This window comes from Labrys sp. 22185 (genome assembly GCF_052045555.1).
Lineage (GTDB): Bacteria > Pseudomonadota > Alphaproteobacteria > Rhizobiales > Labraceae > Labrys > Labrys neptuniae.
Genome location: NZ_JBQEPH010000016.1, coordinates 1 through 115,343, shown reverse-complemented (window position 1 = coordinate 115,343; position 115,343 = coordinate 1). Strand labels below are relative to the sequence as shown.

Annotated in this window: 96 protein-coding genes (1 of these 96 running past the window's edge); 39 read left to right on the top strand and 57 right to left on the bottom strand. The window is 63.9% G+C overall.

Translation table 11 applies throughout. From position 1 onward, the window contains the following. From ACTJKX_RS25550 to ACTJKX_RS25540, 3 genes are all read right to left on the bottom strand, one after another. Positions 1-85, bottom strand: the start of a protein-coding gene (locus ACTJKX_RS25550; protein ID WP_440726958.1) for an ABC transporter permease. It extends 1,136 nt beyond the left edge of the window; 85 of the gene's 1,221 nt are visible here — the first part of the coding sequence; its start codon is at positions 83-85; its stop codon lies off the left edge, out of view. 1 nt (position 86) lies between these two features. Beyond that, positions 87-1,085 (bottom strand): HlyD family secretion protein, encoded by a 999-nt coding sequence (locus tag ACTJKX_RS25545; protein WP_367624450.1) that lies wholly within the window; start codon positions 1,083-1,085, stop codon positions 87-89. Positions 1,086-1,386: 301 nt separating this feature from the next. After that, positions 1,387-2,130 carry an SDR family oxidoreductase gene (locus tag ACTJKX_RS25540; RefSeq protein WP_440726957.1) on the bottom strand — a complete coding sequence of 248 codons (744 nt, stop codon included), beginning with the start codon at positions 2,128-2,130 and terminating at the stop codon, positions 1,387-1,389. A 99-nt stretch (positions 2,131-2,229) separates the two neighbouring features. On the opposite strand from ACTJKX_RS25540, the gene ACTJKX_RS25535 reads away from it, so the two are divergent. The 3 genes from ACTJKX_RS25535 (at position 2,230) to ACTJKX_RS25525 (ending at position 5,091) form a co-directional block, all read left to right on the top strand. Continuing rightward, the gene (locus ACTJKX_RS25535) at positions 2,230-3,174 is read left to right on the top strand and encodes an AraC family transcriptional regulator (protein WP_440726956.1); all 945 of its coding nucleotides are present in this window, start codon (positions 2,230-2,232) and stop codon (positions 3,172-3,174) included. Positions 3,175-3,561: 387 nt separating this feature from the next. Continuing rightward, a complete protein-coding gene (locus ACTJKX_RS25530; RefSeq protein ID WP_367624448.1) occupies positions 3,562-3,771 on the top strand; it encodes a cold-shock protein in 210 nt (69 codons plus the stop codon). 231 nt (positions 3,772-4,002) lie between these two features. Beyond that, positions 4,003-5,091 carry a hypothetical protein gene (locus ACTJKX_RS25525; protein WP_440726955.1) on the top strand — a complete coding sequence of 363 codons (1,089 nt, stop codon included), beginning with the start codon at positions 4,003-4,005 and terminating at the stop codon, positions 5,089-5,091. A gap of 24 nt (positions 5,092-5,115) precedes the next feature. Here ACTJKX_RS25525 and ACTJKX_RS25520 read toward each other — a convergent pair whose 3' ends face one another. Beyond that, complete coding sequence (locus ACTJKX_RS25520; protein ID WP_440726954.1) at positions 5,116-5,616, bottom strand: hypothetical protein; 501 nt, start codon at positions 5,614-5,616, stop codon at positions 5,116-5,118. A 490-nt stretch (positions 5,617-6,106) separates the two neighbouring features. On the opposite strand from ACTJKX_RS25520, the gene ACTJKX_RS25515 reads away from it, so the two are divergent. Together ACTJKX_RS25515 and ACTJKX_RS25510 are read left to right on the top strand one after the other, a co-directional pair. After that, positions 6,107-6,568, top strand: a complete 462-nt coding sequence (locus ACTJKX_RS25515) for a MucR family transcriptional regulator (protein ID WP_311944570.1) — start codon at positions 6,107-6,109, stop codon at positions 6,566-6,568. A 441-nt stretch (positions 6,569-7,009) separates the two neighbouring features. Continuing rightward, positions 7,010-7,264, top strand: coding sequence for a hypothetical protein (locus ACTJKX_RS25510; protein ID WP_311941039.1), 255 nt, complete (start codon positions 7,010-7,012; stop codon positions 7,262-7,264). 20 nt (positions 7,265-7,284) lie between these two features. On the opposite strand, the gene pcaQ is transcribed toward ACTJKX_RS25510, so the two are convergent. Then, positions 7,285-8,202, bottom strand: coding sequence for a pca operon transcription factor PcaQ (gene pcaQ / locus ACTJKX_RS25505; protein WP_367624446.1), 918 nt, complete (start codon positions 8,200-8,202; stop codon positions 7,285-7,287). A gap of 92 nt (positions 8,203-8,294) precedes the next feature. On the opposite strand from pcaQ, the gene pcaD reads away from it, so the two are divergent. From pcaD to ACTJKX_RS25450, 11 genes are all read left to right on the top strand, one after another. Continuing rightward, positions 8,295-9,092: a 3-oxoadipate enol-lactonase gene (pcaD, locus tag ACTJKX_RS25500; protein ID WP_440726953.1), complete on the top strand. Its 798-nt coding sequence runs from the start codon at positions 8,295-8,297 to the stop codon at positions 9,090-9,092. Positions 9,093-9,099: 7 nt separating this feature from the next. After that, positions 9,100-9,516 (top strand): 4-carboxymuconolactone decarboxylase, encoded by a 417-nt coding sequence (pcaC, locus tag ACTJKX_RS25495; protein ID WP_367624445.1) that lies wholly within the window; start codon positions 9,100-9,102, stop codon positions 9,514-9,516. Next, positions 9,506-10,258 carry a protocatechuate 3,4-dioxygenase subunit beta gene (gene pcaH / locus ACTJKX_RS25490; protein WP_440726952.1) on the top strand — a complete coding sequence of 251 codons (753 nt, stop codon included), beginning with the start codon at positions 9,506-9,508 and terminating at the stop codon, positions 10,256-10,258. Before pcaC ends, pcaH begins: the two co-directional genes overlap by 11 nt. Then, a complete protein-coding gene (gene pcaG / locus ACTJKX_RS25485; protein ID WP_311941054.1) occupies positions 10,258-10,872 on the top strand; it encodes a protocatechuate 3,4-dioxygenase subunit alpha in 615 nt (204 codons plus the stop codon). Before pcaH ends, pcaG begins: the two co-directional genes overlap by 1 nt. Next, complete coding sequence (locus ACTJKX_RS25480) at positions 10,869-11,933, top strand: 3-carboxy-cis,cis-muconate cycloisomerase (protein WP_440726951.1); 1,065 nt, start codon at positions 10,869-10,871, stop codon at positions 11,931-11,933. The genes pcaG and ACTJKX_RS25480 overlap by 4 nt, the downstream gene beginning before the upstream one ends. Positions 11,934-12,014: 81 nt before the next feature. After that, entirely contained in the window at positions 12,015-13,187 is a 1,173-nt protein-coding gene (gene pobA / locus ACTJKX_RS25475; RefSeq protein ID WP_440726950.1) for a 4-hydroxybenzoate 3-monooxygenase, read from the top strand. Between the two features lie 156 nt (positions 13,188-13,343). Beyond that, the gene (locus ACTJKX_RS25470) at positions 13,344-14,534 is read left to right on the top strand and encodes an ABC transporter substrate-binding protein (protein ID WP_394312172.1); all 1,191 of its coding nucleotides are present in this window, start codon (positions 13,344-13,346) and stop codon (positions 14,532-14,534) included. A gap of 152 nt (positions 14,535-14,686) precedes the next feature. Next, positions 14,687-15,550, top strand: coding sequence for a branched-chain amino acid ABC transporter permease (locus tag ACTJKX_RS25465; protein ID WP_367624441.1), 864 nt, complete (start codon positions 14,687-14,689; stop codon positions 15,548-15,550). Positions 15,551-15,556: 6 nt separating this feature from the next. After that, a complete protein-coding gene (locus tag ACTJKX_RS25460) occupies positions 15,557-16,561 on the top strand; it encodes a branched-chain amino acid ABC transporter permease (RefSeq protein ID WP_394312274.1) in 1,005 nt (334 codons plus the stop codon). Next, entirely contained in the window at positions 16,558-17,322 is a 765-nt protein-coding gene (locus ACTJKX_RS25455) for an ABC transporter ATP-binding protein (protein WP_394312170.1), read from the top strand. Before ACTJKX_RS25460 ends, ACTJKX_RS25455 begins: the two co-directional genes overlap by 4 nt. After that, entirely contained in the window at positions 17,319-18,035 is a 717-nt protein-coding gene (locus ACTJKX_RS25450; RefSeq protein ID WP_394312168.1) for an ABC transporter ATP-binding protein, read from the top strand. Before ACTJKX_RS25455 ends, ACTJKX_RS25450 begins: the two co-directional genes overlap by 4 nt. Positions 18,036-18,124: 89 nt before the next feature. Here ACTJKX_RS25450 and ACTJKX_RS25445 read toward each other — a convergent pair whose 3' ends face one another. The 11 genes from ACTJKX_RS25445 to ACTJKX_RS25395 all read right to left on the bottom strand — a co-directional run bounded on the left by ACTJKX_RS25445 (position 18,125) and on the right by ACTJKX_RS25395 (position 30,231). Beyond that, a complete protein-coding gene (locus ACTJKX_RS25445) occupies positions 18,125-18,856 on the bottom strand; it encodes a GntR family transcriptional regulator (RefSeq protein ID WP_394312166.1) in 732 nt (243 codons plus the stop codon). A 188-nt stretch (positions 18,857-19,044) separates the two neighbouring features. Beyond that, the gene (gene chrA / locus ACTJKX_RS25440) at positions 19,045-20,259 is read right to left on the bottom strand and encodes a chromate efflux transporter (protein ID WP_440726949.1); all 1,215 of its coding nucleotides are present in this window, start codon (positions 20,257-20,259) and stop codon (positions 19,045-19,047) included. A gap of 192 nt (positions 20,260-20,451) precedes the next feature. Next, positions 20,452-21,480, bottom strand: a complete 1,029-nt coding sequence (locus tag ACTJKX_RS25435; RefSeq protein ID WP_440726948.1) for a trans-3-hydroxy-L-proline dehydratase — start codon at positions 21,478-21,480, stop codon at positions 20,452-20,454. A 10-nt stretch (positions 21,481-21,490) separates the two neighbouring features. Next, entirely contained in the window at positions 21,491-23,182 is a 1,692-nt protein-coding gene (lhpI, locus tag ACTJKX_RS25430; RefSeq protein ID WP_440726947.1) for a cis-3-hydroxy-L-proline dehydratase, read from the bottom strand. A gap of 17 nt (positions 23,183-23,199) precedes the next feature. Continuing rightward, complete coding sequence (locus tag ACTJKX_RS25425) at positions 23,200-24,201, bottom strand: 4-hydroxyproline epimerase (protein WP_394312159.1); 1,002 nt, start codon at positions 24,199-24,201, stop codon at positions 23,200-23,202. Between the two features lie 15 nt (positions 24,202-24,216). Beyond that, entirely contained in the window at positions 24,217-25,461 is a 1,245-nt protein-coding gene (locus tag ACTJKX_RS25420) for an NAD(P)/FAD-dependent oxidoreductase (protein ID WP_440726946.1), read from the bottom strand. Then, on the bottom strand, positions 25,458-26,180 hold the full coding sequence (locus ACTJKX_RS25415; RefSeq protein ID WP_440726945.1) for an amino acid ABC transporter ATP-binding protein: 723 nt from the start codon (positions 26,178-26,180) through the stop codon (positions 25,458-25,460). Before ACTJKX_RS25415 ends, ACTJKX_RS25420 begins: the two co-directional genes overlap by 4 nt. Beyond that, complete coding sequence (locus tag ACTJKX_RS25410; RefSeq protein ID WP_440726944.1) at positions 26,173-26,826, bottom strand: amino acid ABC transporter permease; 654 nt, start codon at positions 26,824-26,826, stop codon at positions 26,173-26,175. The genes ACTJKX_RS25415 and ACTJKX_RS25410 overlap by 8 nt, the downstream gene beginning before the upstream one ends. Positions 26,827-26,837: 11 nt before the next feature. After that, positions 26,838-27,503, bottom strand: coding sequence for an amino acid ABC transporter permease (locus ACTJKX_RS25405; RefSeq protein WP_394312152.1), 666 nt, complete (start codon positions 27,501-27,503; stop codon positions 26,838-26,840). Between the two features lie 69 nt (positions 27,504-27,572). Beyond that, complete coding sequence (locus tag ACTJKX_RS25400; protein WP_311941111.1) at positions 27,573-28,379, bottom strand: ABC transporter substrate-binding protein; 807 nt, start codon at positions 28,377-28,379, stop codon at positions 27,573-27,575. Between the two features lie 334 nt (positions 28,380-28,713). Beyond that, positions 28,714-30,231: an aldehyde dehydrogenase (NADP(+)) gene (locus tag ACTJKX_RS25395; RefSeq protein WP_440726943.1), complete on the bottom strand. Its 1,518-nt coding sequence runs from the start codon at positions 30,229-30,231 to the stop codon at positions 28,714-28,716. 134 nt (positions 30,232-30,365) lie between these two features. On the opposite strand from ACTJKX_RS25395, the gene ACTJKX_RS25390 reads away from it, so the two are divergent. After that, a complete protein-coding gene (locus tag ACTJKX_RS25390; protein ID WP_440726942.1) occupies positions 30,366-31,403 on the top strand; it encodes an Ldh family oxidoreductase in 1,038 nt (345 codons plus the stop codon). Between the two features lie 240 nt (positions 31,404-31,643). Here ACTJKX_RS25390 and ACTJKX_RS25385 read toward each other — a convergent pair whose 3' ends face one another. The 3 genes from ACTJKX_RS25385 to ACTJKX_RS25375 form a co-directional block, all read right to left on the bottom strand. Beyond that, a complete protein-coding gene (locus tag ACTJKX_RS25385; protein ID WP_311941119.1) occupies positions 31,644-32,606 on the bottom strand; it encodes a dihydrodipicolinate synthase family protein in 963 nt (320 codons plus the stop codon). 217 nt (positions 32,607-32,823) lie between these two features. Further along, positions 32,824-33,552 (bottom strand): GntR family transcriptional regulator, encoded by a 729-nt coding sequence (locus ACTJKX_RS25380; protein ID WP_311941122.1) that lies wholly within the window; start codon positions 33,550-33,552, stop codon positions 32,824-32,826. A 190-nt stretch (positions 33,553-33,742) separates the two neighbouring features. After that, the gene (locus ACTJKX_RS25375) at positions 33,743-34,600 is read right to left on the bottom strand and encodes a LysR family transcriptional regulator (protein WP_440726941.1); all 858 of its coding nucleotides are present in this window, start codon (positions 34,598-34,600) and stop codon (positions 33,743-33,745) included. A gap of 92 nt (positions 34,601-34,692) precedes the next feature. Here ACTJKX_RS25375 and ACTJKX_RS25370 point away from each other — a divergent pair, with 92 nt between their 5' ends. Continuing rightward, positions 34,693-35,073, top strand: a complete 381-nt coding sequence (locus ACTJKX_RS25370) for a tautomerase family protein (protein WP_440726940.1) — start codon at positions 34,693-34,695, stop codon at positions 35,071-35,073. 26 nt (positions 35,074-35,099) lie between these two features. On the opposite strand, the gene ACTJKX_RS25365 is transcribed toward ACTJKX_RS25370, so the two are convergent. Continuing rightward, entirely contained in the window at positions 35,100-36,416 is a 1,317-nt protein-coding gene (locus ACTJKX_RS25365; protein WP_440726939.1) for an NtaA/DmoA family FMN-dependent monooxygenase, read from the bottom strand. 134 nt (positions 36,417-36,550) lie between these two features. Here ACTJKX_RS25365 and ACTJKX_RS25360 point away from each other — a divergent pair, with 134 nt between their 5' ends. The 4 genes from ACTJKX_RS25360 to ACTJKX_RS25345 all read left to right on the top strand — a co-directional run bounded on the left by ACTJKX_RS25360 (position 36,551) and on the right by ACTJKX_RS25345 (position 40,381). Then, on the top strand, positions 36,551-37,339 hold the full coding sequence (locus ACTJKX_RS25360) for an ABC transporter ATP-binding protein (RefSeq protein ID WP_440726938.1): 789 nt from the start codon (positions 36,551-36,553) through the stop codon (positions 37,337-37,339). Continuing rightward, a complete protein-coding gene (locus ACTJKX_RS25355; protein WP_440726937.1) occupies positions 37,336-38,349 on the top strand; it encodes a FecCD family ABC transporter permease in 1,014 nt (337 codons plus the stop codon). The genes ACTJKX_RS25360 and ACTJKX_RS25355 overlap by 4 nt, the downstream gene beginning before the upstream one ends. Then, complete coding sequence (locus tag ACTJKX_RS25350) at positions 38,346-39,410, top strand: FecCD family ABC transporter permease (protein ID WP_440726936.1); 1,065 nt, start codon at positions 38,346-38,348, stop codon at positions 39,408-39,410. Before ACTJKX_RS25355 ends, ACTJKX_RS25350 begins: the two co-directional genes overlap by 4 nt. 65 nt (positions 39,411-39,475) lie before the next feature. Continuing rightward, entirely contained in the window at positions 39,476-40,381 is a 906-nt protein-coding gene (locus ACTJKX_RS25345) for an ABC transporter substrate-binding protein (RefSeq protein ID WP_440726935.1), read from the top strand. 78 nt (positions 40,382-40,459) lie between these two features. Here the strand turns inward: ACTJKX_RS25345 and ACTJKX_RS25340 are convergent, their stop codons facing one another. From ACTJKX_RS25340 to gcvT, 4 genes are all read right to left on the bottom strand, one after another. Then, positions 40,460-41,866 (bottom strand): L-serine ammonia-lyase, encoded by a 1,407-nt coding sequence (locus tag ACTJKX_RS25340; RefSeq protein ID WP_415083555.1) that lies wholly within the window; start codon positions 41,864-41,866, stop codon positions 40,460-40,462. A gap of 167 nt (positions 41,867-42,033) precedes the next feature. After that, on the bottom strand, positions 42,034-44,880 hold the full coding sequence (gcvP, locus tag ACTJKX_RS25335) for an aminomethyl-transferring glycine dehydrogenase (RefSeq protein ID WP_440726934.1): 2,847 nt from the start codon (positions 44,878-44,880) through the stop codon (positions 42,034-42,036). Between the two features lie 133 nt (positions 44,881-45,013). Continuing rightward, positions 45,014-45,376 carry a glycine cleavage system protein GcvH gene (gcvH, locus tag ACTJKX_RS25330; protein ID WP_394312132.1) on the bottom strand — a complete coding sequence of 121 codons (363 nt, stop codon included), beginning with the start codon at positions 45,374-45,376 and terminating at the stop codon, positions 45,014-45,016. Between the two features lie 10 nt (positions 45,377-45,386). Then, a complete protein-coding gene (gene gcvT / locus ACTJKX_RS25325; protein ID WP_440726933.1) occupies positions 45,387-46,544 on the bottom strand; it encodes a glycine cleavage system aminomethyltransferase GcvT in 1,158 nt (385 codons plus the stop codon). 183 nt (positions 46,545-46,727) lie between these two features. Here gcvT and ACTJKX_RS25320 point away from each other — a divergent pair, with 183 nt between their 5' ends. Beyond that, positions 46,728-47,636 (top strand): LysR substrate-binding domain-containing protein, encoded by a 909-nt coding sequence (locus ACTJKX_RS25320; RefSeq protein ID WP_440726932.1) that lies wholly within the window; start codon positions 46,728-46,730, stop codon positions 47,634-47,636. A gap of 57 nt (positions 47,637-47,693) precedes the next feature. Here ACTJKX_RS25320 and ACTJKX_RS25315 read toward each other — a convergent pair whose 3' ends face one another. The 8 genes from ACTJKX_RS25315 to ACTJKX_RS25280 form a co-directional block, all read right to left on the bottom strand. Beyond that, positions 47,694-49,757 (bottom strand): TonB-dependent receptor, encoded by a 2,064-nt coding sequence (locus ACTJKX_RS25315; RefSeq protein ID WP_440726931.1) that lies wholly within the window; start codon positions 49,755-49,757, stop codon positions 47,694-47,696. Positions 49,758-50,175: 418 nt separating this feature from the next. Continuing rightward, positions 50,176-53,199, bottom strand: a complete 3,024-nt coding sequence (locus ACTJKX_RS25310) for a condensation domain-containing protein (protein WP_440726930.1) — start codon at positions 53,197-53,199, stop codon at positions 50,176-50,178. 48 nt (positions 53,200-53,247) lie between these two features. Next, positions 53,248-53,541 (bottom strand): phosphopantetheine-binding protein, encoded by a 294-nt coding sequence (locus ACTJKX_RS25305; protein ID WP_440726929.1) that lies wholly within the window; start codon positions 53,539-53,541, stop codon positions 53,248-53,250. Continuing rightward, positions 53,531-54,367: a siderophore-interacting protein gene (locus tag ACTJKX_RS25300; RefSeq protein ID WP_440726928.1), complete on the bottom strand. Its 837-nt coding sequence runs from the start codon at positions 54,365-54,367 to the stop codon at positions 53,531-53,533. The genes ACTJKX_RS25305 and ACTJKX_RS25300 overlap by 11 nt, the downstream gene beginning before the upstream one ends. Positions 54,368-54,388: 21 nt before the next feature. Then, positions 54,389-55,156, bottom strand: a complete 768-nt coding sequence (dhbA, locus tag ACTJKX_RS25295) for a 2,3-dihydro-2,3-dihydroxybenzoate dehydrogenase (RefSeq protein WP_440726927.1) — start codon at positions 55,154-55,156, stop codon at positions 54,389-54,391. A 13-nt stretch (positions 55,157-55,169) separates the two neighbouring features. Beyond that, positions 55,170-56,048: an isochorismatase family protein gene (locus ACTJKX_RS25290; RefSeq protein WP_440726926.1), complete on the bottom strand. Its 879-nt coding sequence runs from the start codon at positions 56,046-56,048 to the stop codon at positions 55,170-55,172. Positions 56,049-56,060: 12 nt separating this feature from the next. Beyond that, complete coding sequence (locus ACTJKX_RS25285; protein ID WP_440726925.1) at positions 56,061-57,689, bottom strand: (2,3-dihydroxybenzoyl)adenylate synthase; 1,629 nt, start codon at positions 57,687-57,689, stop codon at positions 56,061-56,063. A 32-nt stretch (positions 57,690-57,721) separates the two neighbouring features. After that, on the bottom strand, positions 57,722-58,900 hold the full coding sequence (locus ACTJKX_RS25280) for an isochorismate synthase (RefSeq protein ID WP_440726924.1): 1,179 nt from the start codon (positions 58,898-58,900) through the stop codon (positions 57,722-57,724). A 148-nt stretch (positions 58,901-59,048) separates the two neighbouring features. On the opposite strand from ACTJKX_RS25280, the gene ACTJKX_RS25275 reads away from it, so the two are divergent. Further along, positions 59,049-63,536, top strand: coding sequence for an amino acid adenylation domain-containing protein (locus ACTJKX_RS25275; RefSeq protein ID WP_440726923.1), 4,488 nt, complete (start codon positions 59,049-59,051; stop codon positions 63,534-63,536). 223 nt (positions 63,537-63,759) lie between these two features. Beyond that, a complete protein-coding gene (locus ACTJKX_RS25270; RefSeq protein WP_440726922.1) occupies positions 63,760-65,124 on the top strand; it encodes a condensation domain-containing protein in 1,365 nt (454 codons plus the stop codon). A gap of 116 nt (positions 65,125-65,240) precedes the next feature. Here ACTJKX_RS25270 and ACTJKX_RS25265 read toward each other — a convergent pair whose 3' ends face one another. Next, entirely contained in the window at positions 65,241-67,565 is a 2,325-nt protein-coding gene (locus ACTJKX_RS25265) for a Tex family protein (protein ID WP_440726921.1), read from the bottom strand. A gap of 287 nt (positions 67,566-67,852) precedes the next feature. Here ACTJKX_RS25265 and ACTJKX_RS25260 point away from each other — a divergent pair, with 287 nt between their 5' ends. From ACTJKX_RS25260 to ACTJKX_RS25240, 5 genes are all read left to right on the top strand, one after another. Next, positions 67,853-69,154 carry an extracellular solute-binding protein gene (locus ACTJKX_RS25260; RefSeq protein WP_440726920.1) on the top strand — a complete coding sequence of 434 codons (1,302 nt, stop codon included), beginning with the start codon at positions 67,853-67,855 and terminating at the stop codon, positions 69,152-69,154. A gap of 175 nt (positions 69,155-69,329) precedes the next feature. Then, on the top strand, positions 69,330-70,271 hold the full coding sequence (locus ACTJKX_RS25255; RefSeq protein ID WP_440726919.1) for a carbohydrate ABC transporter permease: 942 nt from the start codon (positions 69,330-69,332) through the stop codon (positions 70,269-70,271). Next, on the top strand, positions 70,268-71,110 hold the full coding sequence (locus tag ACTJKX_RS25250; RefSeq protein WP_311941199.1) for a carbohydrate ABC transporter permease: 843 nt from the start codon (positions 70,268-70,270) through the stop codon (positions 71,108-71,110). The genes ACTJKX_RS25255 and ACTJKX_RS25250 overlap by 4 nt, the downstream gene beginning before the upstream one ends. A 33-nt stretch (positions 71,111-71,143) precedes the next feature. Then, positions 71,144-74,164, top strand: a complete 3,021-nt coding sequence (locus tag ACTJKX_RS25245; protein ID WP_440726918.1) for an alpha-mannosidase — start codon at positions 71,144-71,146, stop codon at positions 74,162-74,164. A gap of 178 nt (positions 74,165-74,342) precedes the next feature. Further along, complete coding sequence (locus tag ACTJKX_RS25240; RefSeq protein WP_440726917.1) at positions 74,343-75,566, top strand: ROK family transcriptional regulator; 1,224 nt, start codon at positions 74,343-74,345, stop codon at positions 75,564-75,566. Positions 75,567-75,633: 67 nt separating this feature from the next. Here ACTJKX_RS25240 and ACTJKX_RS25235 read toward each other — a convergent pair whose 3' ends face one another. After that, complete coding sequence (locus ACTJKX_RS25235; protein WP_440726916.1) at positions 75,634-76,710, bottom strand: ROK family transcriptional regulator; 1,077 nt, start codon at positions 76,708-76,710, stop codon at positions 75,634-75,636. Between the two features lie 211 nt (positions 76,711-76,921). On the opposite strand from ACTJKX_RS25235, the gene ACTJKX_RS25230 reads away from it, so the two are divergent. Then, complete coding sequence (locus tag ACTJKX_RS25230; protein ID WP_440726915.1) at positions 76,922-77,479, top strand: sugar O-acetyltransferase; 558 nt, start codon at positions 76,922-76,924, stop codon at positions 77,477-77,479. 71 nt (positions 77,480-77,550) lie between these two features. Here ACTJKX_RS25230 and ACTJKX_RS25225 read toward each other — a convergent pair whose 3' ends face one another. The 4 genes from ACTJKX_RS25225 to hglS form a co-directional block, all read right to left on the bottom strand. Then, the gene (locus ACTJKX_RS25225) at positions 77,551-78,024 is read right to left on the bottom strand and encodes an N-acetyltransferase family protein (protein WP_440726914.1); all 474 of its coding nucleotides are present in this window, start codon (positions 78,022-78,024) and stop codon (positions 77,551-77,553) included. 244 nt (positions 78,025-78,268) lie between these two features. Continuing rightward, positions 78,269-79,825 (bottom strand): L-piperidine-6-carboxylate dehydrogenase, encoded by a 1,557-nt coding sequence (gene amaB, locus ACTJKX_RS25220; protein ID WP_440726913.1) that lies wholly within the window; start codon positions 79,823-79,825, stop codon positions 78,269-78,271. Between the two features lie 35 nt (positions 79,826-79,860). Continuing rightward, positions 79,861-82,836 (bottom strand): FAD-binding and (Fe-S)-binding domain-containing protein, encoded by a 2,976-nt coding sequence (locus tag ACTJKX_RS25215; protein ID WP_440726912.1) that lies wholly within the window; start codon positions 82,834-82,836, stop codon positions 79,861-79,863. A 14-nt stretch (positions 82,837-82,850) separates the two neighbouring features. After that, on the bottom strand, positions 82,851-84,269 hold the full coding sequence (gene hglS, locus ACTJKX_RS25210; RefSeq protein WP_440726911.1) for a 2-oxoadipate dioxygenase/decarboxylase HglS: 1,419 nt from the start codon (positions 84,267-84,269) through the stop codon (positions 82,851-82,853). Positions 84,270-84,508: 239 nt separating this feature from the next. Between hglS and ACTJKX_RS25205 the strand changes: the two genes are divergently transcribed. Further along, a complete protein-coding gene (locus ACTJKX_RS25205; RefSeq protein ID WP_440726910.1) occupies positions 84,509-85,408 on the top strand; it encodes a LysR family transcriptional regulator in 900 nt (299 codons plus the stop codon). A gap of 82 nt (positions 85,409-85,490) precedes the next feature. Here the strand turns inward: ACTJKX_RS25205 and ACTJKX_RS25200 are convergent, their stop codons facing one another. The 5 genes from ACTJKX_RS25200 to ACTJKX_RS25180 form a co-directional block, all read right to left on the bottom strand. After that, positions 85,491-86,774: an NAD(P)/FAD-dependent oxidoreductase gene (locus tag ACTJKX_RS25200; RefSeq protein ID WP_440726909.1), complete on the bottom strand. Its 1,284-nt coding sequence runs from the start codon at positions 86,772-86,774 to the stop codon at positions 85,491-85,493. Positions 86,775-87,103: 329 nt separating this feature from the next. Next, on the bottom strand, positions 87,104-88,522 hold the full coding sequence (gene otsA / locus ACTJKX_RS25195; protein WP_394312092.1) for an alpha,alpha-trehalose-phosphate synthase (UDP-forming): 1,419 nt from the start codon (positions 88,520-88,522) through the stop codon (positions 87,104-87,106). Positions 88,523-88,554: 32 nt separating this feature from the next. Next, positions 88,555-89,346, bottom strand: coding sequence for a trehalose-phosphatase (gene otsB / locus ACTJKX_RS25190; protein WP_440726908.1), 792 nt, complete (start codon positions 89,344-89,346; stop codon positions 88,555-88,557). Between the two features lie 102 nt (positions 89,347-89,448). After that, positions 89,449-89,724: a hypothetical protein gene (locus ACTJKX_RS25185; RefSeq protein ID WP_440726907.1), complete on the bottom strand. Its 276-nt coding sequence runs from the start codon at positions 89,722-89,724 to the stop codon at positions 89,449-89,451. Between the two features lie 462 nt (positions 89,725-90,186). Then, positions 90,187-91,167, bottom strand: coding sequence for a response regulator transcription factor (locus ACTJKX_RS25180; protein WP_440726906.1), 981 nt, complete (start codon positions 91,165-91,167; stop codon positions 90,187-90,189). 163 nt (positions 91,168-91,330) lie between these two features. Here ACTJKX_RS25180 and ACTJKX_RS25175 point away from each other — a divergent pair, with 163 nt between their 5' ends. From ACTJKX_RS25175 to ACTJKX_RS25165, 3 genes are all read left to right on the top strand, one after another. Beyond that, positions 91,331-92,428, top strand: coding sequence for a class II histone deacetylase (locus tag ACTJKX_RS25175; protein ID WP_440726905.1), 1,098 nt, complete (start codon positions 91,331-91,333; stop codon positions 92,426-92,428). Positions 92,429-92,550: 122 nt separating this feature from the next. Next, positions 92,551-92,757 carry a hypothetical protein gene (locus ACTJKX_RS25170; RefSeq protein ID WP_440726904.1) on the top strand — a complete coding sequence of 69 codons (207 nt, stop codon included), beginning with the start codon at positions 92,551-92,553 and terminating at the stop codon, positions 92,755-92,757. A gap of 4 nt (positions 92,758-92,761) precedes the next feature. Further along, positions 92,762-94,273 carry a sodium:solute symporter family protein gene (locus ACTJKX_RS25165; RefSeq protein ID WP_440726903.1) on the top strand — a complete coding sequence of 504 codons (1,512 nt, stop codon included), beginning with the start codon at positions 92,762-92,764 and terminating at the stop codon, positions 94,271-94,273. Between the two features lie 95 nt (positions 94,274-94,368). Here ACTJKX_RS25165 and ACTJKX_RS25160 read toward each other — a convergent pair whose 3' ends face one another. Together ACTJKX_RS25160 and ACTJKX_RS25155 are read right to left on the bottom strand one after the other, a co-directional pair. Next, positions 94,369-95,004: a DUF1062 domain-containing protein gene (locus tag ACTJKX_RS25160; RefSeq protein WP_415083612.1), complete on the bottom strand. Its 636-nt coding sequence runs from the start codon at positions 95,002-95,004 to the stop codon at positions 94,369-94,371. Positions 95,005-95,400: 396 nt separating this feature from the next. Further along, positions 95,401-96,750: an MFS transporter gene (locus ACTJKX_RS25155; protein WP_311941255.1), complete on the bottom strand. Its 1,350-nt coding sequence runs from the start codon at positions 96,748-96,750 to the stop codon at positions 95,401-95,403. Positions 96,751-97,124: 374 nt separating this feature from the next. Here ACTJKX_RS25155 and ACTJKX_RS25150 point away from each other — a divergent pair, with 374 nt between their 5' ends. Then, a complete protein-coding gene (locus ACTJKX_RS25150) occupies positions 97,125-98,177 on the top strand; it encodes a LacI family DNA-binding transcriptional regulator (RefSeq protein WP_311941258.1) in 1,053 nt (350 codons plus the stop codon). Between the two features lie 72 nt (positions 98,178-98,249). Here the strand turns inward: ACTJKX_RS25150 and ACTJKX_RS25145 are convergent, their stop codons facing one another. Both ACTJKX_RS25145 and ACTJKX_RS25140 read right to left on the bottom strand, forming a co-directional pair. Next, entirely contained in the window at positions 98,250-99,527 is a 1,278-nt protein-coding gene (locus tag ACTJKX_RS25145; RefSeq protein WP_440726902.1) for an L-fuconate dehydratase, read from the bottom strand. Positions 99,528-99,587: 60 nt separating this feature from the next. Then, positions 99,588-100,337, bottom strand: a complete 750-nt coding sequence (locus ACTJKX_RS25140; RefSeq protein ID WP_440726901.1) for an SDR family oxidoreductase — start codon at positions 100,335-100,337, stop codon at positions 99,588-99,590. 102 nt (positions 100,338-100,439) lie between these two features. Between ACTJKX_RS25140 and ACTJKX_RS25135 the strand changes: the two genes are divergently transcribed. Next, complete coding sequence (locus tag ACTJKX_RS25135) at positions 100,440-101,219, top strand: IclR family transcriptional regulator (protein WP_311941266.1); 780 nt, start codon at positions 100,440-100,442, stop codon at positions 101,217-101,219. A 1,231-nt stretch (positions 101,220-102,450) separates the two neighbouring features. Here ACTJKX_RS25135 and ACTJKX_RS25130 read toward each other — a convergent pair. Continuing rightward, a complete protein-coding gene (locus ACTJKX_RS25130; RefSeq protein WP_440726900.1) occupies positions 102,451-103,506 on the bottom strand; it encodes an extracellular solute-binding protein in 1,056 nt (351 codons plus the stop codon). Between the two features lie 304 nt (positions 103,507-103,810). Further along, on the bottom strand, positions 103,811-105,037 hold the full coding sequence (locus ACTJKX_RS25125; RefSeq protein ID WP_440726899.1) for a flavin-dependent oxidoreductase: 1,227 nt from the start codon (positions 105,035-105,037) through the stop codon (positions 103,811-103,813). Positions 105,038-105,345: 308 nt separating this feature from the next. On the opposite strand from ACTJKX_RS25125, the gene ACTJKX_RS25120 reads away from it, so the two are divergent. Then, positions 105,346-105,795 carry a hypothetical protein gene (locus ACTJKX_RS25120; RefSeq protein WP_440726898.1) on the top strand — a complete coding sequence of 150 codons (450 nt, stop codon included), beginning with the start codon at positions 105,346-105,348 and terminating at the stop codon, positions 105,793-105,795. Positions 105,796-105,931: 136 nt separating this feature from the next. Here ACTJKX_RS25120 and ACTJKX_RS25115 read toward each other — a convergent pair whose 3' ends face one another. Further along, the gene (locus tag ACTJKX_RS25115; protein WP_440726897.1) at positions 105,932-106,720 is read right to left on the bottom strand and encodes a LuxR C-terminal-related transcriptional regulator; all 789 of its coding nucleotides are present in this window, start codon (positions 106,718-106,720) and stop codon (positions 105,932-105,934) included. A 195-nt stretch (positions 106,721-106,915) separates the two neighbouring features. Between ACTJKX_RS25115 and ACTJKX_RS25110 the strand changes: the two genes are divergently transcribed. Beyond that, positions 106,916-107,599 (top strand): TetR/AcrR family transcriptional regulator, encoded by a 684-nt coding sequence (locus ACTJKX_RS25110; RefSeq protein ID WP_367624381.1) that lies wholly within the window; start codon positions 106,916-106,918, stop codon positions 107,597-107,599. A gap of 49 nt (positions 107,600-107,648) precedes the next feature. Here ACTJKX_RS25110 and ACTJKX_RS25105 read toward each other — a convergent pair whose 3' ends face one another. The 7 genes from ACTJKX_RS25105 to ACTJKX_RS25075 all read right to left on the bottom strand — a co-directional run. Next, positions 107,649-108,677: a diguanylate cyclase domain-containing protein gene (locus tag ACTJKX_RS25105; RefSeq protein WP_311941281.1), complete on the bottom strand. Its 1,029-nt coding sequence runs from the start codon at positions 108,675-108,677 to the stop codon at positions 107,649-107,651. Beyond that, on the bottom strand, positions 108,674-109,702 hold the full coding sequence (locus tag ACTJKX_RS25100) for a chemotaxis response regulator protein-glutamate methylesterase (protein ID WP_394312077.1): 1,029 nt from the start codon (positions 109,700-109,702) through the stop codon (positions 108,674-108,676). The genes ACTJKX_RS25105 and ACTJKX_RS25100 overlap by 4 nt, the downstream gene beginning before the upstream one ends. Continuing rightward, on the bottom strand, positions 109,699-111,936 hold the full coding sequence (locus ACTJKX_RS25095) for a hybrid sensor histidine kinase/response regulator (protein WP_415083627.1): 2,238 nt from the start codon (positions 111,934-111,936) through the stop codon (positions 109,699-109,701). The genes ACTJKX_RS25100 and ACTJKX_RS25095 overlap by 4 nt, the downstream gene beginning before the upstream one ends. Next, the gene (locus tag ACTJKX_RS25090; protein WP_394312075.1) at positions 111,933-112,598 is read right to left on the bottom strand and encodes a chemotaxis protein CheW; all 666 of its coding nucleotides are present in this window, start codon (positions 112,596-112,598) and stop codon (positions 111,933-111,935) included. The genes ACTJKX_RS25095 and ACTJKX_RS25090 overlap by 4 nt, the downstream gene beginning before the upstream one ends. Beyond that, positions 112,595-113,836 (bottom strand): CheR family methyltransferase, encoded by a 1,242-nt coding sequence (locus tag ACTJKX_RS25085; protein WP_394312074.1) that lies wholly within the window; start codon positions 113,834-113,836, stop codon positions 112,595-112,597. Before ACTJKX_RS25085 ends, ACTJKX_RS25090 begins: the two co-directional genes overlap by 4 nt. After that, positions 113,833-114,252, bottom strand: a complete 420-nt coding sequence (locus ACTJKX_RS25080; protein WP_394312073.1) for a chemotaxis protein CheW — start codon at positions 114,250-114,252, stop codon at positions 113,833-113,835. Before ACTJKX_RS25080 ends, ACTJKX_RS25085 begins: the two co-directional genes overlap by 4 nt. A 125-nt stretch (positions 114,253-114,377) precedes the next feature. After that, positions 114,378-115,343: methyl-accepting chemotaxis protein (locus ACTJKX_RS25075; RefSeq protein WP_440726896.1), on the bottom strand; the 966-nt coding region annotated here is incomplete at its 5' end.

The following is a 115,343-nucleotide window of genomic DNA, read 5'->3' as shown; positions in this document are numbered from 1 at the left end:
GCAGGAAGGGGCGGCGGCGCAGCCAGGCGAACTCCCGGCAGAACACCAGCCAGAAGCCGGCTCTGATGCGGCCAATACCGGTCATCTCAATGGCCTTGCCGGTTCCAGGCCGCGATGACGCTCATGCCCGGGCGCAATCCCTCCACGCGATCGACCGGCTTGGCCCGGACTTCGAAGGTGCGCAGGTCGAAGTCTCCGGTAGCCCGGGTGGCCCGCCATGTCGCGAACTGGCCCTGTACGTTGATGGTGGTGACATGGACGGTCAGCGTCTTGGCACCCAATGCAGGAATGGTGACCTCGAACTTGTCGCCGACCTTGAGCCCGGCCAGCAGGTCCTCGCGCAAATTGAAGGTGAACCAGGGCTCGTCGAGGTCGATGAGTGAATAGATGGGTGCGCCGGCACTGAAATTCTCGCCGAGTTCGGCGACCCGCGTGGTCACCTGTCCGGAGATCGGCGCCTTGATGGTCATCTCCGCCACATCGGCCTCGCGCTGGCCGAGGCTGGCTTCGGCCTGCTTGACCTGGGCGGCCGACAGGGCCTTTTCCTCGTCGCTCGCGCCCTTTTCCGCCAGCCGCAACTGGGCCTCGGCCGCTTCCTGCTTGCGGGTCGCGGCCTCGAGATTGCGCGTGGCCTCATCGACCCGCTGCTGGGGTGTGTTGCCGCTCCTGACCAGCGCGGCCTGGCGATTGGAGACTTCCTGGTAGAGCACGACGTCGGCCTTCGCCGCAGCGAGGTCCGCCCGGCGCGCGTCTATCGTCTCGGCCCGCGTGCTGTTGACGCGTTCGAAATCGGCCTTGGCGACGTTGAATGCCGCCCTCGCCGCCAGCAGGCCGGTATCGAGCTGGGGGCTCTCAAGCTGGGCGATCACATCGCCTTGCTTGACATTATCCCCAACATCGACGGCCAGCTTGGCGATGCGGCCGGCCACCCGGGAACTGATATCGACCCGGTTGGCCGTGACTTCACCCTGCACGACCAGCGGGGGAGGGCGTGTGGCGAACCAAAGTACCGCTCCCAGCGCGACGAGCGCGCCAGCGCCGATGATCGACCGAAAAACTGCACGTCCCTTGGAGTCAGTCGCCACGAAACATCCCCCGCAACCAGGTGAATCGCTTGGAAATCACGTTCATCCCCAAGACCGATCTACGGCCCAGTCGCAGAATTGATCAAGCCCGATCGGTGCCTGGACGTAAAAAATGCCTTCTGTCTTGTCTATTCCAGGCAGATGGCGTTTCGTTAGCAGTCACACTATCAGTATTCTATCAATTTGAAGCAGAATATTACCTTCCTGTTCTGCCTCGCCGAGAGCGGTAGACTGAGACCTGATACCAAGGAGAACTCACCGTCGCTGCCGGAAAAAAGCGATGGGCGAGCGTTGCCGCGCTTCAGCTCGTTCCCGCCAGCGCCAAGGCATCGGCGCCGGCGGCGATACGTGGAGGGCATGACGGGTCGTTCGAGGCGTGCCATACCGCTTCCGCGACGTCCCGTGCCTTCGTCGTTGCGGTTGCCTTTCCCCATTCGGCAAAGACGTTCTGCGCCAGGTCGGCATAGGCATCGGGGATGCCGTCCTGCATGCGAGTTCGCGCATTCTCGCCAAAGCGGGTTTCCGGTGCACGTCCGGGCAGCACCAGGCGAACGCGTACGTCGAAGGGAGCAAGCTCGAGCGCCAGCGATTCCGAGAAGGCATTCACTGCCGCCTTGCTGGCGCTATAGACGGCTAGCAGCGGAAAGGGCCTGTAGGTGACGCTTGAGGTGACATTCACGATGGCACCGGCCCGGCGCTGTCGAAACTGGGGCAGCAGGGCCTGTGTCATCGCGATGGTGCCGAGTGTGTTGGTCTCGAAGACCTCGCGAATGTCATCCATCGAAGTGCCTTCAAGGGCGTTCAGCACGCCGATACCGGCATTGTTGACCAGGACATCGATCGGCCCCGCGGTTTCCACGGCCTGGCCGATGCTGTGGGGATCGGTGACGTCGAGGGCCAGCAGACGCATATGCTCGGAGCGTGGCAGGATCTCCTCGCGCGGCATGCGCATCGTGGCGATGACCTTCCAGCCACGGTCGAGGAAATAGCGGGCCGTTTCGAGGCCGAATCCGGATGAGCATCCGGTAATCAGGACGGTTTTCATAAGGCTTCCACAAAAGGGGTGGCGGAGCCGGAAAGCTAGATCGCGGGGCTCGGACTTGCTACAATGAGAAGTCCATATTTCATTTGCAGAAGTCCGAATTTGACCGATCCGCTTGCTGAAATCGTCACGCTGCTCCAGCCGAAGGCCCGGTTTTCGAAAATCGTCGGTGCGGCGGGGCCGTGGCGCGTGCGCCGTACCGAGGCCGGCCGGCCGTTCTACTGTGCGGTCCTCGAGGGAGCATGTCGCCTCGCAGCCGATGGACAGGAGCCGATCGCGTTGCAGGTCGGCGATTTTGCGCTGATCCCCGCGGCCTATGGTTTCGCCATGTCGAGCCTGGCTCCGATGGCCTCGAATGTCGCCGACAGCACACCGATTTCCCTCGGTGACAATGAATTCCGGCTCGGCCTTCCCGACGGGCCGCCTGACGTCGTGCTGCTGGTCGGCTACTGCCACTTCGCTTCGCCGGATGCGGCCTTGCTGGTTTCACTGCTGCCGCAACTCGTCCATGTGCGCGGCGAAAGCCGGCTCGCAACCCTGGTGAAACTCGTCGGCGAGGAATCACGCGGGCTGCGACCGGCGCGTGAGGTCGTCTTGGCACGCCTGCTGGAAGTCCTTCTCATCGAGGCTCTACGGTCGACAGCCCGCACCACAGCCTCTCCCGGACTCCTGTGCGGCCTTGCCGACGGGCGCCTCGGGCCTGTGATCCGGCATATGCACGCAGATCCGGCCCGTCCGTGGACAGTGGCGCTTCTTGCACAGGCGGCAGCCCTGTCCCGTTCGGCTTTCTTCGAAAGGTTCAGGCATGTGGTCGGTGTCTCGCCGATGGAGTATCTGCTGTCCTGGCGCATGGCACTGGCCAAGCGCCAGTTGCGGAATGGAGAGGGCGGTATCGCCGAGATTGCCGAGCGGGTGGGCTATGGCTCGGCGAGTACGTTCAGCGTTGCCTTCAGCCGGCATGTCGGCCTGCCACCTGCTCATTACGCCCGAAAGTATCAAGGGAAGCGTGAAAGCACGAGCTCCGAGGAAGCCTTCCCGGCGGCCTGACGACGATGCACATGCAATGCCGTATTGCCCTGTTGCGCCATCGTGCTTGAGCCCCGTTGTCCCGAAGGCATTTTGTCACGGCGAAATCACGAGATCGTGCGAAAATCGAGATACTGCCAGTACCTGCCTTAGGAGGAGCTGGCGGGTGACAGGTCCTAAGACACGACCTTGCCCGACGTTCAAAACGTCGGGCTCTTTCTGAATGGAGCGGAGGCAGCGAGCCATTTGCCTGTGCCACCGGGAATAGCCTGCCGGTGGCTCGCCGATGACATTCTACGCGATCCGAACGAATGGCGTCTGCGGGGTGGCCTGGTGTCTTTGGCAAAACTCCGAATCCGCATTGGGTGCCGAAAGCCGGGATTGAAGCCTCTTGGGGGGAGGCTCAGCATGAGCACTGGTACTGTCAAATGGTTCGATCCTGCCAAGGGATACGGCTTCATCGCGCCCGATAATGGCAGCCGGGATATCTTCGTCCACATCACCGCCGTGACGCTCTCGGGCCTTGGCGAGTTGCGCGAGGGACAAAAGGTGAGTTTCGAACTCGTCATCGACCGCAAGACGGGCAGCTCGAAAGCGGGCGCTCTGAAGCTCTGCTGAGGTCGCCGCCACGGTGCCGCCTTTAGCCGCCAGAGCGGCTCTCCATCGCAACGCAAGCTCTCCATCAATTTGCCGTCCTCCACCGACATGCATGGCGAGTAAAGGAAACGTAACGCTTCCAGGCTAGCCTGACCCCATGCCGATTGCGGCCGTGCTCGCCTGGTCTTCGCATCGCCTGGTGCTGCGCCTTCTTCGCGGGCCGGTTCGGCGAAAAGAGGGAAAGAACTCACGATGGCTCGGTTGGCGCACATGCTCAAGGCGACCCCTCGCACCCGCAGAATGGAGATCCTGGAAGCAGCCTTTGGGTCGCGCTTTGGAAGGCCGACAAGCTCGGTGCGGCCGAAATCCAGGCTGGCGAAGGGCGTGGGCGTCGCCTGCCTGTTCTTCGGTGCCGCCATCGCCGGCGGATCGAGTGGGGCCCTGGCAGCCGGCATTCCCTCCTGGCTGATGACCTATGTCGGCGAGGGGCAAGGACAGATCGCCTTGCCGGTCCTGCAAAGAGCCCGGGCTCTCTATATCCAGAAGGCAAGCCAGGGAGCCATCAGCAACCCCTGCTACTTCGCCATGGATGCGACGCGGCCCAACGATCCTGGCGGTGGACGCTTCTACATAATCTGTGAATCCCAGCATTCCTTCCGGGCCATTTCGGCCGGGCATGGCGGCGGCCGCAATCTGAGAGGCGTGGCGGACTTTTCCAACGGGCGACGCTGCGCCAGGCATTTCGGCAATGCGCAGGATTCAGAACTGACGACCGGCGGTTCCTATGTGACGGCCGAAACCAAGACCTCTTTCAAGGGCTATTATCGCGTGGCGGCGAACCAGGACGCAGCATTCCTGCGATCCTTCATCCAGTTCGATGGCGTGGGTGAGACCGCCAATGCCCGCCAGCGCGCGATCGGGGGCCATGCCGCCGTCGCCCTGAAGGGCGTGTGCCTGCGCAAGGCTCCGAGTAGCCCCTATGCGAACCAGGACGGTTATGTTCCCTTTGGAAAGCTGGTGGACTATGCCGGCGGGCGCAGCAATGGCTGCACCAGCTGGTCGCTCGGGGATGTGAAGCAGATCTTGTCCATGGTGAAGGACTATCCGACCACGCTGTATATCTATCCCGAAGCCGCCGACGTCAGCAATGTCGCGCGCGCGGTGGCAGCCGGTCAATCGCCTGCCCGGGCCGGCCTCTATTGGAATGCTGCCTGCCTGAGAGAGATCGGCGCCCCCAAATATTGGTCGCGACAAGTCCTCGAACCGGTCCTGGCACAATACAAGCTCGATCATCCCGCTCCGCCGCCGCGGCCGACCCCGATCTGCGAAGGCAGCGAATGAGCGCGGCTGCGAAGCCCGCTGTGCTCAGCGCTGGCAGCGCCAATAGCGATGGCCGTCCCTCGTATAATAGACGCGGTGGCAGCCGACGGCACTCGCTGGCTTCCGGGTGATCTGCCGACGGGCTTCGCTGGGCGGGGCCGGAGGTGGCGTCGGTGGAGTTTCCGCGCTCTCCGCCGTTTCGGCAGGGGTTTCCGGAGCCTGTGCTGGCTCGGCAGGGGCGGAATCGATCGGCAGCATGGCCTGCAGGCCACGCAGGCGAACCCCGACGACCTTCGCGATCTGGCGAGCATCCTCCTCGTCGCAGGCAAGCTGGGTGAGCTGGGTGAGGGCAGACATCTGGCCGATCACCAAGGCGGCCTGCACCGGCGCGACAGGCAGCGGTCCTCGCTCGATGCGCATCAAGTCCATATTCGCGGAGACCAATGCGCGCTTGATGTCGCTGCAGCTGGCGCCATCGGCCCAGGCCGAGGCGGTGCCCAAGCAGGCGATCAGGCCAGCGCAAGACAAGGCGAAGGCAATCCTCATTGGTGAACTCTCCAGATCGGAGGATGATATTGACGACTTTCTTGAAGTCGTTCAATCGTCAGCCCGTCATGACGGTGGCTATTCCTGGCAACTATGAGGCCGGCCTGGGTCTTCGTTGCGGCAGACGAGGATTGCGTGATGTTTCCGAAGGAACTCCTCGAGGCCAATCGATGGCTCGGCGGAGCGGTGCCACCAGTGCCCTGCCTGGCTGCCTATGGCCTCGGCCTGCATCCGGGAAGAAGAGGGACTGCCTTTTTCTTAAGCATATCGACAGTCTTATACGTGATGGCCGAAGGCTGGGCCGGTCGAATCGCCAGCACTATCGGTGTTGCCTGAGGATAGGCCCAAAGACTTGCCCAGCATGGCTTTACATGGGTGGAAATTTGCTTGAGTGTCACAGACTCACCGCGGCAATAGGGTCCACAACGCTGCGGTCACTAAGAAAACTTCACTCACTTTGAAATCAACACAACAACGAAAGTGGCTCAACGTGCTTGAAGCTGACACGAAACTGGTCGACCTGACGGTCGATATCGTCTCTGCCTATGTGGCGAACAATCAGGTCTCCTCTTCGTCCCTTTCCGAACTCATCAGATCGGTACATGGACGGTTGAGCGATCTGAATACTGGAAGGCCAATCGAACCCGTCGTTGCGGCAGCGCCGGCGGTGCCGATCAAGAAGTCCGTCACGCCCGACTATGTCATCTGCCTGGAGGATGGACGCAAGTTCAAGTCGCTGAGCCGGCACCTGCGCAGCGCCTATGACATGACGCCGGAGCAATACCGCGAGAAATGGGGGCTGCCCGCCGACTATCCCATGGTGGCACCGAATTACTCGGCCCATCGCTCACGGTTGGCAAAGGAACTCGGTCTGGGTCAGCAAGGCCGACAGACCAAGGAGAAGGCTCCGGTTCGCACGGCGCGGGGCAGGGCCAAGAAGGGCAACGCCTAGGGCATTTTCCAGAAAGGTCGACAGGCTTTTCGGTTAAGAAAAAGTGTTGAAACAAGGGGATGGAGAAAGGCGTGGTTTGTAAGGAATGCGCTTTGACACTGGCCCTTTGTTTCGGCGCCCCCTTCCGGGTTCCAGTGACGTCTTCCAAATGCAGTCGCTTCGAAGCGAGGTCGATCGTCCATCCCTCGGCAATTCTGCAGCAGCGCTTTCGCCTGCAATGACTTCCTTGCTCGCGGAGATCGACGCGAGACGGCAGTCTTAAAAGGTTGGTACACCTTTCCGATCCCCCTATGGTAGGCGCATGGAGAGACCATGCAGGATTCCCGGCAAGGCCCGTCCACGGGCCTTGCCGGGAATCCTGCAAATGTCTGGCATGCTGCAAACTCCTCTCGATCGTCCTGGTGGCTCGGTCAGGAGAAGTAGCTTAGGGGAGAGTGATGCGTGACCGGTGAAGTCATCTTGTTGGACGGCCTCGGCATTGTGGCCAGCGATCTGGTCGAGCCGGGAACAGTGGCGATCATGCTGCGTGGCGGCGATGTGCAGGTCGTGCCGGTGAGAGAATTGCGGGCGACCGTCAACCAACTCGGGAGCGACAAGATCGAGGGGCTGTCGATGGCCCCTTCCGACTTCACGCAGGTGCAGGCCGTGATCGAACGCCGTAAGGCCGATGAGGATGGCGGGGACAAAGACGAGTAGTCGCCGAACCACGCCGGCTTTCAGCCGAGCTTCCCGGCCGCCTCGCGGATGGTCCTGAGCAGAATTGTGAAGGCGGGGTGGGCCACCATGTCGGTGCGCATGGTCAGGCCGACCGGTCCCTTGGTATCACTGGTCTCGATCGGCAGGGTCCTCAAGGTGGCTTCCTCGATGTCGTTGCTGACCACACCGTGCGAGATGACCCAGATCGCATCGCTCCGGCGCACGAAGGCCCGGCCGAAGGAATCCGACACCGTCTCGATTTCCGTCGGCACGGTCGCGACGCCATTGGCGATGAAGATGCGCTCCACGAAGGGGCGGATGACGGAGCCGCGCGTCGGCATCAGCACGGGGTAGGCGCCCATCTGCTCGAACAGGTTGCCGCCGCTGTTCAGCAGCGGATGTCCAGGACGCACCACGAACACGACCTGCTCCGAATAGAGGTGCTCGAAGAAAAAGCCCGTCATCTTGTCCGGCGCCGCCAGGCGCCCGACCACGAGGTCGAGTTCACCGATGCGCAACTGCTCCAGGAGGACGCTGTTTTCCCCGGTCACGATCTTGACGGTGACGCCGGTGTCCTCCTTGAGGAAGAACTGCATGGCGAGCGGCATGATATGGGCCGAGACCGTCGGCAGCGCGCCGATGCGAAGGGGCGGCCCCACCTTGGCGCCGGCCAGGGCGACGGAATCGATCCCCTGCCTGAGGGCGCTGACGGCGAGGCCGGCATGCTGCATGAACACTTCGCCGGTCCGGGTCATCCTGATGCCGCGACCGTCCCGTTCGAACACGCTGACGCCCAAGGCTTCCTCGAGCTCACGGATCGTCTTGGTCACTGCCGGCTGGCTGACATGCAGCACCCCGGCCGCCTTCACCACGCTTTTCTGGCGCGCGACTTCCAGGAAAGTCTGAAGATGGCGGAACTTGACACGGCTGTCGATCATGGCGATCCATAACCCAGCAGTTAAGATAACACTAGAAAATATGATTTTACCAAACCAATAGCGTCATCCATCTTCGTGGAGAGGAGACGGCCGTGCAGTTCATCACCATCGGCGGCATCACGCTGCATTTCGATCACAGACCGGCCGGGCGGGGCGGGCGGCACCTCGTCTTCATCAATTCGCTCGGCACGGATTTGCGCATCTGGAGCGAGATGGCCGGCGCGTTTGGCGGCTCGATCGCCACGCTCGCCTATGACAAGCGTGGCCACGGCCTGTCCGATCTTGGCGCTACGCCCTACACGATCGAGGACCACGTCGACGATCTTCTCGGCCTGATCGATCATCTCGGCATCGAGGACGTGGTTCTGTGCGGCCTTTCCGTCGGCGGCCTGATCGCGCTCGGCCTCGCCGGCCGTCGGCCCGGCATCGTCAAGGGCCTGGTGCTGTGCGACACGGCGCACAAGATCGGTACCCCCGATGGCTGGAATGCCCGCATCGCCACCGTTCAGAAGGACGGGATCGCCGCGATCGCCGATACCGTGATGAAATTGTGGTTCACGCCGCATTTCCATGCCGAGCGCAAGCCGGCGCTGGACGGCTGCCGCAACATGCTTACCCGTCAGTCCGTGGCGGGCTATGCCGCGACCTGCGCGGCGATACGCGATGCCGACTATACCAGGACCGCCGAGGCGATCGCCGTTCCCACACTTTGCATCGTCGGCGATCAGGACGGTTCGACGCCACCGGCTCTGGTGCGCTCGATGGCCAAGATCATTCCTGGCTCGCAATTCGAGGTCATCACCGGCGCCGGCCATATTCCCTGCATCGAGCAACCCGCCATGCTCGTTGCCCTCATCACCCAGTTTCTCGCACGCCTGCCATCGGAGTGATCCTGCAATGAGTGTTCCGGCGCCACGCTCGGCCAGATATCGCGAGGGCCTCGCCGTTCGCCGCGCCGTGCTCGGCGATGCCCATGTCGACCATGCGGAGGGCGTTTCCACCGAATTCGACCGCCCGTTCCAGGAACTGATCACCGAGGCTGCCTGGGGAACAGTATGGTCGCGTCCGACCTGGACGAAACGGGAGCGCTCGATCGTCACTCTCGCCTTGCTGGCGGCACTCGGCCATGACGAGGAAGTGGCGATGCATGTCAGGGCGACCGCCAATACCGGCGCGACGCGGGAGGACATCTGCGAGGCCTTCCTGCATGTGGCTGTCTATGCCGGTGTGCCGGCGGCCAACCGGGCCATCAGGATCGCCAAGCAGGTATTCGCCCAGATGGACGAGGAGGCAGGAAAATCCGATGTCCGCTGAACGCACCGACCTCCGGCCCGAGACGGGCGCCTTCTTCCAGCGCGATAGAAGCTGGCATCCGCCGGCCCTGACGCCGCCCTACAAGACATCCGTGCTGCGTTCGCCGCAAAAAGCGCTGCTGTCGCTCGACAATACACTGTCCGAGATCACCGGGCCGGTGTTCGGCCATGATCTTTTGGGACCGCTCGACGATGACCTCATCCACAATTTCGCCAGGCCGGGCGAGAGTGCCATCGGCGAGCGCATCATTGTCTACGGGCGTGTCCTCGACGAGCGCGGCAAGGGTGTGCCGGGTGCACTGCTCGAATTCTGGCAGGCCAATGCCGGCGGACGCTACCGGCACAAGAAGGAAGGCTATCTCGCCGCGCTCGACCCGAATTTCGGCGGCTGCGGCCGCACCATCACCGATCAGGACGGCGGCTATGCCTTTCGCACCATCAAGCCCGGTCCCTATCCCTGGCCGAATGGCGTCAATGACTGGCGCCCCGCCCATATCCATTTCTCGGTGTTCGGCCATGGCTTTGCCCAGCGCCTGATCACGCAGATGTATTTCGAGGGTGATCCGCTGATCTGGCTCTGCCCGATCGTGAAGACGATCCCCGACAAGGTCGGTATCGAAAGCTTGATCGCAGCCCTCGACATGCAGGCGACCATCCCCATGGACGCCCGCGCCTACAAGTTCGACATCGTGCTGCGCGGGCGCCGCTCGACGATGTTCGAGAACCGGCTGGAGGGCAATTGATGGTTCAGGCTCTCGACCGCTTCAAGGAAAGCCCCTCGCAGACTGCCGGTCCCTATGTCCATATCGGGTTGACGCCGAATTTCGCGGAGATAGCAGGCGTCTATGACCATGACCTCGGCGATGTCATGGTCAACGATGCGACCAAGGGCGAGCGCATCAGCGTGCGGGTGCGCGTGATCGACGGCCTGGGGACGCCACTCAAGGATGCGCTGGTCGAGATCTGGCAGGCCGACCATGCGGGTCTCTACAATTCGCCGTCGGAACGGCGCGGCAAGGCCGATCCCCATTTCACCGGCTGGGGCCGTAAGGCGACGAACATGACGACCGGCGAGTGCGTGTTCGAGACGGTCAAGCCCGGCCGGGTACCGTTCAAGGATGGCCGCCTGATGGCGCCGCACCTCACCGTCTGGATCGTTGCCCGCGGCATCAATCTCGGCCTGCACACCCGCCTATATTTCGCCGATGAGGCGGAGGCGAATGCCGAGGACCCGGTGCTGGCCCGCATCGAGCATCGCCATCGCGTCGCCACGCTCGTCGCGGCGCGCGAAGGGGATGCCTATGTCTTCGACATCCACCTGCAGGGCGAGCACGAAACGGTGTTCTTTGACATATGACAGTCTCGCCCCTCGATCATCCCGTTCTTGCCGCCCTGTTGGGCGATGAAGAAACGGTGCGCCAGTTCTCCTCCGAGGTGGAGATGGCGGCGATGCTGTCCTTCGAGTTTGCTCTCGCCGAGGCGGAAGCCGAGGAGGGGGTCATCGAAGCCGATGTCGCCGCGACGATCGCCGCCGCCCTGGCCTCGTTCGTCCCCGATCTCGAGGCGCTCAGACGCAGCGTTGCCCGTGACGGCGTCATCGTGCCGGAGCTGGTGCGCCAATTGCGTGAGGCGGTTGGGACGCCCGCCAGCGACAGCTTGCATTTCGGCGCCACCAGCCAGGATGTCATCGATACCGCCCTGATATTGCGGTTGGTGTCGGTTTTGCAGCGGCTGGATGACCTGTTGGTCGAGATGGTCGCGAAACTGGCTGGCCTGGAACTCGAATTCGGCAGCCGCAGGCTGATGGGCCGCACCCGCATGCAGGCGGCGATCCCAATCACTGTCGCCGACCGTATACAGGCTTGGCGCGAACCGCTGGAACGGCACAGGAAACGGCTGGAAACCCTGCGGCCGGCATTGCTGGTGGTGCAGTTCGGCGGGGCCGCAGGCACGCTGGACAAACTCGGGACCAAGGCCGCTGCCGTCCGGGCCCGGCTCGCGGCTCGCCTCGGCCTCGGCGATGCCCCGCAATGGCACAGCCAGCGCGACCGGCTCGCCGATTTCGCCAATCTATTGTCGCTGATCACAGGAAGCCTCGGCAAATTCGGCCAGGATGTCGCCCTGATGGCCCAGGATGGCGACGAGATTGTCTTATCGGCGGGTGGCGGGTCCTCCGCCATGCCGCACAAGCAAAATCCGGTGGCGGCGGAGGTGCTGGTCACGCTCGCCCGCTTCAACGCCACCCAGCTTGCCGGCATGCATCAGGCCTTGCTGCACGAACAGGAACGCTCGGGCGCCGCGTGGACATTGGAATGGCTGCTTCTGCCGCAAATGGCCGTGGCGGCCGCGGCGTCGCTGCGGCTGGCGGGGGAACTCGCCGCCCAGATCGACAGTATCGGTGTGCTCGCCGACAGATAGTCGCGATCCCGAAGCAGGAATGGAACGAAAACCGACCCGGGCCTGCCGATGGCATGGAACTCGCGGCGATGAGGGCAGGAAATGCGCACACAGGTGGTCATCATTGGCTCGGGGCCTTCCGGCCTGCTGCTTGGACAATTGCTGGCCAATGAGGGCATCGCCAATATCATCCTCGAACGTGCCAGCCGCGATCATGTGCTCGGTCGCGTGCGTGCAGGCGTGCTCGAGCAAGGTACGCTGGATCTCATCGACGAAGCCGGCGCAGGCGAGCGCATGCATGCCGAAGGCCTGCCGCATGAGGGCATCTCGCTGGCCTTCGACGGCAGGTTGCACCGCATCGACCTGACGGCCCTGACCGGCGGCAAGCGCGTGATGGTCTATGGCCAGACCGAGGTGACGCATGACCTGATGGACAAACGCGAGGCAGCCGGCCTGGCCACCATCTACGAGGCCGGGAATGTCGAGCCCCACGACTTCAGTGGTGAGGCGCCCTATGTCACCTATGAAAAGGACGGCGTCGGCCATCGCATCGATTGCGACTTCATCACCGGCTGCGACGGCTTCCACGGCGTCAGCCGCAAATCGGTGCCGTCGACCGCGATCAGGACCTATGAGCGAGCCTATCCCTTCGGCTGGCTCGGCATTCTTGCCGAGGTGCCGCCGGCCGGCCACGAACTGATCTATGCCAACCATCCCAGGGGCTTTGCGCTGTGTTCGATGCGCTCGACCCATCGCAGCCGCTATTATGTGCAGTGCCTGCTTGACGACAGGATCGAGGATTGGAGCGACGATCGCTTCTGGGATGAGCTGCGCCGGCGCCTGCCTGCCGAGGCTGCGGCCGGCATCGTCACCGGAGCCTCCTTCGAGAAGTCGATCGCGCCACTGCGCTCCTTCGTCGCCGAGCCCTTGCGTTTCGGGCGCCTGTTCCTAGTCGGCGACGCCGCCCATATCGTGCCGCCCACCGGAGCCAAGGGGCTCAACCTCGCCGCCAGCGACGTGCGCTATCTCTTTTGGGGATTGCGGGAATTCTATCGGGAGAAGTCATCGGCCGGCATCGATGCCTATTCGAGCCGGGCTTTGTCCCGTGTTTGGAAGGCGGTGCGTTTTTCATGGTGGATGACGACGATGCTTCATCGCTTCCCGGATACCGACGATTTCGGGCAACGGATCCAGGAGGCCGAACTCGACTACCTCGTTCATTCGCAGATGGCGTCTGCGGCGCTTGCCGAAAACTATGTCGGTCTTCCCTACTGAAATCGCTTAGCCTCAGCTCCGTCACATATCCTGTAGGTTATGTTTCGAGCGCTTGTTTTCATTTTACATTACCAATCAACACGTCACATTTGACCAATATGGAAAGCCTGCGATCGGCGTGCCCGAAAAGCGCTGGTCCGGCTTTGGGAGGAAAGAATGAAAAAATCCGTTCTCGCCGCCAGATCTGTTTTCGCCACTTTGGCGATGGTCATGCTGTCCGGTAGTGCCCTGGCCGAAACCATCAAGGTTGGCGTCATCGGTCCGTTCTCGGGGCCCTTCGCCATTCAGGGCAAGAATTTCAAGGCGGGCATCGACGCCTATCAGGCCCTGCACGGCAGCAAGGCCGGCAATGACGACATCCAGATCATCTATCGCGACGTGCCCCAGGCCGATCCCGCGCAGTCCAAGGCGCTGGCCCAGGAACTCGTGGTGAAGGAAGGCGTCCAGTATCTCGCTGGCTTCTATTTTACGCCGGACGCCATGGCCGTGACGCCGCTGCTGAAGCAGGCCAATGTGCCGCTCGTGGTGATGAATGCGGCGACATCAGCCATCGTGACCAAGAGCCCCCTGGTGGTGCGCACCTCCTTCACCACCTGGCAGACCTCGGCGCCCATGGCCAAGGTTGCCAAGGAGCGCGGCGCCAGGAAGGCGATCACGGTGGTCAGCGATTACGGCCCCGGCGTCGATGCCGAGAACGCCTTCAAGACCAGCTTCACCGGCGTTGGCGGCGAGGTTGTCGGCACCATCCGCATGCCCCTGTCGACCAACGATTTCAGCCCGATCATGCAGAGAGTGAAGGACTCAGGCGCCGATACCCTATTCGCCTTCCTGCCGTCGGGGCCGACCACGCTCGGCTTCGTCAAGGCTTATAACGAGAATGGGCTAGCCAAGTCGGGTGTGAAGCTGCTCGCGCCCGGAGACCTTACCCAGGAGTCGGACCTGCCGGCGCTCGGCCAGGCGGCGGAGGGCCTGCTGACCACCTTCCACTATGCCGTCTCGCATGGCTCGGCCGAGAACAAGAAATTCGTCGAGGCGGCTCGCAAGGCCATCGGCAACCCGAGCGAATTGTCGTTTCCGGCGGTCGGAGCCTATGACGGCATGCATGTCATCTACAAGATGATCGAGGCGACGGCTGGCAAGCAGGACGCCCAGAAGGCCGTGGATGCCGTCAAGGGCCTGGCCTGGGAAAGCCCGCGAGGACCCGTCTCGATCGACCCAGAAAGCCGTCACATCACCCAGAACATCTATCTGCGCGAGGTCGCCAAGGCCGAGGACGGCAGCTATTACAACAAGGAAATCGCCACTTTCGAGAAGCAGGGCGACCCCGGGCTGGCGGTTTCGAAATAGCAGCCGCTCATCGAGAGCCTCGGGCGGGCGCAAGCGGCATTCGGATGAAAGTATCTTCCGATGGATCTCAATTCAGAAAATGCTTCATGAAAAGGAAATAGAGCAAATAACGATTTGAGAAAATCGTCATTCCTCCAATGCTGGATGAGGCCATGCAAACCATTCTCAGCGTGGGTATCGATGCCCTTGCCTATGGCATGGTGCTGTTCGTCATCTCCATCGGGCTGTCCGTGACTATGGGGCTGATGCGGGTGATCAACCTTGCCCATGGCGCCTTTGCCATGATCGGCGGCTATATCGCGTCCTACGCCGCACAATCACTCGGCCTGGGATATGTCCTGGCCATCATGCTGGCCATCGCGGGCACGGTGGTGATCGCCCTTCCGTTGGAGCGTTTGCTCTACCGCCGGCTCTATGGCGCGCCCGAACTCACCCAGGTGCTGATGACCATCGGCATCACCTTCTGTGTCATCGGCATCGCCAATTACGTCTTCGGCCCCACGCTCAAGACCATTCCCTTGCCGGAAATGCTGAGTGGCCCGGCGGATCTCGGCTTTCGCTCGATCGCCGCGCATAAATTGTTCGCCATCGCCTGTGGCCTGGGCGTTGCCCTGGCCCTTTGGTATCTGATCGAGAAGACCGGTTTCGGCATTAAACTGCGCGCCGCGGTGGACAATGCCGCCATGGCAGCTTCGCTGGGCGTGCGCACCGGAACCGTCTACGCCGTCAGCTTCGCGATCGCCGTCGGCCTTGCAGCTTTTGGCGGCATTGTCGGTGCCGAACTCCTGCCGATCGAGCCCTATTATGCGCTACGCTATATGGTGACCTTCCTGGTGGTGGTCTGCGTCGGCGGAGCGGGCTCGATCCCCGGCGCCTTGCTGGCCTGTCTGGTGCTCGGTCTGGTCGACACCGCCGGCCGCTATCTCCTGCCTGAATATGGGGAATTCTTCTTCTATCTCGCCGTGATCGCCATCGTCTGCGTCTTCCCGCGCGGCCTGATGGGCAGGAGCGCCTAGATGGAGATGGCGGAGAACAAACCTATGGCCGGCCGGGGGGAAACATCGCAAACCAGTTGGCTGAGGCGCGACCTGGCCGGTCTTGCGGCCATCCTAGCCTCCGCCGCCATCGGCTATGTGCTCTTTCCGGATAATCTGGCGCTGCTGACCCGCATCCTCTCGGTTGCGCTGCTCGTGCTTTCGCTCGACCTCGTCACCGGCTTTTGCGGCGTCGCCACGCTGGGGCATGCGGCCTTGTATGGTGCCGGCGCCTATGCCGCCGGCATGGCCGCCGTGCAGTGGAACGTCACCGATCCCCTGGCGATGCTCGCCATCTCGGCCGTCGGCGGTGCGCTCGCCGGCCTGGTCTCGGGGGCGGTGATCCTGCGCGGGCACGGGCTCGCGCAATTGGTGCTGTCGATCGCTGTGGTCCATCTCTTCCATGAAGTCGCCAACAAGGCTTCGGCCTACACAGGCGGCAGTGACGGGTTGTCGGGCATCGCCCCCGATCCGGTCTTCGGTCTGTTCGAATTCGACCTTTGGGGGCGTACAGCCTATGGACTGGGGGTGGCGCTTCTCCTCGTCGTCTTCGTCCTGCTCAGGCTGTTGGTGCGCTCGCCCTTCGGCATGCTTTGCCGCGGCATCCGGCAGGACCCCGTGCGCATCCGCGCCATGGGTGCCTCGGTGCAGGGCACGCTCTTGAAGATGTATGTCATCTCCGGCGCCGTGGCCGGCCTGGGCGGCGGGCTCAACGCACTTTCCACCCAGGTTGTCGGCCTCGACAGCCTGAGCTTTACCCTTTCGGCCGAGGCCCTGGTCATGCTCGTGCTCGGCGGCACCGGCTCGCTCTACGGGGCGCTCGTCGGCACCATTGCCTTCATGGGCTTCGAGGATTTCGTTTCGGCGGCCAATCCGTTCCATTGGCTTACCATCGTCGGTGCCCTGCTGATCGCGGTCGTGCTGTTCGCGCCGCGTGGCCTCTATGGTTCGGCTGCCGCACTGCTTGCCCGTTTCAAGGGGAGAGGCGGATGAGCGCGGTGTTTCAGACCCTCGATCTGGAGAAATCCTTCGGCGGCCTTGCCGTGACGCAGGGCCTGTCGATCACCTTGAACGTCGGCGACCGTGTCGCCCTGATCGGCCCGAACGGTGCCGGCAAGACCACCTTCGTCAATCTGGTCACCGGCCATCTCGTGCCCAATTCCGGCAAGGTGATGCTCGCCGGCAGGGACGTCACCGGGCTCGGACCGACAGCGCGCGTCCGCCGGGGTCTGGTACGCTCCTTCCAGGTCACCCGGCTCTTTCCCGACATGACGCCGCAGGAACATTTGGCTCTTGCCGTCCTGCAGCGCACGGGCCGTGCCGGCCGTCTCTTCGGCCACTATCGTGCAAAACCCGACGTGATGGCCGAGGTTGACGAATTGCTGGCTACACTCGGCCTGACAGCCATCGCAACCCGCCCGGTCGCGGAAATCGCCTATGGCCAGCAGCGCCTGCTCGAGATCGCGCTGGCGCTGGCGCTCAAGCCCAAGGTTCTCCTGCTCGACGAGCCGGCTGCCGGCGTGCCGCAAAGCGATACGCCCCGCATCGAGGAAGCGCTGGCCGGCCTGCCCGCCGACCTCGCCGTGCTGATGATCGAGCATGACATGGATCTGGTTTTCCGGTTCGCCCGGCGTGTCATCGTGCTGGCCGCCGGTGCCATCATCTTCGATGGTTCTCCTGTGGAGGTGACGAAGGATGCGCGTGTCCGCCAGGCCTATCTTGGAAACTATGCCCATGAGAAGCAGTCAGCATGACCGCAACGCCGCTTGAAATCAGCGATCTCAGCGCCGGCTATGGCCCGACCCGGGTGCTGGAGAACATTTCCTTCGCCGTTCCCGCCGGTGGGCGCCTGGCCGTGCTCGGGCGCAACGGCATGGGCAAGACGACATTGCTCGCCACCATCGCCGGGCAGATCCGGCGCTATGGCGGCACGCTGCGCCTTGGCGGCAGGGATATCAGCCTTCTCGACAGCGCCTCGCGCGCCCGCAGCGGTCTGGGCTATGTCCCGCAGGCCCGCTGCATCTTCGCTTCGCTGACGGTGGAGGAGAATCTTTTCGTCGGCCTCAAGAACCGCGGCCGCCCGGCGATCGAGGAAGCCTATGCGATGTTTCCGCGCCTCAGGGAGCGCCGCAGGAATCTCGGCTCGCAACTTTCGGGAGGCGAGCAACAGATGCTCACCACGGCCCGTACCATTCTGGGCCGGCCAACGGTGCTGCTGCTCGACGAGCCGCTGGAAGGGCTGGCCCCCGTCATCTGCGAGGAACTGATGGCCGTGTTCTCGCGCCTCGCCGCCGGGGGCGAGATGACCATCCTGCTGGTCGAGCAGCGCATCCAGACTGCGATCGACTTCGCCGATCATGTCGTCATTCTGGAGAGGGGCCGCATCGCCTGGTCCGGGGCTTCTGCCGCGCTCGCCAAGCAGCCTCAGGTGATCGAGCGGCTGCTTGGGGTTAGCGGGCTGCATTGAGCGTGACCCGCCGCCGAGGCGGATAGCAAGGCGAGGTGACAAGTCAATGCTTTTCCGGAGCAGGCGTCGGGGCTGCTCTTGTGTCCCCCCTAGCGGATTGTGTCGAAATTGATATCGCCGTATTCGGCAAACAGATCCGGGTGCTGTTTTCGCAAGAGGCGGAGATTTTCGAACATGCTGTCGAGCTGGAACTGGAGGGCCGTGACAGCGGCCTGCTCGCTTCTGGTTTTCAAGCCTTGATAGATCGCGCCATGTTCGGCGATCACGACGTCGAAGCTGTTCTCGAAGGCAAAGGCGAGCCGCCTGACGCGGTCGAGTTGCCCCGTTGCCGCATGCAGAATGCGCCAGCTGTTGCTGATGCCGGAGATTTCGCAGATCAACTGATGGAAGGCATGGTCGAGAGCGAAGAATTCATCGGTGTCGTGCCGCTTGGCGGCCTCGTCCTGCAGGGACAGGGAATGCTCGAAATCCGTGGCCCGGGCCGGGACGAAGTGCCGGGCCGCAAGGCGGGTTATCCGGACCTCCAGCGTTTCGCGGACGATCTGGCCGGTGAGCACCTCGCCGATGTCGATCGCGGCGACGCGAGCTTGACCCTCAGGCTCGATGACGACGAAGCGTTCGTTTGCCAGTTGCAGGATGGCATCCCGCAAGGACGCAAGGGATACCGACAGTCCGGCGCAGATCTCCTCTTCCCGAACGGCCTCCCCCGGTGCCATCGCCATCGCGATGATGGCGCTCCGCAGAGCTTCATGGATCTGGGTCGTCTCGGACTGGCCTGTATCCAACTTGACGGCTTTGAAGAAGTCGAGGGTCGATGTCATCGCCTACCCCCTGCGCCGGATTGTTGCGGCGGACTATTCCGCTCTTGTTCCAATAAAACACCGCGCCGAAGCGATTGACAACTGTATATTACAAAAGATTGACCCAATTTTATCGGAAAAATTACGAAAATATACTATAAAACGATTAATCCTATGACGTGTACACGCGGTGTGGCCGACTTTGGCGCTCAATTCAAACGAAGGACAATCCCACCTGCGGCCAGCACGCCGACGACGACCCAGGGTGGCGTTTTCCAGACCGTGAGCAGCAGGAAGCCGGCCAGCGCCAGCGCAAAGTCTCGCGGCGAAAGGACCGCGCTGGTCCAGACGGGGGAATAGAGGGCCGCAGCGAGGATGCCGACCACGGCGGCATTGGCCCCGCGCATGGCCGCCTGTGCTGTAGGACGCAAGCGCAGTGCATCCCAGAAGGGCAGCATGCCGTAGACCAGCAGGAGGCCGGGTGCGAAGACGGCGACCAGAGCGATCAGCGCGCCGGCAATACCGTTGGGTGCCGGAGTCATGACGGCACCGAGATAGGCGGCAAAGGTGAAGAGGGGCCCCGGCACCGCCTGGGCCAGGCCATAGCCGGCAAGGAAGGCCTCGTTGCCGACCCAGCCGGGCGCCACCACTTCGGCCTGCAACAGAGGCAGGACGACATGGCCGCCGCCGAAGACCAGCGCTCCGGAGCGGTAGAAGGCATCGAACAGGGTGATCGCGCCTTTGAAGGCCGAGTCTCCGCCCATCGCGCCTGCGAGCAAGACAGGAATGAAGAACAGGGCGGCGAACAGGGCCAGGGCGACAATGCCCTTGCGTGGCGATACCACAAAGCGGAGGCGGCCGAGGGGAGCGCTCTGTCCGCTGCGACAGAGCCAGAGCCCGGCAAGCGCACCGATCACGATGGCGCCGATCTGGTTGAACCAGCCTGCCGTCAGGGCGGTGATGGCGACGGCCACCAAGGCAATGCCGGCACGTTCCCTGTCCGGCGTCAGGGTTTTGGCCATGCCCCAGATCGCCTGGGCGACGACGGCGACGGCCACCAGCTTCAGGCCGTGAAGCGCGCCTGCCGCCAGCGGACCGGCTAGGGCCGACGCGCCGAGGGCAAAGGCAGTGAGGATGACGGCCGAGGGCAAGGTGAAGGCAAGCCAGGCCGCGAGCCCACCCAGCAATCCGCCGCCACGCAGGACGCCCAGGCAGAAGCCGACCTGGCTGGAGGCGGGCCCCGGCAGGAACTGGCAGAGCGCAACGAGATCGGCATAGGCGGCTTCGCTGATCCAGCGGCGACGTACCACCACTTCATCGCGGAAATAGCCGAGATGGGCGATCGGTCCGCCGAATGAGGTCAGCCCGAGCTTGAGGAAGACGCCGAAGACCTCCCGGGGTGAACCGTCGGCAGGTCCGTGCATGGCCGGCAGGCCTTGATCCTGTCCGGTCTCGGAGGATTGCGCAGACGCATCAGGCCGCTCGGGAGGATCCGGTAGTCCGTCGGCCGCCATTGCCACAGTGCCCGTCTTTTCGAAAACCGTTGTCGTTTATCGATATAGAGGCGGCAGGTTTCGGGTCAATGACGGTGCCGATGGTTTGCGGCAGCGCGCCTGTCAGCGCGCGCCCCAGGTGTCGCTCAGCTTGTAGCCGCCGGGCCAGGGGTCGGAGGGGTCGAGCATGTGCTGGTGGGTGCCGGTGATCCAGGCGCGGCCCGAGATCTCGGGCAGCACCGCCGGCCGGCCGCCGACTTCGGTGGTGCCGACGATGCGACCCGTGAAGGTCGAGCCGATCACCGAAACCGCGGTCAGGCTGTCTTCCTGCGTCATCTGTCCGCGGGCATGCAGCACGGCCATGCGGGCCGACAGCGCCGTGCCCGTCGGCGAACGGTCGACCTTGCCCGGCTGGATCGCCACCGCGGCTCCGGCGCGCAGGCCGTCGGCCGTGTGCTCGACGGCGCCGGCGAACAGGCAGAAGGAAAAATGCTTCCAGTCGGGGTTCTCGGGATGGTGGAAGCCGAGCGCCGCATTGGCGGCGTTGGTGATGCGCACGCCGAGCGTGGCGATGTCATGCGCTTCGTCGGGCTTCAGGCTGAAACCCAGGGAGGTTGCATCGACGATGACGAAACTGTCGCCGCCATAGGCGGTGTCGACGGTGAGCGTGCCCAACCCTTCGACTTCAAGCTTTGCATCAAGCTTGTCGGCGAAGCTAGGAAGATTGCGTACGAAAATACGTTCGGCCTTGCCGTTCCGGCACTCCGCGCGGACGCGGACGAGTCCGCCGGGAGCCTCCAGCGTGATCTCCGTCACCGGCTCGTGCATCGGCAGGATGCCGCTGTCGAGCAGCACGGTGGAGACGCAGATCGAGTTCGAGCCGGACATGGGCGGGGTGTCTTCCGGCTCCATGATGATGAAGGCGGCATCGGCCTCGGGATGCTTGGGCGGCACCAGCAGGTTGACATGGCGGAACACGCCGCCGCGCGGCTCGTTCAGCACGAAGTTGCGCAGGGTCTGGTCGCGGGCGATCCAGCGGCTCTGCTCCCAGATGCTGTCGCCCGGCGGCGGGGTGACGCCACCGACGATGATGTCGCCGACCTCGCCTTCGGCATGGGCGGAGATCACGTGGATGGTTTTCGTGCTGCGCATGGAAAAGTCCTCAGGAAAGCCAGGTGGGGAGACGATGCGGGGCATGACCGGTCAACGCCGCGGTCACGCAATCGGCGAGGCTGCCGAGGCGCACGGCGCGGCCGGAGAGACCCGGGCCGTAATGGGCGTATTTGCCGGAATTCGTCATCACGGCCCGGGTCCGCATCGGAAAGACCGGTTCTGAAATCGAGCACCAGCACAGGTCCGGCAAGACCTGCACGCCGCTCTCCTGCAGGCGTGCGAGGGTGCCGTCGCCTTCCGCTTCGCGGATGACCTGCTGTCCGGCGGTGACGATGACGGCGACATCGGCAAGACGCCTGCGGCCCGCCAGCGCTTCGGCAAGGCCGCGGCATTCGTCGAGCGAGGCATGCGGGCTGCCGATGGCGACGAGCTCCACCTGTTCCGGCCCTTCGTTGAGGCGCTGCCAGGCCGCGGCCATGTCGGCGCGCGTGATGACGACAGTGTCGGCGTCATCGGCTGCCGCACCGTCGGCCTCCGGCGTGACTCCTTCGACATGCAGCATCGGTGCGGCCGAGGTGGTGCCGAAAGCGGCACAGAGCGCCTTGAGGTCGTCCCGCGAGGGGCCGGCCTTGGCGAGGCCGCGCAGGAGCGGGATGCGTTCGGGCGCGGCACGGCCGGCGAGATAGCCGATCAGCGGCCAGAAGGCATCGTCCACCTGGTCGGGGAGTTCGACATCGATGAGACGGCGGGCCTTGCGGTACCGGTCGAGATAGACGCCGGACAGCGGTGCCCGCCCCGTCACGGCGATGCAGAGGTCGAGAAAATCGGGATGCTTGGCGGTCCGTGCGCCGAGCACGGTATTGGCGAAGATCACCGCATTGGACTCGGCCCAGGCGATGGCTTCGCCCGCATGGGGAGCGCTGTCGAGCAGATAGGGCGAGCAGGTGAAAGTCGGCCGGCAGCCCATGCGGACATAGGCATCGGCAAGGCGCGCGGCCGGCGCGCCGAAGGCGGGCGGCACGGCCTGTTCCCGCCAGTTGGCGTGGTCGACCGAAATGGCGTTCATCGTGGTAGGCACGCGGACACGAGCGCCCATCTCGGCCATCTTCTCGGCAAAGGTCAGGTTGGCGGGGCTGGCATAGATACAGCCGTCGATATGGCCCTGGGTAACGTCCACAAGCCCCTGGGCACCCTGCTGGGCGGCCATGGCGCAGATGATGCGCATGGCCTGCTGCGCAGCCGGTCCATCCCGTCCATCGAGCATGGCGTGATCGGCCTCGGTGAGGTCGAGCGTCGTGGTGGCAGGAGGTGCGAGAGGCAAGGACAGGCCGTCGATCTCGATGGCTGTCTCGCCGATCCGCGCGGACTTTGCCCGCGCCAGGGCCGCGAAAGCCTCGGGCGCCAGGCGCAGCACGGGCAGAGCCCTGCCGAAGAGCTCGGCGGCGATCAGCGCTCCCAGGGTCAGCACGTCCTCGGGCTCGCAGAAAACCAGTGCCGCAGGTGCCCGCCCATTGAGGACGAGGTCGAGCAGCACGCCCGAACCCGTGCAGGAACCCCGGCTGGACGGCATCATCAAGATGCCGCCGGTGAGGCAGGTCCCGTGCAGCGGATGGTGCACGTCGATCACCCGCCCGGTGGCGGGATCGACACCGCCCCAGAAGCTGAGCGCTTCCTGGCTGGCAATGACGGGCCCGTGGGCGGAGCCTGCGAGGATGCTGCGCGCGGAAGGGGAACTGCTCATTTCAATACGAAACCGGCTTACTTGACCACGAAACCATGGGCGAAGGGGTCGCGATCGTCGATGAAGATGGTGTTGATGCCGGTCATGCGCGCCCAACCCGCGATGGAGGGGATGATCGCCGCGCGGCCGGCGACCTCGGTGGCCGCCTCGACCCGTCCCTTGAACAGCGAGCCGATGATCGATTCATGCACGAAGTCGTCGCCGACCTTGAGCTTGCCCTTGGCTGCGAGCTGCGCCATGCGGGCGGACGTGCCGGTGCCGCAGGGCGAGCGGTCGATGGCCTTCTCGCCATAGAACACAGCATTGCGGGCATGGGCGCCTGCCTGCGTCGGCTTGCCCGTCCACTGGATGTGGCTGAGGCCCTGGATCTCAGGGTGTTCGGGATGGACGAACTCGTATTTGGCGTTGAGCGCGGCACGCAGCTTCGGGCTCCAGCCCACCAGTTCGCCGGCGGTGTGGTCGGCCATATCCAGGAAATTCTTCTGCGGCTCGACGATGGCGTAGAAATTGCCGCCATAGGCGACGTCGACCACGATCTCGCCCAGTCCTTCGACCTCGGCCGTCAGGCCCTCGGCATGGAGGAAGCCGGGCACGTTGGTGAGGCGCACTTCCTCCACGAAGCGGCCTTCCTGGCGGTAGGTGATGTCGACCTTGCCGGCAGGGGCGTCAATCGAGAGCTTGCCGGGCTCGTGCGGGGTGATCAGGCCGTGCTCGATGCCCATAGTGATGGTGCCGATGGTGCCGTGGCCGCACATCGGCAGGCAGCCGGAGGTCTCGATGAACAGCACGGCGACGTCGCAGTCCGGCCGGGTCGGCGGATAGAGGATCGAGCCCGACATCATGTCGTGGCCGCGCGGCTCATACATCAGGCCGGTGCGGATCCAGTCGAATTCGCGCAGGAAATGGGCGCGCTTTTCCAGCATGGTCGCGCCTTTGAGAAGCGGGCCGCCGCCCGACACCAGGCGGACGGGATTGCCGCAGGTGTGGCCGTCGATGCATGAGAACGTGTGGTTGGCCATGGCAGGACCTTTTCGTCAGAAACGCTGAGGCGAGAAAGAAGCGATATCGATGGCGGGCTTGTGACCGGTCAGGAGGTCGGCGACGATGCGCGCCGTGCCGGCCGACTGGGTCAGGCCGAGATGGCCGTGGCCGAAGGCATGGATCACGCGCGGCGTGGCGCGGGAACGGCCGATGGCAGGCAGGCTGTCGGGCAGGGAGGGGCGGAAGCCCATCCACTGCACGCCGCCTTCCGGCTTCAGGCCTGGCAGGAAGGCCTGCGCCTTCTTCAGCATGGCTTCCGAGCGCCGGAAATTCGGCTTGAGTTCCAAACCGCCGAGTTCCACGGCGCCACCGACGCGGACGCCCGTCGACAAACGCGAAACGACGAAGCCATGGCCGCCAAAGGTGATCTGGGTGCGCAGGTCGAGGGAACCGGGCGGCAGTGTGGTGTTGTAGCCGCGCTCGGTTTCCAGCGGGATGGCCTCGCCGATGGTCCGGGCGATCCGGTGCGAGAAGGCGCCTGCTGCCAGCACCACCTTGGCGGCCCGCCGCACGCTGCCATCCGCGCCAAGGATTTCGACGCCACCTTCGAAGGGGGTGAGAGCCTTGACCTCCGCCCGTTCGACCAGTCCGCCGTTCGCGCGCAGGTGCTCTGCCAGCGCCAGCGTATAAAGTTTGGGATCGGCGATGGAGAACCAGCCGGGTGTGAAGGTGCCATGGCTGAAGCGCGGGGCCAGCCCCGGCTGAATCTCGGCCATGCCGGTGGCGTCGAGATGACGGAATTCGATGCCATGGGCCTGCCGGGCATCCCAGCCCGGCAGTGAGGCCTCCAGCTCCGCCTTGCTTTCATAGACCTGCAGATTGCCTTCCTTGCGCAGCATCGGAAGCGTGCCGGTCTCAGCCAGGAAGGGCTCGAGCTCGGCCTTGGAGAGATCCATCAGAGCCGTCTGGGCCGCCGTCGCATGCGCCACGCGCGAGGCCGAGCAGGCCCGCCAGAAGCGGAACATCCAGGGCGCGATCCGCAGCGCATAGGCCGGCGGCACGCTGAGGGGCCCGAGTGGGTCCATCAGCCATTTCGGCGCCTTCCTCAGGATGCCGGGCGAAGCGAGCGGCAGGATGTCGGTGAAGGCGAAGGCTCCCGCATTGCCCGCCGAGGCGCCGGCGGCCGGGCCTTCCCGGTCCAGCACCGCGACCGAGAGCCCGCGCGCCTTGGCGGCGATGGCGGAGGACAGGCCCACCACGCCGGCACCGATGACGATGACGTCGAGATCCGAACTCACCGCACGCTCGCCAGGAATTTCTGGGTTTCGGGATTCTGCGGCGCACCGAAGAGCTGGTCGGGCGTGCCGATTTCCGCCATCACGCCCTGGTGGAAGAAGGCCACCCGGTTGGAGACGTCGCGGGCGAACGCCATTTCATGGGTGACGCAGATCATCGTCATGCCCTCTTCGGCCAGCATCTTGAGCGTGTCGAGCACTTCGCCGACGAGCATCGGGTCGAGCGCTGATGTCACCTCGTCAAACAGCATATATTCGGGCGACATCGCAAGGGCTCGGGCGATCGCCATGCGCTGCTGCTGGCCGCCGGACATGCGGGTGGGATAGACGGAGAGCTTCTCGGCCAGCCCGACATGGCTGAGCTGCTTGACCGCGATCTCCTCGGCCTTGGCCTTGGCCATGCCCAGCACCTTGCGCGGGGCGAGCATGACGTTCTCCAGCACGGTCAGATGCGGGAAGGCGTTCCATTGCTGGAAGACGATGCCGACCTTCCGACGCAGTCTGTTGAGGTCGGTGCTCTTGGCATGGACCTCGGTGCCGTCGATGGTGATCTTGCCGGCATTGATCGGCTCCAGGCCGTTGATGCAGGTCAGCAGCGTCGACTTGCCCGAGCCGGAGCCGCCGATGATGCTGACCACCTCGCCCTTGTCGACGGTGAGATTGATGCCCTTCAGCACTTCGAGTGCGGCGAAGGATTTGCGGACGTTCTGGATCTCAATCATTGGGGGACCACCGTCTTTCGAGATAGCCGCCGAGACGGGCGATTGGAAAGCTGATGAGGAAGTAGATGGCGCCGCAGATCATCAGGATGAAGAGCGGTTCCTGCAGGCGGGTGACCAGGATCTGCGAGGCGCGCAGGAGCTCGATCAGGCCGAGCCAGAGCACCAGGGCGGAATCCTTGAGGACGCCGAGCGTCAGGCCGATCCAGGAGGGCAGGCTGACGCGGATGGCGAGCGGCGCCACGATGTAGCGCATGTCCTGCCACCAGCTCATGCCGAGGGAACGGGCAGCCCGGCGGGTAGTGGCCGGGACCGAGCCGATGCCGCCGCGCACGATCTCGGTGCAGTAGGCGGCCGTATACAGGCTCAGCACCACGCAGGAGGTGGTGAAGGGCGGCCAGCCCAGCTTGGCGATCGACTGGAAGGCATTGACCAGCACGAGCTGGATGAGCAGCGGCACCGAGCGGAAGACGTCGAGCAGGAAGGTGAGCGGCGCCGACCAATAGGGGCCGAGCTGGACGCGGATCACGCCGAAGAGGATGCCGAGCACGGTACCGGCGGCGACCGAGACCGCGGTGACCGCCAGCGTCATGCCGGCGCCTTGGGCCAGGAAGGCGAGATCGCTCCAGGTCAGGGTGGTGTTGAACATGATCGACCCCCTCAATACCGGAACATGCGCCAGGCAACCGCCCGGGCCGCCAAAGTGACGGCCTTGGCGATCAGGTAGTAGATCACCGCGGCCAGCGCGAAGAATTCGAAGGTGCGGAAGGAGCGGGCATTCAGCTCCTGGGTGACGCCGGCCAGATCGGTATTCATGCCCACGGTGACGCCGAGCGAAGTCATCAGGATGGCCCAGACCATCTGGTTGGTGGCGGGCAGGAAGGCGACGCGCAGCATCTGCGGCAGCATGATCAGCCGGAAAGCCTGCAGCGAGGTCATGCCGAGCGAGCGGCCGGCGCGGGCCTGGGTGTCGGGAATGGCCTTCAGCGCACCGCGGAAATTTTCGGCCAGGTAACCGGCATTGTTGAAGGCGATGCCGACGAGCAGCGCGGTGAAGGGCGTCAGGTGAATGCCGAAATTGCCCAGGCCGAAATGCGCCATGTAGATCTGGAACAGCGCCGGCGTGTTGCGCGCCACCTCGACCCAGGCCGTGGCGAAGCCGCCGAGAAGACGGTTGCCGGAGAGGCGGAACAGGGTGAGGACGATGGCGATGGCAAGGCCGATCGCCATCGACAGGAGGGCGATCTGCAAGGTGACCAGGGCGCCTTCGAGCAGCTGCGGCAGCGCTTTCAGGGCCTGATTCCAATGGAAGGCATATTTGAACATGCCGTTTCACCTCTCGAGCGGGATCGGCGGCGCGAGGCTTGGCGACGCGCCGCCGGTGAAACGGTCAGGTCAGCGGTAGGAACCGTTGACGGTGAGGTTGGGAACGTTTTCGTCCACCCACTTCTTGTAGAGCTCGGCGTAGCGGCCGGTGCGGACCTGCTGGTTGATGAACAAATTAAGGTAGTTGATCAGGCCGTACTCGTCGCGGGCCGCGAACAGCGCGACATAGTCGATGTCGAAGGGTGCCTTGCCGACCACGGCGATGCCGGGGAACTTGCCTGTCTTCACATTGGCCTGGGCCACCGTGGAGGTGGAGACGGTGGCGTCGAGCTGGCCCTGGCTCAAGGCGAGGAAGACGTCGGCCTGGGTCTGGTAGGGGCGGAATTCACCGCTGCCCCAGGCCTTGACCTGCTTTTCGAGCGCGATGGCTTCATAGGTGCCGGCGGTGGCGCCCACGACCTTGCCCTTCATGCCCTCGAAGGACTTCACGCCCGACTTTTCATTGGCCGTCACCGCCATTTCGAAGGCGAAATAAGGGATGGTCATGCCCACCGTCTTGGCACGCTCCAGCGTGTCGGAGGTCGAGGCGACACCGACATCGACGCGGCCGGACATCAGGGCCGGGATGCGCTCGGGGAAGGGGGTCTCGACGATCTCGGCCTTCACGCCGAGGGCCTTGGCGAGATCGTTGCAATAGTCGACGTCGAAGCCGATCGGATTGTTGTTGGCATCGCGCGAGCCCATGGGCGGAAAGTCGAGCACCACGGCGCAGCGCAGCGTTCCCGAAGCGATGATGTCGTCCAGCTTGTCCGCCTTGGCGGGGCTGGCCATGGCGATGGCGGCCATGAGGCCGAAGGCAGCGACCGATTTCCTCATTCTCACGCTCTCTCTTTGCTTTGGCTCGTGTTTTTCACGGCGCAGCCACTATTGCGTTTTCGAGCGCGAAATCAACTAAAAATACAACATGAATACAAAAAGAATTTTATGTGTGGGCATAAATTATTCCGACGTGGTTCCTCACCCCCTGCCATCAAGGTCGCGTAGCCCCTCACCGTACCTCGTCCCGTTCTGACGGGGAGAGGTACGGTGAGGGGCAGCACCCCGGTGAGCAATTACATTCCGACAGTGCCGCCGTTCCCGGCGCAACCGGAGGCCGGCCGGGGATGGCAGATGCCGTCATTTGCAACGATCGAGGGTCCCGCCTCGAGGTTCAGCCGTCGAGGTCCTCGGGCAGCAGGCCCTGCGGCAGGTTCTGGTAGGCCACGGGACGCAGGAAACGCCGGATCGACAGGGTGCCGACGCTGGTCGCACCGAAATTGGTCGAGGCCGGATAGGGGCCGCCATGGACCATGGCGTCAACGACCTCGACGCCGGTGGGAAAGCCGTTGACGAGCACGCGCCCGGCCTTGCGTTCGAGGATCGGTAGCAGGCGGCGTGCGGCGGCGAGATCCGCCGCTTCCATGTGGATGGTCACGGTCAGCTGCCCCACGAAGGCGCGGGCCAGCCGCTCCATGTCCTCGGCCGACGACGCTCGCACCACCAGGCCAAGCGGGCCGAATACCTCCTCGCCGAGGGCGTGGTCGGTAAGGAAGCGCTCGCTGGAGGTCTCGAACAGGCTCGGCGAGACCTCGCGGCCCGACATCGGCGTCGCCAGCAGGGGACGGACAGCGTTGCGCTCGGACATGCGCGCCTGGCCTTCATGGTAGGAGCGGGCAATGCCGTCCGACAGCATGGTCTGCGGTGCCACCTTGCCGAGTGCTTCGGTCGCAGCGGCGGTGAAGCGGTCGGCCTCGGGACCCTCGATCACCACGGCAATGCCGGGGTTGGTGCAGAACTGGCCCGCTCCCATCGTCAGGGAGGCGGCCCAGCCCTGGGCGAGAGCCTCGGGTCGCGCCCTGAGCGCTTCGGGTAGCAGGAACATCGGGTTGACCGATCCGAGCTCTCCGAAGAAGGGAATTGGTTCGGGGCGGGCTGCGCACAGATCGAAGAGCGCCCGGCCGCCGGCGAGCGAACCGGTGAAGCCGACGGCCTTGATCAGGGGATGCTGCACGATGGCCTGGCCGATCTCGCGACTATTGCCCTGGATCAGGGAGAACACACCCGGATGCACACCGCTCCTGCGGATGGCGGCATCGATGGCCTCGGCGACGATTTCTCCCGTGCCCGGATGGGCCGAATGACCCTTCACCACCACGGGGCAGCCCGCTGCAAGTGCAGCGGCGGTATCACCACCGGCGGTGGAGAAGGCGAGGGGGAAGTTGGAGGCGCCGAACACAGCGACCGGGCCGATGGGGCGCTGCATCATGCGGATCTCGGGCCGTGGTGCTGGCTGGCGATCGGGCAAGGCCACATCCACACGGCGATCAAGATAACCGCCCAGCTCGATATGATCGGCAAAGAGCCGGAGCTGGCCGATGGTGCGGGCCCGCTCTCCCTGCAGGCGCGCGGCGGGCAGGCCGGTTTCCTGGCTGCCGATCTCGGTGATCGCCTCGCCGCGGGCCTCGATCTCCTCGGCGATGACGCGCAGGAAGGCGGCGCGCTCCCAGCGCTTGGCATAGCCGAAATGCCAGAATGCTTCCTCCGCCGCTTCGCAGGCTCGGTCCACCAGGGCGCCGGTGCCGACGGAAAACCGGTGCGCCGGCCCATGGGCGGGGGAGGATGCGAAGAAGCCTTCGCCTTCGAGCCAGTCACCTGCGACAAGATGCTTGCCTGTGGGAGTGAAACCCATATGCCATTCCTTCCGGACCTTGCGAGGGAAACGCGAAATTCAAACGCGATTGTCGATTATATGTATACACTATGTATTTTTATCGGCAAGCCATGATAGGCTGAGACGACGCGAATGACGAGGAAAGGCGAGCTATGACGGACGGGCGTGTGTTGACGACGAAGGAACTGAGCGAGCAGGTGGAAGCGATCTTCCGCAAGGCCGGCTTCAATGCAGCCCAGGCCGGCGCCGTGACGCGCGTGATCGTCGCCGGCGAGCGCGACGCCTGCAAATCGCATGGCATCTACCGCATCGAAGGCGCCTTGCGCACGGTGAGGGCCGGCAAGGTTCGCCCCGACGCCGAGCCTGTCCTGTCGGCAGAGGACGCCTCCGCCGTCGTCAAGGTCAATGCTAGAGGTGGCTTTGCCAATCCGGCCTTCGAGCTTGGCCTGCCCCTCCTGGTCGAGCGCGCCCGCCTCTATGGTCTGGCCGCGCTGGTGATCAATGACTGCACGCATTTCTCGGCGCTCTGGCCCGAAGTGGAGGCCGTGGCGGAGCAGGGCCTCGCCGCCCTCGTGATGTGCCCGAGCTACTCGGCCGTGGCGCCCACCGGAGGCAACAAGCCCCTGCTCGGCACCAACCCCTTCGGCTTCGGCTGGCCGCGCCAAAACAAGCCACCCTATGTCTTCGACTTCGCCACCTCGGTTGCAGCCCGCGGCGAGATCGAGTTGCACCGTCGGGCCGGCAAGCCACTGCCCGAGGGCTGGGCGATCGATGCCGAGGGCAAGCCGACGACCGATCCGGTGGCGGCGCTTGCCGGCGCCATGCTGCCTTTCGGTGGTCATAAGGGCTCGGCGATCGGCACGATGGTCGAACTCCTGGCCGGCATCATGATCGGGGATCTCACCAGCCCCGAAGCGCTGGAAGCCCTGGGCACTACCACCCTGGCGCCGGCCCATGGCGAATTGATCCTCGCCTTTTCGCCCGAGAAATTCGCTGCGGGGCGGCCAGGCGATCCCTTTGCCCGAGCCGAGATCCTGTTCGAAACCATCGTCGGGCAGGGCGCCAGGCTGCCATCCCAGCGTCGCTTTGCGGCGCGTGCCCAGTCGGAGGCGGAGGGCATCGTCCTCAGCGCCGCCGAAGTCGATGGGCTCGACCGGCTACTGGCGCTCGGCCTCGACGCGGTTGATTGAGGGGGGCTGGTCTTCAGAACCAGCCTTTTCAAGGTGTTTGGAACGAACCGGGAAAGGCTGGGATAGGGCAGCACGACCCCTCATCCGCCTGCCGGCACCTTCTCCCCTTGCGGGGGAAGGTGCCCCGAAGGAGCGGATGAGGGGGGGCGGTGGCCTGTCCCAATCCTTCAAGCCTTCTGCCAAAAAAAGAGGCGGGTCCGAAGACCCGCCACCAATCGTCTCGCCGTTGTCACGATGCCGTCAGGCGGCGCATTTCTGCACGGCGCCGGGCAGGCGGCTCCAGGCGGCATACCAAGTATCGAACAGTTTGAGCTGCGTTTCGGCATAGCCGCGCTGGCTGTCGGACAGCACATCGGTCTCGTTGAAGTTGAGGGCGTATTCCTTGTCGCCCTTCACCACCATCATGTGCTTGAAGAAGAGGACCAGGTCCGGCCCTTCGTCGAAGGAGGACAGCACGGCCAGGGCCTGCTCCAGCTCCTGGGCGCGCTGGCGGGCGTCGACGTCACCGGCAGCTGCGGCCTCGGACAGCTTGCACAGATGGATCACTTCCTTGGGCAGGACATTGCCGATGCCGGTGATCGCGCCGGTGGCGCCGCAATTGACGAAGCCGTGGAATACGGCGGTATCGACGCCGATCATCAGGGAGACGCCGTCGTCGCGGCTGGTGATGTTTTCGGCCGCATAGCGCATGTCGGCCGGGCCGCCGAATTCCTTGAAGCCGACCAGGTTGGGGTGTTCGGCCCGGAGGGCGAAGAACAGGTCAGCGCGGGTGGCAAAGCCGTAATAGGGGCTGTTGTAGATCACGGCCGGCAGATCGGGGGCAGCGGTCAGGATCGCCTTGAAATGCTCTTTCTGGGCTGCGACGACCGAGCCGCGCGACAGGACGCGCGGGATCACCATCAGGCCCTGGGCGCCGACCTTCTGGGCGTGGGCGGCATGGGCCACGGCCGAAGCGGTGTTGACCGCGCCGGTGCCGACGATCACCGGGACGCCGGCCTTGACCAGGCGCTCGACGCCTTCCATGCGCTGGGCATCGGTGAGGAGGGGCCAGTCACCCATCGAGCCGCAATAGACCACGGCCGACATGCCCTCTCCGATGAGTTGCTTGCCCTTGCGTACGAGGGCCTCGAAATCCGGGCTGCGATCCGCCTTGCACGGGGTCATCAGCGCGGGAATGACACCGGAGAAAATCTTGGCCTTCATCTCGGGCTCCTCTGTTGGCCGGGGGGATAGGCTCGATCGCAGTTCCAGATGGGCGCCGATTCCTATCGTCGGCACCTTCATACGCCTTTGTATTTTATTTGTCGACAAGAAATCGACAAGAGCGCCAAAGAAACTGGCTATCCCAGTACGAAATTTATCCTAATGCCTTGTTTCAAAGGGTCTTTATCTGTCTCGGCATGATGCTGCGCAAGGCGTTTCAGAGGGCGATTTCGAGCCGGCGGTCGCGGACCAGCAATTTGCGAATCTGCTCGACGATCTGCTCGGCATGGATCTTGGCGAGCTTGTCGGAGAGGTCGACGTCGCGTGCCACGATCGCCGCGATCATATCCTCATGCTCGTCGACGAAGCGCCGCGGCAGTCGGTCGTCGAAGGATTGATAATAGAGGCGCAGGAAACGCCGGTTCTCGTCGAGCAGCCGCTTGAACAGGCCGGTGAAATAGGGGTTGCGGCCGGCCTCGGCGATGGCCGAATGAAAGGCGGCATTGGTGGCGATCATCGCCAGCGCGTCCTGGGCCGTGACGGCGGCGGCGAATTCGCCCTGGCGGGCGCGGATCGCCTCCAGGTCCTGCCCGCGGTGATGCTCGGCCGCCAGCCTCGTCGTCACCCTGTACATCAGCACCAGAGCGTCGAAGAACGGCGACATGTTGAGGAAGTCGATGCTCGACACCATGGTCGAGCGGTTGGGGAGGGTGTCGATCAATCCCTCGCCCGCCAGCCTTACCAGGGCTTCGCGGATCGGCGTGCGGGACATCTTGAAGCGTTCCGCCAACTGGACTTCGTCGATCGGGCTGCCGGGCGGCAGCACCAGATCAAGGATCTCGTCGCGCAGGAGGTCATAGACCATCTTCACGCCGGAGCCACGCTTGCGCTCCGCGGAGCCGCCCTTGCTCTCCGTGGCCGCACCACCCGCTGCTTTCTTCTTCATTCTGGAATCCTCTTGTCGACAAGAGGGATAAAGGCGGGCGTGGACGCGATCAACCGTTTCGCGATGAGGGGCGATACCGCGGCAGAGCCGGTGGGGATGTCCCGCGTTAGGTGGCGGCTAGAGGCAATCATAGATAACAATTATGTTTCAAGGCACTGTGTGTGTTCTCTAATCATATAAGTGAGGTGAGTTATCCTCGTACGGCAGCGCGGAAGGCAGCTGCGAGTGCGGCGAGTGCCTCGCGTGGCCGGTCTTGTCTGACTCGGCTGTGCAGCAACACCGGCAGACGCGGCAATTCGGGCAGGCCAAGCTTGGCACCAACCTCGACGGCCCCGAGGGGCAGCATGCGCGGCGCCAGGGCGGCAACGCCGAGCCCGGCCATCACGGCTGCCGTCACCGCCGCCACCCCGCCGCCAACGAAACTCTCGCGCCAGGGCAGGCCGGCGTCATCAAGCAGACGGCCGGCCATCGCGCGTACGCCGCAGGGTTCGGCCATCGTCGCCAAGGGCAAGGGTTCATCCGCCCGCTTCTGCCAGTCGGGTGCGGCAAACCAGCCGAATCTCTCCTCGGCGATCACCTCGCCATCGCTTCGGCCGGCATGCAGGCGCACGATCACGGTGTCGAGCTCGCGCCGGTCGAAGCTCTGCAAAAGGTCACCCGAGGACCCGATGCGGATCTCGATCAGAAGCTGCGGGTCCTGGGCGTTCATGCGCGCGATCAGCGCCGGCAGGTCGGGCCCGGCGACATGATCACTGAGGCCGATGGTGAGGCGCTGGCGCGTGGTCGCAAAGACGGCGAGCGCACGCTCATGTCCGGCCAGGAGTTCTCGGGCCGGTTCGAGAAAGGCGATACCCTGGGGTGAGAGCTGTACATAGCGGGGGGTACGCTCGACCAGGCGGCAGCCGAGCCTTTCTTCCAGCCGCTTCAGTTTCAGGCTGACGGCGGCCTGCGTCGTCTGCAGGACCTCGGCAGCCCGCGTGAAGCTGTCGAGGTCGGCGATGTGCACAAAAGCCCTGACGGCATCGAGATCGAGCGGTCGCTCTATCATTTCCATCTCTTATTACTGATATGCATATTCATAGAATATCAAAATGAGTGAGCAGCATCTAGGCTCCGATCGGATCACAGAGGAGAAACTCCATGCCGCTTACACACATCGCGATGCGTGCCGGAAAGCCGCGAGCCTATCGCCAGGCAATCTTCGATGGCCTCTACCAGGCCATGCGCGAGACCTTCGACGTGCCCGAGGACGATCAGTTCATGACCATCACCGAGCACGAGGCTGATAATTTCCGCTATGGCGCCCACTATTTCGACGTTGCCCGCGGCGACGACCTCGTGCTGATCCAGCTCACCGTAAGCAATACGCGTAGCGAGGCGCAGAAAAGGGCCTTGTTCCGACGGATCGCAGAGCGCCTTGCGGAGAATCCCGGCATTCGGTCCGAAGACGTCTTCGTCAGCCTCGTCGAGGTTGCCAAGGTGAACTGGTCCCTCGGCCGGGGCCTGGCGCAATATGGCTGAGGCGAGCGGCCAGGGTACGCCGCACGTCAGATATCCCCGTCGTCCCTGAGATGATCGGCGAAAGTCGATCCGCGATACGCCTGCCGGAACAATCCGGCCTCGGCCAGCTGCGGCACGAGATCATCGAGGGCCAGCCGGAGTGCTTCGGCCGATCCGCCGGGCAGGATGACGAAGCCGTCGATCGCGCCGGCACTTGCCCATTGCCGGACCTGCTCGGCTGCCTCCCGCGCCGTTCCGATGACGCGCCAATGCGCCGAGCCGATCACCTCGGGCCGCGTCAGAAGTTCGGCGACCGTCGGCTGTTCGTTGCGGATCAGGCGAAGCAGGAGGTCGGCATGGGTGCGGCTGCGCAGTGCCGGGACTACCTCGGGCAGATCGGCTGCGGTGACGCGGCGCTCGTCAGGCCAGTATGAGAGGTCGAGGCCCGTCATGTCCCGGATCGCCTTGAACTTGCGTCCCGCATCGGCACGGGCATGGGTCTGTGCAAAGAGTGCTCGCGCCTCACTCCGATTGGAAGCGAGATAGAGGCTGAGGCCCGGCAGCACGCGAATGTCCTCGGCTCTGCGGCCATGGCCAAGTGCACGCTGCCTGAGATCGTTGCGCAACTCCAGCGCGGCTGCCATGTCGGGGGTCGAGGCGAAGATGGCGTCGGCGACCGAAGCGGCGAAATCGCGCCCCGTCGGCGAGGCGCCGGCCTGGATCAGCGGAATCGAGGATGTGCCATAGGCCGGCAGATTGAGTGGCCCCTTGACGTTGAAACGGGCGCCCACGTGATCGATCGGCTGTACGAGGGCTGAATCGGCATAGCGGCCGCTCTCGCGATCCTGCTTCAGGGCGTCCTGCGGATAGCTCGCCCAGAGCCGGCGCACCACCTGGGTGAATTCGGTTGCACGTGCATAGCGTTCCTCGGCCGAGGGCATGGCCGGCAGGCCGAAATTCTCGTTGCCGTCCAGTGCCGTGACGATGTTCCAGCCGACCCGGCCCTTGCTCAGCCAGTTGAGGGATTGCAACTGGCGCGCCACCACATAGGGCGAATTGAAGGTGGTGGAGATGGTGGTGAGCAGGCCGACATGGCTGGTTTCGCGCGCCATGGCCGCCAGCAGGATGGTGGGATCGAGACTGCCGAAGCCGGGGCCGGTTTCAAGCGCCTGGGGATCGAGAAAGAGGGTGTCGGGCCGGAACACGAAATCCAGCCTGGCCGTCTCCGCCCGCCGGGCAATGTCCAGATAGAATTCTTCAGAGTAAATATTCTCGATATTGCTGTCTAGGCGCCGCCAGCCATCGCCACTTAGCCAGGTCGGAGCCAGAGAAAGGCCGATGTGCAGTCTTCTTTTGGTTTTCATATTCTATTATCAGACCTCCAATTGGTGCAATGTTTAATTATTATAAAGTATCTTGGCTTCAATTTTAGAATTGCATGATGATTTACCGTAACTTAATCTGTATTCAAGCGTGATTTGGGTTGGGTGATTACACGGTGCTCAGGACGAACAATGTGGTGGCCGGCTATGGCAGGCAGCCCGTCTTGCGGGGAGTGTCGGTCGATTTCGAGCCTGGGCGCCTGAATGTCCTGATCGGCCCGAATGGTTGCGGAAAATCGACCCTGCTGAAAGCGATCATGGGCTTTTTGCCCCTGAGCGCCGGCGAGATCACCCTGGCGGGACAGTCGATCCGGGTCATCGGGCGCAAGACGCTCGCCCGCGAAATTGCCTATCTGCCGCAGGACAGCCACTGTCCCGACTATATGACGCTGGGCGAGCTGATCGAATTGGCCGGCTATGCCCGGACATCGGCGATGGCGGGCCCGAGCGTGCGTGACCGGCTGCTGTTTCGACAGGTCCTCGAGAGAGTAGGCCTTGCCGACATGGCACATCGGCCGCTCACCTCGCTCTCCGGCGGCCAAAGGCAGCGCGCCTGGATCGCCATGGTGCTGGCCCAGGACACGCCCATCATCCTGATGGACGAGCCGGTGAACCATCTCGACCTGAAATATCAATATGCCGTGCTGGAACTGGTGCAGAGCCTCGCCCTCGAGCAAGGCAAGACCATCGTCATGGTGCTGCACGACATCAATCTGGCGACGACCTTCGCCGATGAAGTGATCATGCTGCATGACGGGCAGGTCGTGGCCAAGGGACCCGCCGGGCAGGTGATGACCTCCAGCAATGTCGGGCAGGTCTTCGATCTCGACGTCGACATCTTCGAGCGGCAGGGCAGGCTCGTCTGCCTGCCGCGTGTGCAAGCGGAAAAGCCGGTCGCAGCATGATCCGGCGCTGGCTCCTTCTCGGCGCGGCATGCGCGGTGCTCGTGCTGCTCGTCGTCGCCAATCTGAGCTTCGGAGCGGAGGCGATTCCGCCATCCGAGGTTGTCGCGGCGGTCCTGCGTTTCGAGCCGGCGAGCTATGACGACTATGTCGTCATCTATCAGAGGCTGCCACGCGCCTTGATTGCCCTCTATGCCGGCGCTGCAACGGCTTGCGGCGGCCTGGTGCTCCAAGGCCTGACCCGCAACCCGCTCGCTTCCCCCTCGACCCTGGGCATCAATGCCGGCGCCACGGCCTTTGTCGTCGCCGGGGCCTATCTGTTCGATTTCGGCCTCGATGCGCAGGGCGTGGCGGCCCTGGTCGGTGCCGTCGTCGGCTTTGCCGCCAGCCTCACGGTGGCACGGCTCGCCGGACTCTCGCATGATCCGCGCGGCCTGGCGCTCATCCTGGCCGGCGCGCTGGTCTCGATGTTCTTCATCGGCATTGCCAATGCCTTCCTGCTCTCCGATCCGGCCCGGCGCATGGATTTCCTCGGCTGGGTGAGCGGCAACATCAACCACGTCTATGCCGACCGTCTGCTGCGCTTCTGGTGGATCGGCCTGATCGGGCTGGCCGGGCTGCAATTGCTGGCCCGGCCGCTTACCTTGATCGCTCTGGGCGACGGCAAGGCGGCCTCGCTCGGTGTCGACGTCACCCTCGTTTGGCGCATCGCCTTGACGGCCGTGGCCTGCGCCGCCGGTTCGGCCGTGGCGATCTGCGGGCCGATCGGCTTCGTCGGCCTGGTGGTGCCGCATCTCGTCCGTCCCTTCGTCGGCGGGGGATTCAAGTTTGGCCTGCCGGCCTGCGCCGTCTGTGGCGCAGGCCTGTGCCTGCTCGCCGACCTTGCCGCGCGCGAGGCCTTCAAGCCCTATGTCCTGCATACCGGCGTGCTCCTGGACCTGATGGGCGGCGTGGTCTTCGCCCTGATCGTCCGGCGCTATTATCTCGGCACGGCCGCAAGGAGCCCGTCGTGAAGCTGGCGCGGGCTGTCGACGGCAAGGCCGTGCTGCGTTGGCCTGGTGGCCTGCAGATCCGGCTTGGCAATCTCTATGCCGGCTTCTTCCTGATCGTGACCGCCATCGCCTTGGCGGCATTGTCCCTGGGCATGGGATCGATCAAAGCGGGGCTGGGGGACCTTGCCGCTGCCCTCGGCGCTGCCCCGCTAGATCCCGACAAGGCTTATGCCTTGTGGGATGTCCGGCTGCCCCGCATCCTCACAGGGTTTCTCGCCGGCTGGCTGGTGGCGATGGCGGCTTCGATGCTGCAGTCACTCACACGCAATCCTCTCGCCGATCCCGGCCTGCTGGGCCTCAGCCAGGGCTCGATGATCATGATCATGCTACTCCTGATCTATGCTCCGACCGCATCGAAGGCCCTGATCCCGCTGGCGGCGCTGGGCGGAGGGCTCGGCGTGGCCCTGGCCCTGCTTATCCTGGTCGGGCGCGAGCGTTCGAACGGCCTCGCCATCCTCTTGATGGGCATCGCGATCGAGACCGTTCTGTCCTCCATCGCTTCCCTGCTCATCCTCTATACGCCGAGCGAGACATCCTACGCCTTGTCGAGCTGGCTGGCGGGGTCGCTGTTCCAGGCGAGTTGGACCGGGATCGCCGCCCTGGCTCCCTGGTTCCTGCTCAGCCTACCCGTCGCCTTCCTGGCCGGGCACGCGCTCGGCCCCTATGAGCTCGGCGAGGAGATGGCGCTTGCTCTGGGCGAGCCGATCGGCTGGTCGAGGCCGATCGTACTCGTGCTCGCAGTGCTGCTGGGCGCGGCCGCCGTCACCGCCGTAGGCCCGCTGATGTTCCTGGGTGTGCTGGCGCCACAGTTCGTCGGCTTCCTCTCACCCGCGCTGGCCCGGGCAAGACTGTTCCTGGCCGGGTTGATGGGCGGGGTCCTGGTGATATCGGCCGACGGGTTGACGAGGGCCGTGGCTGGCGAGATCGCCATGCCGCTCGGGCTGAGCCTCACTCTGGTCGGTGTGCCGCTCTTCATCCTCTCGCTGCGCCTGAGGGCGCTCAAACTGTTTCGGACACACTGAAAGGCAAGATCATGCGCAACACCATGCGATGGGTCGTTTTGATCTCGGCCATGTTGGCGGCACAGATGGCTTTGGCTGCGGACCGCGCCGTGACCGACGATACCGGGCGCTCCGTCACCATTCCCCAGGATCCGAAACGGATCATCGTGCTGCATGAACCCCTTCTGGGGCTACCGCTTCTGGACCTCGGCGTCGACATCACCGGCAGCTACGGCCGCTCCGACGATGGGCGGATGCTGACCGCCGTCGATTTCATCGATACGGTGCTGGCGAGAAAAGCTCCCAAGCCGACCGGCATCGGCGCTGTCGGCCAGATCGATCTGGAAAAGGTGCGCAAGCTCGATCCGGATCTGATCATCGGCACCGAGCGCGATGTCGACAAGGCCGGCCAGCTTTCGGCGATCGCGCCGGTCTATCTGCAGAAGGCCAGCACCGGCAGGACGCGCGGTATCGGCGTCGAGGAGGATCTGGCCAGGCTTCTTGGCCGGCAGGATGCATTCGCTGCGCGCAAAAAGGCCTATCTCGACCGGGTCGTCGCCCTCAGGGCCAAGCTGCCGCCCAGAGAGCGGGAGCGGACCTATATGGCCGTCATCGTGCATGACCAGGTCAATCTGGTCGGTGACATCTCGGGCGCGATCCAGGCCCTGGAGGATCTCGGCTATCACCCCGCCAAGGTGGAGGGCATGGGGGCAGGCAAGGGCCTCGGCTCGATCTTCGCCACGCCGCTGAGCCCGGAGATCTTCGGGCGGGTCGATCCCGACCTGCTGGTGATCATGAACAGCTATGCCGAAAAAGACCGCTCGGAAGCGGCGATCCGCGCCCGACTCGGCAAGATCATGCCGGGCTGGAACAAGTTCCTCAAACCGGCGCGGGAAGGGCGCATTCTCTATCTCGACTCCGGGGAGGTCGCCACCCCCACCATCGCCAGCGCCGAACACACGCTCGAAGCCTTCGCCGCCAGGAAGGAGTGAGCCAGGCTCCACGGCGGCGGCAGAGTGGCGTGTAGAGAGCAACGCCTTCGTTCCGATCGCAACTCGCCTCGCCGGCTCTCAGCACTCCGGCAGGTTGACGGCGAGCCCGCCGGTCGAGGTCTCCTTGTATTTGAGATTCATGTCGATGCCGGTCTGGCGCATCGTCTCGATGCAATTGTCGAGCGGCATGAAATGCTTGCCGTCACCGCGCAAGGCCAGGCTGGCGGCGCTCACCGCCTTGATCGCGCCGAGCCCATTGCGCTCGATGCACGGCACCTGTACGAGGCCCTTGGCCGGATCGCAGGTCATGCCCAGATGGTGTTCCAGCGCGATTTCGGCGGCGTTCTCCACCTGTTCGTTGGAGCCGCCGAGCGCAGCGCAGAGGCCTGCCGCCGCCATGGCCGAAGCCGATCCGACCTCGCCCTGGCAGCCGACTTCGGCCCCCGAGATCGAGGCGTTGTACTTGATGATGCCGCCGATGGCGGCGGCGACCAACAGAAAATCGCGGATGCCTTCATGGCTCGAGCCGCGGCAATGGTCGCGGTAGTAGCGGATCACGGCCGGCACCACGCCGGCCGCCCCGTTGGTGGGCGAGGTGACGACGCGCCCGCCGGCGGCGTTCTCCTCGTTGACCGCCATGGCATAGATCGAGATCCAGTCATTGACGACATGGGGCTGTTCGAGATTGCGGCCCTGTTCGGCCAGGAGCTGCTGGTGAATGGTGTGCGCACGGCGCCGCACCGACAGGCCTCCCGGGAGGATGCCGTCCTGCCGCAAGCCGCGATCGATGCAACCGTCCATCGCAGCCCAGATCGCATCGAGCCTGTCGTCCAGCGTGTCGCCATAGACGAGGTGCTCATTGGCCCGCTTCATCTCGGCGATGCTGAGATTGGAGGAAGCCCCCATCGCCAGCATTTCGGCAGCCGTGCTGAAGGGATAGGGAAAGCCGAGCGCACCCGGTTCGTCGGATGAGGCCGCATCCCTGTTGCGCTGGGCTTCGAGCTCTTCGGCCGACAGGACGAAGCCGCCGCCGATCGAATAATAGGTCCGGCTGAGAAGCAGCTCGCCATTCGCATCCGTGGCGGCGAGGACCAGGCCATTGGCATGGCCGGGCAGAGGCGGACCATAGTCGAAGACGAGGTCGGTGTCGGGGACAAAGGTGAGCGGCGGCAGGCCGGGAAGCCTGATCACGCCCGCCTGGCGGAGCTCGGCTTCCTTTTCCTGTGCCAGGTCCGGGTCGATGGTGGCAGGCAGGAATCCCATCAGTCCGAGGATGACGGCCCGGTCGGTGGCATGGCCGTGGCCGGTGAAGGCGAGCGAACCGTGCAGGCTGACCTTGAGCCGCAGATCCGTCATGGCGGATTTATGCTCCACCAGAGCCCTCAATTCGTCCAGGAAGCGTCCCGCCGCCACCATCGGTCCCATCGTGTGAGACGAGGACGGCCCGATGCCGATCTTGAAGATGTCGAAAATCGACAGAAACATGCCTGGCTCTCTACTCAAGGCAGGCGATCCCGAAGATCGCCTGCATCCAGCGTGGTCATTGAAGCGTTTTCCAGAAAAGCTGATAGACTTTTCGATTAAGAAAACGCGTCAAAACAAAGAGTTAGAGATAAAGTGCGATTCAGAGAAATCGCACTTTGCTCTAGCCCTTATTCGGCGGCCTCGACATAGCTTTCGAGCGGCGGGCAGGAACAGACCAGGTTGCGGTCGCCATAGACATTGTCGACGCGGTTGACCGGCGACCAATATTTGTCGACCCGGAAGGCGCCGGCCGGATAGCAGGCGATCTCGCGGCTGTAGGAGCGGTTCCACTCGCCCACCAGATCTTCCACGGTGTGTGGGGCATGTTTGAGCGGGTTGTCTTCGGGATCGAGCTTGCCCGCCACGATCGCCTCGGCCTCCGCCGCGATGCCGAGCATGGCCGCGATGAAGCGGTCGAGTTCGGCCTTGGGTTCGCTCTCCGTCGGCTCCACCATCAGCGTACCCGCCACCGGCCAGCTCATGGTCGGGGCATGGAAGCCGCAATCGATCAGCCGCTTGGCGATGTCGTCGACGCTCACGCCGGCGCGGTCCTTGAGCACGCGGGTGTCGAGGATACACTCATGCGCCACCCGGCCCCTGGCCGAATAGAGGATCGGATAGGAAGACGCGAGACGGCTGGCGATGTAGTTGGCGTTGAGGATCGCCACCTTGGTCGCCTGGGTCAGGCCCTCGCCGCCCATCAGCAGGCAATAGGCCCAAGAGATCAGCAGGATCGAGGCCGAGCCATAGGGCGCCGAGGATACCGCGCCCTTCTCGCCGCTCTGCGGCAGGGTCGGCAGATAGGGCGCCAGGTGGGCCTTGACGCCGATCGGCCCCATGCCCGGACCGCCACCGCCATGCGGGATGGCAAAGGTCTTGTGCAGGTTGAGATGGCTGACGTCGGAGCCGATGTCGCCGGGGCGGGCGAGCCCGACCATGGCATTCATGTTGGCGCCGTCGAGATAGACCTGGCCGCCATGGGCGTGGGTGATCTCGCAGATCTCGCGCACCGTCTCCTCGAACACGCCATGGGTCGAGGGATAGGTGATCATGCAGGCGGCGAGATTGGCCGAATGGGCCTCCGCCTTGGCGCGGAAGTCGGCCACGTCGATGTCCCCGTTCGGCGCGACGCCGACGACGACCACCTTCATGCCGCACATCTGCGCGGAGGCGGGATTGGTGCCATGGGCCGAGGTCGGGATCAGGCAGACGTCGCGATGATGGTCGCCGCGCGCCTGGTGATAGGCCTGGATGGTCAGGAGGCCGGCATATTCGCCCTGTGCGCCGGAATTGGGCTGCATCGAGAAGGCGTCATAGCCGGTGATCTGGCAGAGCTTGGCCTCCAGATCGGTGATCGCCTCCGCATAGCCCTTGGTCTGGCTATCGGGGGCGAAGGGATGCACGTCGGCGAACTCTGGCCAGCTCAGCGCCGCCATTTCGGCGGTGGCGTTCAGCTTCATGGTGCAGGAGCCGAGCGGGATCATCGAACGGTCGAGCGCGAGATCGCGATCGGCGAGGCGGCGCATGTAGCGTGTCATTTCCGCTTCGGCGCGGTTCAGATGAAAGATCGGATGGGTCAGATAGGGGGACGTCCGCTCCAGGGCGTCGGGCAGCCGATAGTCATGGGTGAGGTCATCGTCCTTGCGGTCGATGCCGAAGGCGCGCCAGATGGCTTCGGTATGGCCGCGGCGGGTGCGCTCGTCATAGGCTATGCCGATCTTGCTGGTGCCGACCCGGCGCAGGTTGATGCCTTCGGCTTCGGCCGATTTCAGGATAGCGCCCTGGACTGCACCGACCTCGACCGTCACCGTGTCGAAGAAGGTCGACGGCTCGACCTTATAGCCCTGGCTTTCCAGGCCCTTGACCAGCCGCACCATCTTGCGATGGACACGCTCGGCGATCGCCCTGAGCCCGGTCGGGCCATGGAACACCGCATACATCGAAGCCATCACCGCCAGCAGCGCCTGGGCGGTGCAGACATTCGAAGTCGCCTTTTCGCGGCGGATATGCTGCTCGCGCGTCTGCAGCGACAGGCGATAGGCGCGGTTGCCGCGTGCATCGATCGAAACGCCGACGATGCGGCCGGGCATGCTGCGCTTGAGTGCGTCGCGCACCGCCATATAGGCGGCATGCGGGCCGCCATAGCCCATCGGTACCCCAAAGCGTTGGGTCGAGCCGATGGCGATGTCGGCCCCCATCTCGCCGGGCGCCTTGAGAATAGTCAGGGCGAGCGGGTCGGCGGCGACGCAGGCCAGGGCCTCGGCGCCATGCAGCGCCTCGATCACGCCAGTGAAGTCATGCACATGGCCATAGGTGCCGGGATATTGGAAGATCGCGCCGAACACGCCGGCCGGATCGAGATCGGTGAAGGGATCGCCGACCACGACGTCCCAGCCGAGCGCGGCGGCGCGGGTCTGGATCACCGCAATGGTCTGGGGATGGCAATGGTGGTCGACGAAGAAGGCGTTCGCCTTGGACTTGGCGGAACGCCGGCACAGCGCCATCGCCTCGGCGGCCGCGGTGCCTTCGTCCAGCAGCGAGGCATTGGCGACGTCGAGGGCGGTCAGATCCGAGATCATCGTCTGGAAGTTCAGCAGGGCCTCGAGGCGTCCCTGGCTGATCTCCGGCTGATAGGGCGTGTAGGCCGTGTACCAGGCGGGGTTCTCGAAGATGTTGCGCTGGATCGCCGGCGGCGTGACGGTGCCGTAATAGCCCTGGCCGATCAGCGAGATCATCACGCGGTTCTTGTCGGCGACCTCGCGCAGGCGGTTGAGCACGCCGTGCTCGGACAGCGCCGGCCCCCAGGCGAGCGGCGCCTTCTGGCGGATGCCTGCCGGCACGATGGCATCGATCAGTCCATCGAGGCTGTCTGCGCCGACAGCCTTCAGCATCTCGGTCATTTCAGCCGGGGAGGGGCCGATATGGCGCCTGTTGGCAAAATCATAGGGATCGTAGGTGGTTTCGGTGTGAGACATCGTGCCCTCTCAGAGCAAAGCGCATTCGAGACCGAACGCTTGTTTGCTCCAACTCCTTGTTTCCAAGCCAATTCAAAGAATTGGCTCGAGCGTCTTTGCGATCCTTGACGATTTCGTCAGATCACAAAATGCTCTAGCCGATATGGGCTTTGTAGGCAGCTTCGTCCATCAGGCCGGCCGCGTCGTCGGCATTGGCGAGCTTGAGACGGAAGAACCAGCCACCGGCCTGCGGATCGGAGTTGACGAGGGACGGGTCATTGACGATGGCCTCGTTTACCTCGACGATCTCGCCATCGAGCGGGCAATAGACGTCAGAGGCGGCCTTGACGGACTCGACCGTTGCCGCGACGTCGCCCTTCGACAGGCGCTTGCCGACCTCGGGCAACTCGACGAAGACGAGGTCGCCGAGCTGCTCGGCGGCATGACCGGTGATGCCGACCGTGGCGACGCCGTCGGCGATGTCGAGCCATTCATGGTCTTCGGTGAATTTCGTCATGGTGGGCCTCTCAGCTGCGCTTGTAGCGCGGGGTGATGAAGGGAAGGGTGGCGACGACGACCGGCAGGCGCTTGCCGCGCACCTCGGCGAAGAGCCGGGTGCCCGGTTCGGCGCTGGCCGTGGGAACATAGCCCATCGCAACGGGAGCGCCGAGGGTGGGGCCGAAACCGCCGGATGTGACGCGGCCGATCGGCGCCGGCGCCGTTTCATCGATGAAGAGTTCTGCACCAGCTCGGATCGGTGCGCGGCCTTCGGCGGCGAGGCCGACGCGCCGGCGTGGTGCGCCATGCTCGAATTCGGGTAGGATCACTTCGGCTCCCGGAAAGCCGCCTTCCCGGGCGCCGCCGGTGCGCCGCACCTTCTGCACGGCCCATTCGAGCGCCGCCGCGACAGGCGTCGTGGAGGTGTCGATATCGTTGCCGTAGAGGCAGAGCCCCGCTTCGAGCCGAAGGCTGTCGCGTGCGCCAAGCCCGATGGGATGCACATCGGGATCGGCGAGCAGGGCCTTGGCCAGCTCTTCCGCCTGGGCTGAGGGTACCGAGATTTCGTAGCCGTCCTCGCCCGAATAGCCCGAGCGGGAAACCAGGCAGGACACGCCGAGAATGGTCAGCTCCCTCACGTCCATGAAAGCCATGGCGGCGGCCTGCGGCGCAAGCTTGGCCAGCGCGGCCTCCGCGGCAGGCCCCTGGAGGGCAATGAGCCCGCGCTCCGTCAGTTCCTCGATCTCGCAGTCCTCGGACAGATGGGCACGCAGATGGGCGATGTCTTGGCTCTTGCAGGCCGCGTTGACGACGAGGAAGAGATGGTCGCCGCGATTGGCGAACATCAGATCGTCGAGAATGCCGCCCCTCGCATCTGTGAAAAGCCCGTAGCGCTGGCGCCCCGGCTTCAGCCCAAGCACATCGACCGGGACCAGCCGCTCCAGTGCCAGAGCGGCATCCTCGTATTTCCCGGATTTCGCGCGGAGCACGACCTGGCCCATATGGCCGACATCGAACAGCCCGGCCAAGGCCCGGGTGTGGAGGTGCTCCTTCGCCACGCCCTCGGGAAACTGCACCGGCATGTCATAGCCTGCAAATTCCACCATTCGGCCGCCAAGCGCGGCATTGAGCGCGGTCAGCGGCGTCTTTCCAAGGTCATTCCGGTCAAGTTCGTTCCGGTCGTCCATGGGCATGTCCTCGGTGGTGTTCTTGTCAGATCAAGTGTCTTAAATGCCGGTCCACGTGCAGGCCTGGCATCCCGGGCCGTCGGCTGCGCCGACGTCTCCGGATAACCTGGATATGCCAGATCGTTTGACATTGCAGAAATTCATAGTTCAAATGTTATAATTGATAATTCTCATGATAAAGCCATGCAGAACATTCCCACGGAACTCCTGCGCACCTTCGTGAAGGCCATCGATTCCGGCAGCTTTACGCGCGCCGGCGCATTGGTCGGCCGCAGCCAGTCGGCGGTGAGCCTCCAGGTCCGCCGGCTTGAGGAAATCGTGGCTGCGCAGCTCTTTCAAAGGGATGCGCACAAGCTGCAGCTTACCCAGGAGGGAACGTTGCTCGCCCAGTTCGCGCGCCGCATCCTGGCCTTGAACGACGAGGCGCTTGCCAGCATGCGCCAACCCAAGGTTGCGGGGCGCATCCGGTTGGGTGCCCCGTATGAATATACGGCTTCGCTGCTGCCGGACTTCCTGGGCAAGTTCGCCCAGTCCCATCCGAATGTGATGCTGGAAGTGACGAGCGACCTCAGCAAGAACCTGCTCAGCCGCCAGGCCGACGGCGACCTCGATCTCGTGATTGCCTTGCATGACGAGCCGAACCTGACGGAGGGACGCCAGATCTTCACCGAGCCGCTGGTATGGATGACGAGCGCCGACCATGAGCGCCACACCCAGAGCCCTTTGCCCCTGGTGGTGGCACCGCCGCCCTGCATCTACCGGCACCGCATCCTGGATACGCTGAACGGGCTCGGCAGGCCCTGCCGGATCGCCTATCTCAGCTCGAGCTATGACGGCATTTCCGCCGCCGTGCGGGCGGGGCTGGGCGTGACGGTGATGGCCGAGAGCGCCGCACCGTCAGGCGTGCGCATGCTCGGCGAGCGCGACGATTTCCCGCCGCTCGGCCATCTCGAACTCAGGCTGCACCGGCTCGCCGGCAATTCGAGCGAGGCGATCATCCGCCTCGAGGACTACATCGCCGAAAGCTTCGCCGACACCGAGCTCGGGCGGGGCGGGGGCGGGCGGGCGCGGTCCTTGCCCCTGTCGGAATAGAAACGGCCGATCCGAAGCAGCCCTGGATCGGCCATGGAGTGGGTTTGCGCAGCCTGCTCAGAACGTTCCGCGCAACCCGATACCGACCATGCGTGGGGCGGTCATGGCGGCTTCGATTTGAGCGGCGCCACTGCTCGTCGAGCGGTTTACTTGCCTGAAGGTCGCCGCGCGCTCGTCGAAGATGTTCTTCACATAACCATAGATCTGGGCGTGCTCGCTGAGCTGATAGCTCACACGGGCATCGGCGATCGTATAGGGCTTGACGGAGAGGGTCGCCGAGTTGGCATCATCCGAATAATAGCCGTCGAGATGACGCAGGTCCGCCGAGACGTTGAGCTTGGGAGTGACATCCCAGCTCACGCCGAGGCTGAGCATGTAACCGGGAGCCTTCTGGAACTCGTTGCCCTGATATTCGGGCTTGCTCGTTATCTTGTCGATGTTGGAGACGAGCGCCCCAAACCCGGCCTTGAGCCTGACATTGTCGAGGATGCGGTAGTCGAAGCCGAGTTCGGCGCCATAAGCATGTGCTTTCTCGGCGTTCACCGTATAGAGCTGGGTGAGACTGGTACCGGGGACCGCAACGCTGACGTAGCGCTGAGCGTCCTTGAAATCATTGTAGAAGAGATTGCCGGTGACGAAGAGCTTATCGTCGAGAAAATGGGCGCGCGTGAACAGCTCGTAGTTCCACAATTTCTCAGCCTTGAAGCGTTTCCATGGGTCTTCCCCCGCGAGCGCGGCCGTGTTGAACGAAACGCCACCGGGGTTGTAGCCGCGGCTCACCAGCGCGCCGACGGTGATCTTGTCGGTCAATTTATAGGCCAGCGACAGCTTCGGCAGCACGGCATCGAAGCTCTTGCTGTAGTCGATGGGTATGGCATTCAGGCTGGTGAAGCCGTTGCGCTTGACGCTGTCGTGCTCGTAGCGCAGGCCGCCCGTCAGGAGCCAGCGCTCACCGAGCCTGCGATTGACCTCGGCAAACACGCCGACACTGTCCTTGGTGTCGTCGAAGCTCGACAATCCCGGCTGCAGCAGCCGATTGCGAAGGACGAGCGATTCATCCGAGGTGGTGTGAGCATAGTAAAGCCCGACGACGCCGTGCCAGACGTCCTTTTCCTCGCCGAAATTGAGCTTCAATTCGTTGGAGATGTTCTTCTGGGCAATGTCGGCGCTGCCGTTTGAGCGCGGTACGCCGAAGCGATCATAGCGCGACTGCGAATACTGGGTCTGGTTGGACAGCTTCATGCCGTTCTGGAAGTCGTATTCCAGATCGAAGATCACCGTATTGGTGCGCTGGCGGAAGCTCGGCATCTGCAGCGTGCCGCTCTTGAGATCGTCATAGGGCAGAAAGGCTGCTTCCAGGGTCGGCCGGTTCGTGTCGGTATGGGCAAGCGTCAGCTTGGCCTTAAGGCCGGGAATGGCCTGGGGCTGCCAGAGCAGCTTGGCGCGCAGGTTCAATTCGTCGAAGGATTGGTCCGTCTTGCCCTTGGCGAAGGTGGGGGCAATGTAGTCGATGAAGGTGTTGCGACCCCAATAATCCACGGCGATGCGCGCCGCGAAATCCTGGCTGAGCGGTCCCGACAGCATGAAGGAGCCGCGCTTGGTGTCGTAGCTGCCATATTCCATCTGATAGGCGGCTTCGGGCTTGAAGGTCGGATCCTTGGTCTTGACCAGGATGGCACCGGCGATGGCATTGGCACCCTGCGACGTGGTCTGCGGTCCGCGGAAGACCTCGACGCTGTCGACATCCCAGATCGAGGTGCCGCCATAGAGATACTCGTAGAAGCTCAGATAGTGGCCATCCACATTGATGCTGGCGCGCGGCACGGTGCCGGACAGGAAGGCGATCGAGCCGGCATTGGGCCCCTGGGTATCCTGGCCGCGAATGGATGGCGCGCCGGTCGTGCCGATCGGCACGAGGTTCGGCACATCGTTGAGCGCCTCCGACAGGGAGTTTTCGCCAGTCTTCTCGGCGAGGTCCTTGTCGGTCAGCACACTCACCGAGGATGCGGTCTCGTCGAGGCTGCGCCGGATCTTCTCGCCGGTGACATAGACTGGATCGAGCTCGATAGGTTCCTCGTTGCCCGCCGGACGATTCTGCGCAGAGGCCGGCATCGTCAGCATGGCAGACAACACCATCGCACTCGCGCCGCACAGAAAACGATTTGTCAAACCTGTAATCACGGCAGCCCTCCACAGCCCAGACAAACGCATGCCGCGAAGTGTGCGGCCTGATGTGCAATTTAGGCGGCGAAGTGCAGGTGCAGTCAATGTAATGGAAGTATATTATATTGATTGATGAAGATATGTGATAATAATGACACAAATTATTGCGCAGTTTGGTAAAGTTCTAAACTAAAATTGAGTATTGTTATAAAGATATGGCTGCGTAAGTTTTAAGTATTCGAAATTGTACATAACTCTGGATGGGGCGAGCCCCACCAAGGAAAAGCGGGGGAACGCAGACGCTGCGTTCCCCCGCCTCGGTCGTTGTGAAAATGGTTATGGCGATCCCTGCTCTTTTAGGGACAGAGCGTGCCCGTCAGGCCGGCGCCGGAATCGCGGCGATGGCAGGCCGCAGGTCGACAAGCCGCGTACCGGCACTGCCGGGTTCGGCGAAGTGGTGGAAGATCTTCAGGACGGTCTGGCGGATCAATTCGACCTGTTGCGGGTCGTAATGCTCGGAGCGATAGGTCATCATCACGCGGATGCAGCGCTCTTCGCCGAGTTTTTCTTCCATCACCTCGAATTGCAGGCCGAGCACGGATTCATGCCGTTCGGGATCTACCTGTCGGAACTCGATCCTGCTGCCATCCTCCAGCATGAAAGCGCCGTTGAACTTGTTCTTGGCATGAAGCTGGATGAAGACCTCGAACAGATGTTCCTGCTCGCGCACAATGCCCAGCGCCTCCTCGACCAGGTCGATGGGAATGTCGGTATTGGGCAGGGAGCCGTTGATGGTGTTCTTCACCTGGTCGATCAACTCGGCCACCGTGCTTTCGGGCGAAAAGCCGACCCGATGCGCCACCACCGTGGTGAAATAGCCGATGGTGTCGAAGTAGTCGGGCTCGTTCCGGCCCGAGGCCGAGGTTCCCACCACCAGCTCGTCCAGGGAACCGAGAAGATGCAGGGAACTGGCGATGGCCGCATAGACCACGTTGAACAGCGAGGCGCCGTTCGCCTTGGCGAGGGCATAGAGCCCCTCGGTCACAGCGCTTTCGAGCTTGAGCTCCACCCAGCCACCAGCGTTGGACGGGGAGCGGGACGCATCATCGCAGGCGGCAGGCCGCGGCAGGATCTGTTGGTTGCGCGGTGAATCGCGCAGCATGTCGGTCCAATAGACGAGATGCGCCTGGTTCAGACCGGCTCTATGCTGGAGACGCGCGAATTCATGGAACGGCGCCGGCTGCTCGGCCCAGATGGGCGCCTTGCCCGCCGCCCGCTGGCGATAGGCATGGCCGAGCTCGTCCATCATCAGGTTCACCGACCATTCATCCAGCACCATGTGATGGAACAGCAGCGACAGGACCTGCTGGCCTGTTTCCTCCTCGATCAGGAAGCGCAGCCGCAGCGGCAATTCGTGGGACAGGTCGAAGCGGTAAGCGGCTTCCTGGTTGCGATCACCAGCCTGGCTTTCATGCGAATGCCAGAACCATTTGTAGGCTCCCAGATCTTCCGGCGCCACGATGAGCTGACCCACCGTCCCGTCTTCCTGCTGACGGAAAAGGGTGCGCAGACCCGAATGCCGCTCCAGCACGTCCTGGAACGCCCTGGCGAAGATGGTTTCGTCGACGCGGTCGAGGAAACGCAGCGCAAAGGGCAGGTTGAAGATCTCGCCGAAACCGAAGGCAGCGTAGATCTTCCACAGCGAGTTCTGGGCCAGCGACAAGGGGGCCATGAGGGCGGAGCCGTCTGCCTCTGCGGGAACGCCTACGTCCGCGGTAGCGCCATGTCGTTGGGCGAGACCGGCGAGACCTGCCGCCGTCGGATGGCGGAAGAGATCGTTGAAATTGACCTCGATGCCATGCGAGCCCAGCAGGCGGCCGATGACGCGGGTGGCGATCAGTGAGTGGCCGCCATGATCGAAGAAATCGTCGTCGGCCGTCATCGTCGGCGAGGAGAGGGCCTGGCGGAACTCGGCCAGGATGATCTCTTCGATCGCATTGGCCCCCTCGTCGGGCGGGGCCGATGCAGGCGATGCGGATATATCAGGCTGGGAATCGAAAACGGCATGTCCAAAACCTGGCGCTCCAAGCAACGGCGCCGTGCCTGCAAGCATGCCGGCAAAGCGCTCCAGGACAAAGGCACCGGCCGCCGGCGAAAGGGCCTGGCCGGCCATGAGCTCGAGCGCCAGCCGGTCTTCCCTCGCGGCCCGCCCCAGGCCCAGGGCCAGATCCGGCCGCGCTGCGAGGGAGGGCAGGGGTAGGCGTTCGACCGATATCCCTTCGAGCGGAAGGACGAGCGCGGGGTCGGTCAGCCAGGTCACATAGGCGTGCGGGCGTGGTGCATCGTTTCGTTCGGCTTGCGGACGCAGGTCGAGCGCACCGGCAGCCGGGCTCGCCATGCCGGCGAGGATCCGCGCCATCGCGTCCTTGGTATCAGCCACGTCCCGCGGCAAGATGATCCGCAGGAAGCGCTGTGCGCAGAAGGGCAGGGACAGGTCGAGCATGTCGGTCGCCGGCCGGCGGGGCAGGCTCAGATCCACGGCAGCGCTATCGCCGAGCTGAGCCAGGAACCGTCCGAACTGCAGGGCCACGGCGGCGATCAAGGCCGATGGTGTAGGCTGTGGTCCGGCCAGCGCCGAGAGGCTGGCCGTCTCTATGAGGGTACCGCAGCGACCCGCCGCGCGGGCCATCAGGCTTCGTTCCAGCAGCGGCGCCCGGGCAAAATCAATCAGGCCCGGCGCTTCGTTGCCGCCGGTCCTCAGCAGCCAGGGCACCGGCGGCGCGCTGATTTCGGCGTCCACTGCCGGTTCCATCTCCGCGACCTCCGGTGCGGCCTCGCCGCCGGCCGAGCCCCCCATTGCGGACGAGATGCCATTGTAGGAATGGAAGACCGCTTGCAGCAGGGTTCTCCAACGGATGACCCCGCCCAGGATGCGGTGAACCACGAAGCCGAGGATCGTCGTTTCGCCACTCAGCAGGACCAGGGCACGGATCGGGGCATCCCGTTCGAGATCCCAGGTCGCGCCCTGCTCGGCCAGCAGCGTATTGACCGCTTCAGCGGTCGTCTCGACGCGGCGGATGTGAAGGCAGGACGAAACTTCACTGCCGGCAGTCTTCTCCAATTCACCGTCGCGGCTGAAACGATAGCGTACATTCAGCTCCGGCAAGGCCTCGAAAGCACGGTAAAGGGCCGCGACCAGTCGGGGCAGATCGGGTGCGCCATCGAGCCTGAAGGCGATCACATGCTTCAGCACGGCATCGGGATCCTGCTGCTGGCGCAGCCACAAGGCTTCTTCCGCCTGGGTCAGCGCCATCGTCGAGTGGTCCGGCCCGTTCTGGACCACGCTGTCGAGACGCGGCATTTCTTCGACCGACAGCAAGCGGGCTGATCTTTCCGCCATCTCAATCTCCATACGTCCGGCGTGTGCCGGAACAATTCATCTTCGTTGTCAAAGGGCTGCTGCCAGCTTGCGCTCGACCAAGGCATTCCACGTCCGGACCGTCGGCATGGCAGCCAAATCGGCATAATCGAGCCTGACGCCGGCCAGCCGCGAGATCGGCCCGATCAGGGTCATGATGGCGAGGGAGTGCAGGCCGATCTCGATCAGGTTGAGCTCCTCGGGCACATCTTCGGGCGCGAGATCGAGGACCTCAGCCACTTCCTGCCGGATCCGTTCCAGCGATGGCATTCGTTCGGGAGCGGCCTCCCGCGTCTGAACGGAAAGCGCGTTCTCAGTCGTCATGATGGTCGTGTACCGCGGTGGCGCCGCGCCGCCAATAGCCTGATGCCCGCACCCATTTGGGCGAGGCTCCACGTTCCTCGACCAGCAGGCGGCGTAGTGCCTTGGCCTGGAGCGACTCGCAGGCGATCCAGGCATGATAGTCGCCAGCCGGAAATTCCGCCTGTTGCACAGCTTGGAGCAGGGCGCCCATTTGCCCGGGATGAGCATCGCCGCGGTGGGCCCAGACGACCGTCGCGTCGGCGGCCGTATCGAGCGGCAGGCGATCCTGGGCGCCGTCGACCTCGATGAAGGCCAGCACCCGTGCTCCGGCCGGCAATTCCTCGAGCCTTCTGGCGAGAGCGGGCAGGCCGGTCTCATCAGCGATCAGCAGATACCAGTCGAAGGCGAAGGGGATGACGAAAGAGCCACGCGGCCCGGCGATCCAGGCTTCGTCGCCGGCCTTCACGCCGGCGGCCCAGGTGCTGGCGGGGCCCTCGTCGTGCAGCACGAAGTCGATGTCGAGCTCGCCGGCGGCGGGATCATAGCGCCGGGGCGTGTAGTCGCGGGTGATGGGTTTGGGCTGATCCTCCCGCAATTCCATGCCTTCCGGCCCGATATGGGGCAGGCTCGGGCGGCTCTCGCCGGGCGCAGGAAAGAACATCTTCACATGGTCGTCGAAACCCAGGCTGGTAAAGCCCTCCAGTGCCGGGCCGGCCAGGGTGATCCTCGTCATCGAGGGAGCAAGCCGCGTCACCCGGCGCACTTCGAGCTGGCACAGGCGAACTTCGTGGCGGACGCGTTGGGGAGAGCGGTCCTTTTTGCTCTCCGGGGCGGTGGCAATGGTCATGATGTTGCAAATCCTTTGAGATCAGGCACCCAGCGTGGCGCCGCCGTCCACGACCACGTCCTGCAGGGTGACATGGCTGGAGCGGTCGGAGGCCAGGAACAGGACGACGTCGGCAATCTCCTCGGGTGAGGCGAGCTTTCCGAGCGGAATGCCGAGCTTGAAATGCTCGGGCAGGCCAGCCAGCAGCCGCTGCCCATCCGAGGGGTTCTTGAACATGCCGCGCAGCATCGGGGTGTCGGTGGAACCAGGCGAGACCACGTTGCAACGCACGCCGAAAGGGGCGAGTTCCAGCCCGACGCAATGGCTGAGGCTGACCATTGCCGCCTTCGAGGCGCAATAGGCGGTCATGCCAACCCGCGGCACATGGGCGGCATTGGAGGCGACGTTGACGATCACGCCCGAACGCTGGCGTTTGAACAGCGGGATGCAGCGGCGCATAAGGTAGAAAGCGCCGCTGACATTGACACCGAAACAGGCCTGCCAGTCGTCGAGCGTCAGGTCCTCGGCCGCCCCGAGCCGCAGGACCCCGGCGGCGTTGATGAGAACGTCGAGGCTTTCGGACTCACCAAGTATGCGATCGTATACCTCGTCCACCTGCTGGGGATCGGTGATATCGAGCGCGATAAGCTCCGCTTTGGCATTGCCATTCCCGCCTGCGTTGGGCGCGGCGAGGTCGAGCCCGACTACCCTGGCGCCTGCAGCGCGAAAGCGTTCGGCCACGCATCGTCCGATACCGCCGGCCGCGCCCGTGACCAGCACGCGCTTGCCGGCGAAATTCCATGATGTCATCACGCTCATCCGGTCACGCCGCAATGGCCTGGAGTTGCTTGCTCTCGATCAAGGACCACCAGGCATTGAGTGTGGGAATGCGCGTGAGCTCCTCGAAGCGCACGGCGACGCCACGCTCCTTCAGCTCCGAGGCCAGCAGCATGACCTGAACGGAATCAAGGCCGTAATAGATCAGGTTCTCGTCCGGATCGAAGTCGACCTCCTCCTCGATGAGCGCACGCACACGCTTGACCAGCCAGTCCCGGCTCAGGGTGGGGGCGGCCATGTCGACGAGGCTTTTGGTGGTGACGACGCTGCCGCAGCGCGTCGCCACGTAGCGCAGCGCCATCAGATGATCGTCCAGCGAGAAATCGGCGACGGCATCGCCGACCAGGAAGGGCTGGATGTCGTTCATGAAGGCATCCGTCGAGGTGATCATGCAGCCGATATGGGCGTAGACGCCGCCGACCAGCAGCTGGTCGCGGCCCCATTGACGCAGAAGGGAAAGCAATTCCGAGCGCTGGAAGGCGCTGTAGCGCCATTTGGTCAGCACCGTGTCGCCCTCTTCCGGTGCAAGGGGCGCCACGATGGCCTGCAGGGCCGGGTCGGCCGTGGTCAGGCCCGGCCCCCACATATCGTTGAGCAGGGCCCGGTCCGCTGCCGGCTGTTCGTGCGGCTGGGCGGTGTAGACCACGGGAACGCCGCGCTCCCGCGCCCATCGCCGGATGGCGACGAGATTGTCGACGAGCTGGCGCACCAGGGCGCCGTCGGCATCGTAGAAGCGCAGGAAGTAGCGCTGCATGTCATGGACCAGCAGCACTGCACGGGCGGGATCGGGCTGCCATTGCGTGCGGTTGGCGGGGAACGCCTCCGGCGAGGGCATGGGATAGTCGGTGATGGAGGGAATGGCCATGGGGCACCTTCGTCAGGTCGATAGGGAAACGGGTGGGTTTTGCAGCTGCTGGCGCAGCCGGTTCTTGTCGATCTTGCCGACCGGGGTCAGCGGCATGGTGTCGATGAAGCGGAAGCGGTCCGGCAGCTTGTATTCGGCCACGCCCTGGGCGATGAGATGCTGGCGTAGCGCCGAGGGCGGCAGGCCGGGCTTCCTGACCACCAGGAAGGCGCAGCTCTTTTCGCCCAGCAGCGGATCGCTCATCGCCACCAGCGCGGCCTGTGTTACCTCCGGATGCAGCAGCAGCAGGTTCTCGACCTCCTCGGAGGCGATCTTTTCGCCGCCGCGATTGATCTGGTCCTTGATGCGGCCGACCACGCGCAGATAGCCCTGCGCCGAGCGCTGAACGAGATCGCCCGAATAGTAGAAACCGTCGGTGTCGAACACTTTTTCATTGTGCTCGGGGCTACGGTAATAACCCCGGAACGTGTAGGGCCCGCGCGTGGCAAGCATGCCGGTCTCGCCGTCGGGAACGTCCCGTCCTTCTTCATCGACGACCTTGACCTCGTCATCGGGACTGATCGGGCGCCCCTGCGTGGTGAAGACGAGTTCGTCCGCGTCGTCGAGCCTGGTGTAGTTGACCAGGCCTTCGGCCATGCCGAACACCTGCTGCAGGGCACAGCCGAGCTTTTCCGGCACCTGCCGGGCCAGCGCCTCGGCGAAGCTGGCGCCGCCGACCTGAATGAGCTTGAGGGAACGCAGGGCCGCCTCATGTCCCGGCACGACCTGCAGCCAGAGCGCCACGGCCGAAGGTACCAGCGCCGCCATGTCAATGCCGTGGCGCTCGATCAGCGCGAAACAGCCGAGCGGCTCGGGATTGGGGGCCATGACGACGCAGCCGCCGGCATGGAACACGCCCAGCGTGCCCGGCGAACTGAGCACGTAATTATGACCTGCCGGCAGGGCACACAAGAAGCGTGTTTGCGGCGAGAGACGGCAGATCTCGGCGCTGGCGCGGACGGAATAGTCGTAGTCGTTGTGGGTGCGGGGAATGAGCTTGGGCGTGCCCGTGCTGCCGCCGGAAAGCTGGAAGAAGGCGACTTCGTCCGCCCTGGTGGGCGTACCGCCATGGGAGGGAACCCCGCCCTCGGCGAGCCAGAGGTCGAGGCTGGTGTCGGGCGATGTTTCGCCCAGCAGCAGGACCTGGGCGAGCGCCGGGGAAATGGAGCGCAGTTCGCCCATAAAGGTCTCGTCGCTGAAAAGCTCGTGCCGGCGAGCGGCGATCAGCAATCGGGGCTGGATCTGCCGCGCGTAGGCACTCATTTCCAGCCGCCGGTGGCTGTAGAGGGCGTTGACCGGCGCGACGCCGATCTTGAGCAGCGCGAAGAAGACGATGTGGAATTCCGCGACATTGGGCAATTGCACCAGCGCAGTGTCGCCATGGCCGAGGCCGAGGGCGCTCAGGCGGGCGGCCAGGTTCGAGGCCAGCCGGTCGATCTCGGCATAGCTGAACCGGCGTTCGCCGCAGATGAGTGCGAGGGCGTCGGGGCGTTCGCGGCATTGCTGGTCGAGGATACGGGTCAGGGGCTGGTCGAGCCAATGGCCGCGTTCCCGGTAGCGCTGCGCCAGGTTTTCCGGCCAGTGCACGAAGTCGACGTTCATAGCGTAACCTGGTTGGATCTGAAGGGATCGTGTCATGCCGCCAGGCCGCAGGCGTTGAGCATGGTCTTCAGCTTGGTCTGGGTCTCGGCCCATTCGGCCTCGGGCTGCGACGCCTCGACGATGCCGGCGCCGGCAAACAGGCGAACGACTTCCCGCTCGACGATACCGCAACGCAGGGTGACGACCCATTCCCCGTCGCCCCGGCTGTCGCACCAGCCCACCATGCCTGTGAACAGGCCGCGCTCGAAAGGCTCCACGAAACGAATGAGCTTGTGGGCCTGGTCGGTGGGTGTGCCGCAGACGGCCGGTGTGGGGTGCAGGCGGCAAGCCAACTGCAGCGCGCTCATCTGCGGATCGATGAGCCGGCCATGCAGCCGCGTGGACAGGTGCCACAGCGCGGCGGTGCTGATCACGGAAGGGGAGTCCGGAATCACCAGTTCGGCGCAATGCGGTTCGAGCACGCGGCGGATGTCATCGATGACCACGCGGTGCTCGTAGAGATCCTTCGGCGATCGCAGCAGGGCATCGGCGGCGGCCTGATCGGCTTCCGGGAAGGGCTGGCGCCGCGCCGAGCCGGCCAGCGGATTGGAAACGAAGCGATCGCCCTCCTTCTGCAGCAGCAGTTCCGGGCTGACGCCGATCAATTCCCCGCCATCGGGCAGCGGCACGCGGAACTGATAGCCGCTGGTGTTCTGCATGCGCAGGCTGTCGAGCAGGCCATCCACGTCCACGGATCCGGCAAACCGCAATTCGCGCATGACCGACAGCACGACCTTGCGAATGTCGCCATGACGAAAGTTCAGGATCGCCTGTTCGACCGCCTTCTTGAAGCCGGGCTCGTCGGGAATGCTGCGTTGGTCGAGCAAGGCCGGCAGCCGGTCCGTGCTACCAGCGGTTCGGGGCGCTCGGCGTTCCCGCCATTCATAGACCTGCGGCACATAGAGGCAGGATGGCTCGCGCATGTCGAAGGGAATGGCCCCCATCACGATAGGGTTGTCCTGGCCCTCGGCCCGCGCCTCGTCCAGCGCCTGGCGCACGCTGCGCTGGAACTGGCTGGCCCAGTCCTCGCCCCCGCGGGCAGGCATGCTGATCAGCCGACGCGGCCCGAAGGAGCGCAGCTCTCTGCTTCCGGTACTGAATAGTAAATTGCTACCGCTTGCCGAGGAGATAGTTTTCTCATCAGAATACATTGAAACGGCCCCAGCCTGCATAACTACTGCCCTTATTGTAATTCCTATAATCAGGATTTGTGCTCTTTTGAATGGTTCTTTACTGCACACTATATTTTCAACATGTGCGATTGACCATTAAATTTACATGATTATATTTCAGGTTGATTGTCAATATCGTGAATTTGAGATGAGAGAACTAACCATAATGCAGGCCGCCTACTGGGTAGGGCGGCAATCCGCTGCCGCGATGGGTGGCGTCGCGGCGCATCTCTATGCGGAATTCGATCACCAGGGGCTGGACGTGGGAACGCTGCGGCGGGCGGTGGAACGTCTCGGCGAAATGCATCCGATGTTGCGCCTGCGCGTCAGCGCCGACGGCCTGCAGGCTGTGGATGGCGACGGCCCGGTGCTGGAGGTCGATGATCTCAGCACCCTCGGTGAGGAGGCCGTCGCCAAGGCGCTGTCGGCCAAGCGTCAGGCCAAGACCAGCCAGAGCCTGCCCATTCATCTCGGCCGGGTCTGCGACCTCAGCCTGAGCCTGCTGCCGGGCGATCGCTGTCGCCTGCACGTCGACACCGACATGATTGCCGTCGATCCCCAGAGCTTTCGCCGGCTGATGGAAGATCTGGCCCGCTTCTATGAGGATAGCGATATGCCGGGCCAGCCGCGGCAGGCCTCCTATTTCGACTATCTGACCCGTATGGAGGCGGATGGTGAGCTGGCGGCCCGGCGCGAGAGAGACCGGGAATGGTGGCGCTCCCGCCTCTCCGAGATGCCGCCTGCCCCCGCCTTGCCCTCTCCCGAGGAGCCACAGGCAGGGATATGCAGCGATCGCCTTGCCGCGCAGCTCGGTCCATCGGAGCGGCAGGCGCTGACCCGGACGGCCCGGCGGCATCACCTGACCCTTTCAACCCTGATGCTCGGGCTTTTCGCCGCCGTGCTCGGGGCAAGCACGCCATCCCGGCGCTTCCGCCTGAACGTGCCGATGTTCCATCGCCTGCCCTATGCAGATGGCGTGGATGAGATGATCGGCGAGTTTTCCAATCCGTTGATCCTGCCGGTTACCCGCGTCGCAGGTGAGTCGGTCGAACATCTGTGCCGGTGCATCGGGGCCGAGATGACCCAGGCGATCTCGCATGCCGCCTATCCGGGGCCGAGCATCATGCGTGATCTCTCGCGCCTTAATGGCGAGGTGCAGCTTGCGCCCGTGGTCTTCACGGCAGGCCTCGATCTTCGTGGCGAGCTGTTCTCGGATCGGGTCACCCGGACCTTCGGCGCCATGGGCTTTGTGATTTCGCAGGGACCCCAGGTCGCGCTCGATGCACAGGTCGTCTCGGCCTATGGCGGTATCCTGGTCAATTGGGACGTGCGCCTGGACGCCATTCCCGAGGCCTGGGTCAAGGCGATGTTCGAGACCTATCTCGCCTGCGTGAGACATGTTGCAACCGTGCCCGAAGCCTTGAGCCAGCCCGTCGAAGCTGTGTTGGCCGCCTGCGTCGAAAGCAAGCCTGCCACCATCAGTCACACCGCCCGCCCCGCGGCTCCCGAGGAACCTCGTTCAATGGCTCATTCTTCAGCTCCCGAAAGGGCGCTCACCCCCTTGCAGCGCGCCTATCTCCTCGGCCGCGGCGACCAGTTCCCACTCGGTGGCGTCGCCATGCAGGAATTTCGCGAATATCGCGGCAAGCTGGCTATCGACGAATTCAAGACCCGTCTGCACGCCCTCGTGCGTACTGTGCCCTGCCTTCGCAACCGCATCGACGCCGAGAACCTGACCCAGCACGTCGATGACGAGGCGAGGCTCAATCTCGATGAGATCGACCTGCGCGGCCTGCCAGCGGCCAAGGCCTGGGAGAGGATCGACGCCATGCGGGAGAGCTATGCGCACCATCTGCATGATCTCAGCCTGCCACCCTGGCACATGCTGGTGTTCCACCTTCCCCAGCCGCAGTCCGGGGAGGGGAGTTACCATTCCCATGTGGTGTTCGCCCGTTTCGACGCCCTCGTCGTGGACGGCCGCTCGATCGCTACGATCCTGCGTCAGCTGTTTGGCTCGGCTCCCCTCGCAACGAGCTCCCTCCTGGCGCCGGCGGCAGACCGGACGCTGTCGGCACAAGCCGAGCGAGAGGCGGATGCGGCCTATTGGACGCGCAAGCTGGAAACCGCCTCCGAACCGCCGCGGCTGCCCTGGAAGCGTCCCCTGGCCGAGATCAGGGCCTCCCGTTACGAACGCCGGAGCGTGACCGTGCCGCGGGACGATTTCGTCAAGCTGACCAAGGTCGGCGCTGCCCGAACGCTCTTCCGCCATTCCGTACTGACGGCGGTGATCCTTGAAACTCTAACACATTGGACAAGCGAGGGGGGGCTCTGCGTCGGCGTTCCCGTTGCCCTGCCGACGGGGCCGATGGGCAATGATTCCACCTTCATCGTTGTCGACTATCGGGCCGGGGAGGGCACTTTCGACGACCGTGCCCGGCGACTGCAGGCCGACACGCTCGAAGGCCTGGAGCACCTTGCCTTCTCGGGCGTCGATATCAACAGGGTCCTGATCAACCGCCATTCCGAAGGGCCGGCCCTGCCGGTGGTCGTCACCAACGGACTGTCCTGGGAAACGCTGGCCGAGGACAGCCCGGTGCGCCTGCATGGCGGTGTAACGCAGACACCGCAAGTGGCGATGGATATCCGGATGTCGATGGACGAACACAGGAACCTGGTCCTGTGCATCGATCATGCCCGCGAAGCCATCGACGGTACGGTGGTCGAGGCTATTCTGGAGGCCATGGCCAGGGCGATTGCAGCGGTCGGCCTGCGTGGCGAACTCGTCCTGCCGGCCGGCGATGTCCTCGACCTCAGCCATTACAGCCATAATGACAAGCCGACAAACCTGGCGCCTGCCGGCTTCCTTGCCCGCATCGCCGCGCATCTGTTCGGAGGCACCATCGCCAAGGATGCCCTGATCTGCGGCGAACGACGGATCTCCTATGCCGAACTCGGCGACCATGTTTCGCGCATCATGGCAGGCCTGCGCGAGCGCGGTCTCAGCCGGGGAGAGGTGGTGGCGGTCTGCCTTCCGCGCAGCCCCGAGCATGTCATGGTCACGCTCGCCTGTTCCCTCCTGGGGTTGGTCTGGGTCCCCATCGATGTGGGATCGCCGCCGGACCGTGTCGGCTATCTCCTGCAGAACTGCCGGGCGGCGCTCGTGGTCGGCCTCAGTCTCGCACGCGGCATCGAGGCCTTGCCCGTCGAGGCGCTACTCTCAGCCGAGGTGGCAGCAGACGGGCGGGCCGCACCGGGATTCTTGAACGAACTGTCCGCCAGCGAGGACGCTGCCTATTATCTCTATACCTCAGGCACGACCGGCAAGCCCAAATGCGTTGTCGTTGCCAACAGGGCGACCTGGAACGTCATCGATCACACGCTGCAATTCTGGGGCATCGGCGCCGAAGATGTCTTCATCTCCGTCACGCCGCTGCATCACGACATGTCGGTGTTCGATATTTACGGGGCCCTGTGTGCCGGCGCGAGCCTGGTCTTGCCGGCCATTGGCGAGGAGAGGGACGCCATTGGCTGGAACCGGCTGGTCGAGCAACACCGGGTTTCCGTGTGGTGCTCGGTTCCCGCCATCCTGGAAATGCTGCTCGCCTGCCAGCGCGGCGAACAGCTGAAGTCGCTTAGGCTGATCGCGCAGGGCGGCGACTACATCAAGCCGACGGTGATCGAGCAGTTGCGTCGTACCCACCCCGCCACCAGGCTGATCTCGCTGGGCGGGCCGACCGAGACGACCATCTGGAGCATCTGGCACGAGATCGGCCCGGATGATACCGCAATCATTCCCTATGGGCGTCCCTTGCCGGGCGTGAGCTATTTCGTGCTCGACGAACAGGGCGAACACTGTCCGCCCCATGTGGTTGGTCGCATCCATACGGCCGGCGTGGCCGTCGCGCGCGGCTATCTGGAAGATGGCGGGCTCAGCCAGAACGACTTCGTCTCCATCTCCGCCGAGGACGGGCGGCAGGTTCGGGCCTTCAGGACGGGCGACCGCGGCTTTTACCGGCCTGATGGCACCTTGATTTTCGCCGGCCGGGTCAATGGCTATGTCAAGATTCGCGGTGTCCGGGTTTCGCTGCCCGACATCGAGAATGAGCTCGCAGCCCATGGCTTGATCAAGCATGTCCTGGTTGTCGACTATCCCGTCGGCGACGCTGGCGAACTGGCGCTGGCGGCGATCTATGTGAGCGAGGCGGGATCCGGGCTTCCCGTCGGGGAGCTGCGCGCCTTCGCGCGCCAGCGTCTGCCCGAGACCCATGTTCCCATTCGCTTCCTTCGCGTGGAGGCCCTGCCGCTCTCGGCCAATGGCAAGCCGGACCGCAACCGCGCCAGGCAGATCCTGCTCGGATCGGACGCAGCCGAAGGTGGCGGGAACGGTGCAATTCGCCCGGTTCCGGCATCGCCGTTCTCCAGCGGGCGCATCCTCGACATCTATCTCAGCGTGCTCGGTAAAGCGCGTCAGGATGGCCACGACGAGGGAGCGGATTTCGTGTCGATGGGCCTGCTGCCGTCGCATCTGAAGACCGTCGCCGGCCGTATCAGCGGCGAGTTCGGCGTGAGCCTGACCCCGGCGCACCTGCTGCGCTGCCGCAATGCAAGGCAGGTCGAAGCGTTGCTGGCTCGATGACCTTGCGGACCCGGATACCTCTTCCCGGGACTCGCGGAAAAAAACCGATGGGTCATCCCCGGCGAACCACGAAGGGGTGAGGGAAGGGGATCCGGACGCCAACGGGCACCATATGCAGCTCTGGATCCCCTTCTCCTCGCCCTCTCTCGCTTCGCTCGCGAGCGGCTCAGCCGGGGATGACTGGGCACCTATTTCTGAATGCACACTGACCTTGGATTTTTCGATGCCGATAGAAGACACCCCCCTCGACTGGATGAAGCTGACACCGCCCCAGTTGGATTTCTGGGAAGAGTTCAGCTTCCATCCCGACCAGCCGCTCTCCACCGTCGCCCATTATCTCGACATTGAGGGGCCAGTCGACGTTTCGGCCCTTTGCCGGGCTATTGCCCGCACCGTGCATGAAGCCGATATCCTCGCGGCTAGCTTTGCGGTTGCCCGGAGTGACGGGTTGCCGCGCCAGCGCCTCGACCCGCGGCGCCTGCCCGAGGTCAAGCAGAACGACCTTACCGACCGCCAGGATCCGGCGCGGGCGGCCATGGGCCTGATGCAGGCCGACATTCGCGCAAAGCTCGACCTCACGCGTCACCCGCTTTCGGCGCAATGGCTGCTGCGCATCGGCGAGAACCGCTATTATTGGTACATCCGCGCCCATCACATCATCCTCGATGGCTTCGGTCTCACCTTGATCGAGCAAAGATGCGCGCAGCTCTATGCCCATTTGCTGGGTCATGCCGACGCCGGGCGCCCCTTCGATCGCTTTGCCAGTTTCCTGGCCGAGGAAGAGGCCTATCGCACCGGTCCGCGCTTCGCCGAGGATCGCCGGTTCTGGCAGGACTATCTCGCCGGTCCCGGTTCGCTGCCGGTGGTGGACAAGGCCGGCGAGGGCTACGGAGCGGAGGGCCTGCAATCGCATGACAGGCTGCCGGACGATCTCGGCCGTATCCTGCGGCAGAGCGCGACCGAACTGGGCATCGCCTGGCCGGATCTACTGGTCCTGCTGACCGGCCTGTATCTCCTGCGCCATGGCTCGGAGCAGGAAAGGGGCGGCAAAGGGCGGATGACGCTATGGCTGCCCTTCATGAGCCGCTGGGGTAGCGTGGGCGCCAACATACCCGCCATGCTCTTGAACATCCTGCCGTTCCGCCTCGCCGTCAGCGGGGAGGAGCCGCTGGCGGTCCTGCTGAAGAGAGGAGCCAAGGACCTGCGCCGCCAGCGCGCGCATGGGCGCTACCGTATCGAGCATATTGCCATCGATTGTGGCCTGCCCGCGGGCTCGCGCTTCTTCTTTGCGCCGCTCGTCAACGTGCTGCCATTCGACCAGCCCGAATTCGCAGGTTGCCGGACAAGGCGCCACGTGCTGGCCAGCGGCACCGGGGAGGGCTTCAGTGTGACCTATCGGGCCGAGGACGATGCCGGTGCGCTCATACTCGAACTCGATGCGGATTCAGCCATCACCGGCCATGATGCTTTCGAACGCCATTGCTTCCAGCTGCCGGTCTTTCTCCGCCAAGCCCTGGCGCCGCAGACACGGTCCCGCCCGGCGGGAGAGCTCTATGGCGAGGCCATGCCGATCGCCAAGGCCGGATAGCAGGCGCCGGCTCTTACCCTCCCCTGGAGGGGGAGGGTAAAGAGTTGGCATTCCCTCACAGCTCATGCTGGCACCTATGAGCAGGGGTGCTTGCGTTCTCCCAGCAAGAGGAACCCTCAACGCTTCTTCAGCGCCTCGGCCAAGGCTGCACCGAAAGCGCCCCGTGCAGCCGGCTTGTCGGGCCGGCCCTGATTCTGCCGAGATGGATTGGGCCTGGCCTTGTCGTCGCGCCTTGCGGGCTTGTCGGAATCCGACTGGCCGTCCCGCCGCATCGACAGGGCAATACGCTTGCGTGGGATGTCGACCTCGACGACCCGCACCTTCACGACGTCGCCGGCCTTCACCACTTCATGCGCATCCTTGATGAAACGATCGGCCAGTTGCGAGACATGCACGAGGCCATCCTGGTGCACGCCGATGTCGACGAAGGCCCCGAAGGCGGCGACATTGGTGACCGTGCCTTCCAGGAGCATGCCGGGCCTGAGGTCCTTGATGTCATCGATGCCGTCGGCAAAAGTCGCCGTCTTGAATTCGGGCCGGGGGTCGCGGCCGGGCTTGTCCAGCTCGGCGATGATGTCGCGCACCGTCGGCAGGCCGAAGCGTTCGTCCACGAAAGCCTGTGGATCGAGCTTTCGGAGGGCGGCGCTGTCGCCCATCAGCGCGCGCACGTCGCGCCCGCAGGCGGCGACGATCTTCTTGGCCACGCCATAGGCTTCCGGATGCACGGAAGAGGCATCCAGTGGCTCGCTGCCATTGGGGATGCGCAGGAAGCCGGCGCATTGCTCGAAGGCACGCGGGCCGAGGCGGGAGACCTTGAGCAGATCCTTGCGGCTGGCGAAGGGACCGTTGGCATTGCGATGCACCACGATTCCCTCGGCGAGCGAGGCGCCAAGGCCAGAGACGCGGGCGAGCAGCGAGGCCGAGGCGGTGTTGAGGTCGACGCCGACGGCATTGACCGCGTCCTCCACCACCCCGTCCAGCGAGCGGGCCAGGCGATATTGGTCGACATCGTGTTGATATTGCCCGACGCCGATCGATTTCGGCTCGATCTTGACGAGCTCCGCCAGCGGGTCCTGCAGCCGCCGGGCGATCGAGACCGCCCCGCGCAGCGAGACGTCGAGATCGGGAAATTCGGCAGCGGCCGTCGCCGAAGCCGAATAGACCGAAGCACCCGCCTCGCTGACGATGACCTTGAGCGGCTTGGGCGCCGGCAGGGCGGCGAGCATCTCGACCACCAGCTTTTCCGTCTCGCGGCTGCCGGTACCGTTGCCGATGGCGATCAATTCGACATTGTAGCGGCGGACGAGGGCGGCGAGTTCGGCCTGGGTGCCGCGCACATCGTTCTTGGGCGGGAAGGGGTAGACGGTGGTGGTGGCCAGAAGCTTGCCGGTGCCGTCGACGATCGCGACCTTCACGCCCGTGCGAATGCCGGGATCGAGGCCCATGGTGGCGCGGGAGCCGGCGGGGGCCGCGAGGAGCAGGTCCTTGAGGTTGCGCGCGAAGACCCGGATCGCCTCTTCCTCGGCCCGTTCGCGCAGATCGCCCATCAGGTCGACATAAAGGTGCAGGGAAAGCTTGACGCGCCAGGCCCAGCCGACGACCTCCATCAGCCAGCGGTCACCGGGAAGGCTGCCCGCAATCGCATAGGCTTGGGCGATCATGCGCTCCACCGGCTTCACCGCCGAGGCATTGTCGGCGTCGACCTCGATGTCGAGCGACAGCACCTCCTCGTTGCGGCCGCGCAGCATGGCGAGGGCGCGGTGGCTGGGCACGCCCGACCATTTCTCGATATGGTCGAAATAATCGGAGAACTTTGCGCCGGCCGCCTGCTTGCCGTCGATGACGCGGGCGCGCAGGAAGGCCTGCTCCTTCATATAGCTGCGCAGTCGTCCGACCAGTTCGGCATTCTCGCTGAAGCGCTCGACCAGGATGTCACGCGCGCCTTCCAGGGCCACCTTGGCGTCGGGGACCTCGTCGCCGAGATAGGCCGCCGCAAGCTCCGCGGGCACAGCCGCCCGGTCGGCCAGGATGGCCTCGGCGAGCGGCCCCAGCCCGCGCTCGCGGGCGATCTCGGCCTTGGTGCGCCGCTTGGGCTTGTAGGGCAGATAGATGTCTTCAAGTTCCGCCTTGGTGGCGGCAGCGGCGATCTTGGCCTCGAGCGCGTCGTCGAGCTTGCCCTGCTCGCGGACGGAGGAAAGGATGGTCTCGCGCCGGGCCTCGAGCTCGCGCAGATAGGCGAGGCGTTCGGCGAGATCACGCAACTGCGTATCGTCGAGCCCCCCGGTCACCTCCTTGCGGTAGCGGGCAACGAAGGGGACGGTAGCGCCTTCGTCGAGCAGGGCAACGGCAGCCGTGACCTGCTGCGGCTTGGCGCCGATCTCGGCCGCAATGATCGTGGCCAGGCGCAGGCTGGCTCCGGTGGCGTGTTGCTTGCCGTTCATGCGCTCCTCGCTCGACAATGAGTCGCGTACCATAGGCAAGGTGGCGCGGGATCGCCATGCCCGCGATCGGGGCGCAATGCTTCTCCACAGCCAGCCGATCTCGGATCGCGCCTCTCTTTCTATCAGCTTCTCAACCACCCGACGCCGATGGCCTGCACCACGTTGCGCGATTTCCCGAACAAGCTTGCCTCAATAAAATCGATGTGATTTATTCTTCCCGCGTCACTGCGCCACCATGAGGCGGAACCGATCCGCCCGATCGAGGAAACACCCCAGGGAGAAACAAGATGCGCAAGCGTCTGGTTACCGCGTTGCTCGCCTCGGCCGTTGCCTTCGCAACCGCCTCGTCACAGGCCGAAGACCTCGTCACCAAGAGCCGGATCGGGCCGGCCGATGCTCCGAAATCGCTGACCTTCCGGCTGACGGGCGACGGGCCCGACAGCACCGACCCGGTCTGGGCGGAGGGCTACAAGAAGCTGTTCGGCGACTTCATCCAGCGCCATCCTGGCTGGAAGATCGAGCTCGAACGCATGTCCGACAATATCGGCCAGGAGCAGGCCCGCATGCTCGAACAGGCCAAGGCCGGTCGGGGTCCCGATTGCGCCGCGGTCGATTCCTTCGTGCTGGCCCTGTTCATCGGTGCCGGCGTGCTCAAGCCGCTCGACGCCTATTTCACCAAGGACGAGGTCAACGATCTCTTCCCCTTCGTGCGCCAGGGCATCACCGGCAAGGACGGCAAGATCTATGCCTGGTGGTGGGATACCGATCTGCGCGTGCTCTACCGCAAGAAGGACGTGGTGCCGGAGGCCCCCAAGACCTGGGACGAATTGAAGGCGGCGGCTCTCGCTTCCAAGGAGAAGGGCATGGAGGGCCTGCTCTTCAATGCCGGGCGCTGGGAGGCCACCACCTTCGACTGGCTCGCCAATTTCTGGAGCCAGGGCGGCAAACTCGTCGACGACAGCGGCAAGCCCGTTTTCGCGGAGGGCGAGAACCGCGAGAAATTCCTCAAGGCTGTCAAATACTTCAAGGATCTTGTTGATTCCGGCGCGGCGCCCAAGCGCGTCACCACCATCATGAACTATGACGAGTTGAACGCCGCCGCTGCAGCCGGGACGACGGCCTTGTTCATCGGCGGCAACTGGCAATATGGCCAGCTCAAGACCATTCTCGAGCCGGAAGCCTTCGAGCAATGGACCTTCTCGGAGATTCCGGGACCGACCGCCGGGCAGAATGCCACCGGTACCGGCGGCTGGACGGTCGGAGCCTTTGCCAACGATCCGGAGAAGGTCGCCATGTGCGCGGCCATTGCCAAGGAAGTCTATTCGGGGCTGGGCAACGCCCTGCAGCAGCAACTGCCGACCTCCAAGGCGCAATATGACAAGTTCGACGTCTTCAAGACCAAGGCGAACAAGGCCTTTGCGGCGGCACTCACCCATGGCCAGGCCCGGCCGGGCGTATCGATCTATGCGGAAATCTCGAACCAGATCCAGGTGATGATGGGGGATGTGCTGGCCGGCACCAAGACGCCCGAAGCGGCGCTCGATGCCGCCAATGCCGCCGTGCAGGCAGCCTATACCCGGCAGAAGTGAGGCAGGTCTGTCTTCTCCCCTTGTGGGAGAAGGTCCCGGCAGGGGGATGAGGGGAGATCCGCAACCTTTGGGATTTCGCCGACACCCCTCAGGGGCACCTTCTCCCGCAAGGGGAGAAGGCTGGTTGCGCCTTTATTGGACTTGGCCGAGTAGCGGTAGACAGGAGAGGGACGCCATGTCGACGACCAGGGCCGCCATCGCCGCCGTGCCGCGCCGCCAGCGCGGGCTCGGCCTGGCCGGGCGGATCGACACCAATCCCTTCTCCTGGCTGGCGCCGGCCGTGCTGCTGCTTGCCGCCTTCTATCTCTACCCGATCATCGACGTCTTCCGCCTGTCCCTGACCAATGCGACGCTGCTCAGTTCCGAGGAGCGTTACACGCTCGACACGCTCTACGCCATGCTCGGCAATGCTGCGCTCGGCGATATCCTCCTCACCACCTTCGTCTTCTGTGCGGCGAGCGTGATCGGCCAGCAGGCGGTCGGCTTCGGGATCGCTTTGGTGGTGGTGCGTGGCGAGCGCCGCCGCCTGCCCGGCATGACGGTGATCCGCACCATCGTGCTGATCGCCTGGGTCATACCCGGCATCGCCAATGGCCTGATCTGGCAGATGCTGTTCTCCGAGGCCCCGTTCGGCGCGGTCAACAGCGTGCTCCGCATGCTGCATATCGCCCCGGTGGCCTGGCTGTCCGATCCCGCCAATGCGATGATTTCGGCCATCATCTCCAATGTCTGGCGCGGCACGGCCTTTTCGATGATCGTCTTCTACGCCGCGCTCAAGGGCATCGATCCTACGCTCTACGAGGCGGCCAATGTCGACGGCGCCAATGGCTGGCAGAAATTCCGCTTCGTCACCCTGCCGATGATGCGCAGCGCCATCCTGGTCAATTCGATCCTGATCACCATCCAGACGCTCAACACCTTCGACGCCATCATCTCGCTGACCGGTGGCGGGCCGGGGCGGGCGACGGAAGTGCTCTCGCTCTTCACCTACAACACCGTCTTCCGCAATTACGACCTCGCCGGCGGCAGCATGCTCTCCGTGCTGATGCTGGCGATCAGCCTGGCGTTGGCCCTGTTTTACGCCGCTTTCCTGCCGCGCTGGGAGGATCGGACATGAAGGGCGAGCGCCGCGAGAAATGGGGCGATGTCGCCACCTATATACTGGCCGTGCTGATCGCCGCCTTCTTCCTGACGCCTCTCCTGTGGCTGCTGTCGCTGGCGCTGCGCTCGCGCCAGGAGGTGTTTCTGGGGGCAGCCCGCTTCATCCCCAAGCGCCCGACGCTCGCCAATTTCGAGCAGGTGCTGAGCGACCCCGCCTTCCTGGTCTATCTGTGGAACGGGTTGAAGCTCTCGGCGCTCGGGGGGCTCGGCTGCCTCGCAGTGGCAGCGCCGGCCGCCTATGCCTTTTCACGCTTCTGGTTCACCGGCCGCTCGGCCCTGATGATGGCGATCCTCGCCTTCCAGATGGTCTCGCCCCTCGTCATCCTCGTACCGCTCTATCGCTATATGAGCGATCTCGGCCTGCTCAACAGCCATTTCGGCGTGATCATGGTCTATATCGCCGTGGGCATTCCGATGTGCACCTGGCTGCTCAAGAGCGCCATCGACGCCATCCCGCGCGAATTGGAGGAGGCGGCCGCCATCGATGGCTGCAGCCGCTTCGGCATCTTCTGGCGCATCACTTTGCCGCTGATCACGCCCGGCATCGCCTCCGCCTTCATCCTGATCATGATCCTCAACTGGTCGCAGTTCCTGATCCCCTTCCTGCTGCTCAACAAGGATCCGCAACTGCCGATCGCGGTGGCGATCTTCAATTTCGCCGGCACCTCCAACGCCTCCACCACCCAGGTGCTGGCAGCCGCCTGCCTGGTGGCGGTGGTGCCGGCCATCATCGCCTTCGTGGCGCTGCAGCGCATGGTGGTGGGAGCGCTGACTGCCGGAGCAGTTAAAGGTTAGATCATAACATATTGTTTTATCTAGGAGTTTAAGATGTCTCTTACGATCCAGCAGCGGATCGCCCGCCTCGATGTCCGTGTGCTCGAGCTCGGCTTCTGGCGCGAGCGCGAGAAGGTCGCCATCGAAGGCTGGACCTTCAATGGGGAACCTATCGCTCTCGGTGCCGACTGGCCGAGGCGCGACGGCGTTGTGCATTTCGCGGCCAAGGCGGAGGTGCCCCAGTCCTGGCCGCTGGAGGAGATCCGCCTGATCCTCGATCTCGGCGGCGAGAGCCTGGTCACGCTGACGAGCGAGGCCGGACAGAAGCGCTACGGCCACGATCCCTACCACCAGGAATATCCGGTGCCCGGCCGGCGCTTCTCGATCGAGGCGGACAGCGTGGCCCGGCTGCCTTTCGGCGAGCCCGTGCCCGAGCCACGCCTAGCGGCGGCACGCCTGGCGCGCATCGAACCCGCCGTTCACAGGTTGCGCCTGCTGCTCAAGCAGGTGTCCGAGGTGGCGCACGTCCTGGGTGAGCATGAAGTCGTGCCGCATCTGGTGGGCGCGGCCGAGCGCACCTTCGCGACCCTCGACTGGCCTTCGGCCACCTCGGACTATGTCGCGCGCATGGGCGACTACACCCAGCAGCGCTCGATCTGGCAGTTGCCGGCCCTGAAATCGAACCCCGACGGCCTGCGGCAGGACCATCGCGCCAGCGTGGCGGCGGCGCATGATGCGCTCGTCGCCGAATTGCACGCCCTCAAGGTCCGCTTTCCCCAGCAGGGCAAGCTCGGTATCACCGGCCATGCCCATATCGATCTCGCCTGGCTCTGGCCCTATGACGAGACGCGGCGCAAGGCGCGCCGCACCTTCCACACGGCCCTGCGCCTGATGGAGCAGTTCCCGAGCTTCGTCTTCAATCAGTCCACGGCCGCCTATTACGCCCAGATCGAGGAGGACGATCCGGCGCTGTTCGCCGATATCGTCGCGGCGGTGAAGAAGGGCCAATGGGAAACCATCGGCGGCATGTGGGTCGAGCCCGATACCAACATGCCGACGGGCGAGAGCTTCGTGCGCCAGATCCTCTACGGCCAGCGCTACTTCCAGCGCCAGTTCGGCGTGCGCCATCGCGTCTGCTGGCTGCCGGATTGCTTCGGCTTCTCGCCGGCCCTGCCGCAACTGCTCAGGCAGGGCGGCATGGATTCCTTCTTCACCATCAAGGTGAACTGGTCGGAGACCAATCGCTTCCCGCACGACCTCTTCTTCTGGGAAGGCCTCGACGGCAGCCGGGTGATCGCCCACACCTTCGACAATCCGCTGCATGGCTATAATGGCTCGACCGAGCCGGCAGCCGTCATCCCGACCTGGAAGAATTTCCGCCGCAAGGACATCCATGACGAAAGCCTGCTCGCTGTCGGCTATGGCGATGGCGGCGGCGGCACCACGCCGGAAATGCTGGAGCGCCAGACCCAGCTCGCCGATTTCCCGGCGATCCCGGCACTCAGGCCGGTCCGGGTCGAGGACTTCTACGCCCGTATACACAATGAAGTGCCTGTAGAAAAAATCCCGGTCTGGTCGGGCGAGATCTATCTCGAACTGCACCGGGCCACGCTGACCACGCAAAGTCACACCAAAAAGCTGCACCGCCACGCCGAGAGGGCCCTGATCACGGCAGAGACCGTCGCCTCGCTGGCGGCACTGCTCGGCGGCCCTCTGCCCGACAGCCTGGAGCCGGCCTGGCACAAGGTGCTCAAGAACGAGTTCCATGACATCCTGCCGGGCTCCGGCATTCGCGAGATCTACGAGGATGCCGAGCGCGAGCTCGGCGAGGCGCTGGCGACGGGCCGCCAAGCGCAGGAGGCCGGGCTCAAAGCCATGGCGGCGCAGCTTCCCAAGAGCGGGTCGGCGGATGTGCTGGTGGTGGTCAATCCCGACCTTCATGCGCGGCCCATCCGCTGCGAAATCGACGGCGCTCCCCTTGCGCCGGAAGGGACGCTGCCTCCTCTGGGCATCGCTGTGCTCGATCGTGCCGGACTGGTGCCGACCTCGGGCCTCATGGTCTCGAAGACCTGCCTCGAAAACCGCTTCGTGCGGGTTACCCTCAATGGCGACGGCACGCTCGCCAGCCTTTACGACAAGCGTGCAGGGCGCGAGGCGCTGGCCGGCCGCGGCAACCAGCTCTGGGCCTATGCCATGGACAAGCCGCGCAACTGGGATGCCTGGGACATCGAGGACGACTACACTGCCAATGGCCAGGAACTGACGGCGGTGGAGGCGATCGAAATCGTCGAGACCGGTTCGCATCGCGTCGCCGTCAGGATCGTCAGGCGCTTCCGCGACTCCACCATCAGCCAGACCCTGCGGCTGTGGGCGAACTCGCCGCGCCTGGAAATCAGGACCGATATCGATTGGCATGATCGCCGCGTGCTGCTCAGGACCCTGACGCCGGTGGCGGTGCGCTCGGACTTCGCCACTTTCGAATGCGCCTTCGGCGTCGTAGGGCGTTCGACCCGCGACAACACCTCTTGGGAGAGCGCCCAATATGAGGTGCCGGCCCATCGCTTTGCCGATCTGTCGGAGCCCGGTTTCGGCGTCGCCATCCTGAACGACGCCAAATATGGCCACAGCGTAAAGGGTAACGTGTTGGGGCTGAGCCTGGTGCGTGCGCCCATCTATCCCGATCCGCTGGCCGATGAGGGCGAGCAGAGCTTCACCTATGCGCTCCTGCCGCACCAAGGCAGCTGGCACGAGGGCGGCGTGCGCGAGGAGGCGCTCGATCTGAATCAGCCGGTGCTGGCGCTCGCCGCCACCGGCCTGCAGCCCGGATCGCACCAGCCGCTCGCCGTCGAGGGCATCGTGGCCGGGCTTGGCGGTCTCAAGCGGGCGGAAGAGGGTGGGGGGCTCATTCTGCGCGTCTATGAGCCCGCCGGCGCCCGCGGTGCCTTCGCTGTCAGACCGGTCGCGGGCTGGCGGCTCGGCGAGGCCGTCGACATCCTCGAAGAGCCGGTGTCGCGGGCCGATGGCCCGGATCTCAAGCCCTTCGAGGTGCGCAGCTGGGTGCTGAAGAGGGAGTAACTTTCCGGGAGGGCGGACGTCCCTACGATACTCAAGTGAGTGTCGGACGATCCGCCTTCTCTTCATCGAGCGTCCCGTTTTCAAGAGCGGGCGACGACGCCCGCGCTCCCAGGAGAATGCCCGCGCCGAGCGCCACGGTTGACAAGATGGGATAGCGTGCGGCTTGATCGGTCCGGATATGAAATCCTCCCTCCTGCCGGGCGAGCTTGCCGGCTCCAATTCCGGCCACGCCGCCAGCCACAACCAGGCTGTGATCCTGCGCACCATCCGCTGGAGCCAGCCGATTTCGCGCACCGAGCTGGCGCGTCGTTCCGGCCTCAGCAAGCAGGCGGTCGCCCGCATCACCGAAAAGCTGCTCGATGACGGGCTGATTATCGAGGCACGCCGGCGCTACGGCATGCGCGGGCAGCCGGCGATCGAGCTGGAGATCAATCCCGAGGGCTGCTTTTCGGTGGGCATCGGCCTCGGGCGCGACCATCTCACGATCGTCGCCGTCGATGCGCTCGGCACGGTGCGTGACCGGCTGCATCGGGAGGTGCGCTATCTCCTGCCCGACGCCTTCTTCGCCGAGGTGAAGGAGGCTCTCAAGACCTTCCGGCGTCGCCATGCCATCGACGAGAACAAGCTGGTCGGCATCGGCATCGCCATTCCCGACCTCCTGGGCGAGATTCCCTTCATCGGCATGCCCGAGGCCTATTCCATCTGGGAAGAGACGGATATCCGCGCCCGCTTTGCCGCCTTCACGGAACAGCCTGTCTTCATCGACAATGACGCGACGGCCGCAGCGATCGGCGAGCTCACCTATGGGCTCGGCGTGGAGATCCGCAGCTTTTTCTATATCTTCATCGGCGCGGGGCTGGGCGGGGGCATCGTGCTCGACGGCGCCTGCTATCACGGGTCCAGCGGTATCAGCGGGGAAATCGGCTGGCTGCCGATCTCGCCGGCAGGGGGGCGGGAAGGCGACGGTGTGCAGCCGCTCGGCCAGCTCGTCTCGCTGCTGCAGCTCTACGACTTTCTGGCCCGGCACGGCATCGCCGTCACACAGCCCCAGCAATTGCTGGGGCTCGACGAGCGTGGCAAGGATCTGGTGTTGATCTGGCTGCGCATGGCGGCCCGGCATCTGGCCGAGGCGGCCATCGATATCGGCCTCCTGATCAATCCCGATGCGGTATTGATCGGCGGGCGCCTGCCGATGACCCTGATGGACAAGCTGCTGCTCTTCGTCCACGAGGAACTTGCCCGCGATCCCAGGCCAACGCCACCGGTCTATCGCGCCGGCGGCTCCGAGGATGCCGCGGCGCTCGGAGCGGCAACCATGCCGCTCGCCCATGCCCTCCGGCTGGAAGCGGCCGATCCGGCACAGCGGACGCGTTCGCCGTTGCGGGCCCGCGATCTTCGCTGAGAGCGATCCTTGTCGCAGCGTCCTTGCCCAAAACCGCTGCCTCTTTTTCGGCAGTCTATTTAACGCATTAACGCAGCTGGAAGGCCCGGCGCATGTCGGGCAGCAGAATGTCGAGGAAGGGGATCGCCGCGATCCCCTGCACCACGCCCTGATCAGACAATGTGCTGCAGCGGATTTCCGGCAGCCAGAAAGGATGTGTCGGGTCGATCATCCGGCTTCGGCGCAGCATCTGCAGGCGTGCCGCAAGCGCTTCCAGCAGCGACGTCGGCAAGCGACCACCCACCACGATCAGGCGCGGACCGATGAAGGCGGCCATGGCGATGATCATGTCGGTGAGATGCTCGGCGGCCTCGTCGAGCCATTGTTGCACTGCGGCTTCCGACAAATCGTAGCTGGTCAGGCGGCTGGTCGTCGCCACCTCGTCGAGATAACGCCCATCGCGGCCGGTGCGCATCAGCCCGACTAGGCCCGCCTTGTGCTCGGCGCCATCGAAGATGGTGCCGCCGATGATCATGCCGGCCCGCACGGTCGAGCCGAGCAGGATGAAGACGAAACTGTCATCCGCCTTGGCGGCACCGCCCTGCCGCTCGCCGATGGCCGCGGCGACGGTGTCGCGTTCCACGATGGCGCGATAGGGTGAGAGGGCAGCCCTGATCAGCTCGGTCTGCTCTCCGGCCGTCAATCCGATGCCGTGAAGGCGACCGCCGGGCGCCACCTGCGACAGGCGGCCGACGGCCTTGCGGATCCAGCCGGCGGTTTCCGTCGCATCGCCGACGGGGCCGTCCTCGGTAAAGAGCGGCGTGCCGGCAAGATCGGTGGCAATCAGCCGCGCGCATGCGCCGGCAAGATCGACGCCGATCGACACGGCACCGCCTGGCCGGATTGCAAAGCGGGTGGAGCGCGCCGAACTATGGGTCTCGATCAGACGGTCGCCCGTCAGGCGGCGCAGGATGTTGGCGATGCCAGGCACGGTGAGGCCGGTAACATGGGCGAGTTCGAGCCGGGTCATTGCGCCGCCGCGCCGCAAAGCCTCCAGAGTGACGCGCAGATTGTGATCCGCCGCCTGCACCAGATTGAAGCCCGAGGTCTGGTCGCGCCTTTCGGGAAAGCGCGCGGGAAGCGGGGGGCTGCGATCGATCGGCATACTTCTTCGTCAAAGGTCGCTCGGGATGAGGCTGCGTGAACGATAACCTATCGGCGCCCGCCAGGGCAGGGCCGGTTTATGGGAGAGGGCCAAATCCATACGGGTTCTCACTTAAACCGGCCGCAAGAACCCTGGCGTTATCGTCATCGAATCGTGGCGCGGCCGCCATGTGTCGAACGCTCACTCGACCGTGTCCGAAGGAAAACAGCCAATGGCGCACGATGATCGCACCAAGATCATTTCCAGAAGAACGCCTGAATCAGCGGCCATGCTGGCAAGCGTCCAGCGGGCGATGGCGATCACGGCGGCTCTCAACCGCTTGACGTTCAACGATGCGGATGAGGTCCGGACGCTGTTCGGCGACCTCATCGGCCGGAAGGTAGACGACAGCTTCGTGCTGATCCCGCCATTCTACACGACCGGCGGGACGGACATCTGCGTCGGGCGCAACGTTTTCATCAATCAGAACTGTACGTTCTACGACCTTGGCGGTCTGGATATTGCCGATGATGTGATGATCGGCCCGAATGTAAGCATTCTCACGTCCAGCCATCCCCTCGAGCCTTCGCAACGGCGCGCCTCCGTCATCGCAAAGCCCGTTGCGATTGAGAGAAATGTCTGGATCGCTGGCGGCGTGACGATCATCGGCGGGGTGACGATCGGCGAAAATTCGGTTGTTGCGGCGGGTTCTGTGGTCACAAGGGACGTGCCCCCGAATACGCTCGTCGCAGGCAATCCGGCCAGGGTCATTCGTTCGATCGGCGACTGAGCGTGCGTCCACGGGGATGCTCACGGGTTCCAGCATCGCGAAACGCCCCGCAAGACGGCCATTGGGGCCGATCAGTCCCCGCGAGAGGCGCCGGCCTGCAAGGCAGCCTGGGGACTGCGGATGAAGAGCCAGGAGCCGATCCCGTCGGTCCCACCACCTTGTTCGTCCTCCAGCCAGCCGCATTTGCGATAGAAGTTTCGCGCCACCTGGTTGCGGGTCTGGCATTTCAGCGACAGGGCCGGGCCGTATTGCCTGACGGCCTCGCCGAGCAAGGCGGCCCCGACGCCGCAGCCGGCGAGGTCGGGATCGACATAGAGGTGATGCAGGAAATTCTCAGGCATGTAGACGGCGGCGAAGCCGGCGACCTGGTTGCGCGCCTCGGCCACCAATATTCTTTCTCCCTTCGTGACCTCATCGAAACCAGGGCCGTCGAAGACGGGCCAATCGGCCCAGTAGAAGGCCTGGCGGCCGGCCTTGGACAGGATTCGGGCGCAAGGCTCGCGGTCGGTGGCGCTGAAATCGCGGATGATGACGTTGATCGGCACGCGATCCTCCCGTCTGGAGCGATCATTGGGGCGGGTTACTTTCGCCAACCCTGGAGCAGATGCGTTCGAGCGCAAGCCTTGCCCGCGCTCTTGCACCTTGTTTCAGGCGTCTTCGCGATTCCCACCGATTCCGTCAAACCGCAACCGAACCAGGAGAGGAGGCAGCCATTGCCGGGGCGGAACCGTGATCCGGCGCGCGGGACAAAAGCCCCGCGACATCCGCACATCCCTGTTCATGGCAGTCTCACTCGACGTCGAACTTCACGCCCTGGGCGAGCGGCAGGGTGCGGCCGTAATTGATGGTGTTGGTGGCCCGGCGCATATAGGCCTTCCAGGCGTCCGAGCCGGACTCGCGCCCGCCGCCGGTTTCCTTCTCGCCGCCGAAGGCACCGCCGATCTCGGCCCCGGAGGGGCCGATATTGACATTGGCGATGCCGCAATCGGAGCCGCGCGCCGACAGGAAGGTCTCGGCTTCGCGCAGGTCGTTGGTGAAGATGGAGGAGGACAGGCCCTGCGGCACGTCGTTATGGAGTTCCAGCACCGTGTCGAGATCGCTGTATTCCATCACATAGAGGATGGGGGCGAAGGTCTCTTCCAGCACCGGGCCGACCTGTCCGGGCATTTCCACCAGGGCCGGCGCGACGTAATAGGCATCCTGCAGGCCGAGATCGACGCGATCGCCGCCATGCACGCTGCCGCCCGCTTCCTTCGCGGCGACGAGAGCCTTCTGCATGGCCTTGAAGGCGGCTTCGTCGATCAGCGGCCCGATCAACGTGCCGGCTTCCAGCGGGCTGCCGATCGAGACCGAGGCATAGGCGCGCTTTAGGCGCGGCACCAGGGCCTCATAGACGCTGTCATGCACGAAGAGGCGGCGCAGGCTGGTGCAGCGCTGGCCGGCCGTGCCCATGGCCGCAAAGGCGATGCCACGCAAGGTGAGGTCGAGATCGGCCGAAGGGCAGACGATGGCGGCATTGTTGCCGCCGAGCTCCAGGATGGAGCGGGCGAAGCGCTGGGACAGGCGCGGCCCGACCGCCCGGCCCATCGCGGTGGATCCGGTGGCCGAAACCAGGGGAACCTTGGGGTGGTCGACCAGGAGTTCGCCGATGCTACGGTCGCCGGCGAGTACGCTGATGAGGCCTTCCGGCGCGGCATCGCCTTCGGCCGCGAAGCGGGCCAGGGCGCGCTCGACCAGCGCCTGCGTCGCCAGGGCGACCAGCAGGGTCTTCTCGGAGGGTTTCCACACCACGGCATTGCCGCAGACCAGAGCGAGGGCCGCGTTCCACGACCAGACCGCCGCCGGGAAATTGAAGGCCGAGATCACCCCAGCGACGCCGAGGGGGTGCCAAGTCTCCATCATGCGATGGTCGCCGCGCTCGGTGGCGATGGTGAGGCCGTAGAGCTGGCGCGACAGGCCGACGGCGAAGTCGCAGATGTCGATCATCTCCTGGACTTCACCCAGGCCCTCGGAAGCGGTCTTGCCGACCTCGATCGAGATCAGACGGCCGAGCGCAGCCTTGTGGGCGCGCAACTCCTCGCCGAGCAGGCGTACGAACTCGCCGCGACGGGGAGCGGGCACGTTGCGCCAGGTGCGGAAGGCCCGATGGGCGGCTTCGATGCGCGCCAGCGCCTCCTCGGTACCGATGGCCGGCACGGCAGCCAGGGTTTCGCCGGTGATCGGCGAGCGGGCTGGAAGGCTGCCGCCGGTATAGAGTTCACGCCTGACGCCGATCTGGTCGAGCAGCGCGATGGTATCGGCGGTGACGGACAAAGGCGTGGCAGAGCTGCGAAGCGGGGCGTTCATCGGGTGTCTCCAAGTCTGGATTGGTGAAGTCTGGATTAGCGAAACTGGGGCTGGGACGACGGAGCAAGGCTCTCCAGATGCGCGAGGAGGGCCTGCGCCGGATGGCGGGGGGCATAGCCCTGGCAGCGCTCGGTCTGGCAGCGGCAGGAAAAGCCGGTGGCGAGCACCGCCGAGGGCGCAAGGCCGTTAAGGCGCGGCGCCCAGCTCATGGCGAACAGGTCTTTCGACATCTGGACATGCTCGGCTTCGTGCCCGAACAGGCCGGCCATGCCGCAGCATCCCGTGGCCGGCACAGTGAGTTCCAGGCCGAAATGGTTGAAGATCCGGGTCCAGGCCTGGCCGGTGCCGGGTCTGTCTGTCTTCTCGGTGCAATGAGGCAGGAGGTGAAAGCCTGCGGTGCCGGAAGCGGGGAGGGCCTTTCCCAGCCGGCCGCTTTCGAGCGCCTGCGCCAGGAATTCATCGAGGCCGAGCACGGCGAGAGGCTCCCCCAATCCGGGTCCGACATATTCATGCCGGCCCATCAGCACGGCGACGGGTTCGATGCCGACCACCGGCAATCCCGTGGCCAGCAATGCGTTTTGATGGGCCCGGGCCGCGCCGGCGACCTTGTTGAACGCGTCGAGCATGCCAAGGGCATGCAGCGCCTTGCCGTTGGCGGCAGGAGACGCCCGGTGCACCTCAAAGCCGAGCCGCGCCAGCAGGCCGGCGACGGCATCGACCACGCCGCCGTCGAAGGAACTGGTGAAACTGTCTTCCATCAGGATGATGGCGTTCGGCCCGGCGCCGGCGGCAAGCCCGCCGAGGTCGCGCGGCTGAAGGCGGGGCGCCGCTGCCGGCACCGACAGGCGCGGCAGGTCGGCGAGGCCGGTCCAGCGCGCCAGGCGCGGTGTCGCCATCAGGCGCAGGCCGAGATTGGCGATTCCGGGAAAGCGCCGGGCCAGAGCCAGGCCGGGCTCCATCGCGGCCACAATGCGATGGCGAAGCGGCCTGCGGCGGCGCGTGAAATAGCGCTGCAGGAAACGCGCCTTCATGGCGGGAATATCGACCTTTACCGGACATTGGCTGGAACAGGCCTTGCAGGACAGGCAAAGATCCAGCGAAACCTTGAGCTCGTCCTCGATCTCGGCGGCGCCCGGGACTTCGGTCGGTTGAGTTTCGATGACCGAGGTCGAACGCGCCCATTCACGCAGCATCGCCGCCCGGCCCTTGGGCGAATGGCGGCGGTCGCGAGTGAATTTGTAGGACGGGCACATCGGATCGTGCTTGTCCCAATTGAAGCAGGCACCATTGCCGTTGCAGGCGATCGCCTTGTCGTAATCGCGTTGCAGCGGCGCGGCGATGGCGCGGTCCTTCTCGCCGCGCAGTGGCACGGCATCGATGCGCTCGACCGGATGAAGGACGGCATCGGCGCTGGCGAGCTTGCCGGGATTGAGCAGATTCAACGGGTCAAAGGCCCTCTTCAGGGCGCACAGCTCCTCATAGAGTTTGCCACCGAAGAAAAAGGGCGAATATTCGCCGCGATAGCCGCGGCCATGCTCACCCCAGAGCAGGCCGCCATATTTCTTGGTCAGGGCGGCGACGGCATCGCTGACCGGCCGAATCAGCGCTGCATCCTCAGGCAGGCGCATGTCAAGGGCCGGGCGCACATGCAGGCAGCCGACATCGGCATGGCCGAACATGCCATAAGCGAGGCCGTGACGATCAAGGATGGCGCGGAGCTCTTCCACATAGGGCGCCAGCTTCTCGGGCGGAACGGCGGTATCCTCGACGAAGGGCGTGCCTTGCTTGCCTCCGCCAAGACGACCGAGCAGCCCGACGGCCTTTTCGCGCAGGGACCACAGGCCGGTGATGGTCTTGGGGTCGGTGACGACCTTCCAGTCGAGAACGGCGTCCGGTTCGGCTGCGAGCAGGTTCGACAAGCGGGCCAAAGCCGCGTCGATATCGCTCTGGGCCTCGCCGACGAACTCCACGAAGTTCAGCCCACCCACCGGGCTGCCGTCATCGCGTCCCAGGGCGCTTTCAATCGCTTCCCACACCACGTCCTGCCGGGCGAGGGACAGGATAGTGTCGTCCAGAATTTCTATCGCCGCCGGCTCGGCCTGCAGCAGGCGCTGGACGTCGACGAGGGCCGCCTGGAACGTGGCGTAGCGAACCGGCACCAGGGCCCGGTAGGCCGGGCGCCTGCGCAGCCGCAGGGTCAGCCGGGTGGTGAAGGCGAGGGTGCCTTCCGAGCCGGCCAGGAGATAGGACAGGCGGAACAGCCCATCCTCGCCGAGCACCTGCTTGAGATTGTAGCCTGTCAGGCCCCGGTTCATCTGCGGAAAGGTCAAGGCAATCAGCTCGGCGTTTTCATCGACGACCCGCAGGACTTCGCGATGGATGCGGCCGGCAGCGTCCTCGCGCCGGGCCAGTTCGCGGGCTTCCGCAATCGGCATCGCCGCGACCTGGACGGTCTCACCATTGGCGAGAATGATCTCCATCGCCTCGATATAGTCGGAGGTCTTGCCGTAGATGCGCGAGCCTTTGCCGGAGGCATCGGTCGCAACCATGCCGCCAAGCGTGGCCCGCGAGGCGGTGGAGACGGTGGGCGGAAAGAACAAGCCGTGAGGCTGCAGATAGGCGTTTAGCTGGTTGAGCACCACGCCCGGCTCGACCGTGACCATCTGTCGCTCGATATCGAGGTCGAAGATGCGGTTCATGTGGCGCGATGTATCGACCACCACGCCTGAAGTCAGCGACTGGCCGTTGGTGCCGGTGCCGCCACCGCGCGGCGAGAGCGGAATGCGATGATCAGCCGCCAGCCGGACGACGCGGGCGATATCCTCGCTATCGCGCGCAAACAGCACAGCAGCCGGCTCGACCTGGTAGATGCTGTTGTCGGTGGCATGAACGATGCGAGTGGCGCGATCACGCGCGATGTCGCCGGCATAGCCGGCGGACACCAGCGCGGACAGGAAAGCATCGAGTCCCGACGGGACGGCCTTGTCCTCGACCTGCACTCTCATATTCATGGCCGCACCGATCCCTAAGCGATGGCCATCATCGCCAAATGAGGATCGCCGAGCTGTGCGAGGGCCAGATCAAGCGATCGCTTTTCAGTAGCGGCATAGAGGGCGAGTTCGTCCTGGACGGAGGCACCAAGGGCGCGTTCGAACTCGATGCGGTTCGAGCGCTCGCCATAATTCTGCTGCTCGTCAGTGCCGAGGTTCGATTGGAAGATGCCGGCGGCACTGACAGGCAGAAAGTCCTCGTAGACGATCGGGTCGAAGCGCAGGAACCCGGCCTGGACCAGTTCGTCGACGCTTGCGGGAAGCCGCTCGCGCTGCCGAGCGGCGAGGCCGTGCTCGGTCGTTGAATAACGGAAGAAGGCAAGGCCCTGAGCGCGCAGTTCCGCCCACTCGTCGGGGAAGGCGGCGAAGCGCTCGGACAGTTCCGCCTGATAGTCGCCGGCACCAGCGCCGCCCTGGCCGACCCGGGCTTCGGCCCGCACGCCGGCGAGCAGCGTGTCGTAGAGCCGGCGCCCTTTGGCGGTGAGCGCGATGCCACGCTGCTCGATCTCGCCGAAACGGGCGGTGTGCGTGCCGTCACGGTCATCACCGTTCTCGGCGCGGAATTCGATCGGCTCCTCCAGCGCCTTGAAGCTGGTCTGGCGCAGCAGGATGGCGCATTTGCGCCGAGGGGGCCCCTCGATGACGGCCTTGGGCGTGATGCCGCGGGCGGGCATGCCGGCCTGCACGGCGTCGATATCGAGGGTGCGCGGCGTCAGGTGGTTGATATGCGGGCCCTTGAAGCTGACGACGTCGGCGATCAGGCGATGGGCATCGTGCAGCTTCTCATAGGTGCCGAGCGAGACCGTGGCCTTGGCGTGCCAGCGGAAGGTCTCGAGCGCTTCGGCGACGAACTCCTGCGCCTCGTCCGGCGTCAGGCCGCCCAGCATTTCGAAGCGGGCCACCAGTTCGAGCGCGCGCACCGTGAAGATGCGCCGCGCCGCCAGGATACGGGCCGCCTCGGCGCGCAACGCCTCGTCCTCGATCAGCTCCAGCCTGAGCAGCGAGGTGAAGACGCGGAAGGGATTGCGGCGCAGGCTGGCATCGTCGATCGGGCGGAAGGCGGTGGAGTGGACGGGAACGCCGGCGACCGAAAGATCGTAATAGCCAACGGGAAACAGGCCCATCACGGCGAAGACGCGGCGAATGTCGAACAGTTCCTTGGCCGTACCAAGGCGGATGGCGCCATGACGCTCGACGCTCAGGCGGGCGAGTTCGTCGTGGCGCGTCAAGGTCTCCCGCAACGCGCCGTCCTCGGCGAGGGTGGCCTCGTTGACGTCGGCGACCAACTCCATGAGCGTGCCATATTGCGGCACCTCGCTACGATACATCCTCGACATGGCCGCCGAGAACAGGGTCCGGATCTCGTCTGGATGCAAGAAGGTCTGGTTGGCCATGTCCCGGGCTCCCGTTGCGTCTCGATTGGGTGACGATCTCATTCGCAATCGTCATGTTATCGAGCTTCATGCGCCGGTAGACACAGGTTGGATACCAATGTTATTTCAACAATTCATACCGAACGGGAATGAGCGTGGTTGCGAGCCAAGCGGGAGCCCAATGAAACGACATTGCTGGCGGAAGTGCCCATCGATTGCCCAGCCTCCGGGACGGCTCATGCCTGTTCGCGGGTGAGGCGATGCTGGGGCCACGCCGTTTTCTGCCTTCGATTTCCCTGCTCTGTGCCTTCGAGGCGGCGGCGCGCACAGGCAGCGTGACAGCCGCAGCCAGGGAGCTCAACCTGACACAAAGCGCCGTCAGCCGTCAGATCAAGCTTCTCGAGGAGCAACTCGAGGTCGAGCTGTTCCACCGCGAAAAGCAGACCATCAGCGTCACGCCCGGCGGGGAAGCCTATGCGCGTGAAATCCGCGCTGCCCTCCGCAAGATCGGCACCGCCTCGCTGATGCTTCGGGCTAATCCGCTGGGGGGAACGCTCACCCTGGCGATCCTGCCGACCTTCGGCACACGCTGGCTGGCACCGAGGCTGCCGCAATTCCTGTCGCACAATCCCGGCATCACCATCAATCTGGTGACGCGCCTGTCCTATTTCGATTTCCGCCAGGACCCGGTCGATGCCGCCATCCATTTCGGTGGTTCGGACTGGCCCGGCGGCGAAATGGAAAAGATCCGCTCCGAGACCGTGGTCCCCGCCTGCAGCCCGGCCTTGCGCGATCAGCACGGATTCCAGTCCGCCGCCGATCTCCGCAATGCCTCGCTGTTGCATCTGACCACCAGGCCCGATGCCTGGGAGCGCTGGTTTGCCCTGCATGGTGCGCCGGCCCAATCGGTGCGGGGCATGCTGTTCGACCAATTTGCCACGGCCGCCCAGGCTGCGATCGCCGGGCTCGGGGTCGCCCTGCTGCCCGAATTCCTCATCCTCGAGGAGCTCGAGACGGGCCGGCTGGTCCGAGCCCTCGACCTGCCGATGGTGAGTGCGGAAGCCTATTACCTGGTCTGGCCCGCCGACCGTGCCATGCATCCGCCCCTGCTTGCCTTTCGGCAATGGCTCCGTACACAGGCCTCGCCCGAAGGCGAATAGACAGTCGTCTTGGCGATCAGTTTGAGTATATTAACTGAAAAAATATATATAACCATCTGATTTATATATATAATTCATGAAATTAGATGCGCATGTCAACCATGTGGGCAAACTGGGCGCCCACTTCATAGCCGGTTTCCTTCAAGGACCGGAAGGCGGCCGGCATGAGATCGGTTCTTGCCAGCGGCAACTCGGCTTCGCTTATCGTGCCGAGGATATGATCCGCCAACGCCCGGCCGAAAACGGTGCCCGGGGCGATGCCGCGGCCGTTATAGCCGGAAAAACCGATAGCTTGCGGTCCGTAGCTGTGGAAGCGGGGCAGGGCATTGCCGGTCATGCCGATCTTGCCGAACCATTCATGCTCGAATTCCACATGCGCGAGGCCCGGGAACAATTTCCGCAAGGCGCGCTTCGCCCAGTTCTTGTGGATGGCGGCGCCGGTTTTGCTCAGCGCGCCCACGCTGCCGAAGACCAGTCGCCCGGACTGATCCATGCGGAAAGACGAGAGCACGGTGCGGGTGTCCCAGACGCCCTCGCCATCCGGCAGGATCTGCTTGCGCAGTTCCGGCGCGAGGGGAGCGGTGGCCAGATTGAAATAGGGCAGATGCACCTGCTCGTTGCGCACCTTTTCCCAGGGGCCCTGACCATAGGCGTCGGTCCCCACCACGATCCAGGCCGCCGTCACCTGCCCCTGCGGGGTGGTTACCACCCAACGGGCGTCGCGATGCTCGACCTCGATAACAGGGCTGCCCGTGTGAATGTACCCGCCCTGGCGCAGCACCGCATCGGCAAGGCCCCTTGCATAAGCCAAGGGCTGTAGCGTGCCGGCTCTTCTGTCGAGAAGAGCGCCGGCATAGGCCTGCGTGCCAACCCGCCTTGCGGTTTCCCCGGCGTCGAGAAGCTCGACCGGAGCTCCCCGCTTGCGCCACTGACGGGTACGTTCTTCGATTTCCTGCAGCCCCTTGCGCCCGACGGCGCAATGCAGCGTGCCATTGGTTCGGAGCTCGCAGGCAATATCGTGACGGGCGATCAGATGCTTGACCACGGCCGGTGCGTCGCCGAGCATCTGCAAAAGGCGCTCGCCATAGACAGGGCCCAGTTCCCCAGGCAGATCCTGCGGCATGACCCACATGCCGGCATTGATCAGGCCGACATTGCGGCCGGAGCCACCAAAACCGATCTCGACGGCCTCCAGCAGATGCACGCATGCACCGGCCTGCGCCAGATGCAGGGCGGCCGACAGCCCCGTATAGCCACCGCCGATGACGGCGACATCAGCGGTAAGGGATTGGCGGAGCGGTTCGGTTTGCGGGGCGCGGGGAGCGGTCTTTTCCCAGAGGCCGTGGGAGCGCGGATCATTCAGCACGGTAGGTCTCGCCAAGAGATGCGGTGGCCGACACAGGCAATGTCATTCGCTGCGGGCCCGAGGGCTAGCCCTATCGCTTTCTTTCGGGCCCCGATATCCACGATTGGGCAAGAGGCCATTCCAGTTTGGAATGGTCCAGCGTGCTGGTCGCACAAGGCAGCATGCCCCCCCGCACGAGTGCCGAGGTTGCTGGGCAGAAAATTGCTTTTGTCGGGCAGGGGAGGGAGTGTCATTGCTCCCTCGACCCTTCTGGCCAAGATCATAGCCTGATCTCAGTGCCCTATGTGGAAATCCTATATTTCCTGGGAGATTCCGGTATCAGGGCGCAGTCAGGCACTGGCCTTGGTCACGATCGGGGCCGCCTGCATCTCATTGTCCTGAGTCAGATCCTTGAGAAAAGCGTCGCACCAGTGCGAGACGTCATGCTCGAGCAGGAAATTCATCATGTTCTGCCAGCGCTCGCGTCGCTCCTGCAGCGACATGCTCAAGGCACGGGCAATCGCATTGGCCGTTCCCTCGGTATCGTAGGGATTGACGAGCACCGCGCCTTTCAATTCACGCGCGGCGCCGGCAAAGCGCGACAAAACGAGGACGCCCGGATTGTCGGGATCCTGGGCGGCGATGAACTCCTTGGCAACCAGGTTCATACCGTCGCGTAGCGGCGTGACCAGCCCGACCCTGGCAATCCGGTAGAGTCCGGCCAGGATGTGGCGTCCGACTGAGCGATTGACATAGCGGATGGGAACCCAGTCCAGCGTGCCCATGGCACCGTTCACCCGGCCGGCCTCCTCGGCCACCATTTTCTGCATCGTCTCGTATTCCGGTACCTCGGAACGAGATTTCGGTGTGATCTGCAGATAGGTGACCTTGTTGTGGTAACCCGGATAAGCCCTCAGGAAGCGCTCGAAGGCATCGATGCGCTGGGTCAGGCCCTTGGAGTAGTCGAGCCTGTCGACGCCGATGATGAGATCGCGGCTTTCCACGCTCTGGCGCGCCTTGCGGACGGCACTGTTGCCGATCGCGACCTGCGCCATCTGGGCGAACGACTTGGTTTCGATGCCGATGCCATGCACGGCAGCCTTGAAATGCAAGCCATGATATTCGAAACGGCCGTCCCCCAGGTTCCTGGCGATGCCTTCGCGAGCGAGATAGCCTGCGAAATTGTCGAGATCGTAGTCGGTCTGGAAGCCGATGAGATCGTAGTGGGAGAGGCCTCGAATGATCTCCTCGTGCATGGGCATGGCGGCTATCACATCGGAGGGTGGCCAGGGAATATGCAGGAAGAAGCCGATGGTGTTCTTGATGCCCATCTGCCGCAGTTCGAAGGCGAGGGGGATCAGGTGATAGTCATGGACCCATAAGATGTCGTCCGGCTGGATCAAGGGTGCCAGGCGATGGGCGAACAGGCGGTTGACGCGAAAATATCCCGCCATTTCCTTGCGGCCATATTCGGCGAGATCGAGGCGATAGTGGCAGATCGGCCAGAGCACCCGGTTGGCGAAGCCGTGATAATATTCCTCGACATCGGTCTCGGTCAGGTCGGTCAGCACATAAGAGATATTGCCCTGCTGCTGGAATCGGGGGGGAGGGGGCTCCGCGCCAGGGCTGGATTTTCCGGACCATCCGAACCAGATGCCGCCACGCTCCTGCAAGGCGGCATTGAGGGCAACCGCCAGGCCGCCGGCGGGAGCATCGCCGTTGCGCGTGGGGACGGGAACTCGATTGGAAATAACGACAAGTCGACCCATGGGAACTTTCGAATATTGATGATTGAATTGAATTAGGCTGCAGTGCGGGCGATCAGGGTCCGCAGAACTGCTGGCGATGATATCAACGCGCGAGCACCTGTTTGGGTCCCCGCCGATCCGACACGGATCGACTGGCCGCCGAGGCTGTTGACGGTTTCGAACATCGCCTCGTCGGTGAGATCGTCGCCGATCGCCAGGGGCATCCTGCCTTTGAACGGCGCTTCCTGCAGGAAGGCTTCCAGCGCCTTGCCTTTGCTGGCACGCGCGGGGCGCAGTTCGACCACCATCTTGCCGTGCTGCAGCGTCCAGCCGGGAGCAACAGGCGCGAAACGCGACATCAAGGCCTCGACATCGTCCTTGCGGTCGGCCGCAAGGCGGTAATGCACCCCAACCGCCGCGCCCTTGTCCTCGAACACGACGCCAGGCCACGCGCCGGCCTCGTCGGCAATGTCGCGCTTGAGCTGCTCGAAAGATGCAGGGACGGAGAGGCTGTCCACCACGCCGGACGCATCGCGCCGTTCGGCGCCATGCAGCCCGGCAATGGGGAAAAGATGGGGAGCGAACAATTCGTCGGCGAGCACGATGTTACGGCCGGTGACCAGCGCCATGGCGCCACCCAGATGCCGTGACAGGGCCGCGAGGTCATCCGGTAGAGTCGGCGGCACGAAGATCGACAGCGGCGTCGCGGCAAGATCGATCAGCGTGCCATCAATATCCAGGAAAATCGCCCATTTATCGGGCTCAGATAAGGCTGATGCAAAGACCGTCTCACCAGCCGAGGGCGGATTGCCGAGGCTGTCCCGGCTGTTTCTTTCCTCATACATGGCCCTTTAGGTAGGCGCGGAGTGCGGCCAGGGCAAGAAAAAAAGCCTCGATGCAACGGAGAGGCGCCGGCACGCCATGGTCACCAGGGCGCGGAGCCAAGCTCATTTGCGTCGTACGAAGCGTTCCAGTACGACCGCCGGCAGATAGCCTTCATGTTGAACCTGGCTCCATGGCATATGCCGGAAGGACTTGCCCTGAGGCCGGACAAAGCCGTTGAACAGGGCGCCGGCGCAATCGGGCCCGGTATTTGGATTGCCGATGGTTACCAACGCCTTCGGGTCCTGTTCTCGCAGCAGATCAATGAGATCCGCCACAGTCATGGGTTCCGGCAAAACCGGCATTTTTTTCCCCTTCCAACCAAGAATGTGCAAAGACATTCCAGGTACCCCTTGGAGGCTGTATTAAGATACCTCCGAATGCCGAGATGCAACTGTGCAGATACATGGCGTACCAAAAAGCCCGACGCAACTAGGATATCCTTCAAGCCCCTTGCCTGAAAGGGGAATCGTAACAATGGAATCCCTCCCATCTTCTTGGCAAGAAAAGAGAAAGTGCCGTTTCGTCAGCTCAGTCGATGGTGCTGCCGATACTCATCTTAGAACAGTTCGGCCGCGCGCACGCGACCGCCACATAGATGAGCCGGGTTTGATTATACCTCTTGTCCGTCGAATCAGGTTTTAGACCATATGGTCCAGACATGAAGAGGCCTCGGTTGACTTGAAAGCGAAATGCTCCACTTGGCCGTATTGCGATCGATGCCAGGTGCAAGGCGCAAGGTTCGTCTTGGCATTTGCCAACCCACCGGCATGAATGGCTGCCGGCCCATATCGTGTCTGCGCTCAGCGTAGCACCGCGCTGGCGAGTTCCGCACGTGAGCGGATGCCGAGCTTGTCGTAGATGGCCTGGGTCTGATTGCGGATGGTGGCCGGCGCACTGCCCAGCAGCTGCGCCGCTTGCTTGTGGGTCGCCCCGGTGGCGAGCACGTTCGCTACTTCCCGCTCGCGCGGGGAAAGCCTGTCGAGCTTGGACATCAGCGAGAGTTCCAGCCTGATCAGGTTCGACTGCCGGCCCGCCTCGTAGTCCTTGCGACAGCTCACCGCCACGCCCTCGCGCTCGAACAGATGGATGCCGGGGTGCAGTGCCGCCTGGCGGAGCGGTCGGGGCAGGCGATCGCCGCTCCAGCCAGGCCAGATGGTCCGGAGGAAGTTTTGGGCTTGATCCAGGCCGAGATGGGCGAAGCCGGCCTCGTCGACCACCAGCGTCGCCCGTCCACCTGGTCCATCCGCACTGCGCCGCTCGAAGGTAGCCTGCAGGGCCAGGAACAGGTGGTCGACCGCGCATTGCAGGAGCTGCAGGTCTTCCCCGTCCCAATGCGGATCATGGCAGCGGGTGCGGTAGACCGAGACGAAGAAGGTGGTGGCGGCCCCCGGCCGGTTATGCATGGCGGAGGCCCATTTGCGGATGCCGTAGCGCTCCGACAATTCGGCCATCTCGTCGGTCTGCCGGGGTTGTCCGCGATCATAGATGCAGACGCGGCCACGATCCCGGCGCAAGGCGGTGGCGACCAGGTCCTGGCTGGCCATGGTCGACCAGAACGGGGCAAAGCCCTCGGGAAGGCCGAGCGTGGAGGAGGCCGGCACGGTGGTGCGATCGTTGAGGAAGCGAGCCCAGCCATACCAGGCGCAGTCGAAACCGAGCAGGGGGCGCAAAAGCTCGAGGGCATGCGCGGCCAGATCGAGATCGGCATCCTTGTCGGCGCGACGGCCGGCCCGGTGAAGATCGACCACGAATTGCGAGAACATGGACAGTTTGGAGGTCACATGCACCGGCCCCGGATGGAGGATTATGTATTTTCGATGATAGTAGCCGTGGACGAAGCTCGTCACAAGGTTGCTCCCCCGCGCCCATAGTGCATCTGCACCATTCCCGCCTCGTCTGCATGCTCTAGCCTGCCTGAAAACCTGCAGACGGGGGAGAATTGTGATGACCACGGGATGGGTGTGGCATGAGCGTTTCGGCTGGCACGACACCGGCACGGCGGCCGGCTTCCTGAAGGGCGAATTCATCCAGCCCCTGCAGCATGTCGAGTCGCCGGAATCCAAGGCTCGCTTCGCGTCGCTGGTGGAGGTTTCCGGCATCGCCAAGGCGCTGAAGCGCATCGAGATCACCAAGGCGAGCGACGAGGACATCCTGCGCATCCACACCAGCGAGCATCTCGACAGGATGAAGGCGCTCAGTGCCGATATTCGCGGCGGCGACATGGGCGACGGCGTCTCACCCTTCGGTTTTGCCGGCGTGGACCTGGCCTGCCTGGCCGCCGGCGGCACCATCAGCGCCCTGCGGGCGGTGGTGCAGGGCGAGGTCGCCAATGCCTATGCGCTGGTGCGCCCGCCCGGTCATCACGCCCGCCCGGAGAAGGGCATGGGCTTTTGCATGTTCGCCAATGTCGCGGTGGCGATCGCCCATGCGCGCGCCAAGCTCGGCATCGAGCGCGTGGCGGTGGTCGACTGGGACGTGCATCACGGCAATGGCACCGAGGCCTGTTTCGAGGCCGATCCCGACATCCTCACCATTTCGCTGCACCAGGACGGCAATTTCCCACCCGATACCGGCAAGGTCGCCGATCGCGGCGTCGGTGCCGGGAAGGGGGCGGCAATCAACATTCCCCTGCCGGCCGGCTCGGGCGAGGGGGCTTATCTCGATGCCTTCGACCGGGTGGTGCTGCCGGCGATCACCCGCTTCAAACCCGATGTCATCCTGGTGGCGAGCGGCTTCGATTCATCCAATGCCGATCCGCTCGGCCGCATGATGCTGGTTTCCGGCTCCTATCGCCTCATGACCCGCCGCCTGATGGATCTCGCCGCTTCGATCTGCGGGGGCCGGCTGGTGATCAGCCATGAGGGCGGCTACTCACCCTTCTATGTGCCCTTCTGTGGCCTGGCCGTGGTGGAAACGCTCAGCGGCGTCGAGACCGGGGTCGAAGATCCTTACCAGACCTTCTGGAGGGACCTGCCCGGACAGACTCTGCAGCCACATCAAAGGGCCTTGGTCGATGCAGTAGTGCAGGCTTGCGGGCTGTGACGCGCTGGCCGGAGCATCCTGCACGATAAAGACAAGAAGAACGGCGCCGGTCGGAGGCCCTGACCAGGGCTTTCGCGACGCGCTTCCCACCCCAGAGGAGAATGTCGAGATGGGAGGACGAAATGGAGAGGCAAGCGACTGACTTTGGCCGGGTCCGCCGCCTGTTGCTGTGGCTCAACCTGATCATCATGCTGTTTCCGCCGATCCATCTGGCGATGGCGCGCGGCAATCTCGGCATGGCGATGTTCTTCTTCATGGGCAGCGGCCTGTTCCTGGTCGTCAGCCTGACCTATCTGAACCGGGCGAGCCCGGATCGGGAAGAGGAGTAGGGCCATGGACTTCCTGATCGGCTATGGGCTGCTGGCCCTGTTCTTCATCGGCGTCGTCGTGGTGCTGGAGCGCACCCGCCAGCAGGGCCGGGACTTTACCGACTATGCGGTGGCGGGGCGCTCGTTCGGTTCGTGGTTCCAGACCATGGCCTTTCTCAACACCTGGCTGCCGGGGACGATCTTCATTGCCTTCGCCGGGCTTTCCGCCTCAGCCGGGGTAATCGGCTATTACGTGATCTCCTATTCGCTGCTGGCTGTGCTGTTCATGTTCCTGATGGCGCAGCGCGTGTTTGACTGGGGCAAAGCCTTCAACCTGCGCACCCAGGCCGATTTCGTCGGCATGCGCTACAATTCCACCAGCGTGCGGGTGGTCGCCGCCGTGATCGGCGTGGTCTCGGCCTTTCCCTGGCTGGTACTCGCCTTCCAGTCGCTCGGCCTGGTCTTCTCCTATCTGTCCTTCGGGGCGGTGACACCGACGACGGCGGTCTTCGTCGGCATCGCCGTGCTGGCCATCAGGCAGATCTGGACGGTGCGGCTCGGCATGCGCGGCATCGTGATCTCGGACATGATCCAGGGTATCTTCGCCTACGGCGTGGGCGGGCTGGTGGCGCTCGGCCTGATCGTCTGGCTGATGTCGCAGGGCCTGGGCTTTGCCGGCTTGCCGGAGAGCTTTGCCAGCCTGCCGGGCCTGAACAGCGAACTCGGCCCGCTCTACTATTTCTCGCTGGTGTTCACCGGCGCGATGGGCTCGTGGTGCTGGCCCGATATCTTCGTGCGGTTGTTCACGGCCAGGAGCGCCCAGGCGGTCCGCAATTCCGCCCTCAAGGCAGCGCCGTTCATGTTCGTGTTCCTCGCCATCATGCTGACCATGAGCATGCTGGCCTCCCAGTTGCCGGAGGTAGCGAAAGCGCCGGACAATGTCTGGTTCCTGACGGCCGGGCATGGCGGGCCGTTCGTGCTGGCGCTGGCGGGCGTGGCCGTGTTCGCCGCCACAGTCGGCAATGTGAATGCCATTACCGCAGCCGTCGGTACCCATACCGCCCAGGACATCATCCATGTCGGCGGCGCGGACGAGGCCACCAACACCCGCACCGCGCGTATCACCATCATCCTCGCCACCCTGCTGGCGGTGGCCGGGGCGGTGGCGACCGCCAATGTCACCGCGGGGCTGCTTACGCTGGCGCTGGCCTCCTATCAGGGCATCGTCCAGCTGGCGCCGGCGCTCTATCTCGGCATCTTCTGGCGGCGAGGCAATGCCGCGGGTGCCGCCAGCGGCATGATCGCCGGCTTTGCGGTGGCGGTGGTGCTGCAGTTCCTCTATCCCGTCTCCATTCCGGCCCTGGCGGGGATGACCTCGGGCGTGGTCGGCCTGATCGTCAACACGCTGGTCTATGTCGCACTGTCCTACGCCTTGCCGCAGGACGAGGCCGAGCGCCGGCGCATCGGCCGGCTTTTCGACGGTGTCGCCGAAGAGGTGAGCAGTGATCTGCCGGCCGGCAAGACGCAGCCGATCTGACGAGCCCGGTATCCCGCGCCGCAAGACACCGGCGCGGGAATCTCGTTCGAGCTTCCTGCAGACAGGGCTCTGCTGTCCCTGAAAGCAGCAGCTATTTACGGCCTTGAACGTCCCGAGGCCGCGTCGCCGATCATCTGACGGTTCGGCTCCCCTGCAAGGTCGAGCACGATGCTGGTGCCGTCCGACACGCGCTTGCGCAAGGCGTCGGAGCGGCCGGACCCCAGGCGCAGCCGCTCCCGGCGTTGAAGCGATTGCAGCCTTGATCGCGACAGGCCGAGTTCGCGTGCCAGGAGGCGGTCCAGGCGGATCCCCGCCGGCAGGTCGACGACGAGTTCGACATGCAGGATGGACCAGACATCCGGCCGATCGAGCACCTGCCTGACGATATCGATCTTGTCGCATTCCTCGATATGGAAGGCATGCGACCGCAAGGCTGCGAGATCGAAGGCCTGGCAACGGATCCAGATCGGGTCGTTCGTCTGCAGGGCGGCGAGCATTGCCGGCGGGATGTCCCGCACCGACCGGCGTTCGAACAGCGGCCTGTTCCAACTCTTGTCGCAAACCGGGCATTTGTAGATGAGCCAGGCATCGAGCCGGCGGCCATTGGCGTTGAGCCTTGCCTTGCCGCTGCATTGAAAGGGCCTGATGACACCGCATCCGGCGCAAATGAGCAGGGGTCGCGGAGGGATTTGGGGTGTGATGGTCCAGCGGACCTTGAGAAGATTGCACATATCGTCTCGGTCTTCCGTGAGGAAGTCCACCGGGACGGCGATCGGAGAGGCCCGTTACGGGCACGGCATGGCGATGTTCGCTGGGGAAAGAGCTGGGGCAGCGGCCTGTGCGCATGGCACAGTCGGACAAGCCAGACCGGTCTCAGACCACCACCCAGTGAACATGATCATCCGTTGGGCTGCCGGCTGGCCGCCCAACGGATGGGATGGAAAGGAAGAGACCGGTATTTACTTAGGCAAAATCGAACCTCGGCGCCCCAACGCTTGTCGATGACGTGCGTAGTCGACCGGAAGCCTTCTGGCAATCTGGCAGTGATGAAATGGCAAAAAGAAACCGCCGCACGATCCGAAGATGTACGGCGGCTGCCTGACGTCAATTGCCGAATAGTTCGCCGGTCAGTGCTCGGTGCCGGCGGGCAGGGGGAGCGGTTCGGCCTTGCCGACGATGAAGGCATAGGAAAAGGCGCCCAGGACGGCAAAGCCCGCGGCCAGGGCAAAAGCCGGCGTATAGTCGCCGTGGAACATGTCGAGCAGGAAGCCGAACATGAAGGGGCTGATGATGCCGGCAATGTTGGAGGCGAAGTTCTGGATGCCGCCGATCGAGGCAACATGGCGCGAACTGGGCGCGACGTCGGCGGGCAGGGACCAGATCCCTGTCGCGGCTATCGCCAGGCTGGAATAGGAAATCGCCAGGAAGAACAGGGCCAGATAGATGGAGGAGGCGAACGCAGCGGGCAGGATGGCAGCCCCGCCCAGCAGGCCGCCGACCATCACCACCTTGCGCACCTTGGTGACGTTGGCGCCATGACGGATCAGGCGGTCGGCATAGGCGCCGGCAATCCAGGCCGTGACCACCGCGGCAAGGCCGGGCAGCATGCCGAGAGTACCGAGTTCCTTCAGGTTGAGGCCGCGGGCATTCTTCAGATAGTCGGGGAACCAGGTCAGGAAGAAATAGATCACGAAGTTGAGGCAGAAGAAGCCCAGCATCATGCCCCAGACCGTGCGGTAGCCGAACAGTTGCGACCAGCGGATCTTCGTCGCTTCGCTGTCGTCATTGGCCTCGGTGCGTCCGCCATTGTCGGCAATATATTGGCGCTCGAGGTCGTTGGCGCCGGGATGATCGACGGGATCGCGATAATACCAATACCAGACGAGCGCCCAGACGACGCCGACCACGCCGAGTATGATGAAGGAATAGTGCCAGGTCGCGACGACGAGCAGGCTGGTGACGATGGGCAATGAGAGCACCGTGCCGACCCGCGAGCCGGAATCGATCACGGCGGTGGAGAAGGCGCGCTCGCCCACCGGAAACCAGCGTGAGGCTGCTTTGGTCGCCGCCGGATAGGCCGGCGCCTCGCCGGCGCCCAAGGCGAAGCGGAAGGCGAAGAAGCCCCAGAAGCTGCGGGCGAGGGGGGTGAGCGCCGTGAAGATCGACCACCAGATCGCCGCGATGGTGAAAGCCCGACGCGAGCCCACCTTGTCGGTGAACCAGCCGGCGATCAGCATCATGCCGTCATAGGCCCAGAAGAAGGCGCCGAGGATCAGCCCCTTCTGGGTATTGGTGAGATTGAGGCCGAGATCCGCGTCGATATAGGGCAGTGCGACGCTCATGTTGGCCCGGTCGAGATAGTTGATGACCAGGCCGACGAAACACAGCGTCAGGATAATGTAGCGGGTGCGGGAGGCGCCGGAAGGGGCCTTCTGATTGCCGGCCCGCGCGGGCGTGCTGGCGGCTGTCGTGTGCATGATCGGGGTCCTCCTCCCGTGAGCGTTTGTTCGTGGCGTCCGTCACGACCTTTCTGAGTGGCCGCAATTCATTCCGAGGGCGGTTCGCCTAGGCGGCGAGCCGCGAGCAGGACCCAGGTCCTGGAGATGAAATCGAGCTCGATCCACCGGCCTCCCTGATGAAGAGGGGCGGGGATGTCTAGACGAGTGTTGAAAGGCGATCACGCTTCACGGCGCGCGCAAATTGCTGACCGGCACCGAAGAGGCCCACAACCAGCTTATATGCCGGCCTTGCCACATTTTCCTCCCGTCCAACTTTGGCCGAACTCTTATTGATTGCGCAATCATTTTGCAAGTTCTATCTTTCTGCTGGGAAACGCCACCAGAGCTTCAAGATGAAAAAACCCAAGAAACGCCCGGGCAAGAAACGTATAACATTGGTCGAGATTGCCGAGGCTGCGGAAGTTAGCGCTATCACGGTGTCGCGTGCTCTGCGCAACCCGCAATCGGTCTCGCACGAGCTCAGGCAACGCATCCAGCAGATCGTCGACGATCTTGGATATGTGCCTGATCCGGCGGCAAGTGCGCTGGCCTCGGCCCGAACGAATGTCATCGGCGTGCTCATTCCGTCGGTGACCAACAACGTGTTCGCGGATGTGATGCGCGGGATCTATGCCGAGGCGGAGGCCACCGCCTTTCGGGTGCAGTTGGGCAACACGCGCTATTCCCTGATCGAAGAGGAGAAGCTGCTGCGGGTGTTCCTCAGCCAGCGCCCGGCGGGCCTGGTCGTGGCCGGTATCGATCAATCGGAGGCGGCCCGGGCCCAGCTCCTGCAGGCCGAATGCCCGATCGTCCAGATCATGGAGGTCGGCCCCGATCCCGTCGATATGATGGTCGGCTTCTCGCACCATCGTGCCGCCTTCGCCGCCACAAGGCATCTGGTCGAGCGCGGCTATCGGCGGATCGCTTTTCTGGGCGCGCGCATGGACCCGCGGACTCAGAGGCGTCTCCAAGGCTTCGTCCAGGCGCTGGACGAAGCCGGCCTGCTCGATGAGAAACTCATCGTCACAACGCCCCGGGCCTCCACCGTGTCGCTGGGCTGCGAGTTGATGTCCGACTTGCTGGCGCGCGCGCCCGACGCCGACGCTGTGTTCTGCAACAATGACGACCTTGCGGTTGGCGTGCTCTTCGAGGCTCAGCGCCGTCGCATTGCCGTTCCCCAGCAATTCGGCATTTGCGGTTTCAACGACCTCGAGATCATGGCAGTGGCAAATCCCGGCCTCACCAGTGTCCGGACCCATCGCGAACAGATGGGAAGAAAGGCCATGCGGATGCTGATTGACAGGATCGATGGAAAGCATGTCGAACCGCGGCTGGTCGATCTGGGCTATGAATTGGTCGCGCGCGAGAGCACGGCACGCAGCGTGGGTAGCCCGTCACCGACTTGAGGATATCGATGGACGGCCGCGCTCCTGGCCCAATGGACCCGTGAAGCCAACCGGTGCCGTTCGACCGCTTCGTCAGCCCGCAAAGCGATAGTCCTGCAGGGATGTCGGCTTCATCTCGATCGAAAAGCCCGGGGCGAGGGGAGGCATATAGGCGGCATCGCGGACCACGCAAGGCACCTTGAAGTGCTCATGCAGATGGTCGACATATTCGATCACCCGGCCTTCGCGCGTGCCCGATACGCAGACGAAATCGATCATCGACAGGTGCTGGACATATTCGCACAGGCCGACGCCGCCGGCGTGGGGACAAACGGGGAGATCGTATTTGGCGGCCATCAGCAGGATCGCCAGGATCTCGTTGACCCCGCCCAGGCGGCAGGCATCGATCTGCACCACGTCGATGGCACCGCGCATGATGAATTGCTTGAACAGGACGCGGTTCTGGCACATCTCGCCGGTGGCGACCTTGACCGGTGCGACGCCTTCGCGGATCTTGCGGTGGCCCTCGACATCGTCCGGGCTGGTGGGCTCCTCGATGAACCAGGGCTTGGCAAAGGCGAGCTTCCGCACGCTGTCGATCGCCTGGTCGACTTCCCAGACCTGGTTGGCGTCGATCATCAGCTGGCGATCGGGACCGATCACCTCGCGGGCGATGCGCAGGCGGCGGATATCGTGTTCGATGTCGCGGCCGACCTTGAGCTTGACATGGTTGAAGCCGGCATCGACGGCTTCCTGGCACAGGCGACGCAGCTTGTCGTCGTCATAGCCGAGCCAGCCGGCCGAGGTGGTGTAGCAGGGATAGCCTTCGCGCTCGAGGACGGCGATGCGCTCGGCCTTTCCAGCTTCCTTCTCGCGCAGCAAGGCGAGAGCCTCGTCCGGGGTGATACAGTCGGTCAGGTAGCGAAAATCGATGGCGCGCACGAATTCCTCGGGCGACATGTCGGCAACCAGGCGCCAGACCGGCTTGCCGGCCATCTTGGCGAGCAGGTCCCAGACTGCGTTGACCACCGCGCCCGTGGCCAGATGAATGGCGCCCTTGTCCGGGCCGATCCAGCGCAGCTGGCTGTCCGAGGTGACGTGGCGCCAGAAGGCACCGAGATCGGCCTGGACCTCCTCCAGGGAAAGTCCGACGACGAGGTGGCGCATGGCCTTGATCGCGGCGCAGCAGATCTCGTTGCCACGGCCGATGGTGAAGGTCAGCCCATGCCCTTCGAGACCGGGCCGGTCCGTCTTCAGGATGACATAGGCGGCCGAATAGTCGGGATCGGGATTCATCGCATCCGATCCATCGAGCTGCTGGGAGGTCGGAAAGCGTAGATCGAGCACTTCGATGTCGACGATCTCGGTCATTGCGTGTCCTCCGCTCGGATTGTGGTCGCCATTGCAGCTCTCGACTGTCGTCTATTCTGTTCAGATCGTCACGCCGCCATCCACCAGGACGGTCTGGCCGGTGACGAAACGGGATTCGTCCGAGAGCAGGAAGACCACCATCGGGGCGATGTCGTCGACACTGGCGAGCCGGCCCATCGGCTGGCGGGCGATGAAGTCCTTCTCGGCCTGCACCGGATCGGCTGCAGCGGCAATGCGCCCGCGCAGCGAAGGCGTGTCGACCGTGCCGGGGCAGATGGCGTTGCAGCGAAGGCCCTGGCGGACATGGTCGGCGGCCAGGGCCTTGGTCAGGCCGATGACGGCAGCCTTCGAAGCGCCATAGGCCAGGCGGTTCGGGAAGCCTTTCACCGAGGATGCCATCGAGGCCATGTTCAGGACGGCACTCGATCCCGTTTCACCCGCGCGATGCAGGAGGCCCGGCAGCAGGGCCTTGATCAGGCGGAACATGCTCTTGACGTTGAGATCGAAGCTGAAGTCCCAATCTTCGTCGCTGCATTCGAAGATGCTGCCATTGTGGACGAAGCCGGCACAATTGAAGAGTCCATCGAGGCCGGGCAGGGACCGGCCCAATTCGGCGATGGCGGCGGGATCGAGCACGTCGAGCCGACGCGTTTCGATACGGCCATCCGCCGCAGCGAGGGCTGCCAGCGCCTCGTCGTTGAGATCGGTAGCGATGACACGGGCTCCCTCGGCTGCACAGGCCAGGGCCGAAGCGCGGCCGATGCCTTGCCCGGCAGCCGTGATCAGGATGCGTTTGCCGTCCAGGCGCATGAGGCGGTCTCCCATCGAGTTCGTGTCACTGCGTGCAGCTCATTGTTGACGGACCAAATATGAACAATATATTCATATGTCAACAAAAGAGAGGGAAGCGCTTTGCCAAGACAACCAAGGGAGCAGGAGGAGGGATCGAGCCGGGAGGCTCTTTATCGGGCACCGGCGCTCGACAAGGGCCTGGACATCCTGGAACTGCTGGCCAGCCGCTCCGATGCACTGACACGGGCGGAAATCGTCAAGGAGCTCGGCAGAGGCGCGAGCGAGATCTATCGCATGCTCGAACGCCTGGTTGCCCGCGGCTATGTCTATCGCTCGGCGGAAGGGGATCGCTTCGCCTTGAGCATGAAGCTGTTCGTGCTGGCGCAACATCATCCGCCCATACGCCGGCTGACTTCGCGGGCCGTGCCCTTGATGGACCGGTTTGCCGAGGAGTCTGGCCAGTCCTGTCATCTCGTCATGCGGGAACGCGACGAGGCCGTGGTCGTAGCCCACGCGGCGGCTTCCTCGGACTGGGTTTTCACGGTTCGCGTCGGCACGCCGATCGATCTGTTGACCACGGGCTCAGGCCAGCTTCTGCTGGCTTTCCAGGACCCGCAGGCCAAAGAGGAGCTGCTGGTTCGCTGGAAGGATAGCGAGAGGGCGACGATCTACGCGGGGCTCGAGGCGCAGCTCTCCTCCTATCGCAAAGCCGCGTACCGCATCGACGAAAGCCAGCAGATCTTCGGCGTGAATGATATCAGCGTGCCGATCCTCTCGGCCGAAAGACACGCCCTGGCAGTGCTCACTTGTCCCCATATCCGCCGAACGACCTCGGAACAGCCCGATGTCGAGCGCACGCTCGTCCTATTGCAACGGATGGCTGAATCCCTCAGCCTATAGTTTAACTTTAGATATATTATGTAACATATTGTAATAATTTAAATTAATTAAAAATTTATTCAAGGCCCTGGGGCGACGTATCTCGGGCGACGCGTGCATTGGCTCATGTTCTTGCGAGCCCAGCTCGGCATAGCGAGGCACGCTTCTTACGGACGATACGGACAGGCACGTTCGAGCGCCGGCAGGTCGTCGAAAGTTTCAATCCTGAACCGTCCCAGCATGCCGATCCGTCTCCAGTTGCGGACCACAGTGCGACTGCGCCAAACAAGGTCGGCTGGACGAACACGCCGTAGAAGCGCGCCATGTTGCGCGACGGGTCGGCTCACTGAGGACAAAGCATAGCGGGCGGGTCATCGCACATGCCGCAGTCTTGCGAACCGCCTATATGGGGTCCAACGCCTTTCTTGAATCGATCATGGCTGAGTGGCTCAAGATATTGATTATTGGTGCCCGCCGACCGAGGCGAGCCGAATTGCGCGGCCTTGGCAGATAGCCGCCAAAAGCCCGGTTTATCGGGCTTTTGGCCAGGCTGGGGAATGGATTTATGTTCCATAAGATATGTTATGCGAATAAAGTCGGTAGCGCCGCGATGGAAGGGCCACCCCCTCCTCATTGGACGGGGTATCTTTTCAGAGGCGCGGCCTCGGCGCGTGACAGCTCGCGAAGCGATCACCGTCGAGGCGATACAGGTCTAGGATTTGCCGGCGTCCTTGCCAAACACGAACTCACCCGTGGTTCCATCGCCCAAGGTGAAGGAGCCAGACCCGCTCATTAGACTTGGCCCATTGTGAACGGCGGCATAGCCTTTGCGGCCATCGCTGCAAAGAACCGGAACATAGATCCGTTCCCTGACTCCCGACAGAGCATATGTACCGGAGCACGAAAGCCTGCCATTGCTCACCGAGTAGGAGCCTTGGGTTTGCTCTATACGGACAGATCCATGCAAAATTCCACCGAGGCCCTTGCTTATGACGGCAACAGGCAAAGTTTTTACCGTTCCTGGGGATGTTCGGATCGGAGTTGCACAGCCTCCAAGATTCGTTGCAACAAGAACCGTGGTAATAAGAAGACACGCAACAGCAGGATGAACGCGCATGAGACCCCTCGAGCAAGAGCGAGGGTGAATTCGTACTATGACTGATATCGCAGGGGCAACTGGCTCCTACCGCACTTTGATCTGTGCCGCTTCAAGAACGGGCGGCGCCGATGTCGCCGCCCTCGCCTGGACTGCTTACTTGCGGAGTTCGGTCCAGATCTTCTTGTAAAGTACATCGACCTCCGGAGGGCACATCAAAGCCACGGTGCCGTGCGCCTTGGCTTCCGCGGGAACGACGATCTCCGGGGCGTCCCGCATCTCGGCCGGCATGAATTTTTCCGAGCCCGCGATGCCGTTCGCATAATGGTGGAAGACCGAGTTCAACGCGGCGTTCTCGGGATCCATGATGAAATTCTGGAACAATTTAGCGTTGTCGACATTCTTGGCCTCCTTCAACACCGCTACATTGTCGGACCAGTAGGTAAAGCCTTCCTTGGGATAGCCGTAATGGATCTCGGGATGCGCGAGGCGCGTGCGCAGGGCCGCCCCGTTCCAGGTCAACGAGGCCTTGAAGTCGCCTGCCCCCATCTTTTCGATGGCATTGTATTCCATGGCGATCCAGTTCGGCTTGGCAGCCGTCAGAAGGTCACGGGCTTTCCTCAATACCTGCCTGTCGCCGGTGCATTGCTCGCCGCCGACATAGCGGATGGCGGCTGTAACGACGTCCTTCATCTCCGGAACGACGTTGACCTTGCCCTTCAGCTCGTCCGGCGTCTTGAAGATGATATCCCAGGTGTTGATATCGCCCTTGTATGCGTCGGTGTTGACTACGACGCCGATCGTGCCCCAGGCCCAGGGCACGGAATATTTGCGGCCGGGATCGAAATCGGGATTGGCCCATTCCGGCGTGACGTTCTTGAAATTCTCCATCTGGCCAGGATTGGTTTCCAGCAGCAGTCCCTCCTTGATCCAGATGGGCAGATATGTCTGCGAGGGCACGACGATGTCGAAGCCGGAGCCGCCTTGGCGAGCCTTGGCCAGAGCCGTATCGTTGGAGTCATAGTCGGTGATGGTGACCTTAACCTTGTATTGCTCCTCAAACTTCTTGATGAGCTTGGGGTTGGTGTAGTTTCCCCAATTATAGATGTTGAGCTCGCCTTCAGCGTGAGCAACACCGGTCATGGCAAGAAGCACCAGCACCGATTTCGGAATGGACCATTTCAAATACACGGGGGATTCCCTCCAACACATTGCTCGAACTATCTGCCGTGAGGCGCCCGAACAGTCCAGAGGCCCAGTGTATGACTGTGGAAATATAGTCTGACCTATTTGACGCAGGCCTCGCCTGCGGCCAGATAGGTTTTGGCCAATCCGGAGCAGCGAAGATGGATCGGCTGCGAACTCGACGGTCTATTGGAGCCACAAATCCGGGAGCGCCGCGTCGCGTTTACCCAAACGAGCCGCGAGCTCAAATGCCTCAGCAACGGGCGCCTCGGCCAGCCCGGCACCAAGCTCAATTTCAAAAAGTTGAGGAAATTGGCGGATCGGGCTGCACCTAGCGCCCAAATCCTGCCAGGGACGCATAGCCGCGCACGATGCGCTCGCGCTCCTCATGGGTTGCGACGGCTTCGATGTCGTCAAAGCCCTCGGGTGCCTTGGCTTCCACCATGTCGATCACGCCTTCCGGGCCGCCCTTGCGGTTTGCCAGGACGATCTTGGCGGTAACGGGCCGCCGCTCTGCATCATAGGCTGTCAAAGCCGCCTCGATCGTATCCGCGGCGCGGAGATGTTGCGACAAGGAGCGGGCATCGAGGATGGCCTGGCTCGCTCCGTTCGAGCCCACCGGATACATCGGATGGGCAGCGTCCCCCAACAGGGTGACGCGCCCGAACGACCAGCATGGGAGCGGATCCCGATCACAATTGGGATATTCGTAGAATGCGTCCGTACCCTGGATGATCGCGGCTGGATCGACATAATCGAGGTGGAAGCGGTCACGGACGAATGACAGCACTTCTTCGAGCAAGCCCGGCCTGCTCCAGTTCCCCAGGGAGAAACCCTGCGTCCGATCATGGCCCGCCCGAGCCATCACCGCCCAGTTGGTGAGGAGATTTCCTGAATTTTGTTTATCTTTTTCAATTGGATAGAAGACGAACTTCGCAAAGTTGCCACCAGCGATCGCCATGGTGCGGCCGTCCTGCCATTTCGGCCAGGGGGTGGCCCCGCGCCAGAGCATGATGCCGCTCCAGATCGGCTGCCCCTCTCCGGGATGGAGCGCGGCGCGCACCGCCGAATGAATGCCATCGGCCCCCACCAGCAAGTCGCCGACCGCGCGTGCCGGCCTGCCGTCACTGTCCGTCAGATGGATCGTGACGGTATCGCTGTTCTGCTCGAAGCCGTTCACGCGACATCCCGTGCGGATTGCGCCCGCCCCCATCCGCTCGATCACGGCTCGATGGATCAAGCCCAGCAGCCTGCCTCTATGAATGCTGAACTGAGGCGCGGGAAGGCCCGCCTCGATACCGCGCAACTCACGCCAGACGACCTGCCCGAACCGGTTCGCATAGATCAATTCGCGCGTCCGGACGCCGGCGGCATCAAGTTCGTCGATCAGCCCTAGTTCCGTCAATAATTCAACGGCATGCGGCAACATGTTGATGCCCACGCCCAGCTCTCGAACTTCCTTTGAAGCCTCGAAAATTTCAACGTCGATCCCAACCCGATGAAGGAATAAGGCCGTGGTCAGCCCGCCGACGCCTGCTCCCGCAATCAATGCCTTCATCGTTCTTCTCCGTGTTGAGAATATGCATATGATAGCGGAAAACCTACCGCCTCAAGATCCAAGGTCGTCGGTGGTTATCCGAGCCAGACCGGCTTGCTCTCGCAGCAACGGTCCTGGGCACAAATCTTTGCATTCTCCGCCATTGCTTGTTTCGAAGACGAAGCAGCGCGCGCTTTACCGACATCTGGCGAGAGATATTCTCACTTCTGGGCCACCCCTGCCCTGTTCCCTTTGGCCGGTCTCGGCTGCCGTGTTGCGCGACAAGGCTCGACGAGGCTAATTGGCTTGCGGGCCGGAGGCACGCTGGCATGGCATTTGCTATTAAAACCGAGATACGGGATCCGGACGCGACAAGCTTCAGCTTCGGTGCGCAGAAGACGATGTATGGGGGCAAGCATATCGCTGCCGACGATATCATCTTCCTGTTTGCCAGCGAAAATGAGGGTGGCCGGGGGCTGTTCGCCCGCGGCATCGTGATCTCTGCCGAACCGATTGCGAGGAAACAAAATGTCCCGCGGCAAACCCCTCGCGTAAGCATTGTCGTGCGCTGCACGGCGTTCGCCCAAAGACCGCTCGGACGCCGCGAACTCAAGTCTTTCGGCACCTGGCGGGATGGCCAGCCCGGCACAGAGCTCAATTTCAAATTCTATCGGCAGGCGACGAACAAGATCGTCGGCATCTCGGACGAGGCAGCCGCCTTCCTCGATCGCTTCTTCGAACATAGCGAGAAGGAACCAGGGAAGGATCCGGATAAATGATAAAAATCAATTGCTTGCTAGAAAAACATCTTAATCCGAAGCAAGTGTAACGGCTTCAGAAAATTTACGCATACGGCTCCGCTTAGGCCCAGCGCGCAAGAATATATGATGACGTCCTCACCAACTGCTTCATGCTTCAGGTATGATCATCCTGCTCGGGCATTTGCCCAAAATAGGCATTGGTCAGAGCCACGACCTCGGTTCTGTTGCGGGCATTCAGGCGCTTCATGATGTTCCTGACATGCACCTTCACCGTGAACTCGCTCATCTCGAGTTCGGCCGCGATCGCCTTGTTCGGCAGCCCCTTGCGGATCAGGCCGATGACTTCAAGTTGCTTTGCGGTCACCAGATCCCGCAGCGATCTCCTGCCGTCAGACAGGGGTGCGGGCTGGGTCCGAGACTGCATCACGCTGTGGGAGGGCACGAACATGCCGCCGCTACGCACCAGGCGGATGGCTGCAATGGCGACATCGACATTGGAATCCATGGCAATGAAGCCACTGGCCCCGTGCTCCAGGGCCTTCGCAACGTCGCCGGCCGATCTCGTATCGGAAATCACCACAACCCGAATGCCGGGTGCGGCGGCCAGCACTCGCCTCACCATTCGCTCGATGGCGATCGTGGTCTCCCGCACGCCCGTGACGCACAATAGGGCGACAGAGGCCCCCTGCCCCTGCCGGCCCCACTGTTCGACGTCGGCATAGCCCTCCACGGCCAGGCCGGTTTCTGAGCCTGTGAGGCAGTGCATGAGACAGGTTCGGGTCAAGGTATTGGCACAGATCACGACGATATGGGCACTGGCGTCCCGATAGATCTGGGCGACAGGCGCCGACGCTCCATGATCGAGCGGGAGTTCGACAGCGACGTCCTGCTTGTCGCCGACCGGCTCAATCGGTTTGCGGGACGCTGAGGAAGATAGAGTCATATAGCGCGGTCCCAGCAGATTGGTGGAGACTCAACGAAGAGCGGAATCGCCGGCCCGTGCACTTTCGCACAGCCATCGCCTCAGCAGAGCGTGAGGTTGCTTGAACGACAGAGCAATGTCAAATCCGAATATGAAATTGACATTTTAAAGCCCGTGGGTAAAAAGTTACTTCTCAGAGACAGTATCCAAGCTTTCATGCCCAGATCCCTGCATGCCCGCCGTGTTTCGTCAGACAGCCAGGAACGTGGCGTCAAGACGCGCCAAAATCTGATCGAAACGGCCGGGCGGGTCTTTGCCGACAAGGGCTACCATGCGACGACGAGCCGGGAAATTTGCGACCTGGCCGGCGTCAATACCGCGGCGGTGAACTATTATTTCGGCGGCATCCGGCCGCTCTATGAAGCGGCGGTATCGGAGGCGCGGCGCGAGGTCGTCATCCCGCCCGAGGCCTTTGCAGCGATCCTGGAACATGAAGAGCCCCTGGATCAGCTCAAGGCCTATTATGGCTTGATGGCCCGGCGATTGTTGTCACCCGCCGAGCGCTCGTGGCAGATCAGGCTGGTCACCCGTGAGATGGTAATGCCCACGGTTTCCGCGCTTATCGTGGACGAGGACTTCCTGGCGCCCCAGGTTCATTGGCTGCGCGACCTGCTTGCGCGCATGCTCAATCGCCCGCAGGACCACCCCGACATTGGAAGGGCAGAACTGGCGCTCAACGCCCCTTTCATGGTCCTGGCAACGGTGGAACGCGGTGTGCTGGAAGCCATCGCCCCGAGCCTGGCGGAGCGTGAACGGGAGATCGAACCAATGTCCCGTGCACTGGAGACATTCGCGCTCGCCGGTCTCCAGGCCCTGGCGCGCAAATGCTCCAGCCACTAGACAATTAGCGCATTCCGTCTTCCGATCGAGCCGAAGGGCGCCGGCTCTCTTACAGGCCGGTTGCCGTGGCAGCTCGATTGCGGCCGGACCTCTTGGCGTCATACATCGCCTTGTCGGCGGCCTCGATCAGTCTTTCGGGCTGGTCGTCGCCGGCGGGAATGTGGGTTGCCCCACCAACGCTGATGGTGACCTTGTCAGCGATCGGCGAGGCTGCGTGCGGTAGCCCGAGCGCCTCGATCGCCTGCACCACCTTCTTCGCGAGAAAGGCGAGATCACCAGCCGGGGTTTGCGGCAGCACCACGGCGAATTCCTCGCCCCCCATGCGTACCGCCAGGTCCTTCGGACGCTGGAAGGCGCTCCTCACCGCCGTCGCCACGGTTTTCAACACCTCGTCGCCGGCAAGGTGGCCATAGGTGTCGTTGTATTGCTTGAAGTGATCGACATCGATGATCAGCAGCGAGATCGGCTCCCTCGCGCGCATGGCCTGGCGCCACTCGGTATCGAGATATTGATCGAAATAGCGCCGGTTGCTGAGCCCGGTCAGGCCATCGACATTGGTTAGGCGCTGCAATTCGAGATTGGTCTCCATCAGCTCCTGCTGGCTTCGACGCAGGGCGCGATAGGCCTCGTCGCGCTGGATCTGGGTCAGATAAGCAGCCGAATGGTAGCGGATACGGGCAATCAGCTCGATCCGGTCGGGCAGCTTGACAAGATAGTCATTGGCGCCGATGCGAAAGGCCTCGCTCTTGACGGTCGCCTCCTCCTCGGTCGAGAGCACGATCACGGGAATGGCCTTGGTGGCGGGATCGGAGCGATACTGGCGGACCAGCGTCAGGCCGTTCACGTTCGGCATCACCAGATCCTGCAGGATCACCGTCGGCTTCACCCGCTTGGCGACGGCCAGGGCTTCCAGCGGGTTCGAACAATAGTGCAATTCGATCTCGATCTCGTCGATCAACGCCCGGCGAATGGCTTCGCCGACCATGAGCTGATCATCGACCAGAAGGACCATGACCGACTGTTGGATGGTGTCGAGGGACGCGGCGCCGTGGGATTTGACGTCTGCTGGCTGGCTCATGGGGCAATTCCTCTTCTCAGGCGCGGAGAGCCGAGCAGCTCGGTCAGACGCGGGGCGATTCTGTCCAGCGGCAGAATGTCCGTCGCGGCATCCAGGGCGGCAGCCGCCTTCGGCATGCCGTAGACTGCGCTCGTGGCCTGATCCTGCGCGATAGTGTGATGTCCAAGTTCGCGGAGCGCTTTCAGGCCGCGCGCCCCGTCCGATCCCATACCGGTCAGCAAGACGCCGGTCACGGGGCCAGCCCACAAACGCGCGACGCTGTCGAAAAAGACGTCTACGGACGGCCGATAGACCTGATCGATCGGATTGGGAGTATAGCCCAATTGTCGGTTTACCTTGAAAACCAGATGATTGTCGGTGCCGGCAACCAGGACCTGCCCCGGCAAGGCCCGGTCCCCCTCGCCTGCCAACTGGACTGGAAGGGGGGAATGCTGGCTGAGCCAATTGGCAAGCCCCGGCGCAAAGCGGGCATCGACATGCTGAACGATAACGATGCTGGCAGCGAAATTGTCGGGCAGTCCTTTCAGAACGGTCGCCAACGCGGTAGGGCCGCCGGCCGACGCTCCGATCGCGACAAGGTGCTGGGCCTGTGAGCGGGCATGGTCGACTGGCTTTTGCCTGGCATTGCCTTCATTGACCAGATTGGCGATCACATCGATTTTCGCCAGCAGAGGACGCGCCCCCCACCGTGTCTCGCGCGAGCCGAGCAGCGGCGTGTCGACCGCATCGAGAGCTCCCTCCCCCATCGCCGCGAAAACGCGGCCCGCATTGGTCTCGACATCGGCGGTCACGATCAGGATGGCGCAGGGCGACTGGGCCATGATCCGACGGGTGGCTTCGATCCCGTCCATGCGCGGCATGATCAGGTCCATCAGCACGAGATCGGGCCGGTCCCGGCTGCACAGCTCCACCGCCTGCACGCCGTCGGCTGCGACCCAGGCAAGCTGATGCTGGGGCGCCATAGCGAGTACCCGGCGCATCGCTTCCACCGCCAGGGGCAAATCGTTGACGATCGCGATCCTCATGCAACAGCCTCGCCAATCAGATCCACCACCGCATCGATCAAAGTATCATCCTGGAAACTGCCTTTGGTAAGATAATAATCCGCTCCGGCATCCAGGCCACGCTGGCGATCCTCCGCTCGATCCTTGTAGGATACGATCATCACTGGCAAGGATTTGAGATCAGGGTCCTGCCGGATGCGGTGAACCAGTTCGATCCCGTCGATACGCGGCATGTCGATGTCGCTGATGAGCAGATCGAAGCGGCCATTGCGCAAGGCATTCCAGCCATCCATGCCGTCGACGGCCACTTCGACCTCGTAGCCGTGATGATCCAGCAATTTGCGCTGTAATTCGCGCACGGTGAGGGAATCGTCGACCACGAGCACGCGCTTGCGCCTTTCCTCCTGCCGGCCTACCAATTTCCGCCCGACCTGGGCAAGCTGATCGGCGGAGGAGAGCTTCTCCATGGAGCGGATGATGTCCTCGACGTCGATGATCAGGAGCGGCGAGCCGTCCTCCATCAGGGCGGCGGCACTGATATCCTTGATCTTGCCGAGGCGCGGATCGAGCGGCTGAACCACGAGTTCGCGACCGCCGAGGAAGCGCTCGACCACCAGGCCATACATGGCGCCGGGGCTGCCGACCACGACGATGCGCAATTCGCCGTCCGCATTGTCCGCCGGCGCGCAGCCGAGAACCTGATCCGCGCCGACCACTCCGACCAGTTGTCCATCCAGGCTGAAATGCTGCCGTCCTTCCAGGGTCTGCACCTGATCGCTCGCGATCTTGATGGCGCGTACGATATGGGCGAAGGGAAAGGCGTAGGGTTCGCCGCCGATTTCCACGATCAGAGAGCGAACCACCGAAAGCGTGAGCGGCAATTCCAGCTTGAAGCGTGTGCCTTCGCCGAGTTCGGAGGTTACCCGCACCAGGCCGCGGACCTGGCGGATCATCTCCTGCACGACGTCCAGCCCTACCCCCCGCCCTGAGATGACGGTGACTTCTCCCTTCATGGAGAAGCCGGGCAGGAACAGGAATTCCAGCAACTCCTGGGCACCGAGTTTGCCTGCCGTATCGGGGCTCGCGAGGTTGCGTGCAATCACGGTTTGCCGGATCCGTTCGAGATCGACGCCGCGCCCGTCGTCGGAGACGGTGATCTGCAGCGTGCCCGCCCGATGCGAGGCTTCCAGACGCACCACGCCTTCCTCCGCCTTGCCGGCGGCAAGCCTTTCAAGGGGGCTTTCGATGCCATGATCGAGGGCGTTGCGCAGGAGATGGCCGAGCGGAGCGTCGAGCCTGTCCAGGATGTCCCGATCCACCAGCGTGCGCTCGCCAACGATCTCCAGCCTTACTTTCTTGTCGAGTTCGCGCGCAATGTCGCGCACCATGCGAGGATAGGCAGCGATGCCGTCGGAGAAGGGACGCATGCGTATCGCCAGCGCCTGGTCGTAGAGCCGGTGGGCGAGCGTGGTGGCCTGATGGTCGGTGGTTTCCAGTTCCCCCAGGCGTTGCGACAGATGCTGCCGGCATTCCAGAAGGCGCTGCTGAGCCTTGTCGAGAGCCATCCTTGCCCGTTCGTCCAAGGCGTGGGTCGGCAGGATGGCGCGCAGCGACTCCAAGGCGGTGGCGGCTTCGAGCTGAAGGCGCTTGAGACGCTGCAGGGATTGGCCAAAGGGCCCCAACCACCGCGACTCGACCAGCGACTCGCCGGCAAGGTCGAGAAGCCGGTTGAGATTTTCGGCACTCACCCGCAAGGCGCGGTCGGTCGATGCGGAGGCCGCGTCGTCGGTTGCCGGCACGGGCATGGGGGCGGGCTCGGATACCGGCGCCGGCTCGGGCGTTTGCGGGCCTGCGTGCGGCGGCTGGTTGAGCTCCAGCACGAACTGGTCGGCTTCGGCCTGCCAGGCCTCGTCTCGTGAGCCACTTTCGAGATCCGGCGATCTGGCAAAAGACAGGAGCAGGTCGACGCCGCGCAGGAGCACGTCGATCCGGTCATGATCCAGTCGCGCGCCGTGCTGCTGGGCCAGGACGAAAAGGTCTTCCATTGCGTGTGCAATCGTCACGGCGGCATGGATCTCGACGATGCGGGCAGCCCCCTTGAGAGAGTGCGCAGCTCGCATGCAGGCCTCGATCTGATCGGCCCGCATCGGGTCCTTGTCGAGCGTCAGCAAGGCCGTCGTCAGGGCTTCGGCCTGTCCTTCCGCTTCGATGCGGAACAGGTCTCGCATGGAGAATTGGCTGAGATCCTGGGTCATCGTGCCAATCCTCGACCGAGAGCCTCAAACAGTGCATGCTCATCGAGCCGGCCGACACTCCTGTCGCGCCAGGACAGCAATCCCCGGGTGAAGCCGGAGCTCGACTGGGCCACGGTTGCCGGTACCGGCTTCAGATCCGCCTCCGTATAGAGATGGGTGTACTGAACCTCGTCGACCGGAAAGGCAAAGCGCGAACCGGCGTGGTGCGCGACGATCAGCCGACCCTGCGGCGAATTCTGTTCCGCGCCGATGAGCAACTGGGCGATCGAGACGCAAATCACCAGTTCACCCCGCACATTGACCAGGCCGAGCAGCACGGGATTGCGCCGGTGTGGCAGCGAATGAATGGGGCGCAGGCCGGTCACCTCGTCCAGCACCAATGTGGGCAGAGCGAACCATTCGCTGCCCAGGCGGAAGACCAGCACCGATTGGGAATGCGACGAACGCGCGATTATGCCCGCTCCGGCCGGTGTAACGGCGGCTTCCCCTCCCTCGGGAATGTCGCGATCGAGCAGTTGAGAGGCCGCTCGTGAAAACACCTCGCAATTGTGGCAATGCGCATGACGCCGAAGTTCGGGGCACGATTTGTCGCCCCGTACGCCGATCCGTTGCCAGCAATTGTCAATCGCCGCAGAGGGGGCGTCGAAGGCCAGGCTCGTCATCGCACTCTCCGTTTGTCCAGACGCCGCAGGCGCTCATCAAGCAATTTGGCACCGCCATGGTCGCCCTGTTTCTTGAGCAGGAGGGCGAGATGGCCGAGCGCCTCGGCATTGGCGGGATCCAGATAGAGGGCCTTGCGGTAATAGCGCTCCGCCGCGCCAAGATCGTTGGAGGCATCGCTGATCAAGCCCAGCAGCGCGAGAGCATCGGGGGTTGCGCCGTCCCGACGGATCAGCGCTTCGCATCCCAGTGCGGCCTCCTGCAGCCGCCCCCGATCCGCCAGGAGGCGCAGTTCCTCGAGATTTGGCAGCGCTGCTTCCCTCTTCTCCTCGTGCCGAGGGGATTGAGGCAGAACGGGCCTTGACTTCGGCAATGGCGGCGGTTCCCGCCGCGGCCGGTGTATGGGCGGCGATGGCACCGGCCGGGCTTGGGTGACTCCCGGCTTGGCACTTTCCCTGTGAAAGGCGAACGCCATCGGAATCTTGGCCGAGGTGAAGCCATTGGCTCCCATCAGCCCTGCCTCCGAATGGCCGACAAAGGCAATGCCATCAGGCGCGAGCAAGCGTCGGATCACGCCGATGACATGCTTTTGCGTTGCGGCATCGAAATAGATCAGCAGGTTGCGACAAAAGACGAAATCGTAGCCTGCCGGATCGGCATGGAAATCCGGGGCGACGATATTGCCCTGGCTGAATTCCACGGGAGCACGAACGGCGTCCCGAAGCCTATGCCCATCCTTCGTAGCGTCAAAATAGCGGTCGCGGAAAGCCAGGTTTTGCCCCCGGAACGAGTTGCGGCCATAGACGCCCTGCCTGGCAAGAGCGAGCGAACGAGCGCTGAGATCGATGGCATCGATGCGGAATTGCTCGGCAGTCAGGCCCGCGTCGAGCAGCGCCATGGCGATCGTATAGGGTTCCTCTCCGCTCGAACAAGGCAGGCTGAGGAGCCGCAAGGGGCGAATGGCATCCGCTTGGGGGAGGCCGCGCATCACCAGCCGTGCCAGGGCTGCAAAGGCCTGGGCATCGCGAAAGAACCAGGTTTCGGGAACGATGACCGCCTCGATCAACTCCTGCACTTCCTCATCGGAATTCTGCAGCAGTTCCCAATAGGCCTGGATGTCGCCGAGCTTGCATGCCTTGCAGCGCGCCGCCACGGCGCGCTCGATCGCCGACGACCCAATCGAGGCCGCGTTCAGCCCGATGGCGCGTCCAAGGAATTGTTCGAAGCGCGGGTCGCTCATTGGCTGGTGACCGGCTGGCCGCGAATGGCCGCCAGAAGCGCGACAGGAAGCAGGTCTTCCAGTTCCACACGCTGAACCAGGCCATGCGGACCCAGGGCGAAAGGGGCGAATTCCGCCGGATCCAGCCGCAGCATCTCCGTGGCTTTTTCTGCGATCAGACCCAGCAACACTGTATCGTCCTGGGGGTGGCGCATGACGATGATGCGGGTGCTCAGGCGCCGGCGCGCCGAGCGGCCGAGTTCGAGGGTACACAGATCGATGACCGGTACGAAGCGGCCGCGATATTCGAAGGAGCCGGCCACCGCGTCCGGCGCCCCACGCACCTTCTTCAATTCCGTCAACGGCACGACTTCGACGATCCGCTCGATCGCCATCGCAAAGCCTTCATCGCCGATCCGGAAGTAGAGGAAGAGCATTCTCGGTTCCGTCGTTCCTGGAGCAAGGTGCGCTTTGGCGAAAGCGCATGGCAGCTCCAACTCCTTGTTTCCGCGCGCCTTTGCGATTGCGACGAATTCTGTCTCGCCGCAAACCGCTTATTGCCTCAGGCCATCTCGAGCTTGAAGCGTGCGATGCTCCCGCTCAGATTGCTGGCGACATGGTTGAGTTCATCGATGGCCGAACTGGACTGGCGCAGGGATTCCACTGTCTGCTGCGTCGCTTCGGTCAGCTGGATGAGCGCCTCGCTGATCTGCTCGGCACCCGTCGCCTGCGCCTGCATGCCTTCGCTGACGGATTCATAGCGCGGTGTCAGCGCCTGCACTTGCGTGATGATTTCGGAAAGCTTGGCACCGATCTCATGGACATCCTGGAGGCCGCGCCGCACTTCCTCCGAGAACTTGTCCATGCCCATGACGCTGGCCGATACGGCGGACTGGATCTCTTTGACCATCTGCTCGATGTCGTAGGTGGCGACGGCGGTCTGGTCGGCCAAGCGCCGAATTTCCGAGGACACCACGGCAAAGCCGCGCCCGTATTCACCGGCCTTTTCCGCTTCGATCGCGGCGTTGAGCGACAACAGATTGGTCTGGTCGGCCACTTTGGTAATCGCCGTGACCACCTGGTTGATGTCGCTGGCCTTTTCGTTCAGCACGGCGAGCTTGGCGGTGATGGAGCTGGCGGCGCCCATCACCTGGTTCATCGTGTCTTCCATATGGGCCAGCTCGACCTTGCCCCCGGATGCCAGATTGGCGGTGTGCTCCGAGACCGTCACGACGTCGGACATCGTCCGGACCAGTTCCCTGGAGGTTGCAGCGATCTCACGCGAGGTCGCCCCGATCTCCGTGGTGGTCGCGGCGACTTCCGAAGCCGTGGCCTGCTGCTGTTTGGACGTCGCCGCAATCTCGGTCATCGAGGTGCTGACGCGGATGCCCGAGCGCTGGACCTGGCCGACGAGTTCCATCACTTCGTCGGCCATGCGGTTATAGCCTTCGCCGAGATCGCCCAACTCGTCCTGTCGAACGATCTGCATGCGCTGGGTGAAGTCACCCTTGCGCATGGTGTCCATCAA

What these genes read in the sequence shown, in the direction of transcription:
- ACTJKX_RS25260 (WP_440726920.1), top strand. Translation starts at nt 67,853, where the DNA reads ATGCGCAAGCGTCTGGTTACCGCGTTGCTCGCCTCGGCCGTTGCCTTC.
- ACTJKX_RS25130 (WP_440726900.1), bottom strand. Translation starts at nt 103,506, where the DNA reads ATGTGTTGGAGGGAATCCCCCGTGTATTTGAAATGGTCCATTCCGAAA.
- ACTJKX_RS25275 (WP_440726923.1), top strand. Translation starts at nt 59,049, where the DNA reads ATGAGAGAACTAACCATAATGCAGGCCGCCTACTGGGTAGGGCGGCAA.
- ACTJKX_RS25285 (WP_440726925.1), bottom strand. Translation starts at nt 57,689, where the DNA reads ATGAACGTCGACTTCGTGCACTGGCCGGAAAACCTGGCGCAGCGCTAC.
- ACTJKX_RS25305 (WP_440726929.1), bottom strand. Translation starts at nt 53,541, where the DNA reads ATGACGACTGAGAACGCGCTTTCCGTTCAGACGCGGGAGGCCGCTCCC.
- ACTJKX_RS25255 (WP_440726919.1), top strand. Translation starts at nt 69,330, where the DNA reads ATGTCGACGACCAGGGCCGCCATCGCCGCCGTGCCGCGCCGCCAGCGC.
- ACTJKX_RS25530 (WP_367624448.1), top strand. Translation starts at nt 3,562, where the DNA reads ATGAGCACTGGTACTGTCAAATGGTTCGATCCTGCCAAGGGATACGGC.
- ACTJKX_RS25245 (WP_440726918.1), top strand. Translation starts at nt 71,144, where the DNA reads ATGTCTCTTACGATCCAGCAGCGGATCGCCCGCCTCGATGTCCGTGTG.
- ACTJKX_RS25115 (WP_440726897.1), bottom strand. Translation starts at nt 106,720, where the DNA reads ATGACTCTATCTTCCTCAGCGTCCCGCAAACCGATTGAGCCGGTCGGC.
- ACTJKX_RS25385 (WP_311941119.1), bottom strand. Translation starts at nt 32,606, where the DNA reads ATGAAGGCCAAGATTTTCTCCGGTGTCATTCCCGCGCTGATGACCCCG.
- ACTJKX_RS25175 (WP_440726905.1), top strand. Translation starts at nt 91,331, where the DNA reads ATGACCACGGGATGGGTGTGGCATGAGCGTTTCGGCTGGCACGACACC.
- ACTJKX_RS25445 (WP_394312166.1), bottom strand. Translation starts at nt 18,856, where the DNA reads ATGACATCGACCCTCGACTTCTTCAAAGCCGTCAAGTTGGATACAGGC.
- pobA (WP_440726950.1), top strand. Translation starts at nt 12,015, where the DNA reads ATGCGCACACAGGTGGTCATCATTGGCTCGGGGCCTTCCGGCCTGCTG.
- ACTJKX_RS25400 (WP_311941111.1), bottom strand. Translation starts at nt 28,379, where the DNA reads ATGAGGAAATCGGTCGCTGCCTTCGGCCTCATGGCCGCCATCGCCATG.
- ACTJKX_RS25280 (WP_440726924.1), bottom strand. Translation starts at nt 58,900, where the DNA reads ATGCAGGCTGGGGCCGTTTCAATGTATTCTGATGAGAAAACTATCTCC.
- ACTJKX_RS25370 (WP_440726940.1), top strand. Translation starts at nt 34,693, where the DNA reads ATGCCGCTTACACACATCGCGATGCGTGCCGGAAAGCCGCGAGCCTAT.
- ACTJKX_RS25415 (WP_440726945.1), bottom strand. Translation starts at nt 26,180, where the DNA reads ATGATTGAGATCCAGAACGTCCGCAAATCCTTCGCCGCACTCGAAGTG.
- dhbA (WP_440726927.1), bottom strand. Translation starts at nt 55,156, where the DNA reads ATGACATCATGGAATTTCGCCGGCAAGCGCGTGCTGGTCACGGGCGCG.
- ACTJKX_RS25160 (WP_415083612.1), bottom strand. Translation starts at nt 95,004, where the DNA reads ATGTGCAATCTTCTCAAGGTCCGCTGGACCATCACACCCCAAATCCCT.
- ACTJKX_RS25345 (WP_440726935.1), top strand. Translation starts at nt 39,476, where the DNA reads ATGGCTTTGGCTGCGGACCGCGCCGTGACCGACGATACCGGGCGCTCC.
- ACTJKX_RS25375 (WP_440726941.1), bottom strand. Translation starts at nt 34,600, where the DNA reads ATGATAGAGCGACCGCTCGATCTCGATGCCGTCAGGGCTTTTGTGCAC.
- ACTJKX_RS25240 (WP_440726917.1), top strand. Translation starts at nt 74,343, where the DNA reads ATGAAATCCTCCCTCCTGCCGGGCGAGCTTGCCGGCTCCAATTCCGGC.
- ACTJKX_RS25480 (WP_440726951.1), top strand. Translation starts at nt 10,869, where the DNA reads ATGACAGTCTCGCCCCTCGATCATCCCGTTCTTGCCGCCCTGTTGGGC.
- ACTJKX_RS25355 (WP_440726937.1), top strand. Translation starts at nt 37,336, where the DNA reads ATGATCCGGCGCTGGCTCCTTCTCGGCGCGGCATGCGCGGTGCTCGTG.
- ACTJKX_RS25265 (WP_440726921.1), bottom strand. Translation starts at nt 67,565, where the DNA reads ATGAACGGCAAGCAACACGCCACCGGAGCCAGCCTGCGCCTGGCCACG.
- ACTJKX_RS25380 (WP_311941122.1), bottom strand. Translation starts at nt 33,552, where the DNA reads ATGAAGAAGAAAGCAGCGGGTGGTGCGGCCACGGAGAGCAAGGGCGGC.
- ACTJKX_RS25165 (WP_440726903.1), top strand. Translation starts at nt 92,762, where the DNA reads ATGGACTTCCTGATCGGCTATGGGCTGCTGGCCCTGTTCTTCATCGGC.
- ACTJKX_RS25460 (WP_394312274.1), top strand. Translation starts at nt 15,557, where the DNA reads ATGGCGGAGAACAAACCTATGGCCGGCCGGGGGGAAACATCGCAAACC.
- ACTJKX_RS25270 (WP_440726922.1), top strand. Translation starts at nt 63,760, where the DNA reads ATGCCGATAGAAGACACCCCCCTCGACTGGATGAAGCTGACACCGCCC.
- ACTJKX_RS25365 (WP_440726939.1), bottom strand. Translation starts at nt 36,416, where the DNA reads ATGAAAACCAAAAGAAGACTGCACATCGGCCTTTCTCTGGCTCCGACC.
- ACTJKX_RS25235 (WP_440726916.1), bottom strand. Translation starts at nt 76,710, where the DNA reads ATGCCGATCGATCGCAGCCCCCCGCTTCCCGCGCGCTTTCCCGAAAGG.
- ACTJKX_RS25080 (WP_394312073.1), bottom strand. Translation starts at nt 114,252, where the DNA reads ATGCTCTTCCTCTACTTCCGGATCGGCGATGAAGGCTTTGCGATGGCG.
- pcaC (WP_367624445.1), top strand. Translation starts at nt 9,100, where the DNA reads ATGAGTGTTCCGGCGCCACGCTCGGCCAGATATCGCGAGGGCCTCGCC.
- ACTJKX_RS25100 (WP_394312077.1), bottom strand. Translation starts at nt 109,702, where the DNA reads ATGAGGATCGCGATCGTCAACGATTTGCCCCTGGCGGTGGAAGCGATG.
- ACTJKX_RS25215 (WP_440726912.1), bottom strand. Translation starts at nt 82,836, where the DNA reads ATGAATATGAGAGTGCAGGTCGAGGACAAGGCCGTCCCGTCGGGACTC.
- ACTJKX_RS25140 (WP_440726901.1), bottom strand. Translation starts at nt 100,337, where the DNA reads ATGCGCCTGGACGGCAAACGCATCCTGATCACGGCTGCCGGGCAAGGC.
- ACTJKX_RS25290 (WP_440726926.1), bottom strand. Translation starts at nt 56,048, where the DNA reads ATGGCCATTCCCTCCATCACCGACTATCCCATGCCCTCGCCGGAGGCG.
- ACTJKX_RS25110 (WP_367624381.1), top strand. Translation starts at nt 106,916, where the DNA reads ATGCCCAGATCCCTGCATGCCCGCCGTGTTTCGTCAGACAGCCAGGAA.
- lhpI (WP_440726947.1), bottom strand. Translation starts at nt 23,182, where the DNA reads ATGAGCAGTTCCCCTTCCGCGCGCAGCATCCTCGCAGGCTCCGCCCAC.
- ACTJKX_RS25340 (WP_415083555.1), bottom strand. Translation starts at nt 41,866, where the DNA reads ATGTTTCTGTCGATTTTCGACATCTTCAAGATCGGCATCGGGCCGTCC.
- ACTJKX_RS25470 (WP_394312172.1), top strand. Translation starts at nt 13,344, where the DNA reads ATGAAAAAATCCGTTCTCGCCGCCAGATCTGTTTTCGCCACTTTGGCG.
- ACTJKX_RS25095 (WP_415083627.1), bottom strand. Translation starts at nt 111,936, where the DNA reads ATGACCCAGGATCTCAGCCAATTCTCCATGCGAGACCTGTTCCGCATC.
- otsA (WP_394312092.1), bottom strand. Translation starts at nt 88,522, where the DNA reads ATGGGTCGACTTGTCGTTATTTCCAATCGAGTTCCCGTCCCCACGCGC.
- ACTJKX_RS25230 (WP_440726915.1), top strand. Translation starts at nt 76,922, where the DNA reads ATGGCGCACGATGATCGCACCAAGATCATTTCCAGAAGAACGCCTGAA.
- ACTJKX_RS25300 (WP_440726928.1), bottom strand. Translation starts at nt 54,367, where the DNA reads ATGACCATTGCCACCGCCCCGGAGAGCAAAAAGGACCGCTCTCCCCAA.
- chrA (WP_440726949.1), bottom strand. Translation starts at nt 20,259, where the DNA reads ATGCACGGACCTGCCGACGGTTCACCCCGGGAGGTCTTCGGCGTCTTC.
- ACTJKX_RS25145 (WP_440726902.1), bottom strand. Translation starts at nt 99,527, where the DNA reads ATGACCGAGATCGTCGACATCGAAGTGCTCGATCTACGCTTTCCGACC.
- ACTJKX_RS25425 (WP_394312159.1), bottom strand. Translation starts at nt 24,201, where the DNA reads ATGGCCAACCACACGTTCTCATGCATCGACGGCCACACCTGCGGCAAT.
- gcvT (WP_440726933.1), bottom strand. Translation starts at nt 46,544, where the DNA reads ATGGACGACCGGAACGAACTTGACCGGAATGACCTTGGAAAGACGCCG.
- ACTJKX_RS25125 (WP_440726899.1), bottom strand. Translation starts at nt 105,037, where the DNA reads ATGAAGGCATTGATTGCGGGAGCAGGCGTCGGCGGGCTGACCACGGCC.
- ACTJKX_RS25410 (WP_440726944.1), bottom strand. Translation starts at nt 26,826, where the DNA reads ATGTTCAACACCACCCTGACCTGGAGCGATCTCGCCTTCCTGGCCCAA.
- ACTJKX_RS25405 (WP_394312152.1), bottom strand. Translation starts at nt 27,503, where the DNA reads ATGTTCAAATATGCCTTCCATTGGAATCAGGCCCTGAAAGCGCTGCCG.
- ACTJKX_RS25170 (WP_440726904.1), top strand. Translation starts at nt 92,551, where the DNA reads ATGGAGAGGCAAGCGACTGACTTTGGCCGGGTCCGCCGCCTGTTGCTG.
- amaB (WP_440726913.1), bottom strand. Translation starts at nt 79,825, where the DNA reads ATGAACGCCCCGCTTCGCAGCTCTGCCACGCCTTTGTCCGTCACCGCC.
- ACTJKX_RS25155 (WP_311941255.1), bottom strand. Translation starts at nt 96,750, where the DNA reads ATGCACACGACAGCCGCCAGCACGCCCGCGCGGGCCGGCAATCAGAAG.
- ACTJKX_RS25525 (WP_440726955.1), top strand. Translation starts at nt 4,003, where the DNA reads ATGGCTCGGTTGGCGCACATGCTCAAGGCGACCCCTCGCACCCGCAGA.
- gcvP (WP_440726934.1), bottom strand. Translation starts at nt 44,880, where the DNA reads ATGTCTCACACCGAAACCACCTACGATCCCTATGATTTTGCCAACAGG.
- pcaQ (WP_367624446.1), bottom strand. Translation starts at nt 8,202, where the DNA reads ATGATCGACAGCCGTGTCAAGTTCCGCCATCTTCAGACTTTCCTGGAA.
- hglS (WP_440726911.1), bottom strand. Translation starts at nt 84,269, where the DNA reads ATGGCCAACCAGACCTTCTTGCATCCAGACGAGATCCGGACCCTGTTC.
- ACTJKX_RS25205 (WP_440726910.1), top strand. Translation starts at nt 84,509, where the DNA reads ATGCTGGGGCCACGCCGTTTTCTGCCTTCGATTTCCCTGCTCTGTGCC.
- ACTJKX_RS25540 (WP_440726957.1), bottom strand. Translation starts at nt 2,130, where the DNA reads ATGAAAACCGTCCTGATTACCGGATGCTCATCCGGATTCGGCCTCGAA.
- ACTJKX_RS25520 (WP_440726954.1), bottom strand. Translation starts at nt 5,616, where the DNA reads ATGAGGATTGCCTTCGCCTTGTCTTGCGCTGGCCTGATCGCCTGCTTG.
- ACTJKX_RS25090 (WP_394312075.1), bottom strand. Translation starts at nt 112,598, where the DNA reads ATGACGAGCCTGGCCTTCGACGCCCCCTCTGCGGCGATTGACAATTGC.
- ACTJKX_RS25105 (WP_311941281.1), bottom strand. Translation starts at nt 108,677, where the DNA reads ATGAGCCAGCCAGCAGACGTCAAATCCCACGGCGCCGCGTCCCTCGAC.
- ACTJKX_RS25085 (WP_394312074.1), bottom strand. Translation starts at nt 113,836, where the DNA reads ATGAGCGACCCGCGCTTCGAACAATTCCTTGGACGCGCCATCGGGCTG.
- ACTJKX_RS25310 (WP_440726930.1), bottom strand. Translation starts at nt 53,199, where the DNA reads ATGGCGGAAAGATCAGCCCGCTTGCTGTCGGTCGAAGAAATGCCGCGT.
- ACTJKX_RS25250 (WP_311941199.1), top strand. Translation starts at nt 70,268, where the DNA reads ATGAAGGGCGAGCGCCGCGAGAAATGGGGCGATGTCGCCACCTATATA.
- ACTJKX_RS25315 (WP_440726931.1), bottom strand. Translation starts at nt 49,757, where the DNA reads ATGCTGACGATGCCGGCCTCTGCGCAGAATCGTCCGGCGGGCAACGAG.
- ACTJKX_RS25150 (WP_311941258.1), top strand. Translation starts at nt 97,125, where the DNA reads ATGAAAAAACCCAAGAAACGCCCGGGCAAGAAACGTATAACATTGGTC.
- otsB (WP_440726908.1), bottom strand. Translation starts at nt 89,346, where the DNA reads ATGTATGAGGAAAGAAACAGCCGGGACAGCCTCGGCAATCCGCCCTCG.
- ACTJKX_RS25435 (WP_440726948.1), bottom strand. Translation starts at nt 21,480, where the DNA reads ATGCGCAGCACGAAAACCATCCACGTGATCTCCGCCCATGCCGAAGGC.
- ACTJKX_RS25455 (WP_394312170.1), top strand. Translation starts at nt 16,558, where the DNA reads ATGAGCGCGGTGTTTCAGACCCTCGATCTGGAGAAATCCTTCGGCGGC.
- ACTJKX_RS25320 (WP_440726932.1), top strand. Translation starts at nt 46,728, where the DNA reads ATGCAGAACATTCCCACGGAACTCCTGCGCACCTTCGTGAAGGCCATC.
- pcaH (WP_440726952.1), top strand. Translation starts at nt 9,506, where the DNA reads ATGTCCGCTGAACGCACCGACCTCCGGCCCGAGACGGGCGCCTTCTTC.
- ACTJKX_RS25395 (WP_440726943.1), bottom strand. Translation starts at nt 30,231, where the DNA reads ATGGGTTTCACTCCCACAGGCAAGCATCTTGTCGCAGGTGACTGGCTC.
- ACTJKX_RS25390 (WP_440726942.1), top strand. Translation starts at nt 30,366, where the DNA reads ATGACGGACGGGCGTGTGTTGACGACGAAGGAACTGAGCGAGCAGGTG.
- ACTJKX_RS25465 (WP_367624441.1), top strand. Translation starts at nt 14,687, where the DNA reads ATGCAAACCATTCTCAGCGTGGGTATCGATGCCCTTGCCTATGGCATG.
- ACTJKX_RS25120 (WP_440726898.1), top strand. Translation starts at nt 105,346, where the DNA reads ATGGCATTTGCTATTAAAACCGAGATACGGGATCCGGACGCGACAAGC.
- pcaG (WP_311941054.1), top strand. Translation starts at nt 10,258, where the DNA reads ATGGTTCAGGCTCTCGACCGCTTCAAGGAAAGCCCCTCGCAGACTGCC.
- ACTJKX_RS25185 (WP_440726907.1), bottom strand. Translation starts at nt 89,724, where the DNA reads ATGTCTTTGCACATTCTTGGTTGGAAGGGGAAAAAAATGCCGGTTTTG.
- ACTJKX_RS25450 (WP_394312168.1), top strand. Translation starts at nt 17,319, where the DNA reads ATGACCGCAACGCCGCTTGAAATCAGCGATCTCAGCGCCGGCTATGGC.
- gcvH (WP_394312132.1), bottom strand. Translation starts at nt 45,376, where the DNA reads ATGACGAAATTCACCGAAGACCATGAATGGCTCGACATCGCCGACGGC.